Raw genomic sequence first — 95537 nt, 5'->3', positions numbered from 1 at the left:
TTTTTCATTCACCGTCGACTTTTTTCCGCCCCGCTCCGGCCGTCTCCGGCCCGTTCGCGGCGGGAGGGGCTAGCTACCGCTTCGCCGCCTCCGAGTCAACAGCTTTTTTCCAAGCCGCCAACTCCCCGTCCGGCAACTTCCGTTCCCGACCGGGATGGGCCTTCTAGCCCTTCCCGAAACCCGCGTCAACAACTTTCTTTCGTCATTTTCGCGAGCACCCGAAACGTTGCTCCCTTCAGAGGAATGCGCTCCCCACTGCCAATCATGCTCATCCAATGCAAGATCAACTCTTGCACCTTCACAATCCCGGCACCGATACATCGCATCGACACCCAAACTGCTTGCACCGGCAGCGGCGCATCATGGTCGTTATCGCTTTTGAAAGATCCGTTGCTTCCGCCCAACCAGACAGTCCGTCCCGTCAGGCAGAAGGGGGCTTCTACGGACACTCGCACCAAACGTCAACGACTATTTGCAACTTTTCGGCACATTTTCGCCTCGCGCCCCGGCAAACCCTTGCGTGGCGAGGGTTTCCGACAATGCGCTTGCTTTCTTGCCGGAATCGGGCAACTCATTGCTATCTGTCTTTCCCGGACGTGCAGCATGAGCTTCGAGCAGCAATCCCTGGCCCCCCTAATCCTTATTGTCGACGACGAGGCCGTGAACCGCAAGGTCCTGTCCTGGGCCCTGGCCGAGGCCGGATTCAGGACCGTGACGGCCCGCTCCGGCCCGGAATGCCTGGAGAAGGCCCAGGAGCTCAAGCCGGAGCTTATCATCCTGGACATCCTCATGCCCGGCGAGGACGGCTTCACGGTCTGCCGCAGGCTCCAGGAGACGCCCGAGACGCGCGACATCCCGGTGATCTTCCTCTCAGGGCTCACCGAGACCGACGACAAGGTACGCGGCCTGGAGTCCGGGGCCGTGGACTACGTGACCAAACCCTTTTCCGGCGGCGAGGTGGTGGCCAGGGCGCGCATCCATCTGCGCCTGCGCCAGGCCAGGCAGGCGCTCATCGCCGAGCAGACCGCCAAGCTCTCCACCATCCGCCAGGCCCAGCAGGCCATGCTGGTCGGACCGGAGGACCTGCCCGGGGCGCGCTTCGCCGTGCGCTTCCTCACCGTGCACGAGGCCGGGGGCGACATCTACGACGTGTTCGAGACCGGGGCGGGCTCCCACGGCTACATGGTGGCCGACGTCACCGGCCACGACCTTGGCGCCAGCTTCTGGACCCCGGCCGTGAAGACGCTCATCCGCCAGAACGCGGGGCCTATCTTCCATCCGTCCGAGACCTTCGCCACCATGAACAGCGTGCTGCGCCAGGTTCTGGCCCCGGGCCAGATGCTCACGGCAGCGTACCTGAACCTGAACCGGGCCTCGGGCAAGGCCAGGCTCGTGCGCGCCGGGCACCCGGAACCGGTGCTGCACAGGCGCGGCCGCAAGCCCGAACTGCTCTGCCCCGAGGGCGACGTGCTGGGCTGCTTCGACAACACCTGCTTCGAGGTGCTCACCCTGGCGGTGAAGCCCGGGGACAGGTTCTACCTGTACACGGACGGCTTGTTGGAACGACGCGGCCGCACGCTGGCCAAGGGCCAGCCCGAACTTTTGGCCGGGTGCGCACGCGTGGCGGAGATGCCCCTGGAGGAGGCCCTGGAAACCCTGGCCGGGGAACTCCTGCCCAGGCGCAAATCCCTTCCTGACGACGTCGTGCTCCTAGGCGTGGAGGTGTAGGCCGTGCCCTGCCGCGATCACTCCCCCGAGATCGAGGCCTCCCGCGGCGGCAGCCTGGTGCTGCGCGTCCCGGGCACCCTGGAGGGCGTGGACCGGGCGGTGGACGAGGCCCGGCGGTTCTACTCCCCGCCCGCCGGGGCCTCGATGCTCTTCGGCCTGCTCACGGCCGTGCGCGAGGCGCTGCTCAACGCCGCCTGCCACGGCTGCGGGCTGGACCCCGGGCTCACGGTGGAATGCGTGCTCGGCCGCGACGGCCGCGACGCCGTGATCACCGTGCGCGACCCCGGGGCGGGTTTCGACCGGGCCTCCTGCCCCGGGCAAATCCCACCGTGTCGGGAGACTTCCGGCCGGGGCAGGAAAATGATGGACATCTTCTCAAAATCGCTGACATACAACGAGCAAGGCAACGAGCTCACGCTCAGGATAGAAATAGATCGCGAGGATGGCTCATGAACACTGATCGTTCGGGAGGATTCGTCATCGCTCCCGGAGGGGACATCGTGGCCTCCATGGCCGTCACGTTCAAGGAGAAGCTCAGGGACGCAGTCAGGGAGCACCCCGGCGGGCTGACCATAGACATGGCCGGAGTCGGCCTGATCGACTCGGTGGGCCTGGGGCTGCTCGTGGCCACCCACAACAGCCTCTCCAAGGCCGGAGGCAAGCTGACCCTCGTCAACACGGGGGGCGACGTGCTCTCGCTCCTGCGCGCCATGCGCCTGGACAAGCACTTCCAGGTCGTCACCTAGGGACGGGCATGGACTCCGACGACGACATCCTCGCGGGTTTCATCGAGGACGCCCGCGAGCACCTCTCGGGCATCGAGGCCTGGCTCATGGACATGGAGCAGGCAGGCGCGGGAGCCGACCCGGAGCTGGTGAACACCGTGTTCCGGGCCGCCCACTCCATCAAGGGGGGGGCGGGCTTTTTAGGCCTGGACAACGCCCGCGACCTGGCCCACCGCCTGGAAAACGTGCTGCACATGATGCGCTCGGGCGAGATGGTCCCGAGCCCGGCCACGGTCTCGCCGCTTTTGCGCGCGTTCGACCTCCTGCGCGCCCTGGCCGAGGAGGGCAAGGCAGGCAACGAACGCGACATCTCCGCCGAGCTGGACGCCTTGAGCCAGCTGGCCGCCAGCCACCTGCCGGGCGGCGGCAAGGACCTGATCGGCCACAGCGCCCTGGTCGGCGCGCCGGACGGCGGCCCGGCCTTCTCCGTGGACAGGCTGACCCTGGAGCAGGCCCTCAAGGGCGGCAAGCACCTCTACCTCGTCGAGTACGACCTGATCCACGACGTGCACGCGCGCGGCAAGACGCCCCTGGACATCCTCTCCATGGCCGAATCCAGCGGCCTGATCCTGGACTGCCGGGTGGAACTGGACGCCGTGGGCGACCTGGACGCCCCCCTGAGCAACAAGATCCCCTTCTTCCTGCTCTTCGCCACCATAGTGGAACCGGACGTGGCCCGCTTCCTCTTCGCCCTGGACGCCTCGCGCATCAGGCAGCTGGACACCGCCCCCCTGCTCGCCCAGCCCGCACAGGCCGGAGCCCTGGTCATCGCCCTCGAGGGCGAGATGCACGCCGGGGCGCTCGAGGAACTCAAGGCCGCCGTGCTCGCGGCCATGCAGGCCAACACGTGGCTGGCCCTGGACGCGACCCGGGCCACCGGCGCCGGCTCGGCCTTCGCGCAGTTCGTCTGCGCGGCCCAGCGCTCCCTGGCCGCGCGCGGGGGCGGGCTCTGCGTGCGCAACCTCCCCCCGGAGGAGGCGGGAAGGATCGCGCGCCTGGGCCTCGGCCCGGACCTGGCCGCACTCTTCGGCTTCACCTCCTGCACCCTGACGGAGCCCAGGCAATGAGTTCCCAGGCCACCGGCGCGAACCTCTTCCAGGAGGAGCTGCGCGAACACCTCTGCGAGCTGGACTCGGCGCTCCTCGACCTGGACCGCGAGCCCGGCTCCCCCGACGCCGTGAACCGCATCTTCCGGGCCCTGCACACGGTCAAGGGCTCCTGCGACATGTTCGGCCTGGCCAACGCCGTGGCCATGCTCCACGACATCGAATCGCTCTGGGACCAGGTCCGCTCCGGGCGCGCCTCGGCCACCAGGGCGCTCAGCGACATCACCTTCCTGGTCAAGGACCGCATGGAACCCGTGGCCGAATCCGGGCAGGACCCCGAACCCGACCTGGAGCTGGCCGAGGCCATGGCCGCGCTGGCGGACAAGGCGCTGGCCCCGGCGGACGCCCAGGCCGCGCCCTGGCCCGAGCGGGAAACCCCGGCCGGAGGCGCGGTGAAGACCTTCCGTATCCGCCTGGCCCCCTCGGACCCCGGGCATCTGGACAGGAGCGACCCGCTGGCCCTGCTGGAGGCGCTCGGCGAACTGGGCCGGGCGGAGGTGCGCCTGGACGCGTCCGGGGTGCCCCCCCTGGAAGAACTCGACGTGCGCGACTGCCGCCTGCGCTGGGACGTGACCCTGGCCACGGACAAGGACGCGGACGCGGTGCGCGACGTGTTCCTGTTCCTGGAGAACCCCGGGGACGCAACCGTCGAGGAGGCCCAGCCCGAGCCCGCCAAGCCCACGGCGCCGCCGGCGCGGGCCGCCTCCCCCGCGCAGGCCGCGCCAGCCGCCGGCGCGCAGGGCCAGGCCCAGTCACAGGCGCAGGCCGCCAAGCCCAAGGCCCCGGCCCAGAGCGTGCGCGTGGAAACCTCCAAGCTCGACAACCTGGTGAACCTGGTGGGCGAGCTGGTCATCGCCCAGGCCCGCCTGACCCAGGTGGCCTCGGGGTTCTCGAGCCAGGAACTCACGGGCGTGGCCGAGGAGATGGAGCGCCTGGTGGTGGAGCTTCGCGACAACACGCTGGGCATCCGCATGCTGCCCATCGGCACCACGTTCAGCCGCTTCCGCAGGCTGGTGCGCGACCTCTCCTCCGAGCTCGGCAAGGAGATCGACCTCTCCACCGAAGGCGGCGAGACCGAGCTGGACAAGACCGTCATCGAGCAGCTGGGCGACCCCATGGTGCACCTGCTGCGCAACTCCATCGACCACGGCATCGAGCCCCCGGCGGAGCGCACGGCCAGCGGCAAGCCCCCGCGCGGGCTCATCCGCCTGACGGCCAGGCAGGCCTCGGGCTCGGTGCTCATCCGCATCGAGGACGACGGCAAGGGCCTGGACCCCGCGCGCATCCGGGCCACGGCCGTGGAGCGCGGCGTGATCCCCGCCGACGCCAGGCTCTCCACCCAGGAGCTCTTCCAGCTCATCTTCGCACCGGGCTTCTCCACGGCCAAGCAGGTCACGAGCGTCTCCGGCAGGGGCGTGGGCATGGACGTGGTCAAGCGCTCCATCGAGTCCCTGCGCGGCACGGTGGACATCGACAGCACGCCCGGCCAGGGCGCGGTGATCACCATCTCGCTGCCCCTGACCCTGGCCATCATCGACGGGCTCCAGGTGCGCGTGGGCACGGAACTCTACATCATCCCGCTCTCCATGGTGGAGGAGTGCGTGGAGATCACCCGGGCGGCCGAGAAGGCCCGGGGCCGCAACCGCACGCTCAGCGTGCGCGGGGAGATCGTGCCCTATCTGCGCCTGCGCGAGACGTTCCGCCTGGGCGGCCAGGCCCCCGTGGTGGAGCAGGTGGTGGTCACGCGCCACGAGAACGGCCGCACGGGCATCGCCGTGGACGAGGTGATCGGCCAGCAGCAGACCGTGATCAAGAACCTGGGCCGCCTCATCGGCCGGGTCGAGGGCATCTCCGGGGCCACCATCAACGGCGACGGCTCCATGGCGCTGATCCTGGACGTGCCGCAGCTGGTGGGCAGCGTCCTCAGGGAGGCCGAACAATGCCAACCCTCATGACGTACCGCCGGTCCGCCCACGCGGCCGGCGCGCGATGAGCGGCAAGCGGGCCGCGCCGAACCGCGCCGGTCCGGGGGGCGCGCATCCCCGGGGCGAGGCCGACCCGCGCGGCGGAGCCTGCCCCCCGCCCGGGGACGACTGGGCCATCCGCGAGAACGCCAGGCTCGGGCGCGAGCTCCTGGCCGCGCGCGAGGACGCCAGGCTCCTGAAGGCCATCCTCGAGGGCATCAAGGCCGCCACCTTCACCATCGACGCCCACACCTTCGCCATCCTGGACATGAACCGCGTGGCCGGGGACCTCTTCGCCGTGGCCCGCGAAGACTGGATCGGGAGGCCCTACGGCGAACTGCTCGGGCGAAACCTCGTGGGCCTCAACCACGCGGGCGCGCCCATCACGCTGAGCCGCGACGGCCTGGACGCCGAGGCCGGGGGCGAGTTCCTGCTCAACCGCCCCGACGGCAGGCTCGTGCCCATCTCGCGCACGGTGCTCACGGGCAAGGCGCTGGGCGGCAAGTACATCTTCGAGGTCCTCTTCGACATCAGCGCCAAGAAGGCCATGGAGCGCCAGCTGGGCCTGGCCCAGAAGCTCGAATCCATCGGCCAGCTGGCCTCGGGCATCGCCCACGAGATCAACACCCCCATCCAGTACGTCAGCGGCAACCTGGGCTTCTTGCAGGAGGCGTTCAAGGAGTTCGCCGGGCTGCTCACGCTCTACGAGCAGCTCCTCGCCGCGCCCCACTGCACCGAGGAGAACCTCGCCGCCGTCGCGGAGGCCAGGCGCAAGGCCCGCCTCGACGTGCTCATGCGCGAGATCCCGGACTCCATCGAGGATTCCATCGCGGGCGTGGAGCGGGTGGCGGGCATCGTGGGGGCCATGAAGCGTTTCTCGCACCCGGAATCGGGGGTGAAACGCCTGGTGGACGTGAACAAGGCCGTGGAATCCACCCTGACCATCACGCGAAACGAGTGGAAATACGTGGCCGACGTGCGCACCGAACTGGACCCCTCCCTGCCCCACCTGCTGTGCTTCCCCGGCGACTTCAACCAGGCCCTGCTGAACGTGGTGGTCAACGCGGCCCACGCCGTGGCCGAGAAGGTCCAGGCCGGCGGGGGCAAGGGGGCGATCACGGTGAGCACCTTCCGGGAGGACGGCTGGCTGGCCGTGCGGGTGACGGACTCCGGGGTGGGCATCCCCCGGGAGAACATCGACAAGATCTTCGACCCCTTCTTCACCACCAAGGAGGTGGGCAAGGGCACGGGCCAGGGCCTGGCCATCGTCCACTCCGTGGTCAACCAGCACGGAGGGACCATCGCCATCGACTCCGCGCCGGGCGAGGGCACCGCCTTCACCCTGCGCTTCCCCGTGCCCGTGGGGGCGGCCCCGTGAAGAAACGCATCCTCTTCGTGGACGACGACCCGCAGCTGCTCAAGTCCGTCAACCGGATGCTCTGGAGCGCCCAGGACCGCTGGGAGCTGACCTTCCGCACCTCCGGGGCCGAGGCCCTGGAAGAATTCGCGCGCAAGCCCTTCGACGTGCTCGTGGCGGACATGCGCATGCCCGGCATGGAGGGCCACCACCTGCTGGCCCAGGTGCGCAAGCTCTATCCGTGGGCGCTGCGCATCGTGCTCTCGGGCGTCTCCGACCGCGAGCTGATCATGCGCTCCGTGCCGGTCTCGCACCAGTTCCTGACCAAGCCGGTCAAGGCCGAGCAGCTCATCAACGTCATTGAGCGCGGGTGCAGGCTGCGAGACGCCATCCTCTCCGACGAGCTGAAAAACCTGATAGGGGGCATCGACGCCCTGCCCGCCCAGCCCGACGTCTACGCCAAGCTGGTCAAGGCCCTGGAGGACGAGGCCGCGCCCGTGGAGAGCGTGGCCGCCATCATCTCCAGGGACATGGCCCTCGCGGCCGACGTGCTCAAGCTGGTGAACTCCTCGTTCTTCGGCCCGCGCATGCGCGTAAGCAGGCTGGACCAGGCCGTGACGCTCTTGGGCCTGGACACCATCAAGAGCCTGGTGCTCTGCGTGCAGTTGCTCAAGGTGTTCGACATCAGGAAATTCCCGGACTTCTCCTTCCCAGGGCTCTGGGAGCACAGCCTGAAGACCGCGCTCTTCGCCAGGGCCATCGCCGTGGAGGAGAACCTGTCCCCGGGCGCCCAGGACGACTGCTTCGTGGCCGGGCTGCTCCACGACCTGGGCAAGTTCGTCATGGCCGACAAGCTCTTCCCGCGCTACCGCGAGGCTGTGGCCGCCTCCAGGCAGGGCAACGTGCCCATCCTGGAGGCCGAGAACTCCGTGCTCGGCGCGGCGCACCCCCAGGCCGGAGCCTACCTGCTGGGCCTCTGGGGCCTGCACGACAGGATACTCGAGGCCGTGGCCTTCCACCACGAGCCCGGGGCGCTGGGGCTCACGGCCATGTCCGCCGTGACCGCCGTGCACGCGGCCAACGCCTTCGAACACGAGTTGGTGGTGATAAACCCGGGCTACGCCCGGCGCTCCCTGGACATGGGGCACCTGGAGGGCCTGGGGCTGGCCGACCGTGCCGGGCGCTGGCGCGAGGTCTGCCGGGAGACCCTGGAGCAAGGAGGCAACGCGTGAAGATCCTCTTCGTCGACGACGACGACAGGATACTGTCCATGTTCAGGCGCAACCTCTCCCAGCGCTTCCAGCTGGAGACCGCGTCCACGGGCGAGGAGGCCCTGGCCGTCGTGCGCCGGGGAGGCGTGGCCGTGGTGGTGGCGGACCTGCGCATGCCCGGCATGGACGGGTTCGAGCTGCTGGCCAGGGTGGCCGAGATCGCGCCCCTGACCGTCAAGATCATGCTCACCGGGCACGCCGACCTGGACGCGGCCATCGCGGGCGTGAACGAGGGCCAGCTCTTCCGCTTCCTGACCAAGCCCTGCGCAACGGACACGCTCATCAAGAGTCTGGACGCGGCCCTCGAGCAGTACCGGCTGGTCACCGCCGAAAAGGAGCTCCTGCGCGGCACGCTCCAGGGCTGCATCAAGGTGCTCACGGAGATACTCGGCCAGGTCAACCCCGAGGCCTTCGGCCGCTCGGAGCGCATCAAGCGCCACGTGCGCATGATGGTGGCCAAGCTCGGCGTCAAGGAAACCTGGAAGCACGAGCTGGCGGCCATGCTCTCCCAGATCGGCTGCATCTTCATCCCCGAGGAGATCGTGCGCAAGAACCGCTGCCTCTCCGGGCTCACCCCCGAGGAGTTGCAGATCTACAACATGCACCCGACCGTGGGGGCGCAACTCTTGTCGAGCATCCCCAGGCTCGAGGACGTGCGCGAGATCATCGCCCACCAGGAGGACTCCCTGGAGGAGAACTCCGCCATGCCCAAGGGGGCGAGGCTCCTCAAAATCTGCCTGGACTTCGACAGCCTGGAGGGCTGCCTGGGCGGCAAGCTGGACGCCATCGGGGAGATGAAGAAGCGCGGAGGCGTCTACGACAGGCACATCCTGGATGTCTTCGAGAGGTACGTGCTGGCCGACACCGGGGTCAAACCGCTGGAGATCAGGCTCATCGAACTCAAGGAGGGCATGATCCTGGGCGAGGACCTCATGAGCGAGGCGGGGGAGCTCTTGCTGGCCAAGGGGCTGGAGGTCAACTCCTACAGCCTGATGCGCCTGCGCAACCTGGCCAAGGTCCAGGGCGTGAAGCAGCCCTTCCGGGTGCTCGTGCCCATGGACGGGCAGGCTTGAGGAAACGCCGCCGGGGGATCGCCCCCCGGCAGGTGGGGTTCGGGGAGGCCGAAGCCTCCCCGGCAAAAACTAGAGCGCCGCGTCCAGGACCATGTTGTCGCGGTGGATGGCCTCGGGATACGGAGCCTGGCCCAGCACCTGGGCGATGTGGCCGGACTTGAGGCCCATGATCTTCTTGAGCTCTTCCGAATCGTAGTTGGCCAGGCCCACGCCCACGGTCTGGCCCTGGAAGTCCAGGATGCGCACGGACGCGCCCTTCTCGAAGTCCCCCTCCACGCGCACGATGCCCGCGGGCAGAAGGCTCCTGCCCTTGAGGCGCAGGGCCTGCACCGCGCCCTGGTCCACCCAGAGCCCGCCGCGCGGCTCGGAGGTGTAGGCCAGCCAGAACTTGCGCCGTGAGATGGCCTTGCCCTCGGGCATGATCCAGGTGCCCAGGTCCTCGCCCGCGAAGGTGCGGGAGAGCCTGTCGGGCTCGCGCCCGGCCACGATCAGCGTGGGCACGCCGAGCATGGCCGCGCGCCTGGCGGCCAGGAGCTTGGAATGCATCCCGCCCGTGCCGCTGGTGGTCTTGCCCCGGCACATGGTCTCCAGGTCCATCTGGTCGATGCCCTCGATGCACGCGTGGCAGACCGCCCCGGGGTTCTCGGCCGGGTTCTCGGAGAACACGCCCTGGGCGGAGGTCAGGTTCACGAAGAGGTCCGCGCCGATCACGCCCACCAGGAGCGAGGAGAGGCAGTCGTTGTCGCCGTAGACAAGCTCCTGCACGGCCACGGTGTCGTTCTCGTTGACGATGGGCACGCAGCGCCAGCCCTGCAGGGTGCGCAGGGTGTTGCGCACGTTGAGGTAGCGCTCGCGGCCCTCCAGGTCGTCGCGGGTGAGCAGCAGCTGGGCCGTGGTGATGCCGAACTCGCCGAAGGCCTGGTCGTAGGCGTGCATGAGCCTGCTCTGGCCGATGGCCGAAGCCGCCTGCCTGTCGGGCAGCCCGTCCAGTTCGGCCTGGCGGATCACCGCGCGCCCGGCGGCCACCGCGCCGCTCGTCACCAGCACCACGTCCCGGCCCTGCTTGTGCAGGGCGGCCATATCCTTGGCCAGGCTCTTCACCACGCCCAGGTCCACGCCCTTGCCCGAGGTGAGCACGGCGCTGCCGACCTTGACCACGATGCGCCTGGCTTTTTCCAACGCTTCTGTCTTGCGGAGCTTCCAGTCTTGCATATCGGTACGGATGGATTGGTCAGGACCCAAGGTCCATGAGCGCCCCCACGTCCACTTCGGGGGGGCGCGGAAACTTGCCGGGCTGCCTGAAGCCGTAGGCCACCTGGCGCGAGACGAAGCCAGCCATGTGCTGGGCCAGGCTCCCGGCCGCGTCCTGCTGCAGAAGAAGCTTCACCTTCTCCACGAGCGCGGGCCCCGGGGCCTCCCCGGGCACGCCTGTGACGGGCCCCTGGCTTGTCATGCGCTGCGCCTCGCTTCTGTCCCTGTGGCGGCGGGTCTTGGCCGCCGATCAGGGCATAGCCTTTTTTTCACCGCCTGGCTACACGCCAGGCCCCTCTTGCCAGCGGAGCCGGGCGCGTGTACGCGGCTGCTCCTGGGTGCGCGCCGTTTTCCGCGCGCCCGCATCAAGCAAAGCGAGCATCCGATGTTCTTCTCCCCACAGGGGCCGAGGCCCAAGATCCCGCGCTGCCCGGCCTGCAACGGCCAGGTGCAGCCCTCCAGGCTCTGAGCGCAGGCCGTCGTGCGCTGCAGGTCCTGCGGCAAGACCTATCCCCTCTCCCACTTCAAGGACATGCTCGATGACGACTGGGAGGAATACTACGCCTGCTTCCCCATGGACAGAATCTGAGGCGCGGCGGCCTCACTGGCGAACGCCCGGGGGCGGGTCGTCGTCCGGGGGGATGAACACCCTGCCCGCCGTGGGCGGGGGGTCGTCGTCCGGCGGCGGGACCACGGGCCCCGGCGCAGCCTGCGGCCTTCCGTAGCTTTTGGCCTCGGGCAAGGCGGCCGCTATGGCCTTGATCCGGGCGTCGCCGGCCGGGTGCGTGGAGAGAAACGCCGGGGGCCTGGACCCGCCCGCGCGGCGCATGTTCTGCCAGAAGCTCACGGCCGCCTCCGGGTCGTAGCCCGCCTTGGCCATGAGGATGAGCCCGATGCGGTCCGCCTCGTACTCCTGCTCGCGGCTGTGCGGCAGGGCGTAGCCCACCTGCGCGCCCACGCCGTAGACCCTGGCGAAGACCCCGGCCAGCTCGGGCGACTGGGTCCCCAGCACCCCGGCCACGGCCACGCCCGGCAGGGCCACGGCCATCTGCCTGCTCATGCGCTCCGCGCCGTGGTGGGCCAGGGCGTGGGCCACCTCGTGCCCGATGACCGCCGCCAGCTGGTCGTCGTTTCTGGCGTAGGCGAATATCCCCGAGTTGACGAAGATTATCCCTCCCGGCAGGCAGAAGGCGTTGGGCTCCTTCTTGTCGATGACGTAAAAGGCCCAGTTGGCCCCCTTCATGCCGGAAACGGCGGCGATGGCCCGGCCCACGCGCCGCACCGCCGCGTTCTGCTCCGGATTCCTCGATACGGGCTCGCTGCGCAGCAACTGCCCGGCGGCCTGGCGGCCCAGGGAGAGTTCCTCCTGCTCGCTCATCACGTTGAACTGGCTGCGCCCCGTGTAGGGCACGGTGGTGCAGGCGGCCAGGAGCGCGAGGCCCGCCGCGAAAAGCGCGGAGAGGGCGGAGAGGGCGGCTGGTGAGGATTTTCTGCGCATACGAGTGCTTCGTCCGCTGTTTTTTTCAGCTTACGATAAGCGACGCGCCGCCAAGGTCAAGGGGCCCGCGCGCCCCGCCCGGCCGGGCGGGGCGATCCTTTTTCCCGAAACAGCGGGCCGAATTTTGCATCGCGACGATCGCAAAAACAGAATATTCATAGCAGAAGCCGAAACGCACGGGCGCATCAACACGCGGGCGTCCTGATATTCATGACCCCCGCGCATGGCTGTACGCGGTTGTTTACCTAGGCCAGCAGCGCTTGACGAAATCCGGCGTTACGGTAAGAGTGTAGGAAACGACCGAACAAAGGCGGTGACACACCATGAAGCGAGCCATCCCCCAGCCGCCCGTCAAGGGCTTCACCGCCGAATCCGTCCTGTCGCGCATCATGACCGCCACGGGCATCCGGTCCCAGTCCGAGCTCGCGCGCGTGCTGGGCATCGGCCGTCAGGCAGTGACCGACGCCAAGAAGCGTTCCCACATCCCGGCCGACTGGTACCTGTACCTCTGCCGCAAGTACGGGCTCAACCCGCAGTGGCTGGAGTCGGGCATGGGCCCCATGTACATCGCCGGGCAGGGCGCGTCGCCCTCCATGGCGGGCTCCTCGGTGCCGGGCTCCCACCCCGAGGAGTTCTCCTACGTGCCCAAGGTGCGCGCCAGGCTCTCCGCCGGGGGCGGCAGCCTGGTGGTGGACGAGGCCATCGAGACCTACTACGCCTTCCGCCACGCCTGGCTCAAGCGTAAGGGCCAGATCAGCCAGATGCGCCTGATGCGCGTCTCGGGCGACTCCATGGAGCCCACCCTGCGCGACGAGGACGTGGTGCTCATCGACCTCTCCCAGACCGAGATCTACACCGGCAAGATCTACGCGGTGGGCATCGACGAGGAGATCGTGGTCAAGCGCCTGGACAAGAAGCCGGGCAAGCTCGTGCTGGTCAGCGACAACCGTCAGTTCTACCCGCCCCTGGAGGTCACCCTGGACGAGAGCGCCAACGTGCGCGTGCTCGGCCGCGTGATCTGGATGGCCCGCGAGGTGCTCTAGCCCGGCGGGCCGCCCGTGTTGCCCGGACGGCCCGAACCGCGTATCCTCCCGGACATGAATTCCTCCCGGCCCGTGAAAGCCTGGGCCATGTACGACTTCGCCAACTCGGCCTACGTCACCACGGTGGCCACGGCGCTGCTTCCCGCCTATTTCGCGGCCGTGGTCGCACCCGAAGGCCTGCCCACCCGCTTCGGGGCCATCCCCTCCGTGAGCCTCTGGGGCTACGCCGTGAGCGCGGCCGCCGCCCTGGTGTTCGTCATGGCCCCGGTGCTCGGGGCCGTGGCCGACCAGGGCGGGTACAGGCGGCGCTTCCTGATGCTCTCCTGCGCGGCGGGCAGCCTGGCCACGGTGCTGGTAAGCATGTCCGGACCGGGCGACATCCTGTATGCGCTGGCGCTCTTCGTGTGCGCGCACACAGCGTTCAACGCGGGCAACACCTTCTACGACGCCTTCCTGCCGGACCTGGCCCCGCCCGCCAAGCGCGACCGGGTCTCGAGCCTGGGCTACGCCTACGGCTACGCCGGGGGCGGGCTGCAACTGGCCTTGGCCCTGGCCATCGTGGAAGGCCACGCCCTCATCGGCCTGGACAAGCGCCAGGCCGTGCAACTGGGCATGGCCCTGGCCGGCGTCTGGTGGTTCGGCTTCGCCCTGGTCACCTTCCGGGGCCTGCCCGAATCCGCCCCGGCCGCGAACCGGCGTACCGGGTGGGGCAAGGCCGCCATCGACGGCTTCAAGGGGGCATGGGCGGCGGCCAAGCGCGTGGGCAAGCAGCCCGGGCTCAGGCTTTTCCTGCTGGCCTACCTCTTCTTCAACGACGGCGTGCAGACCGTGATCAGCATGGCCACCATCTACGGCAAGGAGGAGATCGGGCTCTCCGAGGGCGTGCTCATCGGCACGCTCCTGGGCATCCAGGCCGTGGCCCTGGCCGGGGCCATGCTCTTCGCCCGCCTGGCCGAACGCTTCGGGGCCAAGCCCGCGCTCATGGCCACCCTGGCCTGCTGGACCGCGATCGCCGTCTACGGCCGGACCATCGCCTCGGCCGGGGAGTACTTCGCCATGGGCGTGGCCGTGGGGCTGGTGCTCGGCGGCTCCCAGGCCTTGTCGCGCTCGCTCTACAGCAGGCTCGTGCCCAAGGACGAGCCTGCCGTGTTCTTCGGGTTCTTCTCCGTGCTCACCAAGCTCTCGGCCGTGTTCGGCCCGCTGGTGTTCGCCGTGATCCGCCAGGCCACGGGCTCGGCCCGCCCGGCCGTGCTCGCCCTGGTGGCCTTCTTCGCCCTGGGGATGATCCTTCTGGCCCGGGTGCGCGTGGAGGAGGGAGGCGATGCCTAGGCCCGCGCTCTCGCGCCTGCTCCTGGCGGCCGTGCTGGCGTGGGCAATGGCCCTGCCCGCCTTGGCGCAGCAGGAAGCGGCCCGCGTGACAGGCGCGCCCGGCGCGGTGCTGGCCATGCAAGCACAGGCCCCGGCCTCCCCGGACGGCTCCCCCGTGGTGCTGGAGGCCAGGCTCGCCCGGCCGGGCGCCGAAAGCCCGGGGAGCGACATCCGCTGGCTGGTGGCCGCCGCCCCGGACAAGCCCGTGTCCGTGACCTGGGAGTTCGCCTATCCCTGGGAGGTTACTCCCGGGGTGTGGACCATGCGGGTCCTGAGCGAGGGCCGGGAGATCGCCAGGGCCTCGTTCGACGTCGCCCTGGCCGAAGAAGCCGCCCCCCAGGCTCCCGCCAAACCCGTGGTCAAGCCCGAACCCGAGTCTTCCACGAAGAAGAGTGCCGCGCCCGCCAAGCCCGAGGCGAAACAGCCGGCCAAGCCCGACCCGTCCCGGGACGATCCCCGCCCCAGGCAGACGGTGCCGGGGCCCAAGGCCATCGAGCCCCCGGCCCGGCGCGCCCAGCCCGGTGCCGTGGGCGGCGACCCGAACAGAACGCTCTTCGTGCTCGTGGGCGGCTCCTACTCCGAGGAGGCCAGGGCCTTGTGGGTGTCGGTTTTCCTGGAGAAGCGCGGGGTGAAGGCCTGCGTGCGCGAGGAGACCGTGGGCGGGCGCAGGCTCTGGGCCGTGATCACGGGCTGGAGTTCCTCCCAGGCCGACATCGCGCTGCTGCGAGCGCAGCAGGCCGCCACCGTGGGCGAGACGATCACGCGCACCATGCGCGCCGGGGAGCTCTCCAAGGGTCTGCGCTGCCCGTGAGCCGGGCCCGCGAAGGCCTCGCGGGGCGGACTCGCCGCGCCGGCAAGCCTCGGGGAGGCCGGGCTGATTCCCGGAAAAGCGCGGGCGGCCTCAGCCTCCGGTCCTGTTCTGGCGCAGGCGCTCCGCGATGGTCATCACGGCCAGCGAGTACAGGTCGGAATGGTTGTAGGCGTAGATCACGGCGCGCTGCTGGTCGTAGCTGAGCCCCGGCTTCCAGCCGTGGCCCACCAGGTAGTTGGCGATGCTCGGGATCGCGTCCTGCGGGTTGAACAGGTCCACCTTGCCGTCCGCGTCGCCGTCCACGCCGAAGCGCAGCACGTTGGTGGGCATGAACTGGCAGATGCCGATGGCCCCGTAGATGGAGCCGGGGATGGCCAGCGGGTCCACCCTGGTGCCCCTGGCGTGCAGGATGAGCGCCTTGAGCTCCTGGTAGGCCCACTCGCCCCGGTCGCGCGCGCTGGCGTCGGCGTAGGCCGCGCGGTCCGCGCTCTGCCCCACGCTCCGCAGGTACGGCCGGATGGGATCGATGGAGTTGCTGGCGGCCATGCTCGCGAGCACCTGGAAGGCCTTGTCCTTGCCCAGAAACGACCCCAGCTTGGTCTCCACCAAAAGAAGCGCCATGATCACGTCCTGGGGCACGCCGTATTTGGCCTCGGCCTTTTTCAACGTGTCCTGGTTCTCCCTGGCGTATTCGGCGGCCCAGGCCAGCATCCACGGCTTGAGGTAGCCGCCGTAGGCGCTGTTCTGGAGCGTCTTGCGCGTGGGCGCGGGCTTGGGGTCGAACTGCCTGCGGACCATGGAGTCCACCTTGCGGGCCATGATGGTGGCGTCGAAGCTCATGGCCGGGTCGCAGAAGTAGGCCTCCACGTCGGAGCGGGGCAGTCCTTCGATGGTCAGACGGTCGATCAGCGGCCTCCAGACGTCGGTCTGGGCCTGCGCGCAGGCGGCCCAGGCGAAAAAGACGGAGAAGGCCGCCAGGGCGGCGAGGGTGCGTGTGCGTCTCATGTCCGGGAGAGTATGGCGCAGCCCGGGGCGGCTGTCCAGATGGGCCTTGCCCCCGGCCGCTTCCGGACCTATTGGTGGTCGCGTATGGTCACGTTTTTGCTGAGGGTCCTTCCCGTCGTCATTCTCATCGCGCTCCAGGGCTGCGCCGTGTTCGACGCCTCCGCGCCCGGGCCCGCCCACGCCCCGCGCGGCACAGTGGCGGACACGGCCCGCTCGCAGCTCGGCACCCCCTACGTGGCGGGCGGCAACAACCCGGGCCAGGGCTTCGACTGCTCCGGGCTCGTGCAGTGGTGCTACTCGGTGCACGGCTACAAGCTGCCCAGGCGCACCGAGGACCAGCTCTCCATCGGCACCCCCGTGAAAAAAAACGAGCTCGCCCCCGGCGACCTGGTCTTCTTCAACGTCAGCCGCAAGCGCTGGGGCCTGCACGTGGGCGTCTACACCGGGCGGGGCAGGTTCGTGCACAGCCCCACCCCGGGCTCGCGCGTGCGCGAGGAAGACCTCTCCATGCACTACTGGGTGCGCACCTACATCGGCGCGCGCCGAATTCTCCCCGCATCGAACCCTTGAGGCGGGCCGAGAGGCAACAAAAAAGCGCCGGGAGCCATGCCCCCGGCGCTTTTTTGTTGCGCCGTCGCGGCGAAGGCCCGGGCTAGACGAGCGCCTTGGCCGCTGCCAGTGCCGCGTCGTAGTCGGGCTCGTGGGTCACTTCCGGGACGATCTCCAGGTATTTGACCAGCCCGTCCTTGTCCACCACGAACACTGAGCGCGCCAGGAGCCTGAGCTCCTTGATCAGCACCCCGTAGGCCTGCCCGAACGAGGCATCGCGGTGGTCCGACAGGGTGGTCAGCCTGTCGATGCCCGCGGCGGCGCACCAGCGCTTCTGGGCGAAGGGCAGGTCCATGCTGATGGTCAGGATGTGCACGCCCTCCCCCAGCTTGGAGGCCTCGGCGTTGAAGCGCCTGGTCTCCATGTCGCACACCGGCGTGTCCAGCGAGGGCACGGCCGAGATGATCAGCACCTTGCCCGCGTAGTCCGCCAGGGACTTGGGGTTCAGCTCGTTGTCCAGGGCAGTGAAGGCCGGAGCCTTGGAGCCCGGGCCGATGGGCTCGCCGGTCAGGGTCAGGGGGTTGCCGAATATGGTCACGAGTCCTTTTCTTTCGCTCATGGCGTTCTCCTTTGAATGAATGCTGGCTCCGCATAGCACGCTTCAGGGCTTCCGTCACGGGCTTTCCGGAAAAGCCGCACGCGTTGTTTGACATTCAAACAAACCCGGCATAGTATCTTGATATTCAAACTTTCAGACGTTCAAACGACAGGAGCACCCGATGCACGATCATTCCCACGGCCAATGCGGCTGTCAGCACGGACACCACGGCCATGACCACGGGCACCATCACGGCGAGCGCGGGGCCAGGCTGGTCTTCTGGCTGACCGTGGCCACCATGGCCGCCGAGATCCTGGCCGGGTGGGCCTACGGGTCCATGGCGCTCCTGGCCGACGGCTGGCACATGGCCAGCCACGCGGGGGCCATGGCCGTGGCCTGGTTCGCCTACGCCTTCGCGCGCCGCCACGCGGACAACCCGGCCTTCGTTTTCGGCTCGGGCAAGGTCAACGCGTTGGCCGGGTTCGCCTCCTCGGTGGGCCTCGTGCTGGTGGCCGCGTACATGGCCGCCGAATCGCTGGTCAGGCTCTTCTCGCCGGTGCCCATCGACTTCACCGAGGCCACGGTGGTGGCGGTCATGGGCCTCATGGTCAACCTGGCCAGCGCCTGGTTCCTGCGCGACGAGGACCACTCCCACTCCCACGACCACAACCTCAAGGCCGCCTACATCCACGTCCTGGCCGACGCCCTGACCTCGGTCACGGCCATCGCCGCGCTCCTGGGCGGACGTTTTCTGGGCTGGATCTGGCTGGACCCGCTCATGGGCGTGGCGGGCTCGCTGGTGGTTGGCCGCTGGGCCTACGGCCTGCTCAAGGACACGGGCAAGGTGCTCCTCGACCACACCGTGGAAAAGGCCCTGCTGGATAAGCTCAAGGCCCGCATGGAGACCACCGGCGGCGTCTCCGTGCGCGAAATGAGCGCCTGGAACATCGGGCCGCGCCGCATGGCGCTCATGGTCACGCTGGAGGACTCCGCGCCCAGGCCGCCCGAATACTACAAGTCGCTCCTCTCCGGGATCGAAGGGCTGGACAAGGTGACCGTGGAAGTCCACCCCTGCCCGTGCCCCATGGAGTCCTGAGGCCCGATTGCCTTTGCGCCTTGGCCGATGTAGAAGGCGGGCATGCCCGATATCGAGACGCTCAGTTCCCTGATCATCGAATTCTACGAGAAGCTCTCGTCGTGGGAACATGCCGTGGTGCGCGGCCGGTCCCTCACGCTGCCCCAGATGCACACTCTGGAGATACTGGGGCAGCACGGGTCCTTGCGCATGAAGGAACTGGCCGCCAAGATGGGCGTGACCACGGGCACGCTCACCGTGACGGTGGACAGGCTCGAGAAGCGCGGGCTGGTGTCACGCGCGCCCAACGAATCCGACAGGCGCTCCTTCCTGGTCGAGCTCACCGCCCGGGGGCGCACCCTCTTCGAGGAGCACCACAAGCTCCACCTGGACCTCACCCGCGACCTCGCCGCCTCCCTGGGGGACGGCGAGGCCCGCGAGTTCGCCTCCATGCTGCGCAAACTGACCCAGGCGTTCTAGGAGCGTGCGTGGGCCAGGTACTGATCATCGACGACGACCTCCCCATCCGCGACGTGCTGCGCCGCGTGGTGGAGAGCCTCGGGCACGCGGCCGAGAGCGCCGGGACCCTGGCCGAGGGCGTGGCCATGGCCCGCGCCGGAAGCTACGACGTGGTCCTCCTGGACGTGCGCCTGCCCGACGGCAACGGCCTGGACGCCATCCCGGAGCTGCACGCCGCGCCCAGCCGCCCCGAGGTGATCGTGATCACCGGCTGGGGCGACCCGGACGGCGCCGAGTCGGCCATGCGCAGGGGCGCGTGGGACTACATCGAGAAGCCCCCCACCCTCCACTCCATGACCGCCCCCCTGGAGGCGGCCATGAACTACCGGGGCTCGCGCCCGCCCGCCCCGTCCCCGGGAGGATTCGCCTGGGGAGGCATCGCCGGGGGCCACCCGGGGCGCGCCGTCAGCCTGGAGCAGGCCGCCAAGGCCGCCAGGGGCGACGCCAACGTGCTCATCACCGGCGAGACGGGCACGGGCAAGGAGCTCTTCGCCAGGGCCATCCACGCCAACTCCAGGCGCAAGGACGGGCCCTTCGTGGCCGTGGACTGCGCGGCCCTGCCCGCCACCATCGCCGAGAGCGTGCTCTTCGGCAACGAGCGAGGGGCCTACACCGGCGCGGACAAGCCCCGCGAGGGCCTGATCCTCCAGGCCCACGGCGGCACGCTCTTCCTGGACGAGGTGGGCGAGCTGCCCGCCAGCGTGCAGAAGACCTTCCTGCGCACCCTCCAGGAGCGCAAGGTGCGCCCCGTGGGCGGCAAGGCCGAGCGCCCGTGCGACTTCAAGCTGGTGGCCGCCACCCACCGCGACCTGGACGACATGGCCGCCAGCGGGCTCTTCCGCGAGGACCTGCTGTTCCGGCTGCGCGGCGTGGCCATCAACCTGCCCCCACTGCGCGAACACCCCGAGGACGTGAACATCTTCACCAGGCACTTCCTGGACCAGGCCTGCGCGCGCCTGGGGGTGGCGCCCAAACGCCTGACCCCGGCCGTGGAGTCCTCCCTGACGGCCTACTCCTGGCCGGGCAACATGCGCGAGCTCCAGAACGTCATGGACGGCATGGTCGCCCTGGCCCTGGAGGAGCCCCTGCTGCACCCCGTGCACCTGCCCGTGCACGTCCGCGTGAGCGTGGCCCGGGGCCAGGTGCGCGACAAGGACGCCCACCCGCAGGACGCCCCCCAGGACGACCCGCGCAAGCCCCTGCCCCCGCTCAAGGTCTACCGCCAGGCCATGGACAGGCTCTACCTGGAGCGCCTTCTGGAGCAGTCCGGCGGCCGCGCGGGCGAGGCCTGCCGCGTCTCGGGCCTGTCGCGCTCCAGGCTCTACGCCCTGCTCAAGGAGCACGGGCTCAAGCTCGCGGGGTAGGCCGGGCACGCGCCCGAGGAATATTGTTGCCAGGGCCCCCCGCCCTGGATATGCACTACGACCAGTCCTCCCGCGCGGGGACGAAAAGCCCATGCGCCACAGCCCCATCCTCCTGCACGACTCCTTCACCGCTCCAGGCGAGCGGGAGAACCTTGCCCGGACGCTGGCGCAGCTGACCGGGGCCGTGCTCTGGACCGCGCGCTTCGATCCCGGCGCCTTCCCCGAGGGCTTCTTCGCCGGGCGCCCTCCCCTGGACATGCGCGCCTTCGAGAAATACCCGGAGCTGGCCAAGCGCTCGGAAACCGCCTGCCTGCGCAAATGCTTCGAGGATTTCCCGGCCTCGGCCCCGCCCCTGGCGCTCTTCACCGGGGACGCCTCGCTCATGGCCTGGCCGCACATAAGCGGCAGGCGCGTGTTCTACTGCCACACCCCGCCGCGCCTGCTCTTCGACAGGCGCGAGGAGCACCTGAAAGGGCTGCCCGCCCTGGAGCGGCCGCGCCGCAGGGCCTTCCTCTGGAGCTTCGGCCGGGCCTGGGCCCGGGCCGCCAGGAGCATGGACCTGATCATCGCGGCCTCCCAGGACGCGGCCCACAGGCTCGGCGAATTTCTCCAGCTCGACTCTACCGTGGTCCCGCCGCCCGTGGACACCGGGGGCTTCGCCTGGGCCGGGCAGGGGGATTATTTCCTCTGCATGGCCGAAGCCGACGGCTCCCAGCGCGAGGATCTGCTCGTGGAATCCTTCGCGGCCATGCCTGGCGAGCGCCTGGTGGTGGCTTCGCCCGACTCGGGCCTCCCGAGCCTCGCGGAGCGCGCCAAGGACCTCCCCAACATCGAGATGCGCGAACGGACCGGCGCGCAAGGTCTGCGCGAGCTCGCGGGCCGCTGCCGGGCCGTGCTCCACTTCCCCCTCGACGAGGACTTCGGCCCGGCCCCCGTGTGGGCCATGGCCTCTGGCAAGCCGGTGATCGGCGTGGCCTGCGGCGGGGTGCTGGAGGTCGCCCAGGACGGGCGGACCGGGCTTCTCGTGCGCAAGAGCCCGAGCCCGGGAGACGTGGCCGAGGCCGTGCGGGCAATGACCGCCGGTCGCGCGCTGTCCATGCGCGAAGCCTGCGAGGAGCGGGCGCGCCGGTTCGGCCAGGCCGCCTTCGGCGGCAGGATCCTGGCCCTGCTGGAACTCCCTGGCGCGTGACTTTTCCACTTCAAACGGCGTCCGCCCGGACGCTTATTCGACGCAACGCTTTCGAGCTCTCCACCTTCGCACGTAGTGCTTGACCTGCGGCCGCAAACATGCGCTTGTGGCGGTGATTCACTCTCCGGCAAACAACATCCTGCGCATGGAGTCCCCAGGTGAGCATCAAGTGGAAAGTCCTCCTCATCGCTATCGCTGGTCCCCTCGTTCTCGCCGTGGTCATGTTCCTCCAGGAGATGGCCTCCATCTCCAAGGCCGCTGACGAGGCCATCCTCCAGGAGGCCCGGGGCATCGTGTTCATGGCCGAGGCCGCGCGCAACGAGATGGCCAAGAAGCTCGAAATGGGCGTGATCCGGCCCTTCGACCAGATCCCCAAGGACAAGCTCATCGAGGCCGTGCCCGTGATCGCGGCCATGAACATGGCCCAGCAGAACGCCTCCAAGCTGGGCTACCAGTTCCGCGCGCCCAAGGAATCGCCGCGCAACCCCAAGAACGAGCCCACGGAACTCGAACGCAAGGTCCTGCGCGAGCTGGAAAGCAAGAACCTGGAGGAGGTCGTGGTCCGCGAGCCCGGCCAGGTGCGCTACTTCCGCGCCATCCGCCTGACCAAGGACTGCCTCTACTGCCACGGCGACCCCCGGGGCGAGAAGGACCCCTTGGGCGGCACCAAGGAAGGCTGGAAGGTGGGCGAGGTGCACGGCGCGTTCGAGATCATCTCCTCGCTGGAGCGGGCCTCCAAGCAAACCTCCTCTGCCGCCCTGGGCGCCGGGCTGACCACGGCGGGAGTGCTCGCCGCCATCATCCTCGTGGCCTGGTGGCTGACCAACTCGAACATCCTGCGCCCCCTCGGCCGCATCCAGGACTACGCCGGGGCCGTGGCCGGGGGAGACCTGGACGCCGAGCCCGCCGGGACCTTCGGAGCCGAACTCAAGGCCCTCAAGGAATCCATCGCGGCCATGGTGGGCAAGCTCAAGGCCAAGATGGCCGAGGCCGTGCACAAGACCCAGGAGGCCGAGGAGCAGAAGGCCGCCGCCCAGAAGGCCATGTCCGAGGCCCAGGCTTCGGAGACGCGCGTCTCGGGCCTCTTGACCAAGATGTCCCACGTGGCGTCCGACTCGGCCGAGATCGCCAGGCAGGTGGCCCTGGCCTCGGACGCGCTCTCGGCCCAGGTGGACGAGGTCAGCAAGGGAGCGGAGCTCCAGAGCCGCCGCACCGAGGAGACGGCGACCTCCATGGAGGAGATGAACGCCACGGTGCTCGAGGTGGCCAAGAACTCCTCCCTGGCCGCCGAATCCGCCGAGGCCGCGCGCACCGAGGCCAAGAAGGGCGCGGAGATCGTCACGCAGTCCGTGGCGGCCATCAAGGAGGTCTTCGAGCAGGCCCAGTTGCTCAAAACCCAGATGACTTCGCTCGGCAAGCAGGCCGACGACATCAGCCGCATCCTGGACGTGATCTCGGACATCGCGGACCAGACCAACCTCCTGGCCCTGAACGCCGCCATCGAGGCCGCCCGTGCGGGCGAGGCCGGGCGAGGCTTCGCCGTGGTGGCCGACGAGGTGCGAAAGCTCGCCGAGAAGACCATGAACGCCACCAAGGAGGTCGGCGAGGTCATCGGCTCCATCCAGAACGGCGCGCGCGACAACATCAAGAGCGTGGACGCGGCCGGAACCTCCATCGGCCAGGCCACGGGCCTGGTGAACCAGTCCGGCGAGGCGCTCACGCACATCGTGGACCTGGTCACGCGGACTTCCGACCAGGTGCGCTCCATCGCCACCGCGGCCGAGCAGCAGTCCGCGGCCAGCGAGGAGATAAACCGCGCCGTGGACGACATCCGTCGCGTCACGGCCGAGACCTCCGACGGCATGAACCACTCGGCCAAGGCCGTCACGGGCCTGGCGGAGCTGGCCCAGAAGCTCCAGCACCTCATCGACGAGATGAACAAGGGCTGACCCAGGCCCTCCACCCAACGAACCACGAGGCCCGGGCTTGCGTCCGGGCCTCGTTGCCTTTATGGAACCAGCCCATGAAAGACGAACGCGGACTCTACTACTACCCCGCCCCCCAGAACACCCGGATCAGGATGTACGTGCGCGAAAGCTTCGGCACCGTCGAATTCCGCATGTTCAACCTGGACTACCCCGAGGTCTGGGAGCGCCACGGCTGGATTCCCTTCGAGGAGATCGAAATGGCCGCCCAGATGTACAAGGAGCGCGGGCGCGGTTCGGACCCGCTCATGCTCTACGACCTGAACGTGGCCAAACGCCTGATCGCGGACGAAGGCCCCGGGGCCGCGCATTGAGAAGCGGCAAGCCCGACTTCAGGCTTTACGGCCAGTTCCGCCTGGCGAGCCAGGAAGACGCGTCCAGGCTCGCGGCCGCGCTGCCCCACGACGCCGTGACCCTGGACGGGGCCGTAGCGGACATCGACTACGCCGGGTTCTTCGTGGACACAGAGGAATTCCTCGAACTCGCGGCCGCCCTCATGCAGCCCGGCGACGAGGGCCACCTGGACGTCTTCGACGACGAGAACCGCGTGCTCACGCGCGTGGAACTGGCCCCGGGCGGGCACGCGGCCAAGTCCCACCGCTACGACGACATCATGGAGCACACCAAGGGCGAGGGCAACTGGTGAGGCCCTGACCGGCCCGGCAGCGCGGAGAGGACCCGCCGCCCTGGGCCTGGGCAGCGTGCGGGCGCGGCAGGCCTCTTCACGGCACGCAGGGAGTAAACGCGATGATTGCACGCGAATGGCGCTGCCTGTGCCCCAACGACACCCGCGAAGGCTTCCTCGATCACCTTCGCGCAACCGGCGTGAGCGAAACTTCGGGTTTGCCCGGATATCTCGGCCACCAGATCCTGGAGCGCGACGCCCAGGGCTGCGTGGAGATCACCCTGGTCACCTACTGGCAAAGCCTCGACCATGTGGTCGCTTTCGCCGGTGAGGACCTCGAGGTGGCCCGCCTGTACGAAGGCGATGAGGCCTTCCGCATCGAGCCCGACACGCGCGTGCGCCACTACCGCGTGACCGAGCTCTCCCCTCCCCCAGCCACGCCATGAAAAAAAGCCCCTCCCGGCGAACCGGCAGGGGCTTTCGAACCTCTTTTACCGCTCGGGCCTACTTGAGCCAGAACAGGTCCGCCAGCACGCCCACGAAGAGCATCCCGGCCACCACGCCGTTGATGGTGAAGAAGGCCACGTTGATGCGCGAGAGGTCGTGCTCGTTTATCAGCCTGTGCTCGACCCAGAGGAGCGCGGCCGTGACCATGAGCACCCCGAAGTAGCCCCAGCCGAGCGCCGCGCCCCAGCCCGCCAGGGCGAAAAGCGCCACGGCCCCGCCGTGCAGAAGCCCGGCCACGCCGAGGGCTCCGCCCACGCCGAAGCGCACCGGCATGGAGGAGAGCCCCTGGGAGCGGTCGAAGTCCACGTCCTGGCTGGCGTAGAGCACGTCGAACCCGGCCACCCAGCAGGTGACGCCGAGCCCGAAAAGGGCCGTGGCCAGGTTGAACTCCGGCGTGACCGAGAGCCAGCCCGCCACGGGCGCGAGCCCCAGCACCGAGCCCAGGGCCAGGTGGCACAGCCAGGTGAAGCGCTTGGTCACGCTGTAGAACCCGGCCCAGAAGAGCACCAGGGGCGAAAGCATCAGGCACAGGCGGTTCATGCCCCAGCAAGCGAGCACGAAGACGGCCGCGCACACGGTTACGAAAACCCAGCCCTCGCGCACCGAGAGCGCCCCGCGCACAAGCTCGCGCATGCGCGTGCGGGGGTTCAGGCGGTCGTAGCGCACGTCCAGCAGGCGGTTGACGCCCATGGCGAAGGAGCGCACGGCCACCATGGCCACGGTGAGCAGCAGGAAGGGCCTCACGCCCGGCCAGCCGCGCCCGGCCAGGAACAGGCCCACGTAGGCGAACGGCAGGGCGAAGACCGAATGCTCGATCTTCACGAACGAGGCATACACCCTGGCCCGCTCGAGCACCTTGCGCCCGTCGATCCCGGGAAGGGCAAAGCCGCCGCGCGGCAGCATCCGGCCAAACACGCTCATCGCGACACCTGCCTGCCTACACGCTCTCGGCTTGGCCCAGCCGGACCACGCCGTAGTTCTTCTTGCCCTTGCGCACCAGGAGCAGCTCCCCGCCGATGAAATCGGCGCCGGGGAAATCATAGCCGTCGGCGATCTTGGCGTTGTTCACCGTGATGGCCCCGGCGGCCAGGTCCTTGCGGGCCTGGGACTTGGACGGGCAGAGCGCGAGCTCGGTGAGCAGGGTCACGATGTCGGGCAGGTCCGCCTTGGAGGCGTAGTCCTTGCCCGGGGCGGTCTCCAGGGCGGCCTTCAAGGTCCTGGCGTCCACGCCCTCCAGGGTGCCCTTGCCGAAGAGGAAGTCGCTGGTCTTCACCACGCGGTCCGCCTCCTCCCGGCCGTGGACCATGGTGGTCATCACGTGGGCCAGGGTCTTCTGGGCCTCGCGCAGGTGGGGCCGCTCGGCCACGGCCACGCCCAGGGCCTCGATCTCCTCGCGCGAGAGGAAGGTGAAGTACTTGAGGTAATTGACCACGTCGCGGTCGTCGGCGTTCACCCAGTACTGGTAGAACGCGTACGGGCTGGTGATCTCGGGGTCGATGTAGATGGCGCCCTTCTCGCTCTTGCCGAACTTGGCCCCGCTGGCCGTGGTGATCAGCGGGAAGGTCATGGCGTGGGCCTCGCCGCCGGTCTTGCGGCGGATGAGCTCGAGCCCGGCGGTGATGTTTCCGAACTGGTCGCCTCCGCCGATCTGCAGGGTGCAGCCCTTGGTCTCGCGCAGGTGGTGGAAGTCGTAGCCCTGCAGGATCATGTAGCTGAACTCGGTGTAGGAGATGCCCGACTCCTCGCGGTCGATGCGGCCCTTCACCGAATCCTTGGCCAGCATGTAGTTCACGGTGAAGTGCTTGCCCACGTCGCGCAGGAGTTCGATGGCGGACATCTGGCCTATCCAGTCCAGGTTGTTCACCACGTCGATCTCGGCCCCGTTGTCCGCGAAGAGCTTCTTGATCTGGGCCTTGATGCGCTCCACCTGGGCGGCCACGTTGGCCGTGTCCTGGAGCTGGCGCTCCTTGTCCTTGCCGCTGGGGTCGCCGATGAGGCCCGTGGCCCCGCCGAGAAGCGCCATGGGCTTGTGCCCGGCCTTTGCGAAGCGCAGAAGCGCCAGCAGCGGGACCATGTTGCCGATGTGCAGGCTGCGGGCCGTGGGGTCGAAGCCGCAGTACATCACCCGCCCGGGGGTATTGAAATGCTCGCGCAAGGGCTCCTCGCCGGAAGTCTGGTGCACGAGCCCGCGCCACTTGAGATCGTCGAATGCGTTCACGAATGTCCTCCTTGCCAAGGGCGGATGCTTACAGCCCGGCCGGTGGCCGCGTCAATCTCGCACAGGGCCCCTTCCAGGCGGACGGGGCCCTTGGCCACCTCGAAACGCACGGGCAGGCGCGAGAGGAACCTGCCCACGATGGCCTGGGATTCCATGCCGATGATGGACTCCACCGGGCCGCACATGCCTAAGTCCGTGAGGTAGGCCGTGCCCTTGGGCAAAACGCGCGGGTCGTTGGTCTGCACGTGGGTGTGGGTTCCGAGCACGGCGCTGACGCGCCCGTCCAGGAAATGGCCCATGGCCTTTTTCTCCGACGTGGCCTCGGCGTGGAAGTCCACCAGGCGCACGCGCACGTCCCCGGGCAGCGTGGCGAGCAGCGAATCCGCCACCTGGAACGGGCAGTCGGCGGCGTCCATGTAGGTGCGGCCCATGAGGTTGAGCACGGCATAGGGCGTGCCGTCGGCGGTTTGGTAGACGCCCAGGCCCGAGCCGGGCGCTCCGGCGGGATAGTTTGCCGGGCGCAGCAGGCGGTCGGTCTCGTTGAAGTAGGCGAAGATGTCCTTGTGCTTCCAGATGTGGTTGCCGCTGGTGAGCACGTCCAGGGGCAGGCAGAGGAGCTCGCGCGCGGCCCGGGAGTTCAGGCCTATGCCGCCGGAAGCGTTCTCGGCGTTGGCCAGCACCAGGTCCAGCGCGAGCTTCTGGCGCAGGGACTTGAGGGAGTCGGCCAGGGCCTTGCGGCCGGGGCGGCCGATGATGTCGCCGAGAAAGAGAATGTTCATTTGTGTGTCTCAGCCGCTGCGCGGCGCCGTGCCTTTTCGGAATCGAACCAACCGCCTGTGTGTCCCTCCAGGCGCGAGGCCGGTGCGCGGCGGCTCGGGCCGATTCGAAGACGACCCGTCGCCGCCGCGCACCGGCCTCGCGCCTGGAGGGACACACAGGCATGGACGCGCTGTCGGGAACGATATGAAAAAATAAAAGGACGGCGCGAAGCTAAGAGCCGGGGCCCGGGGGGAGGCTTCTCCCCCCGACCGCCGGAGGCGATGCTATTTCGCGAACCCGACCGAACGCCGCTCCCGGATCACGGTGACGCGGATCTGCCCGGGATAGGTCAGGTTGTCCTCGATCTTCTTGGCGATGTCCTTGCAGATGACGTGGGTCTTGTCGTCGTCCACGGCCTCGGAGTCCACCATGACCCTGATCTCGCGGCCCGCCTGGATGGCGTAGGCCTTGGAGACGCCCTCGAAGTCCGTGGCGATGTTCTCCAGGTCTTCCAGGCGCTTGACGTAGCTGGAGAGCAACTCCTTGCGCGCGCCGGGGCGGGCTCCGGAGAGGCTGTCCGCGGCCTGGACCAGCACGGCGTAAACGGTCTTGGGCGGCACGTCCTCGTGGTGGGCCTGGATGGCGTGGGTGATGTCCTTGGACTCGCCGAACTTCTTGGCCAGATCGTAGCCGATGATGGCGTGGGGGCCTTCGATCTCGTGGTCCACGGCCTTGCCTATGTCGTGGAGCAGACCCGCGCGCTTGGCCTTCTTCACGTCGAGGCCCAGCTCCGAGGCCATGATCCCGCAGAGCGAGGCCACTTCCAGGGAGTGCTGGAGCACGTTCTGGGAGTAGCTGGTGCGGTAGTGCAGCTGGCCCAGGAGTTTGACGATCTCGGCGTGGATGCCGTGCACGCCCACGTCGAAGGTGGCCTGCTCGCCCAACTCGCGCAGCTTCACGTCGAATTCCTGCTCGCACTTCTTGACGATGTCCTCGATGCGCGCGGGGTGGATGCGCCCGTCGGTGATCAGGCGCTCCAGGGCCATCTTGGCGATCTGGCGGCGGATGGGCGAGAAGGCCGAGAGGATGACGGTCTCGGGCGTGTCGTCGATGATCAGGTCCACGCCGGTGGCCGCCTCGAGCGCCCGGATGTTGCGGCCCTCGCGGCCGATGATGCGGCCCTTCATCTCCTCGCTGGGCAGGGTCACGGCGGTGACGGTCTGCTCGGAGACGTAGTCGCCCGCGTAGCGCTGGATGGCCAGGGCGAGGATCTCCTTGCTCTTCTTGGAGGCCTCTTCCTTGGCTTCGGTCTCGATCTGGCGGATCATCCTGGCGGCTTCGTGGCGGGTGCGGCTCTCCAGTTCGGTGAGCAGGAGGTGCCGGGCCTCCTCCACGGTCATGCCGGAAATTTCCTGGAGCTTGCGTTCCTGCTCCTGGGCGGCCTCGGAAAGCTTCTCTTCCTTTTCGGAGAGGGACTTCTCCTGAGAGGCCAGGCGCTTCTCCTGGGTGATGAGGTCCGATTCCTTCTGGGCGGCCTTTTCGAGCTTGAGTTCGAGCTTGTCGAGCTTCTCCTGGAGCGAGGACTCCTTGCGCAGGAACTGGCTCTCGCGCTCCTTGATCTCTTTCTCGTGCTCGAGCTTCTGCTTGTAGAGCTCGTCCTGGGTCTGGAGGATGATCTCTTTCTTGTGGGCCTGCGCTTCCTTGCGCGCCTCCTCGAGGATGCGTTCGGCCAGCGTTTTCGATTCGGCGAGGGCCTTGGCGGATATGACGCGATTGAGAAGCCAGCCGCCGGCCGCGCCCGCGATCACGCCGCCGCCTCCGGCCAGGAAGACGGTGAATTCCATGGTGACACCTCTATTGTTCACGGGCTTCGCGCCCGATATGGTTCGCCCGGCGACAACGGCCGCCGGCGTGCGGAGAGCGGATGACAGGTGCCTTGGCTGCGAGCGCGGGGGACGAGGCAAGGGGGAGAACGCCGGGGGAGGGATGCGCACCCCGGCAGGCGCGGTTCTGGCCGGTGGAGGATCCCCGGAGAGCCGTGTCGTTGACTATTTTTGAACCTTGGCTATGCAAGGTGGGCGACGCTGAGCGTCCTTAAGGCTACCCGCGAGCGGGTCTGCACACCAGCCGCCTCGGAGCGTCACCCGATTTTTGAGTATCGGCTCAAAAATCAATCCACGATCACGCGCACCCCAGGGAGAATCTCACCGCAAGCCGGTCATGCCAGATCCGGCGTCTTTATTCTGTTCAGAATCTTGTCGAGCTTTTGATCCATCTCGGCAAGACGCTGGTTCGCCATCATAAGATCGTCCGCCAATCCCAGAGCCACGAACGTCAGCAATTTCTCCTTGCTCAAATTCTTGCCGCCCGGATTGAGCAACCTGTAGCGCTCTTCCACCAATGCCTTGGCGCTTTCAACGCGGTCCGGTTCCGCGTCGGTCTTGAAGGAAAGCTCAAGACCGAGAATGACCTTGTTGTAGCTTGGCATCGGCTTTTAAATCAGATCGGCTCCTCTTGCAGTTTCTTGAGCAGCTGATCCACACGGGACAACACCGCGTCCTTTTTCTGGCGCTCCTGGTCAAGGGCCTCTTTCAACGAGGCATTCTCCTCTTCCAGCACCGCCTTCAGCGTTCTGTTTTCTTCTTCCAACGCCTTGAGGCGGCTCACCAGTTGAGCAATACGCTCTTCCAAGATATCGATGATGTCCATAGCCCCGCTCCTATCCCTTTTGACAGTCGAAATCAAGCCGGGTTTTTCTTCCTGGGCTTGACCACCTGGCGGCTCCTGGCAATGGCCAGGTGCCCGTCGGGCACGTCCTCGGTGACCACTGAACCGGCCGCCACGAGCGCGCCCGACCCCACCGTGACCGGGGCCACGAGGGCGGTGTTGGACCCGATGAAGGCCCCCTCGCCTATGACGGTCCTGAACTTGTTCTTGCCGTCGTAGTTGCAGGTGATGGTGCCCGCGCCGATGTTCGCGCCGGCCCCCACCTCGGCGTCGCCCAGGTAGGTCAGGTGGCTGGCCTTGGCCCCGGGACCGAGCACGGCCTTCTTCATCTCCACGAAATTCCCCACGCGCGCGCCTTCCTCCAGCACCGCGCCGGGCCTGAGCCTGCCGTAGGGCCCCACGTGGCAGCCAAGGCCCACGGCGGCCTGGTCCAGGTGCGAGAAGGCGTGGATGGCCGCGCCGCCGGCAACCACCGAGTCCTTGACCAGGCAGTTGGGCTCGATCACGGCCCCACGCCCGATGACGCTCGCGCCCAGGATGTCGCACGGCCCGGAGATCTCGGCCCCGGGCTCGATGACCGCCCTTGGCGAGATGCGCACGCTCCCGCGCGAGCGGATGACGACCCCGCGTTCCAGCCAGGAGTCCACGATGCGGGCCCGCAGGCTCTCCTCGGCGTCGACGAGCTCGCGTGGGTTGTTGATGCCGAGCAGGTTCTCGTCGCGGCCCCTGTTCACGCCCACCACCTTGCCCCCGCCAGCGCCCACGAGCTCGGCCAGGTCCGTGATGTAGAACTCGCCGCTCCTGTTGGTGTTGGTAAGCCGGAAGAGCACCTTGTCAACAGCGGCCACGCGCACGAGGTAGATGCCCGCGTTGATCTCGCCGGTCGCGGGTCCGTGCAGGGCCTCGTCGTGGTCCTTGGCCTCGACGATTCGCGCCAGGCCCCTCTCGTCGCGCACGATGCGACCGTAGGCCCCAGGCTCGGGCAGCTCGATCGTCAGGAAGGCCAGGTCGGCCCCCTCCCCGCGCGCCTGGGCCACGAACGCGCCCAGGTCCTTGCCCGCGGCCAGGGGCACGTCGCCGTTCATCACCAGCACGTACTCGTACCCGGCGGACCTCACGGCGTCCCACGCGCATTGCAGGGCGTGCCCCGTGCCCAACTGCTCGGGCTGGAGCACGAAGCGGCACTCGAACTCCGGAAAGGCCTTCTTCACGCGCTCCGCGCCGAAGCCGACCACCACGTGCACCCGCTGGCCGAACAGGGGGTAGAGCCCGTCCAGCACGTAGCGCAGCATGGGCTCGCCAAGTAACGTGCGCAGGACCTTCGGTTCGTCCGAATGCATCCTGGTGCCCTTCCCTGCCGCGAGAACGAGCGCTCCGACCGTACTGTCCATGGTGTCTCCTGAAATTGGTTCTGGAACAGGAGGGGTTTGGCACATCGCTGACACTTATTCAAGAGCAGGCCAAAGTCCGGCTCTTCCGGACGCCGCGCCCCACCCCACAATGCAAAAAAAGCGGCGGACCGTGAGGTCCGCCGCCCTTTGCGTACTCGCCTTCCCCTTGCGGGGCCGGCCTGTTTCGCGACTAGGCCCTGCTGCAGGTGCCGGCCCCCTGGGCGGAGGTGCGGCAGCTCATGCGGGCAACGGCGCGCTGCAGCGCGGCGGTGGCCCTGGCGTTGTCGACGGCTTCCTGTTGTTTGGTGATGCGAACCCGGGCGCGCTCTTCGGCGCGGCGGGCGCGTTCCACATCGATCTCCTCGGCACGCTCGGCCACTTCGGCCAGGACAGTCACCTTGTCGCCGCTGACCTCGGCAAACCCGCCGGAGACGAAGACGTAGTAGGTCTTGCCTCCCAAGTTGTAATGCAGGTTCCCGATGCCAAGAGCGGAGAGGAAGGGAACGTGGCCAGGCAGAACGCCGAACTCGCCGAGCACGCCAGGCGCCGCGACGTATTCCACGTCGGACGAGACGACCAAACGGTCAGGCGTGACGATTTCAAGGCGAAGTTCTTTGGCCATGATGCCTTACATCTCCTTGGCTTTGGAAACGGCTTCCTCGATTCCGCCGACCATGTAGAAGGCGCCTTCGGGGAGATCGTCGTGCTTGCCCTCGATGATCTCCTTGAAGCCGCGGATGGTGTCCTCGAGCTTGACGTAACGGCCTTCCTTGCCGGTGAACTGCGCGGCAACGGAGAAGGGCTGAGACAGGAAGCGCTGGATCTTACGAGCGCGCGCGACGGTCTGCTTGTCGTCGTCGGAGAGCTCGTCCATGCCCAGGATGGCGATGATGTCCTGCAGGTCCTTGTACTTCTGGAGGATCTGCTGCACCGCGCGGGCGACCGAGTAGTGCTCCACGCCCAGGACCAGGGGGTCCAGGATGCGCGAGGTGGAGTCGAGCGGATCCACCGCGGGGTAGATGCCGAGCTCGGCGATCTGGCGCGAGAGCACCAGGGTTCCGTCAAGGTGGGAGAAGGTCGTGGCCGGCGCGGGGTCGGTAAGGTCGTCCGCGGGCACGTACACGGCCTGCACCGAGGTGATGGAGCCCTTGTTGGTGGAGGTGATGCGCTCCTGGAGGGCGCCGAGGTCGGTGCCCAGGGTGGGCTGGTAACCCACCGCGGAGGGCATGCGGCCGAGCAGCGCCGACACTTCCGAGTTCGCCTGGGTGAAACGGAAGATGTTGTCGATGAAGAGCAGCACGTCCTGGCCTTCGGCGTCACGGAAGTATTCCGCGACGGTCAGGGCGGTCAGGGCCACGCGGGCGCGGGCTCCCGGGGGCTCGTTCATCTGGCCGTAAACCAGGGCGGCTTTGTCCAGAATGCCCGCTTCCTTGAACTCGTGGTAGAGGTCGTTGCCCTCACGGGTGCGCTCGCCAACGCCCGCGAACACGGACAGGCCGCCGTGCTGCTTCGCGATGTTGTTGATCATCTCCATGAGGATAACCGTCTTGCCCACGCCGGCGCCGCCGAACAGGCCCATCTTGCCGCCCTTGGGGAACGGGATGAGCAGGTCCACGACCTTGATGCCGGTTTCGAGCAGCTCGACCTTGGTGGAGAGCTCGACGAAGTCGGGGGCGGTACGGTGGATGGGCAGGTACTCGGTGGCGCCGACGTCGCCGGCTTCGTCCACGGGCATGCCCACGACGTTGATGATGCGGCCCAGGGGGGCGCGGCCAACGGGAGCCAGGATCGGCTTGCCGGTGTCGGTGCCTTCCATGCCGCGCACGAGGCCGTCGGTGGCGTCCATGGCGATGGTACGCACGACGTTGTTGCCCAGGTGCTGCGCGACTTCGAGGACCAGCGCTTCGGCGTTGGCGTTGTTGGTGTTCTTGAGAGTAATAGCGTTCATGATGGCGGGCAGCTGGCCTTCGGGAAACTCGAAGTCCACCACCGCGCCGATGACTTGTACGATCTTGCCTTTGACACCGCTCATGATTGTTCGCCCCCTTTATCCTTTGAGCGCTTCGGTTCCGCCGACGATGTCCATCAACTCTTTGGTGATGCTCGCCTGCCTGGCCTTGTTGTAGACCAGTGTGAGCGTCCCCACCATGTCGTCGCAGTTCTTCGTGGCGTTATCCATGGCCCGCATGCGCGCTGCATGTTCCGAGGCCGAGGTGTCGAGCATTCCACGATAGAGCTGGACGTTGACGAACCGGGGCAGAAGCTCGGCCAGAAGGCCTTCCACCGAAGGTTCGTAGAGGTACTCCTGTTTGGGCCCAGCCGCCTGCGACTCGGAAGCCTGGTCGGCGGCCATGGGCAGGATGGTCAGCGTCGTGGCCTCCTGCCTGGGGATGGAGATGAACTTGCCGAAGACCAGATCCACCTCGTCGAAGTCGCCCTTGATGTATCCGCCGATCACGTCCATGCCCAGCTTCAGGGCCACGGTGTAATCGAAGGAGCCCATCTGGTCGGCGAAGGCGGCCACGATCTCGTACGGCGATTTGCGTACGGAGTCGCGGGCCTTCTTGCCCATGCAGACGAACTTGACCGTCTTGCCCTGGGCGGCCTTCTCCTTGGCGAGCTTCAAGGCCATGCTGATGAGGCTTCCGTTGAAGGAGCCGCAGAGGCCGCGGTCGGAGGTGACCAGGACGATGAGGCTCGTCTTGATCTCCTCGCGAACCTCCAGGAGCGGATGGATCGAGGAATCCGCTCCGGAAGCCAGGCTGCCCAGCATGTCGTAGAACTTGTCCGCGTAGGGGCGGAAGCGCTCGATGCGGGCCTGCGCGTTGCGCAGCTTGGCCGAGGCCACCATGTTCATGGCTTTGGTGATCTGCTTGGTCTTCTTGACCGCTGCGATCTTTAATTGAACGTCTTTCAGGGATGGCATGTTTTAGCTCCCCTGGGGTTAGCCTTCGGCCCTGAAGCCCTTTTTGAACTCCTCGATGGCGGCGCCCAGAGCGGCGGTCAGCGCATCGTCAAGGGCCTTCTTCTCGCGGATGTCCTTGAGGATGTTGCCCTTGGAGTTGCGCAGGTAGTCGAGGAACTGCTCCTCGAACTTGCGCACGGCGGCCACTTCGATGTCGTCCAGGAAGCCGCGGCCCGCGGCGAAGATCACCGAGACCTGCTCCTCGACGGGCAGGGGCTGGTACTGGGGCTGCTTGAGGAGCTCCACCATGCGCATGCCGCGGTTGAGCTTCTGCTGGGTGGCCTTGTCCAGGTCGGAGCCGAACTGCGCGAAGGCGGCCAGCTCGCGGTACTGGGCGAGGTCCAGGCGCAGGGTGCCCGCGACCTGCTTCATGGCCTTGATCTGCGCCGCGCCGCCGACTCGGGAGACCGAGAGGCCGACGTTGATGGCGGGGCGGATGCCGGCGTTGAACAGGTTGGGCTCCAGGTACACCTGACCGTCGGTGATGGAGATGACGTTGGTCGGGATGTACGCGGACACGTCGCCGGCCTGCGTCTCGATGATGGGCAGGGCGGTCAGGGAGCCGGCTCCGCGGGAGTCGGACAGCTTGGCCGCGCGCTCCAGCAGGCGGGAGTGCAGGTAGAAGACGTCGCCGGGGAAGGCTTCACGGCCCGGGGGACGGCGGAGCAGCAGCGACATCTGGCGGTAGGCCACGGCCTGCTTGGAGAGGTCATCGTAGATGATCAGGGCGTGGCGTCCCGAGTCGCGGTAGTACTCCGCCATGGTGCATCCGGCGTAGGCCGCGATGAACTGCAGCGGCGCGGGCTCGGAGGCGGTGGAGGAGATGACCGTGGTGTAGTCCATGGCGCCGTACTTGCGCAGGGTGTCGACCACGAGGGCCACCGTGGACTTCTTCTGGCCGATGGCCACGTAGAAGCACTTCACGTCGCCGCCCTTCTGGGCCAGGATGGCGTCCAGGCAGACGGCGGTCTTGCCGACCTGGCGGTCGCCGATGATCAGCTCGCGCTGGCCGCGGCCGATGGGCGTCATGGCGTCGACGGCCTTCAGGCCGGTGGCCATGGGCTCGTGCACCGACTTGCGGGCGATGATGCCGGGGGCCTTGATCTCGACCTCGCGGTACTCCTTGGAGGCGATGGGGCCCATGCCGTCGATGGGGTTGCCCAGGGGGTCGATGACGCGGCCGGACACGGCGTCGCCGACGGGCACGGAGAAGATCTTGCCGGTACGCTTGACCGGGTCGCCTTCCTTGATGTGGGTGTCTTCGCCCAGGAGCGCGACGCCCACGTTGTCCTCTTCCAGGTTCAGCACCAGGCCCATGATGCCCCCGGGGAACTCCAGAAGCTCCATGGACATGGCGCTCTGGCAGCCGTAGACGCGGGCGATGCCGTCACCCACGGAGAGCACGGTGCCGGTCTCGCTCATCTCGACGCGAGACTCATAATTCTGAATCTGCTGCTCGATGATCTTGCTGATCTCTTCGGCTTTGATCTGCATGGCCCTACTCACCCCTCTTGATTTGTTCTTTCAACAGCTGCAGCTGGGCCCGGATGCTGGCGTCCAGGACCTTATCCCCCACCCGCAGGACGACCCCGCCCAGGATGGCGGAATCCACGCCGAAGTCGAGCACCAGCTTCTTGCCGGACTTCTTCTCCAGCTTGGCCTTGATGTCCTTTTGCCGCTTGCCCGGAAGCTCAACGGCGGTGGTCAGCTTACCGCGAACCACTCCGCTGGTTTCGTCCAGAAGCTCAGCGTAGGTCTTCTGGATGTCGGGCAGGCAGTCGAGACGGCCTTTATCAGCAAGCACGGAGAGGAAGTTCACCGAGAGGGGGGCCATGTTCAGCTTGGCCACCACGTCCCCGAGGACGGCCTTCTTCTCCTGCGTGTTGAAGCTCGGGCTTTTAAAGAGTTTGAGAAGCTCGGGGGAGGCGTCCATGGCGCCGGCGATCCCCTCGAGGTCCTTGCCGAAAGTGTCAGCGGCCTTCTCTTTCACGCCCAGGGCGAACAAGGCCTTGGCGTAACGGCGCGCAACGATGTTCCCGGTCAATTGAGCACCACCTTGCCTAAAGCGTCGTCAACAAGCTTATCCTGGACCTCGGCGGTGAGCTTCTTGGCCAGGAGGTCCTGGGCGGCCTCGATGATCTTGTCGGCCATCTGCACGCGCAGGGCGTCCGTGGCCATCTTGGCCTCCTGCTCGGCGGAGAGCAGGGCCTGGGCCTTGATGCGCTCGGCCTGCTCCTCGGCGGCCTTGACGATGGACGCCTTCAGGGCCTCGCCCTGGGCCTTGTAGTCCGCGAGGATCTTGGACTTCTCGGCCTCCAGGTCGGCGATGGAGCGCTCCACGTCGGCCAGGCGATTGGTGGCGGAGACCTTGCGCTCTTCCAGGTCGGCCAGCTGGTTCTCGATGGAGAGCTTGCGGCCGCTGAAGGTGCCCACGATCTTCTTGCCGCCGGCCCACCACAACACGCCCACCACCATGGCGAAGTTGATGGTCCGGTAGATGAAGTTCTTCCAGTTGGGCCCCTCCTGACCGTCGCCAGACGCCCAAGCACACGCGACGGTCAAAAGGCAGACCGCCAGTGTGAAGAGTACTATCCGTGCCTTCTTCAATGCCAACCTCCTTAACGCTTGGGGCTGCCGGTTACAGGGACTTGCCCAGAATCTTCGAGGCGGCCTTCTCGGCCATGCCGGTCACCCCAGCCAGCATGGTGTCGTAGGCGACCTTGGACTCGTCGGCGACCTTGGCGCGCGCGGCCTTCAGGGAATCCCCGGCCTGCTTGCCAGCGGCCTCCAGGATGGCCTTCTCTTCGGTAAGGCCCTGCTCGCGCAGGCCGGTGCGCTCGGCGGCGGCCACGCTGCGGGCCTCCTCGAGGGCGGCCTGGTAGTTCTTGATCTTTGCGTCGGCGGAGGAAGTGAACCCGTCGATTTCAGACGTCTGGGCGGCGATGGTCTCGGCGCGCAGCTTGAGCATCCTGCGAACGGGCGCGATGAGCACCGCGTTCAAGACCACCAGGATGATGAGGAAGTTGGCAACCTGTACGAAAAACCACCCGTCGAGAACAAGTATGTCCATCAACGCCCCCCTAATTGTGAATTTTGTTTCAAGCCCGGGGCGTACCTACCCGATTTCGCCGGGGGTGTCCAGGGCCTTTTTAGGAAAGGGCGCGAAAACGCACGGAAATTAAGCGTTTTGACTCGGCTGGTTATTGTATTGTTATGGATTTCACGAATATCCGGGGGGCTTTAATCCTCGACCGGAGCCTCGCCCTGGACCGAGCCCGAAGACATGCCGACCTGCCCCTCGATCACGGCCCCCTCCTCCACGGACAGGGCCGGTGTGCGCAGGGTCCCGGTGAAGCGAGCGGTCTTGTGCATGGTCACGCGCGAGGACGCGCTCACGTCTCCGTTCAGCGTGCCGCCGAGCACGAGCTGGCCCACGCGGATCTGGCCGCTGATCACGGCCTCGCGCCCGACCACGAGGGTGCCCTCCGACTCCACCTCGCCCTCGAAGGTTCCGTCGATCCTGACCGAGCCGGAGAAGTCCAGCCTGCCGCGATAGGTTGTTCCGACACCCAGAAAAGCGTTGATCTCGTCCTTGGCCACGGCCAAACCTCCCGGAAGAGCGGGACGCGTCAGGTCTTCTTGAAGACGAAGCGTCGCATGGAAACGTTGAGAACGATGCCTATGAGGCTGAAGTTGACGATGGTCGCGCTGCCGCCGTAGCTGATGAACGGCAGCGGTATGCCCACGACCGGCATGATTCCCAGCACCATACCCATGTTTACGAGTATTTGCCAGAAGAAATAGAAGAACACCCCCGCCGCCAGGAACGACCCGAAGCGGTCCTTGGCGTCCCTGGCCACGCCGGAGAGCAGGTACAGGAACAGGCAGAAAAGCGTCACCAGCACGATGGCCCCCACGAAGCCCCACTCCTCGGCGAACACGGCCACGGCGAAGTCGGTGTGCTTTTCGGGCAGGAACCTGAGCTGGCTCTGGGTGCCCTCCAGGAAGCCCTTGCCCCACATCTGGCCGGAGCCGATGGCGATCTGGGACTGGATGATGTGGTAGCCCGAGCCCAGGGGGTCTCGTTCAGGATTGAACAAGGTGAGAATCCTCAGCTTCTGGTAGGGCTTGAGGAAGAACCAGCCGCACGGGATGAGCACCGGCACGGCCACCAGGAGCACCTTGAACACGCGTCCGGCCAGGCCACGGTAGAGGATCATCCCGGCCAGCAGCAGCAGGATGCTGAGCCCCGAGCCCAGGTCCGGCTGGACGATGACCATGGCCGCGGGCGGCATGACCACCACGAGCACGCCCAAAAGCCCGAGCCAGCCGAGCCTGCCCGAATCCTTGGAGAGCATGAGCGCGCCCACCAGCAGCGTGGCGAACTTGGCCAGCTCGCTCGGCTGGAGGCTGAAAAGCCCGAAGTCGAGCCAGCGCTTGGCCCCGTAGACGGTCTTGCCCATGATCGGCACCAGCGCCAGGAGCACCAGGGTGACGATCATCAGCGGCCAGGCAGCGTGCTTTAGGTAGCGGTAGTCGAAGAGAGTAAGCGCGGTCAGGCAGCAGAGCCCGGCCAGGCCCCAGATGCACTGCTTCTGGTAGAAGGGGTTGAGCGACACGCCGTCGCCCATGCGGAAGCCGCTGGCCGAATAGAGGTTCAGGACGCCCACGCCGAAAAGCGCGGCCATCACCGCCAGGAGCGGCCAGTTGATGTGCGTGAAAAGCCTGCGGTCGATGGGGGACATGCTCGCTCCTCAGTCGCCCTGCTCGATTTCCTGGAGCGCGGCCGGCTTGGGCTGGCCCTTCGCGTTGGGGGCGGGCCCGAAGAGGTAGTCGAACACCGCCTTGACCATGGGCGCGGCGGTCTCGCCGCCGTGGCCGCCGTGTTCCACCATGCAGACCACCACGTAGCTCTTGCCGTCCTTCTGGCCCCAGGCCGTGAGCCAGGCGTGGTCGCGATGCTTGTAGGCCATCTCGTGGGTCTTCTGGCGGATGTCCGCGTTCTGGAGCCTGACCACCTGGGCCGTGCCCGTCTTGCCGCCGATCACGGCGTCCGGGCGCTTCAGGCGCTGGGCCGTTCCCGCCTGGACCGTGTCCACCATGGATTTCAGGATGAACTCGCGGTCCTTGTCCGAGAGGTTGAGCCTGGACTGGACCTCCACCGGGTCGTCCAGGACCAGGCTCGGGCGGATGACCTTGCCGCCGTTGAGCATGGCCCCGATGAACTTGGCCAGCTGCAATGGGGAGACCTGCACGTAGCCCTGGCCGATGGAGGCGTTCAGCGTCTCGCCCCGGGTCCAGTTGGCGCCGTAGCGGCGCTTCTTCCACTCGGTGGAGGGGATGAGCCCGGAGCGCTCGTGGGGCAGGTCCACGCCCGTGGGCTGGCCGAACCCGGCCTGGAGCGCGTAGCGGTTGATGCGGTCGATGCCCATCTTCTCGCCCAACTGGTAGAAGTAGACGTCGCAGGAGTGGATGAGCGCCGCGCGCATGTCCACGCTGCCGTGCCCGCCCTTCTTCCAGCAGTGGAAGTCGTGGTCGCCCACGCGGTAGGAGCCGGAGCAGAACGCGGTGTCCGAGGTCTTCACGATGCCCTCGGACAGCGCGGCCGCGGCCATGAGGATCTTGAAGGTCGAGCCCGGCGGGTAGACCGACTGCGCCACCCGGTTCTGGATGGGGTGCATGGGGTCGTCGCGCAGCTCCTTCCACTTCTTGGCCGGGATGCCCAGCACGAAGAGGTTGTTGTCGTAGGAGGGCTGGCTGACCAGGGCCACCACCTTGCCCGTCTCGGGCTCGAGCACCACCACGGCCCCGGCCTGTCCTTCCAGTTGCTTGGCCACGTACTTCTGGAGTTCGAGGTCAAGCGAGAGCTTCAGGTTGGCCCCGGCGCGGGGTTCGAGCAGCACCTGCTGGTCGTGCTCGCGTCCGTAGGCGTCCACCTCGATCTGCTTGAGGCCCTTCTCGCCGCGCAGACGCTGCTCCAGGGTGTACTCCAGGCCCTGCTTGCCCACGTGGTCGCCCAGGGCCAGGCGGGAATCCTTCTCCAGCTCCTCCTCGTTGGCCTCGGCCACGTAGCCCAGGGCGTGGGCGGCCGCGATGCCGTCGGGGTAGTAGCGCTTGTGGCGGATGAGGATCTCGAGCCCGGGCCAGGACACGGCGTTGGCCTCGATCTTGGCCAGGAGCTCGTAGGAGAGGTTGGAGATGAGCACCAGGGGCTCGAAGGGCTTGGAGCGCTTCTTGCCCCGGATGTAGGTGTCGAGCAGGACCTGGTAGTCGATGCCGGTCCACTCCGAGACCTTGCGCAGGGTGGCCTGGATGTCCTCGCAGTCCTCGCGGATCAGCCCCAGGGCGAAGGAGGGCTCGTTCACGGCCAGGGGCCTGCCCGCTCGGTCCAGGATCATGCCCCGGGCCGCGATGATGGAGGCCTGGCGCATCTGGTTCTCGCGGGCCTGGTCCGCGAACTGCTCGCCCTTGTGGATCTGGAGGTACCACAGGCGCACGGTGAACAGGCAGAAGAGCCCGAGCGTCAGGCACTGCAGGAGGATCAACCCTCCGCGCGGCTGCTGTTGCCCGGTTTCGGGCTCATACGTCTTGGGCATTTTGCGGCAGGTGGTTGTAGATCACGTAGACGAGCCCCCACTCCAACGGAAAGACCACGGCCTGCACCAGCGACTCGAGCAGCACGCGCCCGGGCGACACAAGCCAATCCTGCAGGTGGGTCATGACATTCATCAGCCCGAAATGCAAAACCCCGAGGCAGCCGCCCAGGATGACCATGAACACGAAGTTGCGGGCCTCGAAGAGCCAGTGGCCGAAGAAGAACAGCGCGGCCAGCACCCCGTACCAGAGCACGGCCGTGCCGAAGGCCAGCGAGCCCGTGCCCTCCTGGATGAGCAGCCACAGAAGCCCCAGGAACACGGTGGTCCTGGCCTTCTCCTCCTGCAGGCAGAGGATGAGCCCGGGCGCGAGGAAGTCAACCCCGGGCATGAAGCTCTGGAGCCAGACCCCGGACAGGGTGAACACGCCCCAGAACGCGGCCTTGCGGGCGTTCACTGCCCCTCTCCCCGCTTCTTCTTCTGCTGCTGGGACTCGGCGGGCCTGGCCTCGGGGGGCTCGTTGCGCGTGCGCTTCTTCACCTCGCCCTTCTTCTCGGCGGTGCCCTTGGGCCGCTTGGTGGAAGTGTCGGGCAGGGGCTCCTCGGCCTGGGCCTCGGGCTCCGGCGGCGGGACCTTCCTGAGCAGCGCCACCTCTTCCATGCGCTTGACGTCGTAGAGGGGCAGGCCCGTGACATTCAGGAAGAGCGAGGCGCCCTCGCGGGTCACGCCCGTGACCTTGGCGATGGGCAGCCCTTCGGGGAAGATGCCCTCGAGCCCGGTGGTCACCAGGGTCTCGCCCGCCTCCACCGGCGCGGACAGCGACACGTACTGCAGCGACAGCGGCAGGCCCGGTCCGCGCCCGACCAGGATGCCCTGGGTGCGGGACTTCTGCGAGACCACGGGGATCTTGCTGTTGGGGTCGGTGATCATGATCACGGTGGCCGCGTTCATGGAGTTCCTGAGCACGCGCCCGACCACGCCCTCGGGGGAGACCACGGGGGTGTTCACGTCCACGCCGTGGCGGCTGCCCTTGTTGATGACGAAGGTCTCCAGGGCGGCGTTGGGGCCAAGGCGGTGGGCGATGACCAGCGCACCCTCGCGGGTCCACTGGGGCGGGGGCTGGATGAGCAGCAGGTCGGTCAGGCGCTTGGCCAGCGAGGCCTGCTCCCTGGCCGTGACCAACTCCTCGTTGGCCCTGGCCAGATCCTCGCGCAGGGTCTCGTTCTCCTGGCGCAGGCCCACGAAATAGATGTAGCGGTCCCAGAAAGAGGATAAACGAGTCCATGCCCACCTGCCGGGCGTGAGCACCCAGCGGGTGAGTTCCAGGCCCGTATGGCTGGCCAGGTTATCGACGTATCCGGTGCGGATGTTCCAGGTGAACAAGCCCAGATAGACGAACAGGACCACCAGCAGACCCAGTGCGATGCGCTGGGGCGTGGGCTTAATCGATCGTTACCTCTTTCAAGACGTCCAGATTGTCCAGCGCTTTGCCCGATCCGAGCACGACCGCCGAGAGCGGGTCGTCCACGATGACGATGGGCAGGCTGGTCTCCTCGCGCAGAAGCTGGTCGAGCCCCCGCAGAAGAGCGCCGCCGCCGGTGAGCACGATGCCGCGGTCCACGATGTCCGCGGCCAGTTCGGGCGGGGTCTGTTCCAGGGCGATGCGCACGGCCTGGACGATGGACTCCACCTGCTCGCTGATGGCCTTCTCGACCTCCTCGGCGGTGATGATGATGTTCTGCGGGATGCCCGTGACCAGGTCGCGGCCCTTGACCTCCATCTCACCCTGGCTGGTGGAGTGGTGCGCGCTGGCGATCTGGATCTTGATCTGCTCGGCCGTGGATTCGCCGATCAGCATGTTGTACTTGCGCTTGACGTACTGCATGATGGCTTCGTCCATCTTGTCGCCGCCCACGCGCACGCTCTTGGAGTAGACGATGCCGGAGAGCGAGATGACCGCCACTTCCGTGGTGCCGCCTCCGATGTCCACCACCATGTTGGAGGTGGGCTCGGTGATGGGCAGGTTGGCGCCGATGGCCGCGGCCATGGGCTCCTCGATCAGGTAGACCTCGCGCGCCCCGGCGGATTGGGCGGACTCCTTCACGGCGCGCTTCTCCACCTGGGTGATGCCCGTGGGCACGCAGATGATGATGCGCGGGCGCACGAGCCTGCGGGAGTTGTGCACCTTGGAGATGAAATGGCGGAGCATGGCCTCGGTGACCTCGAAGTCGGCGATGACGCCGTCCTTCATGGGCCTGATGGCCACGATGTTGCCGGGCGTGCGCCCGAGCATCTTCTTGGCCTCGGCCCCCACGGCCAGGACCTTGTTGACGCCCCTGGCGTCCTTCTTCACGGCCACCACCGAGGGCTCGGAGAGCACGATGCCCTTGCCCTTGACGTAGACGAGGGTGTTGGCCGTGCCCAGGTCGATGGCCAGGTCGTTGGAGAAAAAGCCCAATGCGGAATCCAAAAGTCTGGACATGGTCCCTTCCTTGGCTCACTTAGGGAGCCTCGCGTATTTCAGGGGCGTGTCGCGCCCGTAAAAATGCCCGGGATTGCCGACAAAAAAAGGCGGGCCGCACGCGGCCGGCCTGGAGTCGGCAGGACGGAAGCCTTGCCAGGCCCCGCCGTTCGAGGCTTGGTGTTGCGCCATCCCTTGCCCGATGTCAACGGTATTTTGCTATGATGAACCACGTTTCACGCACCCGCCCGGAAGCCCCGCGCCACAACGCCGTTTCGGCCCGCTGGCGCGCGCTTTTCGGCAGGAAGGCGCGCAAGGTCCCGCTGGACGCGGGCTTCTCCTGCCCCAACCGCGACGGGACCATCGCCACGGGCGGCTGCTCCTTCTGCAACGCCAAGGGCTCGGGCACGGGCCTGGCCGCCTCCATGGGGCTCACCGCCCAGTGGAGCTTTTGGCGCGGCAAGCTCACGGCCAGGTGGGGCGAGGTGGCCCTGGTGGGCTATCTTCAGGCTTTCTCCAACACCCACGGCCCGGCGGAAAAGCTCCAGGCCGCGCTTCGCGAACTGGCCCTCCTTCCCGACCTGGCGGGGCTTTGCATCGGCACCCGGCCCGACTGCCTGGACGAAGAAAAGCTCGACCTCCTGGCGCGCTTCCCCGTGGGGGAGCTCTGGCTGGAGCTCGGCCTGCAATCCTCCAACCCGGTGGCGCTCGCGCGCTGCGCGCGCGGCCACGGCCCCGGAGAGTTCGCCCGGGCCGCCCACGAGGCCGCGTCCAGGGGCGTGAAGGTCCTGGCCCACGTCATGGCCGGGCTGCCCGGCGACACCCCGGCGGACTGGGACGCCACCGTGGGTTTCGTCAACGCCCTGCCCGTGGCCGGGATCAAGTTCCACAACCTCTACGTGGCGCGCGGCACCGCCCTCGAGCGCGAGTACCTGGCGGGCGGGCTTGCGCCCCCGGCCCTCAAGGATTACGCCAATTGGGTGGCCCGGTCCGTGGCCAGGCTCAGGCCCGAGGTGGTCGTCCACCGCCTGAGCGCCGACCCGGCCCTGGGCGAGCTCGTGGCCCCGGCCTGGGCCGGGAACAAACGCCTCGTGCACAACGCGGTCCTGGACGAGATGCGCCGCCTGGACGTGCGCCAGGGCATGGGCCTCTCGAGGACGGCGCAAGCCTCGCGGAGTGACGCATGAACCGTTTTTATCGCCGTCCCCCGGCCCTGGCCGCGCTCCTGGCCCTGGCCCTCGTGGCCGCCACCTGCGCCCAGACCCCGGCCCAGAGCCGCCAGGGACCGCCGGACAACGCCTTCTCCATCGACATCCCGGCGGAATGGGTGCCCATCCCGGCCCTGGAGCTCTACCTTTTCGAGCACCCAGGCCAGTCCGGCCCCGTCACGCCCGAGGAGATGGCGCGCTTCAGGAACACGCGCCTGGGCTTCCAGGCCCCGTCCGAGAAGTGGTTCACCCTGCCCTACATCATCGTCACCCTGGAATCGGGGCGCAAGCGCACGCCACAGGACCTCTTCATGGAGAGCGTCATGGCCGAGAAGGATTCCGAGGCCCAGGCCAGCGGAAACGGCCACCGCTTCCGGGAGAAGGACCACCAGCCGCTCCGGCGCATGACCTATTATAAGGATGTGGGCTACAGCGCGGCCCAGGGCCGCAACGTGGCCATGGGCGTCTACACCTACCTGACCAGCCAGGGTTTCCTGCGCGTGTCCTGGTACGCGGGCGAGAAGGAGTTGCGCTACTGGGAAAAGGCCCTGCACGCGGCGGCCATGAGCGTCGCGCTCTCGCCGCGCCTGGAGTACAAGCCCGAGGGCGCGAAATGAGCGGGCGCGAGGTCGTGGTGGGCGGCCCCCTGGCCCTGGAGCTCCACTGGGACGGCGGGGAGCTTGCGAACATGCACCTGCGCTGGCGCGCCCAAGGCGAGGAGGCCGACGCCGCGAGCGACTTCGGGCAGGCCATGGCCGAAGCTCTTGCCCGCTACGTGGCCGGGGAGGAGGCCCGCTGGCCTAAGATCCCGGCGGACATGGGCTGTCTGCCGCCGTTTACGCGCCGCGTGCTCGAAGAGCTTCGCCGCGTGCCCGCCGGGCAGGCCTTGAGCTACGGCGAATTGGCCGCACGCAGCGGCAGGCCGGGCGCGGCCAGGGCCGTGGGCCAGGTGATGGCCGCGAACCCCTGGCCCCTGGTGGTGCCCTGCCACAGGGTGCTCGCCTCCGGGGGCAGGATCGGCGGGTTCGGCCCGGGGCCGGAGATGAAGCGCTGGCTCCTGGAACTCGAGGGCTTCACCCCGCGCGGCTGACGCCCAGACTTTTTCGAATTGCCCGGCGCGATCCGGGAAGATTTCCCCCAGGACTGCTGCTAGGCTCCTCCCATGACCGATCCGACCGACCCGGGAACCCTGCCCGCCCCGGCGGCCATGTGGGCCGCCGTCACGGGCCGCGACGCCGCGTTCGACGGCCGGTTCCTTTACGGCGTGGTGACCACGGGCGTGTTCTGCCGCCCCTCCTGCCCGGCCCGCAAGCCCCTGCGCGCGAACGTGCGCTTCTTCAAGAACGCGGCCGAGGCCGCCGCCAAAGGGTTCCGGCCCTGCCGCAAGTGCCGCCCGGACCTGCCGGAACACGATCCCGCGCACCAGGCCGTGGAGCAGGCGAAATCCGTCATCGCACGGGCCTTCGACGACCCCGAGGCCCTCGCTGCCGGGCTTCACGGCCTGGGGCTCACCCAGGCGCGGCTGGCCAAGGTGTTCTCGAACATCGAAGGCGTCACCCTGGCCAGGAGCGTGGACGCCCTGCGCCTGGCCAAGGCGCGCCGCCTGCTCGAGGAAACCGGCATGCCCGTGGCGCGCGTGGCTCTGGAATGCGGGTACGCGAGCCTCTCCAGCTTCTACCGGCGCTTCAGGCAAGACACCGGGGCCGCGCCGGGGCGCTTCAGGAAATTACGGGGAATTTAACAGATGAATGTCACGTTTCTCGACACGGCCATCGGCCGCCTGGGCATCGCCGAGCGCGGCGGGGCCGTCACGAACCTGTTCTTCGCCGCCGACGCCCTGCCGCCGGACGCCCGCGAGGGGCGAAGCGCGCTCCTGGACGAGGCCGCGCGCCAGGTGCGGGCCTACCTCGCCGGGGAACTGCGCGCGTTCGGCCTGCCCCTGGCCCCGGCGGGCACGCCCTTCATGCGCGCGGTCTGGGAGCTCCTCGTGACCATCCCCTACGGGAGCACGGCCAGCTACGGAGAAGTCGCGGCCCTGGCTGGCAACCCGCGCGCGGCGCGCGCCGTGGGGCTGGCCAACAACCGCAACCCCATCCCGCTCATGATCCCGTGCCACAGGGTGGTGGGGGCGAGGGGCGCGCTCACGGGCTTTCGCGGCGGGCTCGCCGCCAAGAAATACCTGCTGGAGCTGGAGCGCGGCAACGCCCCGGGGTGACACGGTCCCGTTACTGGAATGCCCCGCCCCCGGTTTTGCCTCCCGGGGAAAAAGATGCTAGGCGTGCCGCGTGAACATCGCCGATCTCGCCCTGCTGGTGATCTGGGGCTTCTTCTTCTTCCGGGGCTACTACCGGGGGCTGGTCAAGGAGGCCGCGTCCATCCTGGCCCTGATCCTCGGCTTCAAGCTGGCCGTGGCCTATTCGCCGCAGCTGGCCCCGCACCTGACGCCGCTGGTCTCCAACGAGGCCTTCGCCAGCCCGGCCGCCTTCATCCTGATCTTCGTGGGCGTGATGATCGCCTGCTCGCTGGCCGTGACCGGGCTCACGGCGCTCATGAAGCTCACGCTCATCGACTGGGCCAACAAGTTCTTCGGCGGGTTCTTCGGGCTGGCCAAGGGCGTGCTGATCACGGCCCTGGCCCTGTGGATCTGGACGGTGCTTTTGCCCAAGCCCGACTTCATGAACTCGTCGCGGCTCGTGCCCGTGCTCGAAAAGGTGAACGGCTACCTCTCGCAGTACATCCCCCCGGACTGGAACAAGAAGCTCAAGAGCCTGACCCCTCCCCCGGTGACGCCGCAGAAGAAGGTGGAGGAGCCCAAGCCACAGCCCCAGTCCAAGCCCAAGCCCGAGCAGAAGCCCGAGCCGAAGCCGCAACAGACCAAAGGATGATTCCATGACCGACCCCGCAGGCCAGTCCCTGGCCAAGCTGCGCCAGGTGGTCGCCACGCTCATCGGCCCCGACGGCTGCCCCTGGGACCGCAAGCAGACCCCGAAAACGCTCTGCGACTACGTGATCGAGGAGGCCTTCGAGCTGGTGGAGGCCATCCGCAAGGGCGACACGGACGAAGCCCGCGAGGAGCTGGGCGACGTCCTGTTCCTGCTCTGCTTCATCGGCGAGCTCTACGAGCGCAAGGGCGATTTCAGCCTGGCCCAGGCCGTGGACGCCATCACGGCCAAGATGATCCGCCGCCACCCCCACGTCTTCGAGGGGCTCGCGGTGGAGAACCAGGAGCAGCTGCTGAAAAACTGGGAGCGCATCAAGCGCCAGGAAAAGGACAACGCCGAGGGCGTGTTCGCCTCGCTGCCCAAGGGCTTGCCGCCGCTGCTCAAGGCCTACAGGCTGAACGCCAAGGCCGCGCGCCACCACTTCACCTGGGATTCCGACGAGGCCCAGGCCGGGCAGATGGCCTCGGAGTGGCGCGAATTGCAGGAGGCCCTGGCCTCGGGCGACCAGGACAAGGTGGAGGCCGAGTTCGGCGACTACCTGTTTTCCGTCGTGGAGTACGGCAGGCGGCTCGGCGTGAAGGCCAACGCCGCCCTGGAGCGCGCCAACGCGGCCTTCCTCTCGCGCTTCGAGAAGATGGAGGAGCTGGCCCGCGCCAGGGGGCTGGACACCGCGAAATTCGAACTTAAGGACTGGGACGGGCTCTGGAACGAGGTGAAAGCCGGGGAATGATCTCCCCCGGCCTCCACGCGGCGCGGGGCGGACATCACCTATTGGAGCTTCCCGCCCACGTTCACGCTCCAGTGCTCGGCCGGGATGGGCAGGCACATGGTCTTGCCCCCCACCTCGGCGCACATGATCAGTTCTCCGCCAGCCTCGCTCCAGTACATCCTCGAGGCGAAAAGCTTGACGATGTCGCCCAGCGGCAGGTCTCCGGCGCCGCCCGCGCCCAGGGCCCGGGCCAAGAGGGAACGCGCGGCCTTGCCCACGGCCGAGAGGGCCTCGCGGGAGATGGCCACGTCGCTGGTTTCTATCTCGTGGAGCTTGTTTCTGTCGGTCTTCTGGTTGGCGGCCAGGGCGTCCAGCAGGGTGTTGTTGTTCGAATGGGACATGGCGGCCTCCTTGTTTGGAATAATTCCTAGCAAGATGCGGGCCACCGGATCAAATACGCGTTGGAGGCGTCAATGAGGATCAACGACCTCAAATCCGGCAGGAAGATGTTCTTCGCCTGCCTTCTGGTTTTCGCGGCGCTGGTTTACTTCGGCAACCAGACCACCCCGCCGGTCACGCTCAAGGGGATCGTGGCGGGCGTGCTGGAGCAGGAGGGAATCACCCGGGCCGTGGCCATGGACGTGGACGGCGAGCGCTACGTGGTGCGCTACACTGCGGAATTCCTCTCCCTGCACGCGCCCCCGGCGCTCAAGAAGAACCAGGAGGTGGAGATCGCCGCCACCAAGTTCAAGGCCGTGAAGCAGGGCGTCACCTGCGAGTTCGTCTCCCTGGTCAAGGCCGGCCCCGTGCGCGAGGACCTAGCGCCAAAGGGGGACGAAGCGCTGCCCGTCGACGACCTCAAGTCCTCCCTTGGCTTCAAGGGTATGTAGGCAGAAACTTCCAGGCACCAGGCCCGCCTCCAGGCGCGCGGCGGGCCTCTCCTCGTAGCCTTCCCAGTCGAGCCGGACGATCTCCATCACGTTAAGCGCGCGGCCGTACCAGCCCGAAGAGTCCTGGGCCGGGCGCAAAAGCCTCTCCCCCACCCTGACCACCGGCCCTGCCGGGCGCGCGCGGCGCACGTCCGAGACCACGGGGTTCAGCGGGTGCGCCTCGTAGGGCCCGAAGCGGTCCCTCGAACGGTACAGGTGCAGTTCGTCCCAGGAGGAGCCCCCCGGGGCGCGCACGCTGGCGAAGAGCCACCACCAGCCCTCGTGTTCGAGGAAGGTGGCGTCCGTGGCCGGGACGCCCTCCAGGAGCACCCGGTCCAGCACCCAGCCGCCCGGGAAATCCTCGGCGCGGTAGAGCCGGACCTGCCCGGCCCCGGCCGTCTCCGGCACCATCCAGACCTGGCCCCCGTGCTCGAAAACGTTTGGGTAGGAGAGGTGGAACGGCTCGGCCAGCACGCGCCGTACCGGGCCGAACCCGCCGCCGGGCAGGGCCTCCATCACGGAGAGCACGCCGTTTTTTCGCCCGGGGATCTCCTCGATGAAGAGCCACGCGCGCCCGTCGCGCTCGAAAAGGAACGGATCGGCCCAGCCCGTGCCCTTGGGGGGCAGAAGCGGCGCGAAGGGCTCGCTCTCGAAGCCGGGGCGCGTGGGGTCGCCGTTTCCGGGGCGCAGGCCGAGGTACCACTGGCGGCGGTGGAAGATGTCCAGCCAGGCGCGCTCGAGCCCGAACCCGGCCAGTCCCGCGGCGAAGCGCGCCAGGAAGGCAGCGTCCGGCTCGAAAGGGGCGAGCGGTTCGGCCTCGGGCAAGGACTCCCAGAAGGCCTCGCCCTGGATGTCCAGCCGGGCAAGCGCGCGGGCGGGCATGAGCGCGGCCTTGCAGAGGTGCGCCCCGGCCCAGCCCAGCGGAAAAGGCCCGCGCAGGCAGGTGAAGGTGGATGCGGCCACGCGCGCACCGAGGCCTTGCCTGCGCCAGAGCATCCGGCCCTCCACGGCCCCGTCCGAGAAGCGCGACGGGTGCACGGGCTCGAACTCGAAGGCGCCCAGGGGCAGCTTTTCGAGAAGGCCGGGCCAGGCCGCCGCGCCGGGGGGCAGCACCAGGATTTCGGGCGAGGCCGCGTCGATGCTCTGCCCGAAAAGCCCGTCCGCCTTGGCGAAGGGGTCGGCCTTGGGGCGCGAAAGCGCGCGCTCGACGTTCAGAAGCGCCCGCCAGGGCATGGGCAGAAGCGGCGGGGCCGCCTCCCGCCAGGCCACGCCGACGCCCCTGCCGCCAAGGGCCTCGAGGGCCATGGAGTGCCACCTCTTCGCCGCCCCCGCGGGCAGGGCCACACCGACTCGCCGGACAAAGCTGGTCACATGCCACCTCCGGCTCGGGAGCTACCGCCAAGGCGCGGGAGTTGTCAAAACATCCCCCATCGGGTAAGACGCCCCGACTTCGGCCGCCAAGCCACGCCTCTAATCCGCAATATCGCAGGACAGCATGGTTTTCAGCTCAGCTTCCTTCCTATTTTATTTCCTGCCCTTGGTGCTGCTGCTCTATTTCGCCGCAGCTCCCACCATCGGGCTGCGCAACCTCGTCCTTCTCCTCGCCAGCATCATCTTTTACGCCTGGGGCGAGGGCGTCTACACCATCGTGATGATCATCTCGATCATCGCCAACTATTTCTTCGGGCTCTGGGTGCACCGGGCGCACGAGCACAGCTCGGCCAAGGTGCAGATAGGGCTGGCCATCGCGTTCAACATAACGCTCCTGGTCCTCTTCAAGTACACCAACTTCATCGTCGACAACCTGAACCACTACGCGGCCGCGCCTCTGGGCCTTCCGCCCATCGAGATCGGCAAGATCCACCTGCCCATCGGCGTGTCCTTCTTCACCTTCCACTGCATCTCCTACCTGATGGACATCTACCGCAAGCAGACGCCGCCCAACGGGTCGCTGCCGCAGCTTGCGCTCTACATCTCGCTCTTCCCGCAGCTGGTGGCCGGGCCGATCATCCGCTACAAGGACATCGCCGAGCAGCTCACCCGGCGCACCGTGAACGTGGAGCGCTTCGCCCACGGCGTGAACCGCTTCGTGGCGGGCCTGGGCAAGAAGGTGCTCATCGCCAACGTGGTGGCCCTGCCCGCGGACAAGATCTTCGGCATCCCGCCCGAGCAGCTCACCGCGCCCGTGGCCTGGCTGGGCGTGATCTGCTACACGCTGCAAATCTACTTCGACTTCTCCGGCTACTCGGACATGGCGATCGGCCTGGCGCACATGTTCGGGTTCAAGTTCATGGAGAACTTCAACTACCCCTACATCTCCCGCAGCGTCCGCGAGTTCTGGCGGCGCTGGCACATTTCGCTCTCCACCTGGTACCGCGACTACCTCTACATCCCCCTGGGCGGCAACCGCTGCTCCAACGCCCGCGTGACCTTCAACCTGGTCCTGGTGTTCTTCCTGTGCGGCCTGTGGCACGGGGCGAGCTGGAGCTTCATCGTCTGGGGCCTGTACCACGGCGCGTTCCTGGGCTTCGAGCGCACCGGCTTCGGCAGGTGGCTGGACCACACCTGGCGGCCCATCAGCCACGTCTACGCCATCCTGGTGTTCATGGTGGGCTGGGTGTTCTTCCGCGCCGCGGACCTGACCCAGGCCACGGCCTTCTTAAAGGCCATGGCCGGGTTCGGCACGGGAACGGGCGCCGAGTGGCACGCGGGGGTGTTCATGAACCCCAAGGTCGCCCTGGTGATGGGCATCGCCGTGATCGGCGCCATGCCCGTGATCCCCTGGATCCGCGACTGGCGGCAGCGCAGGCTGGAGAAGCATCCCAGCATGGCCCTGGGGCCGGGCGTGGACTTCCTGGTGGGCACGGTGGCCACGCCGGTGATCCTCATCCTGGCCTGCATGTCCCTGGCCAGCGGCACCCACAACCCCTTCATCTATTTCCAGTTCTAGAGCATGGACAAGACGCCGTCGCGCACCCTGGGCCACCTGGCCGCGCTCGTGACCACGGCGGTCTTTATCGTCGCCATCTGCATCCCGGCCACGGCCAACCTGCTCAAGGTCAATCCCTACGTGCCCCTCCAGGAGGCCAAGCAGCCCCTGCCCGCGCTGAACCTGGACGTGGACAGCCTGGGCCAGGTGATCTACCAGCTCAGGCGCAACTGGCTGGACCGCAACTTCGGGCTGCGCAAGGTGCTGGTGCGCTGGCAGCACATCCTGGACGTGCGCCTGCTCAAGGCCTCCATGCCCACGGACCCGGTGCTGGCCGGAAAGGACGACTGGCTCTACCTGGCCCAGGAGAACCCCTTTTTAAACGTCATGGACGACTACCGGGTCGTCCGCCCGCTCACGCAGGCCGAGCTCGACGTCTGGGTGAAGGTGTTCACCGCCAGGAAGGACTGGCTGGCCGAGCGGGGCATCCGCTACATGGTGCTGGTGGCCCCGAACAAGGCGAACATCTACCCGGAGCACATCCCGGCGCGCTTCAACCGCGCCCATGAGACCACCAAGCTCGACCAGATGGTGCGCGCTCTCGGCGCGGCCGGGGTGGAGGTGGTGGACCTGCGCCCCGCGCTCACCCGGGCCAAGGCCCTGAGGCTCAGCTACTACCGCACCGACAGCCACTGGACGCCCTACGGGGCCTTCCAGGCCTACCGCCTGCTGGCCGAACGCCTGGGCCGCCATTTTCCGGGGCTCACGCCCCTTTCCCTCGACGATTTCGAAATCTCCGAGAAGCCCGGGCTTCTGGGCGGGCTGTGCTACATGATCGCCATGGGCGACTACTACCGCGAGAACATCGTGGTCATGGACCCCAAGTACCGGCGCACCTTCCAGGAAGTGACCGGTAGCGAGGCCCAGCTCAACCACTTCCAGCCCCTGGGCGTCTACGAGAACGAAAACAAGTCCCTGCCGCGCATCTTCTTCTTCCGCGACTCCTTCCTGCACGAGATGATCCCCTTCTTGGCCGAGCACTTCTCGCGCATGTACCTCCAGTGGCCCTTCCCCACCGACGCCAGGCGCGTGCGCGAGTTCGACACCAAGGCTATCGAGCGCGAAAAACCCGACATGGTGGTGGACCAGTTCGTGGAACGCTACTTCACCCAGGCCCCGCCGCCCGCGGCGCTGGCCGACCTCCCGGCGGGCAGATGACCACTCCCTTCGAACCGCCCCGCGCGCTTTTGCCCGAAGAGTTCGCCTGCCTGCCGCAGGCGCGCTTCGAAGGCGACATCATCGTGGCCGAGACCCCGGCCGAGGCCCTGGAGGCGCTCGCGCGCCTGGCGGGTGCAACGGTGCTCGGCTTCGACACCGAGACCCGCCCCACGTTCAAGCGCGGGGTCAGCTATTCGCCGTCCCTGGTGCAGTTCGCTGGCGAGGGGCTGGCTGTGCTTTTGCGCGCGGGGTCGTTTCCGGCCTGGGAGGCTGTCTCGGAGATCATCGGGGACGCTGGGGTGGTCAAGGCGGGGGTGGCCGTGCGCGACGACCTCACGGCGCTCGGCAAGATCGGCCCTGTGAAGCCCATGGGCTTCGAGGACGTGGGGGAATGGGCCAAGCGCTTCGGCTGGCCCGTGACCGGGCTGCGCAACCTGGCGGCCGGACTTCTGGGTATTCGGGTGTCGAAGAAGGCCAGGCTGACCAACTGGGAGGCCAAGAGCCTGACCCCGGCCCAGGTCAACTACGCTGCCACAGACGCCTGGGTCAGCCGGGAGCTCTACCTGGCCATGAAGAAGCTGGGGCCGAAGCCGCAAAAAAAGGATTCGCGTCCGCGCGCCTTGCCGGGTGACCGGCCCTGCCCCGATTGATTGTTACGGAGCCTTTCGCGCGCCTCGCGAATCCTGGTGGGCGCTCATCCGCCCGTTATGGGACTTGGGATTAACGATTGCTATCCTCCGTTGCCGTTGCGACGCCTGCCGAAGAACACCTTCAGCATTGATTCAACTCCTACTCCAGCCGTCAGCCAGAGCAAGAAAAAAAAGACGAATCCTGCCGGAGGCTTGATCCGGCAGGATTCGATTGCGCCGTGATTACGGCAGGATCGTGACGAAAAATAATTCGAACGTCCCCAACCATCCGGCGGGACTCGCTTTTCGTGCCCGGTCCGTCAGGGGCGCCGGCAGGAAGGCGCTTGTGAAAGGCGCCGCCCGATCGCGAAGGGTCAGACAGGCAATGCGGGAGGGATCAGCAGAGTTGCTGGGCGCGCAGCACCCAGACCACGGGAAGCCAGACCGCCAACGAGGCCAGGATGGCCACGGTGTCCAGGACGGCGTCCAGGCGGTTGCGCCGCGTGAACCCCCTGACGATTGTTTCGTATCGCTCTAGAACTGCGTAGGAGTCATGCATCGTGGCGGCCGTCTATACCATACTGAAAAGGTGTGCAACCTTTCGAGGCCGTAACGATCCTCCGGGAAAAAGCCCCCCGCAGTCCCGGGCGGTTGCCCTCGGCCTCGGCTTGAGGGTAGGACAGTGCCATGGGCTACTCACTGGTGACGCTCTCGGACGGGACGCAGTTGTCCGTGTTCGACCACGGCGGGGACGGGCTTCCCCTGCTCTTCGTGCACGGAAGCTGCTGCGACCACACCTTCCTGGCCCCGCAGATCGAGCACTTCGGCAAGTCCCGCCGCGTGATCGCCCCGGACCTGCGCGGCCACGGGGCCAGCGCCAAGCCGGAGACGGGCTACACCTTCGCGGGCATGGCCGACGATCTGGCCGAGGTGCTCGCCGCGCTGGGCCTTTCCGCCGTGGCGGCCGTGGGCCACAGCATGGGAGGCATGCTGGCCCTGGAGCTGTGCCATCGCCATCCGGGCCGGGTGGCCGCCCTGGCCTGCCTGGACTCGACGCTCCTTTCGCCCACGGGCAGGCCCAGCCGGGCCCACGCGCTCATGGACGGGCTCAAGTCCTCGGCATGGCAGGGCTACTTCCTGCGCTACTTCGAGGCCACCTTCGAGCCGTGGGACGACGCCGGACGCAAGCAGGCCATCCTGGAGCGCATGCTCGCCACCCCGCAGCATGTCGTGATCAGCCTCTTCGAGCAGATGCGCCTGGCGGACGGCTCGGCGGCCGCCAGGGCCTGCCGCGCGCCCGTGCTCTACGTGTCCGCCGCCAAGCCGCGCACGGACCCGCAGCGCCTGCGCGAGCTCTGCCCGCAGCTGATGACCGGCCAGGTGGCGGGGTCCGGACACTTCATGACCCTGGAGGTGCCCGGCCAGGTCAACGCCATGCTCGAGCGCTTCCTGGCCGTGAACGGGCTATGAACGGATGGAGCGCATGATGCGCTGAAAGACCTCGTCGAGCGTGAGCCCCGAGGTGTCGATGACCACGGCGTCGGGAGCGGGGATCAGGGGGGCGATGGCCCGGTTGCGGTCCTGGTCGTCGCGAGCGCGGATGGAGGCCTCGATGGCCTCCAGGTCGGCTTTCTTCCCCATTTGAGTCAGTTGGGCGGCCCGGCGCCCGGCGCGCACGCGCGGGTCCGCGTCCAGGAAGAACTTGTGCGCGGCCGAAGGAAAGACCACGGTGCCCATGTCCCGGCCCTCGGCCACCAGGGGGGTGTCCGCCCCCATGGCGCGCTGGGCCGCTTTCTGGCGCTCGCGCACCTCGGGCCTCGCCGCCAGGTGCGAGGCCCACATGCCCACGCGCTCGGTGCGCACCTCGTCGCCCACGGGTTCGCCGCAGCAGGAGAGCGTCGAAGTCCTCCCCATTCCCGAAAGGCTGAAGGTGATCCCCGCGAGCCTGCGGTCCAGTTCCTCCCCGGGCAGGTCCCAAGCGCCCTCGCCGAGCTTCAGAGCCGTGGCCCGGAACATGGCCCCGGTGTCCAGGAAGGCGACGCGCAGCTCCTGGGCGACCTTGCGGGCCAGGGTGGTCTTGCCCACCCCGGCGGGTCCGTCCAGGGTGACGACCATGGGCTCAGCCACGCGCGGCCATCACTTGCTCCAGGGCCTGGACGAAGGCCTCGTTCTCCGGGCGGCTGCCGATGCTCACGCGCAGGTTGGCGGGCATGCCGTAGCTGGCCAGAGGCCTTATGATCACGCCCTTGGCCAGGAGCGCCTCGAAGATCTCCCTGGCGTCAGCGGGCGGGGTGAACATGAGGAAGTTGGCCTGGGAGGGGTAGACCGCGCAGCCGAGGCGGGAGAGCTCCCGCGCGAGCATGGCCCGGCCCTCGCGCACGGTCTCCAGGGTGGCCTGCCTGAAGTGCGTGTCCTCCAGGGCGGCCATGCCAGCGGCCTCGGCCAGCAGGTTCACGCTGAAGGGCAGGCGCACGCGCATGAGAAGCCCGGCCAGCCACTCGGGCATCACGCCGAAGCCCAGGCGCAGCCCGGCCAGGCCGTAGAGCTTGGAAAAGGTGCGCAGCACGGCCACGTTGGGCAGGTTCGCAAGCCTGCCCATGACCGAATGCTCCTCCTCGGGGTCGGCGAACTCCACGTAGGCCTCGTCCACCACCAGGAGCGCCCGCTTGGGCAGGGCCTTGGCCACGTAGGCCAGCTCGGCGGCCTTCACTGCGTGGCCCGAAGGGTTGTCCGGGTTGGTCACGAACACCAGCGCGGTGTTGTCGTCGCACAGGGCCAGCAGGTCGTCGAAGGGGAAGCGGAAGTCCGGGCCGAGCCTGGTCTGGCGCAGCTCCACCCCGCAGAGCTTGGCCTGGAGGCGGTAGATGCTGAAGCAGGGCTCGAAGGCCACCACGTTGTCAACGCCGGGCCGGGCCTTGACGCGAAGGAGCAGGTCGATGATCTCGTCCGAGCCGTTGCCCGGCACCACGCGGGACGCGGGCACGCCGTGGAAGTCCGCGATGGCCTGCACCAGCCTGGGGTTGCCGGACTGGGGGTAGCGGAAGGCCGCCTCGGCCCTGCGCGAGAGCACGCGCTGCACCAGCGGCGAGGACCCCAGGGGGTTCTCGTTGCTGGCCAGCTTGATCACGCTGGCCAGGCCGTGGCGTTCCTTGATCTCGTCTATGGAGAGGCCCGGGGCGTAGGGGGTGAACTCCAGCACCTCGGGCCTGAGCGTATCCTTGGGGTCCATCGGTCGGTTAGTCCTTTTCGTCGGGGTGCGGCTCGGGGCGGATGGTCAGCACGGGGCACACGGAGCTCTTGACCACCTTCTCGGCCACGGAGCCGAAGAGGATGCGGTCGATGCCCGTGCGGCCGTGGGTGCCCATGATGATCAGGTCGGCGTTCTCGTCCTCGGCGAGGTTCAGGATCTCCTCGGCGGGGTAGCCCACCAGGACCTTGCCCTCCACGTTGGCGCCCGCGAAATGCTCGTCCAGGTAGGCCTTCATGCTGGTGTCGGCCCCGGCCACGATCTCGCCCACGAAGGACTCGATGGAGCTCGGGGGCACGTGGAAGCCCACGTACTGCGACAGCGACGGGGCAACGTAGACGCACAGAAGCTTCGCGCCCGTGCACCGGGCCAGGGTCTTGGCGTAGTCGGCCAGCTTGGGGCTGTGGTCGGAGAAGTCCACCGCGCACAGGATCTTCTTGAACTCGGCCATGGCTTCCTCCATGGGGTTTGGCGTTGTCCGAAGAGCCAGTGTAGCCAAGGCAAACGCGAATAGACAAGGGATTTCGCGTGTACTACTTCTTTGCGTGCAATGACCGGCGCGCGCGGGCCACGGGGAAAAAACTTCCCTGCGCGAATAAAAATATATTCTTTATTTCAATATCTTAAGAATCGAGCCCGTTTGGCAAGGCCCTTGCTAGGCAGGACCAGGAACGCGTCAGGGCGAGGAGAAGAAGCCTATGAAGATCCAGACGGACCAGACCGTCCCGGTCCAGCAGGCAGGAAAGGCCCAGCAGGCCAAATCCCCGCTTTCCACGGATTTCGGAGAGATCCTGGCGAAAGAAGTGGATTCCGGGCAACGGACGGCCCAGGCCGCGTACGTGCCGCCCCTGGCGGGGATGGCCGGGCTGGCCCAGGCCATGGCCACCCAGGCGGCGGGACAGGTCGCCGGGGTGGAGAGCGAAAGGCAGGCGGTCATGGACAACGTGGACGGCATTCTCAACCAGTGGGAAAAATATTCCGGAGAACTGGCCAGCGGCGGCGGAGCCGGGCTGCGCCAAGCCTACGGAACCCTCGAAACCATCCATTCCGGCGTGAAAAAGCTCAAGGACGAGCATCCCGGCCTGGACGGGCACAGCCCGCAACTCTCGTCGCTGGTCAACGAACTGGAAGTCATGGCCGTGACCGAGAAGATCAAGTTCAACAGGGGCGACTACATCTAGCGCCCCCCTGCCCGCCCTCCGGTTCTGTCCCCGGCGGGCCGGGGCGTCAGCCGGAGGCTCCGTACTCCCCCAGCGGGACGTAGCGGGGCCCCGGCGGACCGCCCGCCTCCCCGGCTTTTCCCCCACCCAGCATCGACCGCCAGAGCGTGAAGCGGTCCGCCGTGAACTCGGGCCACTTGGCCTCGAGCAGTATCCCCAACGTTTTTTTCCAATCCGCTCCCGGCCGCGAGAATTTGATCCTGGCCACGGTGAGGTGCGCGGCGAACTCGCGCGCCTCGGGGGCGAAACCGGCCATGGCCAGGGCGCCGTCCACCTGCCCGGCCAGGGCGCGAAGCTCCGGCGCGCCCCGGGCCACGCCGACCCACAGCACCCTGGGCCGCTTTGCCGAAGGGAAGAACCCGCCGCCTCCGGCGCGCAGGGCGAAGGGCTCCCAGGCCACGGTCGAGAGCGCGGCGTGGACGTCCGGCAAGGCCTCGAGCGGGGTCTCGCCCAGAAATTTCAGGGTCACGTGCCAGTTGCCGGGCCTGGTCCAGGAGCACTGCCCGGGCGCGGCGGGCCCAAGCGACCGGGTCAGCGCGGCCAGCCCGTCCTGGTACTCCCGCGGCAGGGGCAGGCCCACGAAAAGCCGTGCCAGCTCCATGCGCCGCCTCCCTCCGCGCCTACTGCCCGGCCTCTTCGTCCCGGGCTTCCGGGGCCTCTTCGCCTCCGGCCGGGGCCTCGTCGCGGGGCGTGTGCACGATGTCCAGGAGCTGGTCCAAAAACGCCCCCGGGTCCGGGGCCTGGAAGATGTTGCGGCCCACGCACATGCCCGCCGCGCCGCAGCGCAGGGCCTCGTCCATGGCCTGGAGGAAGCGGGCCGGGTCCGTGCGCCCGGGGCCGCCGGTGACCAGCACCGGCGTGTCCGAGGCCTCCACGGCCTCGGCGAAGCTCTCAGGGTCGCCGCTGTAGGGCACTCCCGTGAGGTCCGCGCCGAGCTCCGAGCCCAGGCGGATGCAGTGAGAGATGAGGCTCGGGTCCAGCTCGTTGACGATCTGCCCGCCGCGCGGCGCGATGACCGCCAGCATGGGCAGGCCGGCCAGGCGGGCCTCCTCGGCGGCGTGGCCGAAGTCGGCCAGCATGCGGTCTTCCTGGTCGTTGCCGATGTTGATCTGCACGCTCACGGCGTCCGCGCCCAGGCGCAGGGCCTCGCCCACGGAGCACACCAGCGTGCGCCCGTAGGGCGGGATGGCGTGCTTGGTGCCGCCCGAGAGCTGCACGACGAGCCCGGCGTCCAGGGGGGCGTCCGCGCCGTGCACCCTGGCCGGGCCCTTGTTCAGCACCACGGCCTGCACGTCGCGCCCGGCGGCCAGTTCAAGAAGCTGCCCCACGCCCTGGAGGCCGGCGAGCATGCCCTCGCCCACGCCGTGGTCCAGGGGCAGGATCACGGTCCTGCCGCTGCCGGGGTGGAAGAGCCGCCCCAGGCGGCGGTACACGCCCGGAACGGGGTTCTTGGGACCCAGGCTCCCGAAGTCGAAGAAGCGGTCAGGGGCCTGGGAACTCCGCATCGCCTGGCGGAGCCTGGTTCTGGGCATCACGTTTCTCGCCATGAATCCTCACCTGTCCGACCACAGGGCGCGCCCGCCCTTGACGGTCAGAAATCCCAGGGGCAACCCCCGGAAGTAGAGGGCCATGCGGCCCGTGTTCACGTTCACGTCGATGCTGCGCCCCTCGAGCAGGGCGCAAAGTTCCCCGATGCCGTCCGCGTCGAGCTCCGGCCCGGTCCCCGCGGGCGGGACAAGGAAGGCGGCCCTGGCCCACGGCCTGAACACGCCGCCCTTCACCGAGCCCACGCGCTGGCCCTTGCGCCTGGGGGGCAGAAGCCCGCGCCCGCGCTCGGGCAGGAAACACAGTTCGTCCTTGAAGGACTCGAAAAAACCCGGCGGCAGGTTGCCCCAGCAGAGCCCCGGGTCCTCCAGGGCCGCCGGGGGAATATCCAGCGCCGCGTCCGCCGCTTTCCCGGGCTTGGCCCGCGCGTTCCTGCCCGCCCGGCCGGCCCGCTTGCCCGGGCTTTCGTCCGAAGCGCGCCCCGGGATGTCCGCCGCCCCTTCACGATCTTCCGGGGCCTCCCCCGCGCCCGCGTCCCCCGGCTTGACCAGCAGGGCCAGGTAGAACCCCTGGGCCTGGGAGACCTCGCCGTCCACGCGAAGCGTTCCGGCGGCGTCCGCCGTCAGGGGTTCGTGGAAGGTGAACCCGGCGAAGGGATCGAGCGGCGCGAGCTCGAGCCCCAGTTCGCCCGCCGCCCACGCGGCCTGTTCCTCGTTCTCGGCCACGTTGGTGGTGCAGGTGGAGTACAGAAGCCTGCCGCCCGGGGCCAGGAGCCTCGCGGCCTTGGCCAGGAGCTCGCGCTGCAGCTCCACCAGGGGCTCCACCTTGCCCTCGCGCCAGAGCGTGAGCACCTTGGGATTTTTTTCCGCCGTGCCCCAGCCGCTGCACGGCGGGTCCAGCAGGATGTGCGAAAACGAGCCGTCCGCCAGCGGCAGGTCCTGGCCCTTCATGCCCGTGGTCGCGGCCTGGGGCAGGTTCATGCGCGCCAGGTTCTGGCGCAGCGTGGCCAGCCTGTCCGCGCCCGGCTCGTTGCCCAGCACGAAGCCGGTCCGCCCCGTGAGCTGCGCGAGAAACGACGTCTTGCCGCCCGGGCTCGCGCACATGTCCAGCACGGCCTGGCCGGGGCCGGGCGACAGGGCCAGGGGCGGGAGCATCGAGGAGCGGTCCTGGATGTAGATGAGCCCGAAGCGCGCGGCCAGCGAGGCCCCGAGCGGAAAGGGCTCGGCCGCGAGCCTGCGGCAGAGGGGGCTGAAGGGCTCGGGTTCGAAGGCGAACCCTTGCGCCCTGAGCAGATCCTCGACCAGGGTCAGGCCAGGGCCGTCGCGGACGATGCGGAAGGAGCGAGCCACGCCGCAAGGATGGCTCAACGCGCCCGGCTTGGCAAGCCCCGGCCCCATCGCGGACGGGTTTACGGGCGCGGCCCGTAACCCTTTCGCGCCCCGCGCGCACAGATATCATGATGAACATTTGTTCATGCCCGTCCGGGGCCCGGCAAACGCTCACAGGGCCTCGGGAAACCCGGACACATTTCTTTTGCCTCGAAAGTGCGTTAGTGTTAACAGCTTGGCCGCCCGGCAATGCCGGGAAAGGCTTTCCAAAGCCAATGGAGGTTCCCGCATGATCCGCGTGCGCGTGGTGTTTTTGGCCTTTCTGGCCCTTATCCTGTCCGCTTCCCCCGCCTTGGCCCAGGTGAAGTCCTTCGCCGTGCTGCCGTTCGCCGTGAACGGGCCGGACAAGTTCTCCTACCTCTCCCAGGGCGTGCAGGACATGCTCGTGTCCCGCTTGACCTGGCAGGGCAAGTTCCAGCCCCTGGACAAGTCCCTGATCGACCAGAAAGCCAAGGCCGCCCCGCGCTCCGACTCGGACGCCAAGGCCGCCATGGCCGCCCTGAAGGCCGACTTCGTGGTCTTCGGCTCCATCACCATCGCGGGCGAGGACGCCAGCCTGGACGTGAAGGTCATGGACTCCAAGGGCCAGGTGACCCCCAAGACCGCCCAGACCAAGCTCAATACGCTCATCCCGGCCATGGAGGGCGTGGCCAAGGACATCAACACCCAGGTGTTCAAGCGTCCCGACGCCCCGCGCGACCCCAAGACCGGGCAGCCCATGGAACAGGTCAACCAGATGAACCCCTCGTTCGTGGTCAACCAGACCGGCGAGAACCAGCAGGTCTACCTGAACCCGAACTTCCGCTACTCCGGCAACACCGACGCCCCCGGCTCCTGGCGCAGCCAGAGCCTGCCCTTCGCCGCCAACGGCATGGCCGTGGGCGACGTGGACGGCGACGGCAAGAACGAGGTGGTGCTCATCACCAGCTCCGCCGTGCACGTCTACCGCTGGCAGGACCGCCAGCTGGCCCCCATCGCCAAGTATGAGGGTTCCACCCGCCTGACCAACGTGCGCGTCTCCATCGTCAAGTTCGGCGCGGACAAGTCCGCGCGCATCGTGGTCTCCGCGCACTTCGACAGGCTGCCTCAGTCCACCGTGCTGCGCCTGGACGGCAACAAGCTGGTGGTCGAGGCCGAGCGCCAGCCCTTCTACGTCGCCTCCGTGAAACTGCCGCCCCGCTTCCAGCCCCAGCTCGTGGGCAGCAAGGGCGACCGCAAGGAGCTCTTCGCGGGCGGCGTCTACGAGATGAACTACTCCGGGGGCAAGCTTTCCCTGGGCTCCAAGCTGACCCTGCCCAGCAAGGTCAACCCCTTCAACTTCGCCTACCTGCCCGAGGAGGCCGGCTACAAGCTGGTCTACGTGGACGACAACGACCGCTTGAACGTGGTCTCCGGCCGCAACGACGTGATCGCCAAGACCGAGGAGCTCTACGCCGGGTCGGGCCTGGGCATCGAGCACGACAGCCTGCTGCCCCCCACGGCCACGCCCAACGACAACTACCTCTGGTCCTACTACTACGTGCCGCTGCCGCTGGTGCCCGTGGTCATCGGCAAGGGCTCGGAACTGCTGGTGAGCAAGAACATCTCCATCGCCTCGCAGTTCTTCGAGAACTTCCGCTTCTTCTCCCAGGGCGAGATCCACGCCCTGGCCTGGGACGGCGTGGGCCTGAACCTGAAGTGGAAGACCAGGCGCATCAAGGGCACCGTCATGGGCTACGACGTTTCCGACATCGAGAGCGACGGCAAGCAGGACCTGATCGTGTGCATCAACACCTATCCCGGCCCCACCGGCCTCAAGAACCGCCGCACCCTGGTGCTCGCCTACGAGCTGGACGTCGCGTCCACCCAGCAGCCCGGGAGCTTCGGCAACATGGAGGAGGTGGGCAACTAGCCCGCCACATGTAGCAGGTGCTCGCGCTTTACGTTGCCCAGGCCGTGAACTCGGGGCTGGCGCTGGGGGCCGTCTACGGGCTCATGGCCCTGGGCTTCTCGCTGGTCTACAATTCGAGCAGGCTGATCAACTTCGCCCAGGGGGAATTGCTCCTCCTGGGCGGATTGGTCTTGTACAGCCTCTCCCAGGCCTTTGCCCTCGGACCCGCCACGGCGCTCCTGGCCACCGGGGTCTTCGGCTTCGTCCTGGGACACGTGCTCTACGCCAGCACCCTCGGCGTGATGCTCACGGCCAAGCCCCTGCGCCAGCTCATGCTCACCGTGGCCGCGAGCCTCATCTGGCAGGGCGCGGCCATCCTGCTTTGGGGCAAGAACCCGCTCAAGCTCGAACAGTTCGTCTCCCTGCCCCCGTTTCGCATGGGGCCGGTTTTCCTGAGCGCCAACACCGTCACCTCGCTGGTGCTGGCCGTGGCCAGCGTGGCCGTGCTCTCGGGCTTTCTCGGGTTCACGCGCACGGGCCGGGCCATCCGGGCCGTTTCCATGAACGCCCTGGCCGCCAGGCTCCAGGGCGTGAACCCCGTGCGCTCCCAAGCACTCTCCTTCGCGCTCTCGGGCATGCTGGCCGCGCTTGCGGCCATGGCCATCGGCCCCCAGACCATGCTGCGCTACGACATGGGCTTCGGCCTGGGCCTCAAAGGCTTCGTGGCCGCCACCCTGGGCGGGTACACCTCGCTCACGCGCGTGTTCGCGGGCGGGCTGATGCTGGGCGTCATCGAGGCGGCCCTGACCCTGGCCTTCTCGGCCGACCTCAAGGAAACCCTCACTTACTCCCTGCTCGTGGCGCTCCTGGTCCTGGCCAAGGCCCCTTCGCACCAGGGCGAGAAGGTCTAGCCGTGGCGCGCGAGATGCGGAACCTGGGCCTCTTCCTGGCCGCCATGGCCGGGCTCGGGGCCGTGCTGCCGGGCGTGCACCTCCTGACGCTCAACCAGCACCTCTTCCTGGCCTTGAACGTCCTGGCCCTAAACTTCTGCCTGGGCCTGGGCGGGCAGGCCTCCATGGCCACGGGGGCCTTCTGCGGCTTCGGGGCCTACGCCATGGTCATCGGCCTGGACTTCTGGCCCCAGGGCGCGCTGGTGATCGTCCCGGCCGTGGCGTTCGCGGCCTACCTGCTGGCCTCCTGGGTCAGCAAGCCGCTCGAGAAGCTGGGAGAAGGCTTCCTGGCCATGGCCACCCTGTGCCTGGGGCTCATCTTCGTGAACCTGGTGCTGACCTTCACGCCCGTCACGGGCGGCTCCAACGGCATGATGGTGCTCAACCCGCCCTCCATCCCTTTCGTGGGAGAGCTCACGGGCGACCGGGCCAACTTCGCCGCGCTTTTGATCCTGCTCGCCGTGGGCGGCTACCTGTTCGCCTCGCTGCGCGCCTCGCGCCTGGGCCGGGCGCTTTTGGCCTGCAAGGACGACGCCCTGGCCGCGTCCAGTTGCGGCATCGACCGGCTCTCTGTGCGCGCCGTGTCCTTCGGCATCGGCGGGGCCTTCTCCGCCCTGGCCGGGATGATGCTGGCCAACTCCACCGGGTTCATAAGCCCCGGCCAGTTCGACCTGGGGCTCTCGCTCAAGACGCTCCTCTTTCTGGTCATCGGCGGGCCGGGCAGGATCACGCGCCCGCTGGTGGCCGTGGTGGCCCTGGAATCCCTCATCGCCTGGTTCCACGCCCTGGGCGAGGCCACGGTGCTGGTGCACGGGCTGATCCTGGCCACGGCCCTGGTGGCCGGGTACTGGCGGGAGACCGGGAGGCTTCGTCTGTTGCCCCGCTAGACAAAGGCGTGTACTCCCTGCGCAACGACCATTTCATCCACCGGAGGGGGTATGTTCAAGTTCCTGGCCAGTTTCCTGCTGCTCACCTGTCTCGTCCCGGGCGCGGCCTTCGCCGCGGAGCCCATCCTCATCGGCGGAATCTTCGCCGAATCCGGCCCCACGGCCGAAATCGGCACGGCCACCCGCCTCGTGGCGGAGATGAAGCTCAAGGAAATCAACGACAAGGGCGGCGTTCTCGGCAGGCCCCTCAAGCTCATCGCCTACGACACCCAGTCCACCCCCGAGGTCGCCCTGCGCATGGCCCGCCAGCTGGTGGAGTCCGACAAGGTGCTGGCGCTGATCGGCCCCACGTCCACGGGCGAGGGCATGGCCGTGAAGAAGTACACCGAGGAGCGCCAGGTGCCCACGATCATGACCGTGGGCGGCGACGCCATCGTGCTGGGCGGCAAGTACGGCCCCTTCCAGTGGACCTTCAAGGTGCCCCAGCGCACCAACACCGCCGTGGACAAGATCTACGCCCACCTGAAGGCCAAGGGCCTGACCAAGGTGGCCCTGCTCACCGCCAAGGACCCCTTCGGCCAGGACGGCCTGACCGCGCTCAAGGAGCTCGCCGGAAAGCACGGCGTCACCCTGGTTGCCGAGGAAACCATCGACGCCAAGGGCACCGACTTCTCCGCCGAGGCCTTCAAGGTGGCCATGGCCAAGCCCCAGGCCGTGGTGGTCTGGACCATCGGACCCGCCGCCGCCATCTCCGCCAAGAACTTCGCCGAGTTGCCCGGGGACAAGCCCGTGCTGGTGCAGTCCCACGGCATCGCGGGCCCCAACTTCCTCAAGCTGGCCGGTGCCGGGGCCGAGGGCGTGATCATGCCCGCCACCAAGCTCATGGTCGCCTCGTCCCTGCCTGCCTCGGACAAGCAGAAGCCCGTGATCGACGCCTTCGTGAAGGCTTACGAGACCGCCGGGCTCCAGGCCAAGTTCCCCATGAACACCCACTCCGGCTACGCGGCCGACGCGCTGACCCTGCTGGTGGAGGGGCTCAAGAAGTCCGGCAAGGCCGAGCCCGCCGCACTGCGCGACGCGCTGGAGGGCCTGAAGGACGTGGTGGCCATCTCCGGCGTGTACAACGTGACCCCCGAGGACCATAACGGCCTGGGCACCGACTCGCTGGTGATGGTCCAGGCCAAGGGCGGGGCCTTCGTGGAAGCCAAGTAGCGCCCGACTTCGCGTGAATGAAGAAAGCCCCTCCCGGGAAACCGGGAGGGGCTTTCTTTGTGATGCGGGGGAGTGCCTTACGCGCCCAGCGCCCGTGGCGCGTGGCCGAGCGCCCCGTGGGAGTGCCCGGAATCGTGCTTCAATTCGTCGATGAGCCTGCCCAGCTGCTGGGCCTGGTGGGCGAGCTCGCCCACGGCCTGGGAGGACTGGGTCATGGCTCCGGAAGTCTCGTTGGAGATGCGGCTGATGTCCTCGATGGCGCGGTTGATCTCCTCGCTGGCCGCGGACTGCTCATCGGAGGCCGTGGCGATGGAGCGCACCTGGTCAGTGGAGAGGTCCACCAGCTCCACGATGGAGCGCAGGGCCTCGCCGGACTTGCCCGCAAGTTGCGTGGCTTCGCCGATGAGGGTCACGGTGCGTTCCACGTTGCGCACGTTCTTCTGGGTGCCGGACTGGATGCCCCCAATGGCCTCGCCCACTTCCTTGGTGGCCGTCATGGTCTTTTCGGCCAGCTTGCGCACCTCGTCGGCCACCACGGCGAAGCCGCGCCCTGCGTCCCCGGCGCGGGCCGCCTCGATGGCCGCGTTCAGGGCCAGGAGGTTGGTCTGGTCCGCGATGTCCGAGATCACGTTCAGGATGCGCCCGATGGATTCGGCCTGGGCCCCGAGGCTGGCCATGTCGCCCTTGAGCTCCAGGGCCTGGGCCTCCACCTGGCCGATCTCGCGCACGACCTTGTTGACCACCTCGGCCCCTTCCTGGGCCTTGCCCCTGGCCTGGCCCGAGGTCTCGGCGGCCTGGGAGGCGTTTTTGGCCACCTCGAGCACGGTTGCGTTCATCTGCTCCATGGAGGTGGCTGTCTCGCCCACGCGCCCGGCCTGGACCTCCGCGCCCCGGCTGGACTGCTCCACCTGGGCGGCCAGTTGCTCCGACGCGGATGAGATGATCGCGGCCACGTCCTCCAGCCTGGCCGCCGCCTGGAGCATCCCCTCCGCGCGGGCGCTCTCGGCCTGGGCCTTGGCCTCGACGGCGGCCTCGGCGGCCTTGGCCGCGGCCTCGGCCTGGCTGGCCGCGTCACGGGTCTTGGCGTCGGCCTCGGCGATCTTTTCCTTGAGCGTGGCCACCATCTTCACGAGCACCGCGTACACGCCGCCCGCGCCCTGCACGGGGCGGAAGCTTACGTCAAGGTCGCCCGAGGCGATCCTGCCGCCCACCTCGTGCAGGTAGCCCGGGTCCTCTCCCAGCTGCGCCAGCACGTTGCGGGCGATGACGTAGGCCAGCGCCAGCCCGGCTGCCAGGGCCAGGGCCAGGGAAAGAAGCAGGTTCATCCGGCCCGCGGAGAAGGACTCCAGGGCCTTGCCTGCGCTCTGCTCGCCAATTTTCGTGTTCAATGCGATGAGGACGTTCAGCTCCTCGAGTGCCTGCTGGATGAGCTTGGCGGACTCCCCGGCGGCCAGCTGCCCGGCCTTGTCGCGGTTCATCCAGGCCACCTTCTGGGTCTTGGCGGATTCGGCCATGTAGCGTGCCCAGAGGTCCCTGAGCTTCTCGAACTCCTTGCGCTCCTCGGCCTGCTCGGCGGTGATGAGCTTGCCGTAGTCCCCCAGGTATTTGTCCACGCTCGCAAGAACCTGCTTCATCAGGCCTTCGTAGCGCTGCATGTCCTTGTCTTCGGTGGAGAGGATGAACACCAGCTCGTAGCGCCGGTAGGTCTGCATGGCGTCGCTGATCCGGCCCAGGCTGACGATGCCCGGCATGGCGTCCTCGGCCAGCACCCGGGTCTGGGCGTGGATGTCCTTCATCTGCTGGATGGCGAAGAACCCGATGCCCGCGACAAGCAGGATGAGGACTCCAAACCCGCCGTACAATTTGGTGGAGAGCTTCATGACACTGCCTCTCGGTGTAACTGATTTGACAAATATGAGAAAAGCACCGAGGAGATCAAACAGCTATCTGTCGACTTTGTCAACCGGACCGAAAAGGGCGTGTTGGTAGCGCTCCACGGCCTCGAAGACCACCACGTCGGGCTTCTCGGCCTCCACGATGTGGGGCTGGAACCTGTGCTCCCAGAGGAAGACGCTGCGGCTGAAGCGCTCGACCAGGAAGGGCCAGGCCGCCGAGCAGAAGGAGTCCCGGAAGAAGACGGCCTTGGGCAGGGACTGGTCGCCCGTCTCGCGGATGATCATCTCGCGCCCGGAGAGCGTGGCCGGGTCCTTGTAGCCCCTGGGCCCGGCCGGTTTGGCCTTGTGCGGCGAGAGCGGGACCATGTCGATGGCCCGTTCAGTGATTTCGGCCTCCAGCAGGAGCATCTCCGCGAGGTCCCCGCCCGGGATGGTCCTTTCCTCAACGCGGTAGCCCCCGGCCAGAAGGGGCGGCATGGCCGGGAAGCGCTGGCGCAGGGCGTCCACGATGGCGGCCGCGCCCGCGAAAGCGCCCCAGCCGTTCCAGTGCGTGTCGGTCTTCCAGTAGGCCCGGCGCATGTTCTTGGCGGCCGCGAGGGCGGAGCGCAGGTCCAGGAAGGGAATCCGCGCCGCCTCCATGGCCCGGGCCAGCTGGTCCAGGCGGGTTTCATTGCCGATTTTGTGAAGCGACGCGGGCAGAAATTCGCCGTACACGCTGGACTTGTTTGGCGCGATGACCACCAGCATGGCCGAGCCGCGCTTGGCCAGCCAGTCGCGGCGGGCGGTCATGACGCCCACGGCCGCGTCGAGGTCGGCCTTGGAGTAGGGGATGACTGCCAGCCAGTCCTCCAGGGCCATCTCCATGTTGAAGAAGAGCCAGCCGTCGCGGCCCACGATGATGTTCTTCGAGGGCGAATCCCCGAAGACGGCGAGCTTCAGCCTGTTGCCGGAGCGGATCATCCAGTCGCGGAAGGGAAAGGTCTCGGCGTAGGCCTTGGCCATCTGGCGCGCGAAGGAGGAGAAGTCCGCCAGGGCCAGGGACGCGCCCGGCAGGGGCGTCTTCAGGCGGTTCTCCACGGCCTGGGGGCCTTCGGAGACGCCTACCAGGGACAGGCCCTGGGGCAGGACCAGCGGGGCCAGCAGGAGCACGACGGCGAGGAGCGAGAAGATGCGGCTCATGGCTTAGAATTGGGCGTAGATGAAGGGTGAGTGGGTGCCGGCGGCCAACTGCATGACGGCCAGGGCCAGGAGCGCCGGGGGCACGAGCGCGCCCGCCGCCGGGCGCAGCGGCCCCAGCCGGGCGGCCAGCCAGGGGATCAGCGGGAAGCAGCCCGCGCAGGCCACGGCGGCCATGAGCAGGAACTCGCGGTTCACGCGCACCATCCAGGTGTAGGCGAAGCCGTCGAAACCGAAGCTGAACATGGCCTGGAGGTAGGAAAACGCGGCGTCGAGGGTTGGGGCCCGGAAGAACACCCAGCCCAGGCCCACGGCGGCCAGGGCGTAGAGGTGCCTGGCCGGGCGGGGCAGGCCGTCGATCGCGCGCCCCAGGCGGGTGCGCTCCATGGCCAGGAAGACCCCGTGCCACAGGCCCCAGGCCACGAAGCTCCAGCTGGCCCCGTGCCACAACCCGCAGAGCACGAAGACGATCAGGAGGTTGCGCTGCACCTTCCAGGGGGCCACGCGCCCGCCGCCCAGCGGGATGTAGAGGTAGTCGCGGAACCAGGAGGAGAGCGTCATGTGCCAGCGCCGCCAGAACTCGCGCACGGACTGGCTGGAGTACGGGTAGTCGAAGTTCTCGGGCAGCTTGTAGCCGAACACGCGCCCGAGGCCCACGGCCATGTCCGTGTAGCCGGAGAAGTCGAAGTAGAGCTGCAGCGAGTAGCAGAAAAGGCCGAGCCAGGCCGTGCCCATGTCGAGGCGCCCCGGGGCCGCGCCGAAGGCCGCGTCCGCCATCGGGGCCAGGGTCCCGGCCACGAGCACCTTCTTGGCTAGGCCCACGCCCACGCGGGCAAGGCCCTCGCGCAGGTTTTCGAGCGTCATCCGCCCCGGTTCGCCGTCCATGTCCGGGAAGCGGGCGATGGGGCCCGCGGTGACCTTGGGGAAGAACGCCAGGAAGAGCCCGAAGCGCAAGGGGTCGGTCTGGGCGCGCACGCTGCCCCGGAAGATGTCCACGAGATAGGCCAGGGCCGAGAAGGTGAAGAAGGACACGCCGAGCGGCATGGCCGAGGGGCCGGTCCCGGCCAGGAACTCGAGCCCCGGGATCTGCGACGCCAAAAATCCCGTGTACTTGGACCAGCCCAGAAAGCCCAGGTTGCCCGCGACGCCGAGCGCCAGCAGGGCCTTGCGCCCCGCGTGCGCGCGCTCGATCAGCACGCCCATGGCCATGTTGAAGGCCATGGAGGCGAGAAAGAGCGGCAACGAGGCCGCGTCCGACAGGGCGTAGAACAAGAGGCTCGCCGCGAGGAGAAGCCCCTGCCGCCACGCGGCCGGGCAGGAGGCGAAAAGCCCCATGAGCACGGGCAGGAACACCAGGAGGAAGAGCGGGGAATCGACAGGCATGGGAGGGGATAAACCGGCCCCGGGCGTGTTGCAAGGGGCTCGCGCCCCAGAGTGCGGCGCAAACTCCCTTGATGATTGCCATCGTGGGATGCAGTTGCTACAGCTTGAACAAACGCCGGGAGCCGGGAGTCCATGCTTCGTTTTCTCATCACGGACGACGACGACGTCACGCACGCCTTCATGCGCCACATCCTCCTGAACCTCGGGGACGTGACCCACGCCTTCTCCGGGTACGAGGCCGTGGACGCCTGCGCCCGCGCCGTGGCCGAGGGCAGGACCTTCGACTGCGTGTTCATGGACATCCTCATGCCCGGCATGGACGGCTGGAAAACCCTGGAGGCCATCGCCAGCGTGCACGGCGAGGCCCAGGCCCCGAGGCCCAAGGTCGTAGTGGCCACCTGCCTGCCGCCCGAGGAGTGCCGCGAAGCCTCCGAGATCGCGTCCGAGGCCGACGGCTACGTCCACAAACCCTTCGACCGGCGTACTGTCCTCGCCGTCCTTGCCGGGCTCGGATTCACGCCGCCCCCGGCCAAGGAGAAAGACGAGGATTTCTTCTGGTGAGCCCCTCCGACACCTCGCAGAAAACCTACAAAATCGGCCAGATCGCCGCTCTCCTGGGGCTCAAGCCCTTCGTGCTGCGTTTCTGGGAGACCGAGTTTCCGGCGCTTAGGCCCGTCCGCACGCCCAAGGGGCAGCGCCTCTACACCGAGGAGCACCTGCACCTGCTGAGGACCATCCAGCGCCTGATGCACGAGGAAGGCATGACTCTTGAAGGTGCACGCCGCAAGCTGGCCGAACTGAAGCGCCGGGACGGCCTGAGAAGTGAGCTGGAGCGCGAGCTCATGGAAATCAGGTCGCTTCTGGAACCGGGAGAGGGACAATGAAGTCCGCACGGTATTTCACGATTTTCACGATGATCGCCCTGGCCTTCCTGGCGGCCGTTTTCAGCCGCGCCGACGCGCCCAGGCAGGCGGGCTCCGTGGAGGAGCTGGCCGGGCAGGCCACTGCGAAATCGGGCCAGGACGCCCCGCGCAAGCTGGCCAAGGGCGCGGCCGTGTTCGCCACGGACGTGGTCTCCACCCCGGCCGCCGCGGACAAGGCCCGTATCGCCTTCCTGGACGGCTCCGTGCTGGAGGTCGGCCCCGAATCCTCCGTGGCGCTCAAGGACTTCGCCTTCGACGAGAACGACAAGGACAAGTCCCGCCAGGTCATCGCCATGGGCCGGGGCATGTTCCGCTTCGTCACGGGCAAGGTGGTGGCCCAGAACCCGGACAATCTGAAGATCGAGAGCCCGCTTTCGGTCATCGGCATCCGGGGCACCACCACGGACCACTGGATAAAGTTCAAGCCCGGCACGGGCGAGCTCGAGAGCGAGCTGCACTCGCTGCGCGACACCAAGTCCGGCACCGAGGTGGTGGTGGACGCCGAAGGGCAGAAGATGGTGCTCTCCAAGCCCGGCCAGGCGGCCTGGGTGCGGCCCAACCTGCCGGGCTCCGTGCGCGACCTCACCGACGACGAGAAGCAGTCCCTGGGCAAGGGCCCCATCAAGCGCTCGCCCTTCGACCCGCCCGTGCGCTCGGGCTTCGTGGGCGGGGCCAACTAGGCCCGGCTCAGGGGAAGCACGAAAAAACCCGGTAGGGAAGCGAGCATTGACGCCAAGTCGAAATCAGGCATAAGCGCTTGAAATGGATGGTCAACGTTTCGGAGGGTCCGCGTTCATGAAAATCCTCGCCGCAGCCTTCGCCCTGGCGGCCGTGCTGACCGCGCCCGCCCTGGGCCACTGCTTCAGCTTCTCCGAGGAGGGCCAGAAGGAGTCGTCCGCCAGGCAGGCCGGAGCGGCCCGGAACAGGGCGCTTCTTTCCGAGCCCTGCAAGGCGCGCATCAAGGGCCAGAAGATCGCCCTGGTCATCGCCGAGCGCCACCAGGGCATCAACAACATAAACGCCTCCAACCAGGGCGAGCTCTTCGAGCTGCTCAACGGAAAGCTGCGCGCCGTGGGCCTCTCCACCATCACCCAGCAGGAAATCAACGCCCGCGTGGCCCGCGCCGAGGCCGAGGCCATCCTGAACAACGACCCGGACGCGGCCATCGCCGCGTCGAAGAAGCTGGGCACGGCGTTCATCCTCAAGGGGCTCATCTCCGCGCGCTCCGGGGCCAACAAGATGGTCCGGGCCAACGAGGTGGCCGTGACCATCAGCCTGACCCTCTCGGATTCCGCCGGGCGGGTGATCTCCCAGGTGCGGGCCTCGGGCCAGTCCTGGGCGGGCTCGGACGTCATCGGCGCGGCCATGTCCGTGCTCGAGGACGAGGCCGACTCGCTGGTGGCCAGGCTCTATTCCGATTTCTGCTCCCGGGGCAACTAGGCCCGCCCACGCCTCCAGGCAAACACAGCCACAAGGACTCGACCCATGAACACGAAGCTCACCAAGCCCGGTGCCCGCGCCTCGGCCCCGGCCCTCTTCGCCCTGCTGGCCCTGCTGCTGGCCGCCCTGCCGGGGCAGGCCCTCGCCCAGGGCAACACCATCACCGTCACGGCCGAGGGCCTGGCCGACCCGGGCGCGGACACCTACAAGCGCGACAAGGGCCTTTTGGTGGACGACCTGCGCGCCGACGCCAAGCGCCAGATCATCGAAAAGGCCGTGGGCTCCTACGTGGAGTCCTCCACGCTGATGCAGAACTACGCGCTGATCCACGACAAGGTGCTCTCGCGCTCCCAGGGGCTCATCAAGCGCGTGATCAAGGAGAGCCAGCCCTGGGTGGGCGAGGACGGGTTCGCGCACATGCTCATGACCGCCGAGGTCTACGTGGGCGACGTGAAGTCGGCGCTGAACGAGATGGGCCGCCAGGAGCGCGTGAGCCTGCTCAAGGACATGGGCAACCCGCGCATCTCCGTGCGCATCGACATCCGCGACGCCGAGCGCGGGGCGGACATCAAGCCCGAGCGCTCCGCCGTGGCCGAGAACATCCTCAAGGACCGCGTCAAGACCTTCGGCTACCGCGTGTGGAGCGAGGAGCAGTCCGTGAAGCTCAAGACCGAGCTCATGGAATCGAGCCAGCTCTCGGGCCAGACCGAGGCCACCATCTCGGCCTCGCAGGTCAAGGCCGCCGACTTCTCCATCATCGGCGAGGCCAAGTTCAAGACCGTGTCCGTGAAGCTCCAGGCCTCGGGCCTGAACGTGACCAAGTACGTGCTCACGTCCTGGAGCGTGAAATGCGTGGACAACAACACGGGCGAGGAGATCTACTACAATAACAAGGTGCCCCAGAAGCAGAGCTGGGCCGACGAGGACCAGGCCATCGAGGAGATCGGCCGCCTGATCGGCTCGGAGTTCTCCAAGGACTTCTTCGAGGAGCACCTCCAGGCCCCGGCCAAGAACTTCCAGCTCCAGGTGCTGGGCCTGCCCAGCTACGACGTGGGCCAGCTGGTGCGCAAGGAGTTCATCGGCCTGCGCCCGGTGCTCAACGTGGACTTCCGCGACTTCGACCGCTCCGGTCTGTCGCTCTACGAGGTGGAGTTCGCGGGCTCGCGCTCGAACTTCAACCAGCTGCTCAACGCCACCATCATCGGCCCGCTGAACGCCAAGCTGGGCGAGAAGGCCTTCACCCTGGACTCCTCCCACGGCAACACCGTGCGCATGAGCTACCGCTCCAACCTGAAGCCCGAGGAGCTTACCGCGCGCCTGCAGGGCAGGGTTCCGGCGGGCCTGGCCCAGGCCTCGCCCGAGCGCATCCGCGAGGTGGTCAAGACCGAGGACGCCTTGAAGAAGGTGGCCGAAGTGGCCCCGGACGCAGCCAAATCCGTGGAGGAGAAGGGACTGCTCAAGTCCGACAAAGCCCTGGACGCAGTGAAAAACTTCTAGCGTTGCAGAATTGTTTGGTGCATGAAATGAAGTAGTTAGCGCATCGATGAATTGCCACTGATCCGTTAGGCCGAGGATTGGCCGCCGGGGCGGAGACAGCATCGGGACGTACCCGGAGGACCGTTTCATCACACGACGCACAAGGAGGTGAGGGGATGTTCATGAAAAGGTTGGGGCTTGTCGTGATGCTGGCCGCGCTTTCGCTGGCCATGGGCTGCCAGTCGGCGTCCCAGAAGGCCAACCAGGAAGCGGACGCAGCCATGTACCAGCCGGTGGAGTACGCCAACGCGTCCAAACCCGGTCCGCAGGTGGTGGTCATCCCCGGGGCGGTCAAGTCCCAGAACGCCACCTTCGCCCAGAAATACGGACCGAACAACATCGCCGATTTCGCCGAGATCGAGCTCAGCAAGGCCAACTTCCCGGTGCTCGAACGCCAGGACCTGGGGGCCATGCTCCAGGAGATCGAGGTCGCCGCCAACCTCGGCGACGCCAAAACCCTCAAGAAGTTCAAGAAAGGCAAGATGCAGGCCACCAACTGGCTGATCCGCTTCGACATCATCAAGGCCGAGCCCGTGGCCCAGGTGGAGCGCAAGTTCGACGGCACGTACCTGGGCATCATCGCCGGTTCCGCCGTGGGCGCGGCCACCGACAGCTGGGTGGCCGGGACCGCCACCGGCGCGGGCGTGGCCTCCGTGAAGGCCGAGGAGGCCAGCGGCGTGTGGATCGTGGGCCTGCGCTTCAAGGTGCTCGACGCCAACACCGGCGAGCAGAAGGCCTCGGACTACTTCGAGGACAAGATGGAGATCTCCTCCAAGGGCGGCGGCGCGCTCGGCTACACCGAGAAGAAGACCACCTCCGTCTCCCTGGACACCATGGTGCAGCGCCTCGTGCAGAAGGCGGTGCAGAAAATCGACGCGATGAAATAGGAGGGTGCTATGCGCCGAGCTCTCAGCCTGATCCTCGTCTGCCTGTGCATGGCCGTGGCCGTGTCCTGCGCCAAGAAGGCTCCGCCGGAGCCCACCGCCCAGGAATATTTCGACTCCGGCATGCGCTACTTCAACCAGGAGAACTACACCATGGCCCTCTCGGAGTTCGAGATGGCCGTGAACAAGAGCCCGAGCTTCGTGGAGGCCAGGTACTACGTGGGCCTCACCGCCTGGAAGCTGAACATGCTCGACAAGGCCAAGAGGGCCTTCATCGACACCCTGAACCTGAACCCCAACCACATCAAGGCCCGCGAATCTCTGGGCGTCCTCTGCTACGCCACGGGCGACTTCCCCGAGGCCAAGCGCCAGCTGGAAGCGGCCAAGAACCTCAACTCCATCAACCCCGAGGTCTATTTCTGCCTGGGCAGGATCTACGTGATGGAAGGCCGCTGCCCCGAGGCCCTGGAAGTCTTCAAGAAGGGCATGCAGGTGGACTCCACCTACCTGCCGCTGAAGAACGAGTACGATGCCGCCCTGCGCTCCTGCGGCAAGGGCTCCGGGACCAAGGCTCCCCCGGTGATCTACGAGAAGAAGTTCCGCGGCGGCGGCAAGGCCATCGACCCGAGCGACTTCTAGCATGAAACGCATCCTTGCGGCGGCCGGGGCCCTGGCCCTGGCCGCCTTTCTCACCGTGGGCGCGTCGGGAGCGCAGCAGGTCCCGGCGCCCAAGGCCACGGGCGGCAACAAGGCCCTCATGGAGGACTGGGTCCGCAAGAAGCGGGCGCTGCGCGACCAGGTCGTGGAAGACCTCAAGCGCAAGGGCATGCTGCCCAAGGACGGCACCGTGTCCTTCGAGGCCCTGGTCAGGCCGGACCCGAAGAACCCGGGCAAGGTCCAGGTGGTCAAGATCCAGTCCCTGACCATCCAGGAGAAGCCCAAGGCCAAGCCCCTGGGCGGCGGCGACCCCATTTTCGGGCCGCGCACCCCCCAGGGCGCCACCGAGACCATCGAGGCCACCATTCCCATCGGCGGCGGACCCATGCGGGAGACCATCACCATCATCGAAGGAAAGCCCAGGGAGTAGCCCCGGCCCTGTCCAGGCTCCAAGGAGCACGCCATGCCAAGCACACGTCACGCAGCGGCCGTAGCCGCGATCCTGGCGGCCATCCTCGTCCTGCCGGCCCTGGCCCTGGCTCAGGGCAACAGGCAGCTCATGAGCGAGAAGATGGCCATCCAGGACATGAAGCGCATGATCGTGGAGTCCGTCATCGGCTTCAAGGTCAAGAGCGAGTCCGAGTTCGGCCTCACCGAGGACGCCCAGTACCGCGTCAATTCCAAGGCCGCCGCCCTGATCAAGGGCATCAAGGTCGACAAGATGATCTACGACCGGGACAAGGACGTGGCCCTGTGCTTCGGCCACGTGGAGCTCGGCCGCGTGCGCAACATCGTGGGTGAGAGGGTGGAGTTCAAGAACGTGAAGGTCGAGGCCTTCGGATTCGGCTCCATGACCGAAGCCTCCCGGCCGCCCCTGCGCGCGCTGCGCGCCGCCGTGCTCAACGCCTACGACCAGATGGCCGCCATGCTGGTTGGCGAGAAGATCCTGAGCCAGTCCCAGGCGGAAAATTTCATCCTGACCAAGGACACCAACCGCGCCAAGGTCTGCGCCGCCATCTTCGGGGCCTACGTGGTCAACCCGGACCTCGGCTCCCCCAACCGGGGCTGGGGCTGGGACGAGACCGGCAACGCCTTCGTGCGCCTGGCCCTGGACGTACGCAAGGCCCGCGACATCATGGGCAACCTGATCGTCTACACCGGCGGGGAGAACATCCTGGAGGTGATGGGGCGCGGAGCCCAGAAGGACGAGCTGGCCCCGCAGGGCCCGGACGGCGGCCCCACCATGATTCGCCCCGGCGCGCCCAAGACCCAGTACCAGAACCTGGACCTGCCCATCGGCCAGCCAAAGCCGCAGGGCCAGGAGGTCATCGGCAAGCCCGCCCAGTAGCCTTTGCGGGCTTGAGGCCCCGCAAAGGGGCTGGCCCGTTTGTTGCTCCGGGTGTATCGAGACGGCCGAGGAGACTTTCCATGACGAAATATCGTAACTTCACCCTTGCGCTGGCCTGCTGCGCGGCCCTTTCCTGGGCCGCCGGAGCCCGCGCGCAGGACCTCGACGGGGCCTTCGCCCCCAGGAGCGTGCCGGGACTTGCGCTCGCGTCCCTGGACGTGCCCGTGGCCAAGCCCGCGCCAGCGCCAGCGCCCGCCCTTACGCCCGCACCGGCCGAGCCCCAGGCCCCGGCCGAGGCCGAAGAAAAGGGCCTCTGGCGGCAGACCCTCGAGTTTTTCGGATTCTAACAACCGGAGGATCATACCCATGCGCCGCATCGCACCCGCCGTCCTCTCCCTGCTGCTGGCCGCCTTCCTGGCTCCGGCCGCCTGGGCCCAGGGCAACAAGCAGCTCATGAGCGAGAAGATGGCCACCCAGGACCTGAAGCGCAACATCGTCGAGGCGGTCATCGGCTACAAGGTCAAGAGCGAAACGGAATTCGGCCTCACCGAGGACGCCCAGTACCGCGCCGACACCAAGGCCGCCGCGGTGATCAAGGGCATCAAGGTGGACAAGATGATCTACGACCGCCAGAAGGACGTGGCCTTGTGCTTTGGCCACATCGAGCTCAAGGACGTGGTCAACGTCCTGGGCGAGCGCATCAGCTTCAAGGACGTGCGCGTGGAAGGCTTCGGCTTCGGCACCATGACCGAGGCCTCCCGGCCGCCCCTGCGCGCCCTGCGCGCCGCGCTGGTGAACGCCTACGACGAGATGGCCGCCACCCTGGTGGGCGAGAAGATCCTCTCCCAGAGCCGCACCGAGAACTTCATCCTGACCCGCGACTCCAACCGCGCCAAGGTCTGCGCCGCCGTGTTCGGGGCCTACATCCCCAACCCCGGCGTCAACGACGCCAACCGCGGCTGGGGCTGGGACGAGTCCGGCAACGCCTTCGTGTTCCTGGAGATGGACGCCCGCAAGGTCAAGGACGTGCTGGGCAACATGCTCGTGTACAAGGGCGAGAACATCATCCGCGTCATGGGGCGCGGCGCGCAGAAGGACGAGCTCTCCGGCAACGACGGCCAGAACCCCAACCTCGTGCGCGACCCCGGCTCCAAGACCCAGTACATGGACCTGAACATGCCCGGGTCCCAGCCCCCTGCCCCGCCGCAGGACCTGACCGGCAAGCCCGCGCAGTAGAGAGGCGCCGAACACGAACGGGGAGGCGAAAGCCTCCCCGTTTTTCTTTGCCGCCAGGCACCCGGCGCCATTGGCCCAGGCCCGTCTTTTTCCCTCAAAATCCCCAAGCAAAGCGAGCCAAGCACATGCGCCTGCCGAACATCACGGGCTTCCTACTTCATCTCGCGATCATGCTCGTCTTCGCCATGGCCTTGCCCCACTGCGCCATCGCGCAAAACGCCCAGCCCCAGTCCAGCCCCCTTCTCAGCCTGACCTACAAGATTCGTGATGTGCGCGGAAAGGAATACAACGCGAAATTCACGGACGGGAAATTCACCCAGGACAAGTTTGGCTCGCCCAACTTCGTTTACAGCGAGATCGTCGCACACGACACGGGCAAATCCGCCGGGAACGATTCGGACATTTCGATAGTCGTGACATCGACGGTCTCAGGAAAGGAAAGCAGGGTCGGGTCACGGCACAAGCATGACGTCTTTCTCGTCCGCGGGCAGAACAATGAGCGGAGCATCGCGCGCGCCCAGGGCTTCACCCCGGACATCGGCGTCGTGGTCGATGCGGCCGTCAGAAACTCCAAGGGATACGTCCGGTACATGGGCTACGGGAAAGGCGACAAGGACTGCTGCCCCATGTCCGACACCGCCTTTGAATTGACCGTAGACAGTTCCGGGGTTCAAGCCAAGAACATCCCGCTCGCGGATTTCGAACGAAACGTCGGTAACGTTTCGCTCGCGAGCATCATGACAAAGTACAACCATGGCGCACCGGGAGTGTTGTTCAAAGATGGCCCGCTTATGAGCGTCTTGTCGAAATTCATCGACAGGAACATCCTGCTGGACATATTCAGCATCGAAGGTCCAGGAAGCCTGAACGAAAAGGACGGCATCGTGTACTGGTATGAATGCGAGGCACACAACTGCGCCTATCATAACTACACGATCTTCATAAACAACAAAGACAAATCTGTCGACGTCCTTTACAGAAACAACAACTGTTCCCCAGTAGGTTCAAAAAACGCCTGGTATTCCTCCAACGGGAAGTCCAAGCCCCTTCCGGCATGCCTTGATGGAGACCATGAAATTTTATACAAACAATTCCACTCCAAGTGACACAACCCATTGAAGACTTATACTACGAGCATCATTTCCATTTTTGCGTGAATTTGCCCAAGCACGATGCATCAACATCCTGACGACACCGCCGGCGAGGCCTTTGCTGCTGAACCCGGCCGTCCCAAGGACGGCCGGCCGAGCCCCGCTCCCCTGCTCACTGTTTCAGGAGCCGAGGCCGGGCAGAAGCTCGTGCAGTACCTGGGCCGGGTGCTGGGCAAGGACGTGCCCGGGTCGGTGTTCATGCGCTGGATCAGGACCGGCCAGGTCCGCGTGGACGGCAAGCGCGCCAAGCCCTTCGACCGCGTGGAGGAGGGCCAGGCCGTGAGGCTGCCGCCCTTCGCCCTGGCGGAGAAGGGGTTCGCGGACGCTCCGGCGCGCGCCTCCGGGGAAGGCCCCCCGGTTTCCGCGCCGGAGCGGGAGTTTTTTATCCCGGGCATCGCCGTACTGGCCGTGACGGACCGCTGGCTGGTGCTCGAAAAACCGGCCGGCTTGCCCGTGCACCCGGGCAGCGGCTGGACGGACTCGGTGCAGACGCGCCTGGGCAAGGCCTTCGCGGGCGAGCCCTTCGTGCCGGTGATCGCCCACCGCCTGGACCGCGACACCTCAGGCGTGCTTCTCGTGGCGCGCACGCACCGCGCCCTGACCTTCGCCCACGAGGCCTTCCGCCAAAGCCTCGCGGCCAAGGAGTACCTCTGCTGGGTGCGCGGCCGCTGGACCCTCTCGGCCCTTCACGAAACAATCGAGATGGCCGACACCCTGGCCAAGTCCGGCGCGCCCGGGCGCGAGCGCATGCGCGCATCCCGGGACGAGGGCAAGGCCGCGCGCCTGGACGGGACCCCGCTGCTCATCGAAGACGCCAGGGCGCTTCTTTGCGTGCGCCTTTACACCGGGCGCACGCACCAGATCAGGGCGCAGCTTTCCTCCCGGGGCCACCCCATCGCGGGGGACGCCAAGTACGGCGGCGGCACGCCGCCCATGCTCCTGCACGCCTTCAGGCTCACCCTGGACGGCGAGACCTTCACGAGCCTCCCGCCCTGGACCGGCCAGTGGGCCGTACCGGCCTCGGCTCTCAGACCCTGACCCCTCCGGGTTCTCTTTTCATTCCCACCGTCGCAACGCACCTGGCCCGCGCCTTGGCGGCGGACTGACGCGCGGGTGCGCGAGGCGGGCCGAAACCCGCAGGCGGCTTTGCGCCGAGTAATGTTTCGGTCCGCCGCGCACCGGCGCGACGGCACGCCGCCAAGGCGCGGGCCGCTTGCCACGGCTCTTATTTCTTCCTCTTCCCCCCGCCCGCGCCCGCGAAAACCTGCCGGGCCATCTGCCCGATGACCACGGCCCCTGCCTGGGCCACGTTCAGCGACTCGAACCCGCCGGGCATGGGAATGTACACGTTGGCCTCGCAGCGCTTGGCCACGCCCGGGCGCACGCCCTTTTCCTCCCCGCCCAGCACCAGCACCAGGGGGAAGGCGAAATCCGCCTCGAACACGCTCACGCCTTCGGGTCCGGCCTCGGCCTTGTAAATGAAGAACCCTTCCTCCGCGCACTTTTCCAGGTCGCGCGCCAAGTTCACGCACTGGTGCACGGCCAGCCGTTCAAGCGCCCCGGCCGAGGCCTTGGAGGCCGAGCCTCCGAGCCGCGCGGCGTGGTGCCTGGGCACGATCAGCCCGCCGCCGCCCAAAGCGAAGAGCGTGCGCGCCAGGCTGCCGACGTTGCCGGGGTCCTGCACCTGGTCAAGTGCGAGCACCACGGGGAGCGGGGCGTTCCTAGCAACATCCAGAAGCGTTTCAAGCTCCACGAAGGCGCGCGCGGCCACGAACGCAGCCACTCCCTGCCTGCATTCGGGCACGGCGCGCGCCAGCGCGTCGTCCGGCAGGAAGCGAAAGCGCACGCCCGCCTCCCGGCAGGCGTCCAACAGTTCCTTGATGTCCTGCCCCTTGAGGCCCTGACGGAGCACCACCTGCTCCACGGTCGCCGGTTCGCGCTGCACCAGTTCGAGGACTGGTTTGCGTCCCATAACCACGTTGTCCATCGTCATGATCGTCAGTCCACCATGTTTGTTGTGCATCGAAACACGAGTCACTGATGTGAAACGCCGTTTCGCTGCTACGGCATTACAAGATTCTCACGAAAATTAGCAGTTGCTTTTTTTGTGTTCTTCGGTTAAATCCGCAAAAATCTTAGAAGAAACACAATAAATTCAAGCCGGAACACGGCCGCACCCACTCCCTCCCTCTCGCGGCCTTCAGCTCCGGAGGAAGCATGAACAAACCTCTCCGCTGGCTTCTCATCCTCCTTCTCGCACTGACGCCCGCGTGCGCCAAGAAGTACCAGGCCGACAACCAGGACATGAAGCCCAACCTCGATCCGGAGCTCTCCAACCCCGACTTTCTCAAGATACACCGGCCCAGGCCCCTGACCCAGCAGGAGAAGGACGCCCTGGCTTCCAAGACCGACATACCCTTCAACCTGGACGTCCGCGACACCGAGGAAGTCCAGATGTACCTCACCTACTTCACCCAGGAGCGCCGCGACACCGTGGAGCGCTGGCTGGAGCGCGCCGCGCCCCACCTGCCCTACATACGCGCCGTGCTCGCCACCTACAAGCTGCCGCCGGACATCATCGCCCTGCCCTTCATCGAGTCCGGGTACAACGCCATGGCCTACTCCCCTGCCGGGGCGGGCGGCATGTGGCAGTTCATGCCCGCCACGGGCAGGCGCTTCGGCCTGAACGTGGACTGGTGGGAGGACGACCGCCGCAACCCCTACCTGGCCACCGTGGCCGCCGCCAAATATCTTTCCGAGCTGCACGCGCTCTTCAACGACTGGAACCTGGCCCTGGCCGCCTACAACTGCGGCGAAGGCAAGATGGCCCGCGTGATCAACCAGTCCGGCCACAACGACTTCTTCGACATCGCCAAGAACCCCAACCTGCTCAAGCAGGAGACGCGCAACTACGTGCCCAAGTTCCTGGCCGTGCTGAAGATCTTCAAGAACCTCGACGCGCTGGGCTTCAAGCCCGTGAACTGGGGCGCGGGCCAGGTGCTGGAGGAGGTCCCGACGCCGGGCGGCACCGACCTGGCCGCCATGGCCGAGGCCTGCTCCATGAGCTGGGAGGAGTTCCACAAGTACAACCCCGGCTTCCGCAGGCAGGTGAGCCCGCCGGACCGACAGAGCCCGGTCTACGTGCCCGTGGCCAAGAAGGAACTGGCCCTGGCCTACCTGGCCGACCCCACCCGCGTGGCCAACCGGGGCATCAGGTCCTACACGGCCTCCGCGTCCGACTCCTGGTGGAACATCTCCAAGCGCACGGGCGTGCCCATCGCGGCGCTTCGCCAGATGAACCCCACCGTGGGCGACGCCGTGGCCCCCGGTCAGGCCGTGTACGTGCCCGTGGAAGGCTCCGCCCAGGACACCGCCCTGGCCGACCTGGACGAAAAGCCCTCCTCGGCCAAGTCCGCCGTGGCCGTGGCCAAGACCTACAAGGTCAAGCGCGGCGACAGCGCGGGCGCCATCGCCCGCCAGTTCGGCGTGTCCGAGTCCGAGTTGCTCAAGGCCAACGGCATGAAGTCCTCCAAGCAAATGATCGCCGGGACCACGCTGAACATCCCGGTCAAGGCCGTCCAGTCGGCCCAGGCCTGCCCGCCCGCGCAGGCCGCCGTTGCAGCGGCCTCCGGCGCCAGGACCGTGGAGGTCAAGAAGGGACTCACGCTGGCCTCGGTGGCTGCGGCCAACAAGGTGGACATGCAGGCGCTCATGGCCGCCAACGGGCTGAAATCCCCCAAGGACCTGAAGGCCGGGATGGTGCTCAAGATCCCCGGAGCCGCCCCGGAGCCCGCACCCAAGCAGGCCGCCGACGCCAAGCCCCAGGCCAAGCGGCCGGTGGAGCTGGCCTCGGCCCAGGCCGAGAAGAACCCGTCCCCGAAGGAAACCCCCAAGGACGCCTCCAAGGACGCCAAATCCCCGGCCAGGCAGGCCGCCAAGCCCGAGCCCGCTCAGCAGGCGGCCGCGCCCCAGAAGGCCCCGGCCCCGGCCCCGGAGCAGAAGAAGCACGCCGGGCCGATCCAGTACAGCGTGGGCAACGGCGAGACGGTCTGGAGCATCGCCCGCAAGTTCAACGTGAACCCGGTGGCCCTGCTCACCTGGAACAAGCTCGACCGCTCCGTGCAGCTCAAGCCCGGGGACAAGCTGACCATAAACGTCCAATAGTAGTGCGTGCATCAAGGCGGGGCAACGCCCCGCCTCACTCCTGCCCGTTGGTCCGCTTCTGCCTGGGGTTCATGCCCTGGGCGTCGAGCCCGCGCCCGGCGTCGTAGATCCCCACCACGTCCGAAATGACCTTCACGGACCTGGCCCGCTGAAAATACCTGCGGATGTTCAGGAAATCCGACTCGTACCCCCCTTCGCCGCCCCAGCCGCGCCCGCGCCCGGTCACAAGCTCGCGCGACACGCACAGGCAGAGTGGGTCCACGTTGCCCTGACGCACGGGTTCGGCCTCGGTCCCGGGCCTCGGCAGCACGGGGACGTCGAAGGCCCGGCTCACGTCGATGCGTGCGATGACCATCTCGGCGTCCAGGTGCGCAAGAAAGCTCGCCACGGCGTTCTCGGTGAAGGCGTTGTCGTCGTCCAAAAAGAGCAGGTGCGTGCCCTTGGCCTGGGTGATGAGCCGGTCGCGGATGAGGTTGCCGAAGTTGCCTGAGCGCGGGAAATCAACGAACCGGGCCGGAACCTCCACCCCGGGGCGCTCCCCCTTGATCCCGTCGAAGCCCACCAGCCACTCCACGGCCCCGGGCCCGGCCAGGCCCTCCTCCCGCGCGCGGCGCACGGCCGCGTCCAGGCTGGCCCCGGCCTGGGTCAGGGCGCGGGGCCTGTCTCCACGGCTGGGCGTGATCACGCTCAGGAGCACTTTGTTCGGGGGCGTCATGGTTCGCGTATAAGCCTTGGCGCGGGCAAAGGAAACCCCGCCGGGGGGCCTGCACCGGGCAGCGCCGAGGAAGCGCTTCCAGGAAATGCGGCGGCGTGTTATTAGGATATGCACGCGCGCGGACCGGCCCGCGCGCCGGGCGGCGCAGGGACAGCGCCCCCTGGAGACTTCCAGTGACCGAACAGGAACTCATCGCGAAAGCCTCGGACATCCCGGCGATTTCTGCCCGCGCGGCCCGCTCCTTCAGCGAGGCCCTGGAGCCCCTGGCCGCCGGGGTCACCGCGCGCATGCTGGCCTCGGGGAACGTCGAGATGCTGGTCGGCTTCGGCAACCTGCACACCATGGCGGACACCCATCGCCGTCAGGCCCGTTTCCTGGCGGCGCTGTTCGCCGAGTTCGACCCGAAGCTGATGATCCGCACGATATCCAGGGCCGTGGCCGCGCACAGGCCCTTCGGCTTCCAGGACCTCTTCTGGGTCGTCCAGCTCGGGGCCTGGAAGGCCGTGCTGGCCGACGAGCTGGACCGGGAAAGCGCGGACGAGATCAGGCCCTACTTCGAATGGCTGGACGTACACCTGCCGCACATCATCAATCTGGGCGCCCGCTAGGGCGCGCACACACTACTTCAAGGGACGGCGAGGACAAACGCATGACAGGCGTCTGGGACGGACTGGACAAGGAGCGCGTCAGCCGCGCGGTGCTCACGGCCTTCACGTCGGACGAGTACATGGAGCTGCTCGCGCGCATCAACAACGCCGAGACCCCGGAGGAGCTCGCCAAGGCCAGGGTCGACCTCAAGGACGTGATGGCTCTGTGGCGCCAGGAGTGCCCGGAGTACGCCTTCATGGTGGACTGCCTGTACCTGTTCACGGAGAAGATGGACCTCTTCCTCACCGGGGTGGACGAGTGAGCGGCGGCATAGGCGACGCCCCGGCCCGCTGCCCCTGGCCCGGCACGGACCCGCTCTACGTGGACTACCACGACCGGGAATGGGGCGTGCCCCTGCGCGACGACAGGGCGCTCTTCGAGCTTTTGGTGCTGGAGGGCTTCCAGGCCGGGCTCTCCTGGCTGACCATCCTGCGCAGGCGCGAAGGCTTCCGCCAGGCCTTCGGCGGCTTCGACCCCGAAGCGCTCGCGGCCTACGGCCCGGCGGACTTCGAGCGCCTGATGAAAGATACGCGCATCATCCGCAATCGCCTGAAGATCGAGGCCTCGCGCACCAACGCTCGGGCCTTCCTGGCCTTGCGGGAGAAGCGCGGCAGCTTCGCCGGCTACCTCTGGGATTTCGTGGGCAACCGGCCCATCGTCAACCGCCGCGAGGCCATGGCCGAGGTCCCGGCCACCACGCCGCTCTCCGACGCCATCAGCAAGGATCTGAAGGCCCACGGCTTCAAGTTCGTGGGCTCCACCATCGTCTACGCCTACATGCAGTCCGCCGGGCTGGTGAACGACCACTTCGTCTGGTGCTTCCGGCACGCGGAGCTCTCGGGCGCGTCATGAAAGCCAGGCCCCTGGCCGTGTGCGTCTCGACGAGCCTCGGGCCGTGGCTCGGCTCCCTGGGCATGGACACCGTCGTGCTCGACTCGGGGCCGGGCATCAGGGACGCGGGCGAGCTCCTGGGCGAGTGCGGGCTTGCGCCCGACGTGCTCATCCAGGAGGAGCGCCTGGCCCCGCGCACGCTCCTGCGCGGGCTCGAGCGGCTTGCCTGCCCCACGGTCTTCTGGTCCAAGGACCCGCACCTCAACCACTACTGGCAAGGCCCCTACTGCGCCCTGTTCGACGCGACGGCCAGCACGCAGAAGGACTGGATGGAGCCCCTGCGCCGCGCCGGGGCCAGGCGCACGGCCTGGCTGACGTGGTCCGCCCCGGCGGCCGCCTGGACGCCGCACGGGCAGAGGGAGCACGGCCTGGCCTTCGTGGGCCGGGTGAGCGAATTTCGGCCCATGCGCGAGCGTTTCACGCGGTTTCTGACCGGGCGTTTCCCCTTGCATCTGGTGACGGACGTGCCGGCCCACGAGGTGCAGGAGATCTACCGGCGGACGCGGGTCGCTCCCGGGGAATCCATCGGGGGCGAGCTCACGCACCGCCTGTTCCTGACAGCCCAGGCGGGCTGCGCCGTGATCGACCCGCTGCGCGGCAACGGCCTGGAGGAGCTCTTCGAGGTGGGACGCGAGGTGGAGGTCTTCGCCGACGCCCTGGAGCTGACCCATGTGGTCAAACGCCTGCTGGACAACCCCGGGGAAGCCGAGCGCATGGGCAGGGCCGCGCGCGAGCGGGCCCTGCGGGAGCACCAGCCCGAGCACCGCGCGCGCGCCCTGGGGGAGCTGGCCCGGGACACCGCGCGTGGCGAGCACCCGGACGCGGACAGGCTTTTCTGGCTGGCTGCCGGGCGCTGCCTGGAATCCGGGCTCCTGCCCGCGCCGCCGGAGGACGTGGTCAAGGGCCTGGCCGCCCACCAGGACGACCCTGACTGCCTGGCCGCTATCCTTTGCATCCTGGCCTACGGCGGCCAGGATCGCGACGCCCTGACCCTTGGGCTTCGCTTCGCGGCTCAGGGATTCGCCCCGGGCCACGCGGGCTTCAACGCGAGCCTCGGGGCGCTGGCTCTCAAGCTCGGCGAGCACGGGCTGGCCTTCAAGCTCTTCGAGGCCTTCTCCACGGCCTCGGGCGAGCCCAAGGCGTCCGACGCCGCCCCGGAGACCCTTTTCGCGGCCTGGGCCGAGGCGCTCACCCGGCGCGGCGTCAACCGGCGGGCCGGTTTCCCCTTCGACTCCAAGCGCCACCTGCCGGCCACGGCCAGCGAGTTCCACCTGATGAGCCTCGCGGCCAAGCCAGGCAACCAGCCCGTGCTCAAGAAGGCCGAGGCCCTCCTGCGCGGCCTGCCCGGGAGCGAGCCCTTCCGGCTGGGCTACCTCTCGGAGCTGGCCCTGAGAAACCCGGGCGACTTCCGCATCGGACAGGCGCTGGGGCTTCTGGACCTGGCCTGCTTCCGCGTGGAGGAGGGCCTGGAGGAGCTGCGCCTGGCCAGGGACTCGGCCCGGGCCAAGGGCCGTGAGCAGGCCTTCCTGCGCTCCCTCGAGGCCCGCGACCGGCGCGGGCTCGTTCGCGCGGCCCTCGACGGCCTCCCCTGACCCGGCTCGCTTCTTGCCCCCGGCGGCGCGACCATGCGCGCGACCAGGGAGAGACGCCAACTGCCGCAAGTGCTTCGGCAGGATGCAGAAGGTGGGGTCGCTGCACGCGCACTTCTCCAGGCCCCTGGCCGAGAAGATCGCGGCGGGCGGGATGGAGGCGCTGCGCGCGGCGTCGTGAGGGGGCACCCCCTACTTGCGCCTGGCCTCCATGAGGTAGGCCCTCTTGAGCGCCGGATCGTCGGCAACCTCGGCCCAGTGCAGGTGCAGGGGGTTCAAAACCGTGCGCCGGATTTCGGCGGCGGCCGCGAGCCTCTCCCCGGTGCTCACAGCCATCATCCTTTCAAGAAACCCCGCGAACGCCTTCGCCCTGTGCGCGGCCCTGTGGCCCGCGTCCACCTTGGCCTTGCCCGTCCGCCCCATGCGCGCCGCCTCCTCCGGGTGGGCGAGCAGCCAGAGCGCCTTTTGCGCGCAGTCGTCCTCGTCGTCCGGCTCGTAGGCCAGAAGCTCCGCTCCGTCCTCGAAGATGTCCAGCAGGCCGTTGCCCGTGCGCGGGGTGAGAAGCGCCAGGCCCATGGCCAAGGCTTCGAACACGCGGAAGTTCAGGTCCCCCCGCTCGGCCACGTTCAAGATCACCCGCCCCCTGGGGAAGAGCTCCAGGAAATGCCCCTGGCGCACCTCGAGCCCGGGCAGCTTCGCGGCCAGGCGCGCGAGGAACGCGGCCCGGCCGGGAGTAGTCGCGGGGTCCACGGTTCCGGCGAAAAGCACGTCCCAGACGGGCTCGGCCGGAGCAGGCGGCATGTCCGTCTCGTCCAGGGCGAAGGCCGGGCTCCAGAGCACGCGCTCCCCGCCCAGGCGGCCCTTGGCGAAGCGGGGCATGTCGTCCTTGAGGCCAGCCAGGCAGGCGTCGAAGGCCTGGGCGTAGAGGGGGTGCCAGGAGTGGATGTGGCTGTCCACGCTGTAGAACACCGTGAGGCACGGGTAGCGTTCGAGCCCGAGAAAGGGCGGCGGATGGCTGCGGTCGCCCAGCACCAGCACGTCGGGCTGGCCGCCGCACAGGCGCGTGACGTCCTCCCAGGTGAAGACGCGCGGTTCGTGGTAGGAATGAAGCGAAAGTCTGAACCCGAGCGCGGGCAGGGCCCCGGCGAAATATTCCCTGCCGAACCAGGCCACGCGCGCGCCCAGGCCGCCCACGGCTACTCCCTGGCCGCCAGCCAGCCGCCCAGGGCGGACATGACCAGGGCCAGAAGCAGCATGGCCCCGGCCTCCTCCAGGGAGAGCGGCTCGAGCCTGATCCAGAGGGGCGGCTCGTAGAGAAGGCTCGCGGCAGCCTCCTGCACGGCGCGCAAGGCCCCGAGCCCGGCCACGGCGCCGGTGACGCCCGTGACGGCCGCGCTCACGGCCCAGGGCAGGCGCACGAACCACTCTTTCGCGCCCACCAGGCGCAGTATCTCCACCTCGTTTCGCCGCCCCTCCAGGCAGAGCCGGGCCGCCAGGTAGGCCACCACGGCGATGGCCAGGGACACCGACACCGACAGCGGCACCAGCGCCTTCACGGACAGCGAGCGCAGGGCCGTGGCCACGTCCAGTTGCAGGGGGTTGATGCGCACCTTGTCCACCCCGGGCAGGGCCTTCAGGCGCTCCAGGAAGATGCGCGAGGGCCGCATGTCCTCGCTTTCCACCCGGAAGGAGGCCAGGGCCGTGGCGGGCAGGGGGTTGTTGCCCCCGAGCCAGGCGAAGTCGAAGCCCTCGCCCAGGTTCTTTTTCAGGTTCTCCAGCGCCTGGTCCGGCGTGAAGGCCAGAAAGTCGTCCACGCCCGGGATGGCCTTGATCTGGTCCCACTGGGCGCGCACCTTGGCCATGTCCTGCCCGGGCTTCCAGTAGATCTGGAACTGGGCGTGGCCCTGGTGCCTGCGCAGATGGCCGTCCAGGTTGGAGAGGAACAGGGCGAAGGCCCCGGCCAGGAAGCACGTGAGCGCCAGCGCCAGGGCGGACATGGCGTGCAGCCCGGGGTCCACCCCGATCTGCCTGAAGGCCCGGGCCAGGGCGCGGCTGACGAGCGTCACCTGGGCGCCCCCGCGTATCCGGGTGACACGCCCTCGTCCTCGTCCGGGGCGTCGGCCACGGCGTCGTCGTCCCCGCCGGAGAGCAGGAAGCCCGCCTCCAGGGAGAGCACCCTGGCCTGGGGCGTGGCCCGGATGATCTCCATGTTGTGCGTGGCCATGAGGATGGTCACGCCGTGGGCATGGAACTGCTTGAAGACCTCCATGAGCCGCATGGCCATGTCCCAGTCCAGGTTGCCGGTGGGCTCGTCGGCCAGGATGACCTTGGGGCCGCCGGCCATGGCCCTGGCGATGGCCACGCGCTGCTGCTCGCCGCCGGAGAGGCTGCGGCAGTCGAGGCGGGCCGTGCGCGTCAGGTGCAGGGAGGCGAGCACGGAGTCCACGCGCCGCCTGATCTGGTCCTCGGGCAGGCCCAGGACCTCGAGCGGCAGGCGGACGTTCTCCTCCACGGTGCGGTCGAGCATGATCTTGAAGTCCTGGAAGACCACGGCCACGTCGCGGCGCAAGAGCGGCAGCCGGGAGCGGCCGAGCGCGGCCAGGTCGTAGCCCGCGATGCGCGCCTTGCCGCGCTGCACGGGCAGGTCGCCGTGCAGCACGCGCAGAAGCGTGGTCTTGCCCGCCCCGGAATGCCCGGTAATGAAGGCGAACTCGCCCTTGCGCACGCGAAAGCTCACGGCGCGCAGGGCCAGGTGGTCGCCGAAGGCGTGGGTGAGCTGCACCGCCGCGATCATGGACGCCTCGCCGGGCCTAGCCGCACTTGGTGAAGCCGCAGGCCTTGCACACGTAGCAGCCTTCCTCGAACACCAGTTCCTGCGAGCACTCGGGGCAGGTGGGCGTGGTCAGGGAGGTGAAGTCCGCGGCGCGGCCCCGGCCCTGGAGGTAGCGGCTCTCCAGCACCCAGGCCACGGAGTCCGGCAGGGAGAGCAGCAGCCCCTTCTGCTGGAACACCGGGCTCTCGCCGCCGATGCCCTTGAGCTGGCCCACCACGTCGGCCACGTCCACGCCCGAGCGCAGCGCCAGGGACACGAGCCTGCCGATGGCCTCGGCCTTGGCCGTGATGGAGCGGCCGGACTTGCCGATGGTGGCGAAGACCTCGAAGGGCTTGCCGTCCACCTCGTTCACGGTGAGGTAGAGGTCGCCGTAGCCGGTCTTCACCTTCTGGGTGAAGCCGTAGCAGACGTCGGGGCGCTGTCGCACCTTGGACTGAGCGCGGTCGTCGGCCTTCTCCTGCTTGGCGCCGTCGCCGGTGCAGAGCACCTGGGCGGACTTGCAGCCGTCGCGGTACACGGTGACGCCCTTGCACCCGAGCTCGTAGGCCATCCAGTAGATCTTCCAGATGTCCTCCTGGGTGGCGGAGTTGGGCAGGTTCACGGTCTTGGAGACCGCGTTGTCCGTGTACTTCTGGAAGGCGGCCTGCATCTTGAGGTGCCACTCGGGCGCGATGTCCATGGCCGTGACGAACACGCGGCGGATGTCCTCGGGGATGTGGGTCATGTGCGCGATGGAGCCCTTGGCCGCCACCTCCTCCATGAGCTTGGGGGAGTGGCACTGGGCCTCGATCACGGCGGCCTCGAAATAGGGGTTGGACTCCACCAGCTTGTCGCCGTCCATGACGTGGCGCGCGAACGAAAGGGCGAACAGGGGCTCCACGCCAGAGGAACACCCGGCCAGGATGGAGAGCGTGCCCGTGGGCGCGATGGTGGTGGTGGTGGCGTTGCGGAAGGGCCCCTGCCTGCGCTCGGCGAACACGGAGACCTCGAAGTTGGCGAACGCGCCGCGCTCCTGGGCCAGCACCTTGGAGGCCGCCTTGGACTCGTTCTGCACGAAGTCCATGAGCTTCTCGGCCAGCTTGAGCGCCTCCTGGGAGTCGTAGGGGATGCGCAGCTGGTAGAGGAGGTCCGCGAAGCCCATGACGCCGAGCCCGATCTTGCGGTTGGAGCGGACCATCTCCGAGATGCGCTCCAGCGGGTAGACCGAGGCGTCGATGACGTTGTCCAGGAAGCGCACGGCCATGTGGGTCACGCGCTTGAGTTCGTCCCAGTCCACGCCCTCGCGGGAATCGTCGCACAGGAGCGCCAGGTTCAGCGAGCCCAGGTTGCAGGCCTCGTAGGGCAGCAGGGGCTGCTCGCCGCAGGGGTTGGTGGACTCGATCTCGCCCAAGGACGGGGTGGGGTTGTCGCGGTTGATGCGGTCCAGGAAGATGATGCCCGGGTCGCCCGACTCCCAGGCCTTCTGCACCAGGAGCGAGAAGACCTCGCGGGCCTTCAGGGTGCCGATGACCTCCTTGTTGTGCGGGGCCACCAGGTCGTAGGGCTCGTCGGCCTCCACGGCCTGCATGAAGCCCTCGGTGAGGGCCACGGAAATGTTGAAGTTGTTCAGGTCGCCTTCGCGTTCCTTGCAGCGGATGAACTCCAGAATGTCGGGATGGTCCACGCGCAGGATGCCCATGTTGGCCCCCCTGCGCGTGCCGCCCTGCTTCACCTGCTCGGTGGCGGTGTTGAAGATGCGCATGAAGGAGACGGGCCCGGAGGCCACGCCGCCGGTGGAACCCACCCGGGAGTTGACCGGGCGCAGGCGGGAGAAGGAGAAGCCCGTGCCGCCGCCGGACTTGTGGATGAGCGCCGCGTGCTTCACCGCGTCGAAGATCTCGTCCATGGAGTCGCCCACGGGGATGACGAAGCAGGCGGCCAACTGGCCGAGATCCGTGCCCGCGTTCATGAGCGTTGGCGAGTTGGGCAGGAACTTGAACGAGGTCATCAGTTCGTAGAAGGCGCGCGCCAGGTCCTTGGCCTTCCAGGAGCTCTTCTTGTACTTGGTTTCTTCGTGCGCCACTGCCTCGGCCACGCGCCAGAACAGGGCCCGGTCGTCCTCGACGGGTTTTCCGTCGGGGCCTTTCTTCAGGTAGCGTTTGGCGAGGACCAGGGCGGCGTTCTTGTTGAGGCCAGGGGCGGGAAGGTCGGCAGGGACTTTGGCGACGGGCATGAACTCTCCTTCGGTGAGGCAAGCTGGCACGGATGATTTTTCTGGAGCGCGGACGGATCGCCGCAGGGGGAAGCATTACTCCAGTCGGCGTTAAAAATCCACCGGGGCGGCCCGGCAAACAGGCCATGCCCAGGACGCGAAAAGCCCTGGACGAGCGCCAAAGGTTCGCATGTCCAGGGCTTTTTTCTCGGAGATTACGGCTGCGTCAGCTATCGCCCAGGTCCACCCCTTCGGGCGGCAGTCCCATGCCCGGGCTCATGCGCCTGCCGGTCCAGGCGGTTTCGTAGCCGCCCAGGGCCTCCACCTGCTTCCTGAAGGACTCGCCCTGGACCACCTTGAGCAGAGCCTGCACGCGCGGCTCCTCGAGGCTGGCCTCAGGCAGCACCAGGTCGTAGCGCTCGCGCGCCAGGGGCACGAAGTCGAGCTTCAGGGCCTTGGCGGCCGCATACACGCCAAGGCCGCAGTCGGCCCCGCCGTTCTGCACGTTGGCGGCCACGCCCATGTGCGTGGTCTCCTCCTGGGCGTAGCCGTCCACCCGGGAGGGGTCGATTCCGGCCAGTGAGAGGTGGTAGTCCAGGAGGATGCGCGTGCCCGCCCCGCGCTGGCGGTTGACGAAGCGCACGTCCTTGCGGGCCAGGCTGGAGACGTCCTGGATGTCCTTGGGGTTGCCCGGGGCCACGATGAGGCCCTGGTGGCGCACGGCCAGGTTGATCACGGCCACGGGCACGCCGGGCAGGTGCTTGTCGATGAAGGAGAAGTTGAAGTCGCCCGTGGCGGTGTCCAAAAGGTGCGCCCCGGCCAGGAGCGCCGAGCCCTGGGCCAGGGCCGCCAGCCCCCCCAGGCTGCCCACGTGGCTGGAGGCCAGGCGCATGGGCTCGTCCAGGCGCATGAGCTCGTCGGCCAGCAGGTCCAGGCAGATGTCGTGGCTGCCCACCACCACCAGGGTGCGCTCGAGCTCGTCTCGCGTCACCAGGAGCTCCGCCGTGACGGCCTCGCCCCTGGCCACGCCCTCCTTGTCCGCCGGGATGCGGGCCACGGCCTGGGCCCTGGTCAGGGTGGTGATGAGGCCAGCTCCCCTGGAGAGCGGCAGGGCGCTGAACCCGTCGCCCACGCGGCCGACCGCCAGGCGCAAGAACTCCGTGAGCCCGGGCCGCGACGGCGTCTCCCTGGCGAGCTTGACCTCCACCTTGTCGCGCTGGGGCTTTTCCGTGCGCGAGAGCCAGGCCGCCAGCGGGGCCAGGAGCTCCTCGAAGCAGACCACGCTGGACACGGGGTAGCCCGGCGCGCCAACGATCAGCTTGCCCCTGGCCACGCCCAGCAGCGACGGCTTGCCGGGCATGGCCTGGATGCCGTGCACCACCACGTCGCCGAAGCGCTCGATGACCGCGCGCGTGTAGTCGCGGCTCCCGGCAGAGGACCCGGCCACGATGGTCACCACGTGGGCGGGCGAATCCAGGGAGTCCTCCAGGGCGCGCGCGAGCATCTCCAGGTTGTCGGGCACGGGCGGACGCCTGCGCGCGTCCATGCCCCAGCCCTGGGCCAGGGCGCAGAGCATCACGGAGTTGGACTCCACCACCTGCCCGGGCCCGGGCTCGGGGCGCGTGGTGTAGTCGAGCACCTCGTCGCCGGTGGGGATCACGGCCAGGCGCACCTTCTCGTAGACGTCCACCTCCCAGACCCCGCAGGACAGCAGCGCGTTCAGGTCGTAGGCCGTGAGCCTGCGCCGCCTGGGCAGGATGAGCTCCGTGGCCACGATGTCCTCGCCGATGCGGCGCACGTGGGTCCAGGGGGCCACCGGGGCCTCCAGCATGGCCCGGCCCGTGTCGTCGAAGACCACGTGCTCGATCATGGCCACGGCGTCGAATCCCGGAGGCAGGGGCTGGCCCGTGTTGACCATGGCGAAGCCGGTCTCGGGAAAAAGCGTCACGGGGTCGCCCTCGCGCGCTGCGAAGGTCGTCTCGGCCTTGAGCGCGATGCCGTCCATGGCCGCGCAGTGGTACGAGGGCGAGCTCAGGCGCGCCAGCACCGGTGCGGCGGTCACGCGGCCCAGGGCCTCCTCCACGGGGATGGACTCCACCTTCACCAGCGATTCGCGGTCCAGGGAAGCCTTGGCCAGGGCCAGGGCCTCCTCGATGGGCACGGTGCGGAGATAGATGTTGCGCTTGACGTTCATAGGAGCATCACCTGC

General features: G+C 67.8%; 101 protein-coding genes and 1 other RNA gene (1 of these 102 cut by a window edge). 56 read left to right on the top strand and 46 right to left on the bottom strand.

The window, feature by feature from the left end; translation table 11 throughout:
• Window positions 1-603 precede the first annotated feature (603 nt).
• The 8 genes from ACZ5V4_RS11975 to ACZ5V4_RS11940 are packed head-to-tail and all read left to right on the top strand — an operon-like array spanning window position 604 to window position 9284.
• Window positions 604-1728 (top strand): PP2C family protein-serine/threonine phosphatase, encoded by a 1125-nt coding sequence (locus tag ACZ5V4_RS11975; RefSeq protein WP_464315090.1) that lies wholly within the window; start codon window positions 604-606, stop codon window positions 1726-1728.
• 3 nt (window positions 1729-1731) lie between these two features.
• Window positions 1732-2181 (top strand): ATP-binding protein, encoded by a 450-nt coding sequence (locus ACZ5V4_RS11970; protein WP_464315089.1) that lies wholly within the window; start codon window positions 1732-1734, stop codon window positions 2179-2181.
• Window positions 2178-2474, top strand: a complete 297-nt coding sequence (locus ACZ5V4_RS11965) for an STAS domain-containing protein (RefSeq protein ID WP_464315088.1) — start codon at window positions 2178-2180, stop codon at window positions 2472-2474. The genes ACZ5V4_RS11970 and ACZ5V4_RS11965 overlap by 4 nt, the downstream gene beginning before the upstream one ends.
• A gap of 8 nt (window positions 2475-2482) precedes the next feature.
• Window positions 2483-3580 carry an STAS domain-containing protein gene (locus tag ACZ5V4_RS11960; RefSeq protein WP_464315087.1) on the top strand — a complete coding sequence of 366 codons (1098 nt, stop codon included), beginning with the start codon at window positions 2483-2485 and terminating at the stop codon, window positions 3578-3580.
• Window positions 3577-5574, top strand: a complete 1998-nt coding sequence (locus tag ACZ5V4_RS11955; RefSeq protein ID WP_464315086.1) for a chemotaxis protein CheA — start codon at window positions 3577-3579, stop codon at window positions 5572-5574. The genes ACZ5V4_RS11960 and ACZ5V4_RS11955 overlap by 4 nt, the downstream gene beginning before the upstream one ends.
• 34 nt (window positions 5575-5608) lie before the next feature.
• The gene (locus ACZ5V4_RS11950) at window positions 5609-6961 is read left to right on the top strand and encodes a sensor histidine kinase (RefSeq protein ID WP_464315085.1); all 1353 of its coding nucleotides are present in this window, start codon (window positions 5609-5611) and stop codon (window positions 6959-6961) included.
• Window positions 6958-8172, top strand: coding sequence for a response regulator (locus tag ACZ5V4_RS11945; protein ID WP_464315084.1), 1215 nt, complete (start codon window positions 6958-6960; stop codon window positions 8170-8172). The genes ACZ5V4_RS11950 and ACZ5V4_RS11945 overlap by 4 nt, the downstream gene beginning before the upstream one ends.
• Window positions 8169-9284, top strand: a complete 1116-nt coding sequence (locus ACZ5V4_RS11940) for an HD domain-containing phosphohydrolase (protein WP_464315083.1) — start codon at window positions 8169-8171, stop codon at window positions 9282-9284. The genes ACZ5V4_RS11945 and ACZ5V4_RS11940 overlap by 4 nt, the downstream gene beginning before the upstream one ends.
• Window positions 9285-9353: 69 nt before the next feature.
• Here ACZ5V4_RS11940 and proB read toward each other — a convergent pair whose 3' ends face one another.
• Both proB and ACZ5V4_RS11930 read right to left on the bottom strand, forming a co-directional pair.
• Window positions 9354-10496 (bottom strand): glutamate 5-kinase, encoded by a 1143-nt coding sequence (proB, locus tag ACZ5V4_RS11935; protein ID WP_464315082.1) that lies wholly within the window; start codon window positions 10494-10496, stop codon window positions 9354-9356.
• Between the two features lie 19 nt (window positions 10497-10515).
• Window positions 10516-10737 (bottom strand): hypothetical protein, encoded by a 222-nt coding sequence (locus ACZ5V4_RS11930; protein WP_464315081.1) that lies wholly within the window; start codon window positions 10735-10737, stop codon window positions 10516-10518.
• 279 nt (window positions 10738-11016) lie between these two features.
• On the opposite strand from ACZ5V4_RS11930, the gene ACZ5V4_RS11925 reads away from it, so the two are divergent.
• Window positions 11017-11124 carry a dual CXXC motif small (seleno)protein gene (locus tag ACZ5V4_RS11925; RefSeq protein WP_464315080.1) on the top strand — a complete coding sequence of 36 codons (108 nt, stop codon included), beginning with the start codon at window positions 11017-11019 and terminating at the stop codon, window positions 11122-11124.
• A gap of 12 nt (window positions 11125-11136) precedes the next feature.
• Here ACZ5V4_RS11925 and ACZ5V4_RS11920 read toward each other — a convergent pair whose 3' ends face one another.
• Window positions 11137-12033, bottom strand: a complete 897-nt coding sequence (locus ACZ5V4_RS11920; protein WP_464315079.1) for a M48 family metallopeptidase — start codon at window positions 12031-12033, stop codon at window positions 11137-11139.
• Between the two features lie 323 nt (window positions 12034-12356).
• Here ACZ5V4_RS11920 and ACZ5V4_RS11915 point away from each other — a divergent pair, with 323 nt between their 5' ends.
• From ACZ5V4_RS11915 to ACZ5V4_RS11905, 3 genes are read left to right on the top strand one after another with little or no spacing between them, the layout of a single operon-like run.
• Window positions 12357-13076: a LexA family transcriptional regulator gene (locus tag ACZ5V4_RS11915; RefSeq protein ID WP_464315078.1), complete on the top strand. Its 720-nt coding sequence runs from the start codon at window positions 12357-12359 to the stop codon at window positions 13074-13076.
• Between the two features lie 54 nt (window positions 13077-13130).
• On the top strand, window positions 13131-14405 hold the full coding sequence (locus tag ACZ5V4_RS11910; protein WP_464315077.1) for an MFS transporter: 1275 nt from the start codon (window positions 13131-13133) through the stop codon (window positions 14403-14405).
• A complete protein-coding gene (locus ACZ5V4_RS11905) occupies window positions 14398-15255 on the top strand; it encodes a hypothetical protein (RefSeq protein ID WP_464315076.1) in 858 nt (285 codons plus the stop codon). The genes ACZ5V4_RS11910 and ACZ5V4_RS11905 overlap by 8 nt, the downstream gene beginning before the upstream one ends.
• A gap of 90 nt (window positions 15256-15345) precedes the next feature.
• Here ACZ5V4_RS11905 and ACZ5V4_RS11900 read toward each other — a convergent pair whose 3' ends face one another.
• On the bottom strand, window positions 15346-16260 hold the full coding sequence (locus tag ACZ5V4_RS11900; protein WP_464315075.1) for a lytic murein transglycosylase: 915 nt from the start codon (window positions 16258-16260) through the stop codon (window positions 15346-15348).
• Between the two features lie 84 nt (window positions 16261-16344).
• On the opposite strand from ACZ5V4_RS11900, the gene ACZ5V4_RS11895 reads away from it, so the two are divergent.
• On the top strand, window positions 16345-16830 hold the full coding sequence (locus ACZ5V4_RS11895) for a C40 family peptidase (protein WP_464315074.1): 486 nt from the start codon (window positions 16345-16347) through the stop codon (window positions 16828-16830).
• 82 nt (window positions 16831-16912) lie between these two features.
• On the opposite strand, the gene tpx is transcribed toward ACZ5V4_RS11895, so the two are convergent.
• Complete coding sequence (gene tpx, locus ACZ5V4_RS11890) at window positions 16913-17428, bottom strand: thiol peroxidase (protein WP_464315073.1); 516 nt, start codon at window positions 17426-17428, stop codon at window positions 16913-16915.
• 160 nt (window positions 17429-17588) lie between these two features.
• Here tpx and dmeF point away from each other — a divergent pair, with 160 nt between their 5' ends.
• From dmeF to ACZ5V4_RS11850, 8 genes are all read left to right on the top strand, one after another.
• Window positions 17589-18503, top strand: a complete 915-nt coding sequence (gene dmeF / locus ACZ5V4_RS11885; protein WP_464315072.1) for a CDF family Co(II)/Ni(II) efflux transporter DmeF — start codon at window positions 17589-17591, stop codon at window positions 18501-18503.
• Window positions 18504-18545: 42 nt separating this feature from the next.
• Window positions 18546-18962, top strand: coding sequence for a MarR family winged helix-turn-helix transcriptional regulator (locus ACZ5V4_RS11880; RefSeq protein ID WP_464315071.1), 417 nt, complete (start codon window positions 18546-18548; stop codon window positions 18960-18962).
• Window positions 18963-18970: 8 nt separating this feature from the next.
• Window positions 18971-20365 carry a sigma-54-dependent transcriptional regulator gene (locus tag ACZ5V4_RS11875; protein ID WP_464315070.1) on the top strand — a complete coding sequence of 465 codons (1395 nt, stop codon included), beginning with the start codon at window positions 18971-18973 and terminating at the stop codon, window positions 20363-20365.
• 91 nt (window positions 20366-20456) lie between these two features.
• Window positions 20457-21554, top strand: coding sequence for a glycosyltransferase (locus ACZ5V4_RS11870; RefSeq protein ID WP_464315069.1), 1098 nt, complete (start codon window positions 20457-20459; stop codon window positions 21552-21554).
• A 158-nt stretch (window positions 21555-21712) separates the two neighbouring features.
• Entirely contained in the window at window positions 21713-23503 is a 1791-nt protein-coding gene (locus ACZ5V4_RS11865; protein ID WP_464315068.1) for a methyl-accepting chemotaxis protein, read from the top strand.
• A gap of 74 nt (window positions 23504-23577) precedes the next feature.
• Window positions 23578-23853 carry a hypothetical protein gene (locus ACZ5V4_RS11860; protein WP_464315067.1) on the top strand — a complete coding sequence of 92 codons (276 nt, stop codon included), beginning with the start codon at window positions 23578-23580 and terminating at the stop codon, window positions 23851-23853.
• Window positions 23850-24185, top strand: coding sequence for a hypothetical protein (locus ACZ5V4_RS11855; RefSeq protein WP_464315066.1), 336 nt, complete (start codon window positions 23850-23852; stop codon window positions 24183-24185). The genes ACZ5V4_RS11860 and ACZ5V4_RS11855 overlap by 4 nt, the downstream gene beginning before the upstream one ends.
• Before the next feature lie 101 nt (window positions 24186-24286).
• Window positions 24287-24610, top strand: a complete 324-nt coding sequence (locus ACZ5V4_RS11850) for an antibiotic biosynthesis monooxygenase family protein (protein ID WP_464315065.1) — start codon at window positions 24287-24289, stop codon at window positions 24608-24610.
• A 58-nt stretch (window positions 24611-24668) separates the two neighbouring features.
• Here ACZ5V4_RS11850 and ACZ5V4_RS11845 read toward each other — a convergent pair whose 3' ends face one another.
• The 21 genes from ACZ5V4_RS11845 to ACZ5V4_RS11745 form a co-directional block, all read right to left on the bottom strand.
• A complete protein-coding gene (locus tag ACZ5V4_RS11845) occupies window positions 24669-25592 on the bottom strand; it encodes a UbiA-like polyprenyltransferase (RefSeq protein WP_464315064.1) in 924 nt (307 codons plus the stop codon).
• Window positions 25593-25608: 16 nt separating this feature from the next.
• Window positions 25609-26889, bottom strand: a complete 1281-nt coding sequence (gene tyrS / locus ACZ5V4_RS11840; protein WP_464315063.1) for a tyrosine--tRNA ligase — start codon at window positions 26887-26889, stop codon at window positions 25609-25611.
• Complete coding sequence (locus ACZ5V4_RS11835) at window positions 26886-27668, bottom strand: TIGR00282 family metallophosphoesterase (protein ID WP_464315062.1); 783 nt, start codon at window positions 27666-27668, stop codon at window positions 26886-26888. The genes tyrS and ACZ5V4_RS11835 overlap by 4 nt, the downstream gene beginning before the upstream one ends.
• Window positions 27669-27932: 264 nt before the next feature.
• Complete coding sequence (rny, locus tag ACZ5V4_RS11830; protein WP_464315061.1) at window positions 27933-29492, bottom strand: ribonuclease Y; 1560 nt, start codon at window positions 29490-29492, stop codon at window positions 27933-27935.
• 177 nt (window positions 29493-29669) lie between these two features.
• Window positions 29670-29850, bottom strand: a non-coding RNA gene (ssrS, locus tag ACZ5V4_RS11825) — 6S RNA.
• A gap of 16 nt (window positions 29851-29866) precedes the next feature.
• Window positions 29867-30136 carry a cell division protein ZapA gene (locus ACZ5V4_RS11820; RefSeq protein WP_464315060.1) on the bottom strand — a complete coding sequence of 90 codons (270 nt, stop codon included), beginning with the start codon at window positions 30134-30136 and terminating at the stop codon, window positions 29867-29869.
• 11 nt (window positions 30137-30147) lie between these two features.
• On the bottom strand, window positions 30148-30357 hold the full coding sequence (locus ACZ5V4_RS11815; RefSeq protein WP_464315059.1) for a cell division protein ZapB: 210 nt from the start codon (window positions 30355-30357) through the stop codon (window positions 30148-30150).
• A 32-nt stretch (window positions 30358-30389) separates the two neighbouring features.
• Window positions 30390-31766 (bottom strand): bifunctional UDP-N-acetylglucosamine diphosphorylase/glucosamine-1-phosphate N-acetyltransferase GlmU, encoded by a 1377-nt coding sequence (glmU, locus tag ACZ5V4_RS11810; RefSeq protein ID WP_464315058.1) that lies wholly within the window; start codon window positions 31764-31766, stop codon window positions 30390-30392.
• A 190-nt stretch (window positions 31767-31956) separates the two neighbouring features.
• Window positions 31957-32388, bottom strand: a complete 432-nt coding sequence (locus tag ACZ5V4_RS11805) for a F0F1 ATP synthase subunit epsilon (RefSeq protein WP_464315057.1) — start codon at window positions 32386-32388, stop codon at window positions 31957-31959.
• Between the two features lie 6 nt (window positions 32389-32394).
• Window positions 32395-33798: a F0F1 ATP synthase subunit beta gene (gene atpD, locus ACZ5V4_RS11800; protein WP_464315056.1), complete on the bottom strand. Its 1404-nt coding sequence runs from the start codon at window positions 33796-33798 to the stop codon at window positions 32395-32397.
• A 15-nt stretch (window positions 33799-33813) separates the two neighbouring features.
• A complete protein-coding gene (locus tag ACZ5V4_RS11795; RefSeq protein ID WP_464315055.1) occupies window positions 33814-34692 on the bottom strand; it encodes a F0F1 ATP synthase subunit gamma in 879 nt (292 codons plus the stop codon).
• 18 nt (window positions 34693-34710) lie between these two features.
• A complete protein-coding gene (gene atpA / locus ACZ5V4_RS11790; RefSeq protein WP_464315054.1) occupies window positions 34711-36225 on the bottom strand; it encodes a F0F1 ATP synthase subunit alpha in 1515 nt (504 codons plus the stop codon).
• Between the two features lie 4 nt (window positions 36226-36229).
• Window positions 36230-36775: an ATP synthase F1 subunit delta gene (gene atpH / locus ACZ5V4_RS11785; protein ID WP_464315053.1), complete on the bottom strand. Its 546-nt coding sequence runs from the start codon at window positions 36773-36775 to the stop codon at window positions 36230-36232.
• Window positions 36772-37338, bottom strand: coding sequence for a F0F1 ATP synthase subunit B family protein (locus ACZ5V4_RS11780; protein ID WP_464315052.1), 567 nt, complete (start codon window positions 37336-37338; stop codon window positions 36772-36774). Before ACZ5V4_RS11780 ends, atpH begins: the two co-directional genes overlap by 4 nt.
• Before the next feature lie 31 nt (window positions 37339-37369).
• Complete coding sequence (locus tag ACZ5V4_RS11775; RefSeq protein ID WP_464315051.1) at window positions 37370-37801, bottom strand: ATP synthase F0 subunit B; 432 nt, start codon at window positions 37799-37801, stop codon at window positions 37370-37372.
• A 170-nt stretch (window positions 37802-37971) separates the two neighbouring features.
• On the bottom strand, window positions 37972-38331 hold the full coding sequence (locus ACZ5V4_RS11770; protein WP_464315050.1) for a bactofilin family protein: 360 nt from the start codon (window positions 38329-38331) through the stop codon (window positions 37972-37974).
• 29 nt (window positions 38332-38360) lie between these two features.
• Window positions 38361-39476 carry a rod shape-determining protein RodA gene (gene rodA, locus ACZ5V4_RS11765; RefSeq protein WP_464315049.1) on the bottom strand — a complete coding sequence of 372 codons (1116 nt, stop codon included), beginning with the start codon at window positions 39474-39476 and terminating at the stop codon, window positions 38361-38363.
• Window positions 39477-39485: 9 nt separating this feature from the next.
• Window positions 39486-41276 carry a penicillin-binding protein 2 gene (mrdA, locus tag ACZ5V4_RS11760; RefSeq protein ID WP_464315048.1) on the bottom strand — a complete coding sequence of 597 codons (1791 nt, stop codon included), beginning with the start codon at window positions 41274-41276 and terminating at the stop codon, window positions 39486-39488.
• A gap of 34 nt (window positions 41277-41310) precedes the next feature.
• Window positions 41311-41781 carry a hypothetical protein gene (locus tag ACZ5V4_RS11755; protein WP_464315047.1) on the bottom strand — a complete coding sequence of 157 codons (471 nt, stop codon included), beginning with the start codon at window positions 41779-41781 and terminating at the stop codon, window positions 41311-41313.
• Window positions 41778-42731: a rod shape-determining protein MreC gene (mreC, locus tag ACZ5V4_RS11750; protein WP_464315046.1), complete on the bottom strand. Its 954-nt coding sequence runs from the start codon at window positions 42729-42731 to the stop codon at window positions 41778-41780. Before mreC ends, ACZ5V4_RS11755 begins: the two co-directional genes overlap by 4 nt.
• A gap of 34 nt (window positions 42732-42765) precedes the next feature.
• Window positions 42766-43806 (bottom strand): rod shape-determining protein, encoded by a 1041-nt coding sequence (locus ACZ5V4_RS11745; protein WP_464315045.1) that lies wholly within the window; start codon window positions 43804-43806, stop codon window positions 42766-42768.
• 203 nt (window positions 43807-44009) lie between these two features.
• Between ACZ5V4_RS11745 and mnmL the strand changes: the two genes are divergently transcribed.
• The 7 genes from mnmL to mazG all read left to right on the top strand — a co-directional run bounded on the left by mnmL (window position 44010) and on the right by mazG (window position 48665).
• The gene (gene mnmL / locus ACZ5V4_RS11740) at window positions 44010-44972 is read left to right on the top strand and encodes a tRNA modification radical SAM protein MnmL/YtqA (RefSeq protein WP_464315044.1); all 963 of its coding nucleotides are present in this window, start codon (window positions 44010-44012) and stop codon (window positions 44970-44972) included.
• Complete coding sequence (locus tag ACZ5V4_RS11735) at window positions 44969-45610, top strand: hypothetical protein (RefSeq protein ID WP_464315043.1); 642 nt, start codon at window positions 44969-44971, stop codon at window positions 45608-45610. Before mnmL ends, ACZ5V4_RS11735 begins: the two co-directional genes overlap by 4 nt.
• The gene (locus ACZ5V4_RS11730; RefSeq protein WP_464315042.1) at window positions 45607-46083 is read left to right on the top strand and encodes a methylated-DNA--[protein]-cysteine S-methyltransferase; all 477 of its coding nucleotides are present in this window, start codon (window positions 45607-45609) and stop codon (window positions 46081-46083) included. Before ACZ5V4_RS11735 ends, ACZ5V4_RS11730 begins: the two co-directional genes overlap by 4 nt.
• A 72-nt stretch (window positions 46084-46155) precedes the next feature.
• The gene (locus ACZ5V4_RS11725; RefSeq protein ID WP_464315041.1) at window positions 46156-46734 is read left to right on the top strand and encodes an Ada metal-binding domain-containing protein; all 579 of its coding nucleotides are present in this window, start codon (window positions 46156-46158) and stop codon (window positions 46732-46734) included.
• A 3-nt stretch (window positions 46735-46737) separates the two neighbouring features.
• Window positions 46738-47208: a methylated-DNA--[protein]-cysteine S-methyltransferase gene (locus ACZ5V4_RS11720; RefSeq protein WP_464315040.1), complete on the top strand. Its 471-nt coding sequence runs from the start codon at window positions 46738-46740 to the stop codon at window positions 47206-47208.
• Window positions 47209-47278: 70 nt separating this feature from the next.
• Window positions 47279-47878 (top strand): CvpA family protein, encoded by a 600-nt coding sequence (locus ACZ5V4_RS11715; RefSeq protein ID WP_464315039.1) that lies wholly within the window; start codon window positions 47279-47281, stop codon window positions 47876-47878.
• A 4-nt stretch (window positions 47879-47882) separates the two neighbouring features.
• The gene (gene mazG, locus ACZ5V4_RS11710; RefSeq protein WP_464315038.1) at window positions 47883-48665 is read left to right on the top strand and encodes a nucleoside triphosphate pyrophosphohydrolase; all 783 of its coding nucleotides are present in this window, start codon (window positions 47883-47885) and stop codon (window positions 48663-48665) included.
• A gap of 38 nt (window positions 48666-48703) precedes the next feature.
• Here mazG and ACZ5V4_RS11705 read toward each other — a convergent pair whose 3' ends face one another.
• On the bottom strand, window positions 48704-49045 hold the full coding sequence (locus ACZ5V4_RS11705) for a hypothetical protein (RefSeq protein ID WP_464315037.1): 342 nt from the start codon (window positions 49043-49045) through the stop codon (window positions 48704-48706).
• A gap of 72 nt (window positions 49046-49117) precedes the next feature.
• Between ACZ5V4_RS11705 and ACZ5V4_RS11700 the strand changes: the two genes are divergently transcribed.
• Window positions 49118-49534 carry a hypothetical protein gene (locus ACZ5V4_RS11700; RefSeq protein WP_464315036.1) on the top strand — a complete coding sequence of 139 codons (417 nt, stop codon included), beginning with the start codon at window positions 49118-49120 and terminating at the stop codon, window positions 49532-49534.
• On the opposite strand, the gene ACZ5V4_RS11695 is transcribed toward ACZ5V4_RS11700, so the two are convergent.
• On the bottom strand, window positions 49463-50878 hold the full coding sequence (locus ACZ5V4_RS11695; RefSeq protein WP_464315035.1) for a glucosamine inositolphosphorylceramide transferase family protein: 1416 nt from the start codon (window positions 50876-50878) through the stop codon (window positions 49463-49465). The two genes, ACZ5V4_RS11700 and ACZ5V4_RS11695, sit on opposite strands and share 72 nt — an antisense overlap.
• A 190-nt stretch (window positions 50879-51068) precedes the next feature.
• Here ACZ5V4_RS11695 and ACZ5V4_RS11690 point away from each other — a divergent pair, with 190 nt between their 5' ends.
• The 3 genes from ACZ5V4_RS11690 to ACZ5V4_RS11680 are packed head-to-tail and all read left to right on the top strand — an operon-like array spanning window position 51069 to window position 54370.
• A complete protein-coding gene (locus ACZ5V4_RS11690; RefSeq protein ID WP_464315034.1) occupies window positions 51069-52523 on the top strand; it encodes an MBOAT family O-acyltransferase in 1455 nt (484 codons plus the stop codon).
• Window positions 52524-52526: 3 nt separating this feature from the next.
• Entirely contained in the window at window positions 52527-53720 is a 1194-nt protein-coding gene (locus tag ACZ5V4_RS11685; protein WP_464315033.1) for an alginate O-acetyltransferase AlgX-related protein, read from the top strand.
• Window positions 53717-54370 carry a 3'-5' exonuclease gene (locus ACZ5V4_RS11680; RefSeq protein ID WP_464315032.1) on the top strand — a complete coding sequence of 218 codons (654 nt, stop codon included), beginning with the start codon at window positions 53717-53719 and terminating at the stop codon, window positions 54368-54370. The genes ACZ5V4_RS11685 and ACZ5V4_RS11680 overlap by 4 nt, the downstream gene beginning before the upstream one ends.
• A 376-nt stretch (window positions 54371-54746) precedes the next feature.
• On the opposite strand, the gene ACZ5V4_RS11675 is transcribed toward ACZ5V4_RS11680, so the two are convergent.
• On the bottom strand, window positions 54747-54908 hold the full coding sequence (locus ACZ5V4_RS11675) for a hypothetical protein (protein ID WP_464315031.1): 162 nt from the start codon (window positions 54906-54908) through the stop codon (window positions 54747-54749).
• A 128-nt stretch (window positions 54909-55036) separates the two neighbouring features.
• Between ACZ5V4_RS11675 and ACZ5V4_RS11670 the strand changes: the two genes are divergently transcribed.
• On the top strand, window positions 55037-55819 hold the full coding sequence (locus ACZ5V4_RS11670) for an alpha/beta fold hydrolase (RefSeq protein ID WP_464315030.1): 783 nt from the start codon (window positions 55037-55039) through the stop codon (window positions 55817-55819).
• Here ACZ5V4_RS11670 and cmk read toward each other — a convergent pair.
• Genes cmk through ACZ5V4_RS11655 form a run of 3 tightly spaced genes read right to left on the bottom strand, consistent with a single transcriptional unit; the run spans window position 55814 to window position 58047 of the window.
• Complete coding sequence (gene cmk / locus ACZ5V4_RS11665; RefSeq protein ID WP_464317830.1) at window positions 55814-56464, bottom strand: (d)CMP kinase; 651 nt, start codon at window positions 56462-56464, stop codon at window positions 55814-55816. The genes ACZ5V4_RS11670 and cmk overlap by 6 nt on opposite strands.
• A gap of 4 nt (window positions 56465-56468) precedes the next feature.
• Window positions 56469-57578 carry a histidinol-phosphate transaminase gene (gene hisC, locus ACZ5V4_RS11660; RefSeq protein WP_464315029.1) on the bottom strand — a complete coding sequence of 370 codons (1110 nt, stop codon included), beginning with the start codon at window positions 57576-57578 and terminating at the stop codon, window positions 56469-56471.
• 7 nt (window positions 57579-57585) lie between these two features.
• On the bottom strand, window positions 57586-58047 hold the full coding sequence (locus tag ACZ5V4_RS11655; protein WP_464315028.1) for a universal stress protein: 462 nt from the start codon (window positions 58045-58047) through the stop codon (window positions 57586-57588).
• Between the two features lie 247 nt (window positions 58048-58294).
• Here ACZ5V4_RS11655 and ACZ5V4_RS11650 point away from each other — a divergent pair, with 247 nt between their 5' ends.
• A complete protein-coding gene (locus ACZ5V4_RS11650) occupies window positions 58295-58777 on the top strand; it encodes a hypothetical protein (protein ID WP_464315027.1) in 483 nt (160 codons plus the stop codon).
• 46 nt (window positions 58778-58823) lie between these two features.
• Here the strand turns inward: ACZ5V4_RS11650 and thpR are convergent, their stop codons facing one another.
• From thpR to ACZ5V4_RS11635, 3 genes are read right to left on the bottom strand one after another with little or no spacing between them, the layout of a single operon-like run.
• Window positions 58824-59417 carry an RNA 2',3'-cyclic phosphodiesterase gene (gene thpR / locus ACZ5V4_RS11645; protein ID WP_464315026.1) on the bottom strand — a complete coding sequence of 198 codons (594 nt, stop codon included), beginning with the start codon at window positions 59415-59417 and terminating at the stop codon, window positions 58824-58826.
• A 19-nt stretch (window positions 59418-59436) separates the two neighbouring features.
• Window positions 59437-60363 carry a class I fructose-bisphosphate aldolase gene (locus tag ACZ5V4_RS11640; RefSeq protein WP_464315025.1) on the bottom strand — a complete coding sequence of 309 codons (927 nt, stop codon included), beginning with the start codon at window positions 60361-60363 and terminating at the stop codon, window positions 59437-59439.
• Window positions 60364-60369: 6 nt separating this feature from the next.
• The gene (locus ACZ5V4_RS11635; RefSeq protein WP_464315024.1) at window positions 60370-61758 is read right to left on the bottom strand and encodes an NOL1/NOP2/SUN domain family protein; all 1389 of its coding nucleotides are present in this window, start codon (window positions 61756-61758) and stop codon (window positions 60370-60372) included.
• 220 nt (window positions 61759-61978) lie between these two features.
• On the opposite strand from ACZ5V4_RS11635, the gene ACZ5V4_RS11630 reads away from it, so the two are divergent.
• The 4 genes from ACZ5V4_RS11630 to ACZ5V4_RS11615 are packed head-to-tail and all read left to right on the top strand — an operon-like array spanning window position 61979 to window position 66668.
• Window positions 61979-63640 carry a CsgG/HfaB family protein gene (locus ACZ5V4_RS11630; protein WP_464315023.1) on the top strand — a complete coding sequence of 554 codons (1662 nt, stop codon included), beginning with the start codon at window positions 61979-61981 and terminating at the stop codon, window positions 63638-63640.
• Window positions 63641-63657: 17 nt separating this feature from the next.
• Window positions 63658-64530: a branched-chain amino acid ABC transporter permease gene (locus ACZ5V4_RS11625; RefSeq protein WP_464315022.1), complete on the top strand. Its 873-nt coding sequence runs from the start codon at window positions 63658-63660 to the stop codon at window positions 64528-64530.
• Window positions 64531-64532: 2 nt separating this feature from the next.
• Window positions 64533-65456 carry a branched-chain amino acid ABC transporter permease gene (locus tag ACZ5V4_RS11620; protein ID WP_464315021.1) on the top strand — a complete coding sequence of 308 codons (924 nt, stop codon included), beginning with the start codon at window positions 64533-64535 and terminating at the stop codon, window positions 65454-65456.
• Between the two features lie 51 nt (window positions 65457-65507).
• Window positions 65508-66668, top strand: a complete 1161-nt coding sequence (locus ACZ5V4_RS11615) for an ABC transporter substrate-binding protein (protein WP_464315020.1) — start codon at window positions 65508-65510, stop codon at window positions 66666-66668.
• A gap of 77 nt (window positions 66669-66745) precedes the next feature.
• Here the strand turns inward: ACZ5V4_RS11615 and ACZ5V4_RS11610 are convergent, their stop codons facing one another.
• The 3 genes from ACZ5V4_RS11610 to ACZ5V4_RS11600 form a co-directional block, all read right to left on the bottom strand.
• Entirely contained in the window at window positions 66746-68548 is a 1803-nt protein-coding gene (locus tag ACZ5V4_RS11610) for a methyl-accepting chemotaxis protein (RefSeq protein WP_464315019.1), read from the bottom strand.
• A 63-nt stretch (window positions 68549-68611) separates the two neighbouring features.
• Window positions 68612-69742 (bottom strand): alginate O-acetyltransferase AlgX-related protein, encoded by a 1131-nt coding sequence (locus ACZ5V4_RS11605; protein ID WP_464315018.1) that lies wholly within the window; start codon window positions 69740-69742, stop codon window positions 68612-68614.
• A 3-nt stretch (window positions 69743-69745) separates the two neighbouring features.
• Window positions 69746-71122 (bottom strand): MBOAT family O-acyltransferase, encoded by a 1377-nt coding sequence (locus ACZ5V4_RS11600; RefSeq protein ID WP_464315017.1) that lies wholly within the window; start codon window positions 71120-71122, stop codon window positions 69746-69748.
• A 132-nt stretch (window positions 71123-71254) separates the two neighbouring features.
• Between ACZ5V4_RS11600 and ACZ5V4_RS11595 the strand changes: the two genes are divergently transcribed.
• The 13 genes from ACZ5V4_RS11595 to ACZ5V4_RS11535 all read left to right on the top strand — a co-directional run bounded on the left by ACZ5V4_RS11595 (window position 71255) and on the right by ACZ5V4_RS11535 (window position 81335).
• Window positions 71255-71683, top strand: coding sequence for a response regulator (locus tag ACZ5V4_RS11595; RefSeq protein ID WP_464315016.1), 429 nt, complete (start codon window positions 71255-71257; stop codon window positions 71681-71683).
• Complete coding sequence (locus tag ACZ5V4_RS11590; RefSeq protein ID WP_464315015.1) at window positions 71680-72006, top strand: MerR family transcriptional regulator; 327 nt, start codon at window positions 71680-71682, stop codon at window positions 72004-72006. The genes ACZ5V4_RS11595 and ACZ5V4_RS11590 overlap by 4 nt, the downstream gene beginning before the upstream one ends.
• The gene (locus ACZ5V4_RS11585; RefSeq protein WP_464315014.1) at window positions 72003-72725 is read left to right on the top strand and encodes a FecR family protein; all 723 of its coding nucleotides are present in this window, start codon (window positions 72003-72005) and stop codon (window positions 72723-72725) included. Before ACZ5V4_RS11590 ends, ACZ5V4_RS11585 begins: the two co-directional genes overlap by 4 nt.
• A 115-nt stretch (window positions 72726-72840) precedes the next feature.
• A complete protein-coding gene (locus ACZ5V4_RS11580; RefSeq protein ID WP_464315013.1) occupies window positions 72841-73485 on the top strand; it encodes a hypothetical protein in 645 nt (214 codons plus the stop codon).
• Window positions 73486-73530: 45 nt separating this feature from the next.
• Entirely contained in the window at window positions 73531-74982 is a 1452-nt protein-coding gene (locus ACZ5V4_RS11575; protein ID WP_464315012.1) for a hypothetical protein, read from the top strand.
• Between the two features lie 155 nt (window positions 74983-75137).
• Window positions 75138-75908, top strand: a complete 771-nt coding sequence (locus tag ACZ5V4_RS11570) for a hypothetical protein (protein WP_464315011.1) — start codon at window positions 75138-75140, stop codon at window positions 75906-75908.
• A gap of 9 nt (window positions 75909-75917) precedes the next feature.
• Entirely contained in the window at window positions 75918-76544 is a 627-nt protein-coding gene (locus tag ACZ5V4_RS11565) for a tetratricopeptide repeat protein (RefSeq protein WP_464315010.1), read from the top strand.
• A 1-nt stretch (window position 76545) separates the two neighbouring features.
• Window positions 76546-76992 (top strand): hypothetical protein, encoded by a 447-nt coding sequence (locus tag ACZ5V4_RS11560; protein ID WP_464315009.1) that lies wholly within the window; start codon window positions 76546-76548, stop codon window positions 76990-76992.
• A gap of 33 nt (window positions 76993-77025) precedes the next feature.
• Window positions 77026-77910 (top strand): hypothetical protein, encoded by an 885-nt coding sequence (locus tag ACZ5V4_RS11555; RefSeq protein WP_464315008.1) that lies wholly within the window; start codon window positions 77026-77028, stop codon window positions 77908-77910.
• An 80-nt stretch (window positions 77911-77990) separates the two neighbouring features.
• Window positions 77991-78257 carry a hypothetical protein gene (locus tag ACZ5V4_RS11550; protein ID WP_464315007.1) on the top strand — a complete coding sequence of 89 codons (267 nt, stop codon included), beginning with the start codon at window positions 77991-77993 and terminating at the stop codon, window positions 78255-78257.
• A gap of 19 nt (window positions 78258-78276) precedes the next feature.
• Window positions 78277-79146 (top strand): hypothetical protein, encoded by an 870-nt coding sequence (locus ACZ5V4_RS11545; protein WP_464315006.1) that lies wholly within the window; start codon window positions 78277-78279, stop codon window positions 79144-79146.
• Between the two features lie 125 nt (window positions 79147-79271).
• Window positions 79272-80252, top strand: a complete 981-nt coding sequence (locus ACZ5V4_RS11540; RefSeq protein ID WP_464315005.1) for a hypothetical protein — start codon at window positions 79272-79274, stop codon at window positions 80250-80252.
• Window positions 80253-80318: 66 nt separating this feature from the next.
• Entirely contained in the window at window positions 80319-81335 is a 1017-nt protein-coding gene (locus tag ACZ5V4_RS11535; protein ID WP_464315004.1) for a pseudouridine synthase family protein, read from the top strand.
• Between the two features lie 187 nt (window positions 81336-81522).
• Here the strand turns inward: ACZ5V4_RS11535 and ACZ5V4_RS11530 are convergent, their stop codons facing one another.
• Complete coding sequence (locus tag ACZ5V4_RS11530) at window positions 81523-82269, bottom strand: TrmH family RNA methyltransferase (RefSeq protein ID WP_464315003.1); 747 nt, start codon at window positions 82267-82269, stop codon at window positions 81523-81525.
• 245 nt (window positions 82270-82514) lie between these two features.
• Between ACZ5V4_RS11530 and ACZ5V4_RS11525 the strand changes: the two genes are divergently transcribed.
• Window positions 82515-84461 carry a LysM peptidoglycan-binding domain-containing protein gene (locus ACZ5V4_RS11525; protein ID WP_464315002.1) on the top strand — a complete coding sequence of 649 codons (1947 nt, stop codon included), beginning with the start codon at window positions 82515-82517 and terminating at the stop codon, window positions 84459-84461.
• A 34-nt stretch (window positions 84462-84495) separates the two neighbouring features.
• On the opposite strand, the gene ACZ5V4_RS11520 is transcribed toward ACZ5V4_RS11525, so the two are convergent.
• Window positions 84496-85176 (bottom strand): glycosyl transferase, encoded by a 681-nt coding sequence (locus tag ACZ5V4_RS11520; RefSeq protein WP_464315001.1) that lies wholly within the window; start codon window positions 85174-85176, stop codon window positions 84496-84498.
• A gap of 173 nt (window positions 85177-85349) precedes the next feature.
• Between ACZ5V4_RS11520 and ACZ5V4_RS11515 the strand changes: the two genes are divergently transcribed.
• The 4 genes from ACZ5V4_RS11515 to ACZ5V4_RS11500 are packed head-to-tail and all read left to right on the top strand — an operon-like array spanning window position 85350 to window position 88307.
• On the top strand, window positions 85350-85784 hold the full coding sequence (locus ACZ5V4_RS11515) for a hypothetical protein (protein ID WP_464315000.1): 435 nt from the start codon (window positions 85350-85352) through the stop codon (window positions 85782-85784).
• Window positions 85785-85825: 41 nt separating this feature from the next.
• Window positions 85826-86086 carry a hypothetical protein gene (locus ACZ5V4_RS11510; protein WP_464314999.1) on the top strand — a complete coding sequence of 87 codons (261 nt, stop codon included), beginning with the start codon at window positions 85826-85828 and terminating at the stop codon, window positions 86084-86086.
• On the top strand, window positions 86083-86676 hold the full coding sequence (locus tag ACZ5V4_RS11505; RefSeq protein WP_464314998.1) for a DNA-3-methyladenine glycosylase I: 594 nt from the start codon (window positions 86083-86085) through the stop codon (window positions 86674-86676). The genes ACZ5V4_RS11510 and ACZ5V4_RS11505 overlap by 4 nt, the downstream gene beginning before the upstream one ends.
• Window positions 86673-88307 (top strand): glycosyltransferase family protein, encoded by a 1635-nt coding sequence (locus ACZ5V4_RS11500; protein WP_464314997.1) that lies wholly within the window; start codon window positions 86673-86675, stop codon window positions 88305-88307. The genes ACZ5V4_RS11505 and ACZ5V4_RS11500 overlap by 4 nt, the downstream gene beginning before the upstream one ends.
• A 189-nt stretch (window positions 88308-88496) precedes the next feature.
• On the opposite strand, the gene ACZ5V4_RS11495 is transcribed toward ACZ5V4_RS11500, so the two are convergent.
• The 6 genes from ACZ5V4_RS11495 to ACZ5V4_RS11470 form a co-directional block, all read right to left on the bottom strand.
• Window positions 88497-89498: a glycosyltransferase family protein gene (locus ACZ5V4_RS11495; protein ID WP_464314996.1), complete on the bottom strand. Its 1002-nt coding sequence runs from the start codon at window positions 89496-89498 to the stop codon at window positions 88497-88499.
• 2 nt (window positions 89499-89500) lie between these two features.
• Window positions 89501-90370: a cell division protein FtsX gene (locus ACZ5V4_RS11490; protein WP_464314995.1), complete on the bottom strand. Its 870-nt coding sequence runs from the start codon at window positions 90368-90370 to the stop codon at window positions 89501-89503.
• Window positions 90367-91098, bottom strand: a complete 732-nt coding sequence (locus ACZ5V4_RS11485; protein WP_464314994.1) for a cell division ATP-binding protein FtsE — start codon at window positions 91096-91098, stop codon at window positions 90367-90369. Before ACZ5V4_RS11485 ends, ACZ5V4_RS11490 begins: the two co-directional genes overlap by 4 nt.
• 16 nt (window positions 91099-91114) lie before the next feature.
• Window positions 91115-93349 carry a vitamin B12-dependent ribonucleotide reductase gene (locus ACZ5V4_RS11480; protein WP_464314993.1) on the bottom strand — a complete coding sequence of 745 codons (2235 nt, stop codon included), beginning with the start codon at window positions 93347-93349 and terminating at the stop codon, window positions 91115-91117.
• 205 nt (window positions 93350-93554) lie between these two features.
• Window positions 93555-95522 (bottom strand): molybdopterin biosynthesis protein, encoded by a 1968-nt coding sequence (locus ACZ5V4_RS11475; protein ID WP_464314992.1) that lies wholly within the window; start codon window positions 95520-95522, stop codon window positions 93555-93557.
• On the bottom strand, window positions 95519-95537 hold the 3' portion of the coding sequence (locus ACZ5V4_RS11470; RefSeq protein WP_464314991.1) for a molybdopterin molybdotransferase MoeA. It continues 1220 nt past the right edge of the window; 19 of the gene's 1239 nt are visible here — the last part of the coding sequence; the start codon falls outside the window, past its right edge; it ends in the stop codon at window positions 95519-95521. Before ACZ5V4_RS11470 ends, ACZ5V4_RS11475 begins: the two co-directional genes overlap by 4 nt.

Source organism: Fundidesulfovibrio sp. YSD1 (assembly GCF_055397115.1).
The sequence above is the reverse complement of the archived record's forward strand: the minus strand, read 5'-3'. Positions and strand labels throughout refer to the sequence as shown.

Bases quoted from the DNA above. Each gene is read 5' to 3' on its own strand.
- ACZ5V4_RS11975 (WP_464315090.1), top strand. From the start codon at position 604: ATGAGCTTCGAGCAGCAATCCCTGGCCCCCCTAATCCTTATTGTCGAC.
- ACZ5V4_RS11965 (WP_464315088.1), top strand. From the start codon at position 2,178: ATGAACACTGATCGTTCGGGAGGATTCGTCATCGCTCCCGGAGGGGAC.
- ACZ5V4_RS11960 (WP_464315087.1), top strand. From the start codon at position 2,483: ATGGACTCCGACGACGACATCCTCGCGGGTTTCATCGAGGACGCCCGC.
- ACZ5V4_RS11955 (WP_464315086.1), top strand. From the start codon at position 3,577: ATGAGTTCCCAGGCCACCGGCGCGAACCTCTTCCAGGAGGAGCTGCGC.
- ACZ5V4_RS11950 (WP_464315085.1), top strand. From the start codon at position 5,609: ATGAGCGGCAAGCGGGCCGCGCCGAACCGCGCCGGTCCGGGGGGCGCG.
- proB (WP_464315082.1), bottom strand. From the start codon at position 10,496: ATGCAAGACTGGAAGCTCCGCAAGACAGAAGCGTTGGAAAAAGCCAGG.
- ACZ5V4_RS11930 (WP_464315081.1), bottom strand. From the start codon at position 10,737: ATGACAAGCCAGGGGCCCGTCACAGGCGTGCCCGGGGAGGCCCCGGGG.
- ACZ5V4_RS11920 (WP_464315079.1), bottom strand. From the start codon at position 12,033: ATGCGCAGAAAATCCTCACCAGCCGCCCTCTCCGCCCTCTCCGCGCTT.
- ACZ5V4_RS11915 (WP_464315078.1), top strand. From the start codon at position 12,357: ATGAAGCGAGCCATCCCCCAGCCGCCCGTCAAGGGCTTCACCGCCGAA.
- ACZ5V4_RS11910 (WP_464315077.1), top strand. From the start codon at position 13,131: ATGAATTCCTCCCGGCCCGTGAAAGCCTGGGCCATGTACGACTTCGCC.
- ACZ5V4_RS11905 (WP_464315076.1), top strand. From the start codon at position 14,398: ATGCCTAGGCCCGCGCTCTCGCGCCTGCTCCTGGCGGCCGTGCTGGCG.
- ACZ5V4_RS11900 (WP_464315075.1), bottom strand. From the start codon at position 16,260: ATGAGACGCACACGCACCCTCGCCGCCCTGGCGGCCTTCTCCGTCTTT.
- ACZ5V4_RS11895 (WP_464315074.1), top strand. From the start codon at position 16,345: ATGGTCACGTTTTTGCTGAGGGTCCTTCCCGTCGTCATTCTCATCGCG.
- tpx (WP_464315073.1), bottom strand. From the start codon at position 17,428: ATGAGCGAAAGAAAAGGACTCGTGACCATATTCGGCAACCCCCTGACC.
- dmeF (WP_464315072.1), top strand. From the start codon at position 17,589: ATGCACGATCATTCCCACGGCCAATGCGGCTGTCAGCACGGACACCAC.
- ACZ5V4_RS11880 (WP_464315071.1), top strand. From the start codon at position 18,546: ATGCCCGATATCGAGACGCTCAGTTCCCTGATCATCGAATTCTACGAG.
- ACZ5V4_RS11870 (WP_464315069.1), top strand. From the start codon at position 20,457: ATGCGCCACAGCCCCATCCTCCTGCACGACTCCTTCACCGCTCCAGGC.
- ACZ5V4_RS11860 (WP_464315067.1), top strand. From the start codon at position 23,578: ATGAAAGACGAACGCGGACTCTACTACTACCCCGCCCCCCAGAACACC.
- ACZ5V4_RS11850 (WP_464315065.1), top strand. From the start codon at position 24,287: ATGATTGCACGCGAATGGCGCTGCCTGTGCCCCAACGACACCCGCGAA.
- ACZ5V4_RS11845 (WP_464315064.1), bottom strand. From the start codon at position 25,592: ATGAGCGTGTTTGGCCGGATGCTGCCGCGCGGCGGCTTTGCCCTTCCC.
- ACZ5V4_RS11835 (WP_464315062.1), bottom strand. From the start codon at position 27,668: ATGAACATTCTCTTTCTCGGCGACATCATCGGCCGCCCCGGCCGCAAG.
- rny (WP_464315061.1), bottom strand. From the start codon at position 29,492: ATGGAATTCACCGTCTTCCTGGCCGGAGGCGGCGGCGTGATCGCGGGC.
- ACZ5V4_RS11820 (WP_464315060.1), bottom strand. From the start codon at position 30,136: ATGCCAAGCTACAACAAGGTCATTCTCGGTCTTGAGCTTTCCTTCAAG.
- ACZ5V4_RS11815 (WP_464315059.1), bottom strand. From the start codon at position 30,357: ATGGACATCATCGATATCTTGGAAGAGCGTATTGCTCAACTGGTGAGC.
- glmU (WP_464315058.1), bottom strand. From the start codon at position 31,766: ATGGACAGTACGGTCGGAGCGCTCGTTCTCGCGGCAGGGAAGGGCACC.
- ACZ5V4_RS11805 (WP_464315057.1), bottom strand. From the start codon at position 32,388: ATGGCCAAAGAACTTCGCCTTGAAATCGTCACGCCTGACCGTTTGGTC.
- atpD (WP_464315056.1), bottom strand. From the start codon at position 33,798: ATGAGCGGTGTCAAAGGCAAGATCGTACAAGTCATCGGCGCGGTGGTG.
- ACZ5V4_RS11795 (WP_464315055.1), bottom strand. From the start codon at position 34,692: ATGCCATCCCTGAAAGACGTTCAATTAAAGATCGCAGCGGTCAAGAAG.
- atpA (WP_464315054.1), bottom strand. From the start codon at position 36,225: ATGCAGATCAAAGCCGAAGAGATCAGCAAGATCATCGAGCAGCAGATT.
- ACZ5V4_RS11775 (WP_464315051.1), bottom strand. From the start codon at position 37,801: ATGGACATACTTGTTCTCGACGGGTGGTTTTTCGTACAGGTTGCCAAC.
- rodA (WP_464315049.1), bottom strand. From the start codon at position 39,476: ATGTCCCCCATCGACCGCAGGCTTTTCACGCACATCAACTGGCCGCTC.
- ACZ5V4_RS11745 (WP_464315045.1), bottom strand. From the start codon at position 43,806: ATGTCCAGACTTTTGGATTCCGCATTGGGCTTTTTCTCCAACGACCTG.
- mnmL (WP_464315044.1), top strand. From the start codon at position 44,010: ATGAACCACGTTTCACGCACCCGCCCGGAAGCCCCGCGCCACAACGCC.
- ACZ5V4_RS11735 (WP_464315043.1), top strand. From the start codon at position 44,969: ATGAACCGTTTTTATCGCCGTCCCCCGGCCCTGGCCGCGCTCCTGGCC.
- ACZ5V4_RS11730 (WP_464315042.1), top strand. From the start codon at position 45,607: ATGAGCGGGCGCGAGGTCGTGGTGGGCGGCCCCCTGGCCCTGGAGCTC.
- ACZ5V4_RS11725 (WP_464315041.1), top strand. From the start codon at position 46,156: ATGACCGATCCGACCGACCCGGGAACCCTGCCCGCCCCGGCGGCCATG.
- ACZ5V4_RS11720 (WP_464315040.1), top strand. From the start codon at position 46,738: ATGAATGTCACGTTTCTCGACACGGCCATCGGCCGCCTGGGCATCGCC.
- mazG (WP_464315038.1), top strand. From the start codon at position 47,883: ATGACCGACCCCGCAGGCCAGTCCCTGGCCAAGCTGCGCCAGGTGGTC.
- ACZ5V4_RS11705 (WP_464315037.1), bottom strand. From the start codon at position 49,045: ATGTCCCATTCGAACAACAACACCCTGCTGGACGCCCTGGCCGCCAAC.
- ACZ5V4_RS11700 (WP_464315036.1), top strand. From the start codon at position 49,118: ATGAGGATCAACGACCTCAAATCCGGCAGGAAGATGTTCTTCGCCTGC.
- ACZ5V4_RS11695 (WP_464315035.1), bottom strand. From the start codon at position 50,878: ATGGCCCTCGAGGCCCTTGGCGGCAGGGGCGTCGGCGTGGCCTGGCGG.
- ACZ5V4_RS11690 (WP_464315034.1), top strand. From the start codon at position 51,069: ATGGTTTTCAGCTCAGCTTCCTTCCTATTTTATTTCCTGCCCTTGGTG.
- ACZ5V4_RS11685 (WP_464315033.1), top strand. From the start codon at position 52,527: ATGGACAAGACGCCGTCGCGCACCCTGGGCCACCTGGCCGCGCTCGTG.
- ACZ5V4_RS11680 (WP_464315032.1), top strand. From the start codon at position 53,717: ATGACCACTCCCTTCGAACCGCCCCGCGCGCTTTTGCCCGAAGAGTTC.
- ACZ5V4_RS11675 (WP_464315031.1), bottom strand. From the start codon at position 54,908: ATGCATGACTCCTACGCAGTTCTAGAGCGATACGAAACAATCGTCAGG.
- ACZ5V4_RS11670 (WP_464315030.1), top strand. From the start codon at position 55,037: ATGGGCTACTCACTGGTGACGCTCTCGGACGGGACGCAGTTGTCCGTG.
- cmk (WP_464317830.1), bottom strand. From the start codon at position 56,464: ATGGTCGTCACCCTGGACGGACCCGCCGGGGTGGGCAAGACCACCCTG.
- hisC (WP_464315029.1), bottom strand. From the start codon at position 57,578: ATGGACCCCAAGGATACGCTCAGGCCCGAGGTGCTGGAGTTCACCCCC.
- ACZ5V4_RS11655 (WP_464315028.1), bottom strand. From the start codon at position 58,047: ATGGCCGAGTTCAAGAAGATCCTGTGCGCGGTGGACTTCTCCGACCAC.
- ACZ5V4_RS11650 (WP_464315027.1), top strand. From the start codon at position 58,295: ATGAAGATCCAGACGGACCAGACCGTCCCGGTCCAGCAGGCAGGAAAG.
- thpR (WP_464315026.1), bottom strand. From the start codon at position 59,417: ATGGAGCTGGCACGGCTTTTCGTGGGCCTGCCCCTGCCGCGGGAGTAC.
- ACZ5V4_RS11640 (WP_464315025.1), bottom strand. From the start codon at position 60,363: ATGGCGAGAAACGTGATGCCCAGAACCAGGCTCCGCCAGGCGATGCGG.
- ACZ5V4_RS11635 (WP_464315024.1), bottom strand. From the start codon at position 61,758: ATGGGGCCGGGGCTTGCCAAGCCGGGCGCGTTGAGCCATCCTTGCGGC.
- ACZ5V4_RS11630 (WP_464315023.1), top strand. From the start codon at position 61,979: ATGATCCGCGTGCGCGTGGTGTTTTTGGCCTTTCTGGCCCTTATCCTG.
- ACZ5V4_RS11615 (WP_464315020.1), top strand. From the start codon at position 65,508: ATGTTCAAGTTCCTGGCCAGTTTCCTGCTGCTCACCTGTCTCGTCCCG.
- ACZ5V4_RS11610 (WP_464315019.1), bottom strand. From the start codon at position 68,548: ATGAAGCTCTCCACCAAATTGTACGGCGGGTTTGGAGTCCTCATCCTG.
- ACZ5V4_RS11605 (WP_464315018.1), bottom strand. From the start codon at position 69,742: ATGAGCCGCATCTTCTCGCTCCTCGCCGTCGTGCTCCTGCTGGCCCCG.
- ACZ5V4_RS11600 (WP_464315017.1), bottom strand. From the start codon at position 71,122: ATGCCTGTCGATTCCCCGCTCTTCCTCCTGGTGTTCCTGCCCGTGCTC.
- ACZ5V4_RS11595 (WP_464315016.1), top strand. From the start codon at position 71,255: ATGCTTCGTTTTCTCATCACGGACGACGACGACGTCACGCACGCCTTC.
- ACZ5V4_RS11585 (WP_464315014.1), top strand. From the start codon at position 72,003: ATGAAGTCCGCACGGTATTTCACGATTTTCACGATGATCGCCCTGGCC.
- ACZ5V4_RS11580 (WP_464315013.1), top strand. From the start codon at position 72,841: ATGAAAATCCTCGCCGCAGCCTTCGCCCTGGCGGCCGTGCTGACCGCG.
- ACZ5V4_RS11575 (WP_464315012.1), top strand. From the start codon at position 73,531: ATGAACACGAAGCTCACCAAGCCCGGTGCCCGCGCCTCGGCCCCGGCC.
- ACZ5V4_RS11570 (WP_464315011.1), top strand. From the start codon at position 75,138: ATGTTCATGAAAAGGTTGGGGCTTGTCGTGATGCTGGCCGCGCTTTCG.
- ACZ5V4_RS11565 (WP_464315010.1), top strand. From the start codon at position 75,918: ATGCGCCGAGCTCTCAGCCTGATCCTCGTCTGCCTGTGCATGGCCGTG.
- ACZ5V4_RS11560 (WP_464315009.1), top strand. From the start codon at position 76,546: ATGAAACGCATCCTTGCGGCGGCCGGGGCCCTGGCCCTGGCCGCCTTT.
- ACZ5V4_RS11555 (WP_464315008.1), top strand. From the start codon at position 77,026: ATGCCAAGCACACGTCACGCAGCGGCCGTAGCCGCGATCCTGGCGGCC.
- ACZ5V4_RS11550 (WP_464315007.1), top strand. From the start codon at position 77,991: ATGACGAAATATCGTAACTTCACCCTTGCGCTGGCCTGCTGCGCGGCC.
- ACZ5V4_RS11545 (WP_464315006.1), top strand. From the start codon at position 78,277: ATGCGCCGCATCGCACCCGCCGTCCTCTCCCTGCTGCTGGCCGCCTTC.
- ACZ5V4_RS11540 (WP_464315005.1), top strand. From the start codon at position 79,272: ATGCGCCTGCCGAACATCACGGGCTTCCTACTTCATCTCGCGATCATG.
- ACZ5V4_RS11535 (WP_464315004.1), top strand. From the start codon at position 80,319: ATGCATCAACATCCTGACGACACCGCCGGCGAGGCCTTTGCTGCTGAA.
- ACZ5V4_RS11530 (WP_464315003.1), bottom strand. From the start codon at position 82,269: ATGGGACGCAAACCAGTCCTCGAACTGGTGCAGCGCGAACCGGCGACC.
- ACZ5V4_RS11525 (WP_464315002.1), top strand. From the start codon at position 82,515: ATGAACAAACCTCTCCGCTGGCTTCTCATCCTCCTTCTCGCACTGACG.
- ACZ5V4_RS11520 (WP_464315001.1), bottom strand. From the start codon at position 85,176: ATGACGCCCCCGAACAAAGTGCTCCTGAGCGTGATCACGCCCAGCCGT.
- ACZ5V4_RS11510 (WP_464314999.1), top strand. From the start codon at position 85,826: ATGACAGGCGTCTGGGACGGACTGGACAAGGAGCGCGTCAGCCGCGCG.
- ACZ5V4_RS11500 (WP_464314997.1), top strand. From the start codon at position 86,673: ATGAAAGCCAGGCCCCTGGCCGTGTGCGTCTCGACGAGCCTCGGGCCG.
- ACZ5V4_RS11485 (WP_464314994.1), bottom strand. From the start codon at position 91,098: ATGATCGCGGCGGTGCAGCTCACCCACGCCTTCGGCGACCACCTGGCC.
- ACZ5V4_RS11480 (WP_464314993.1), bottom strand. From the start codon at position 93,349: ATGCCCGTCGCCAAAGTCCCTGCCGACCTTCCCGCCCCTGGCCTCAAC.
- ACZ5V4_RS11475 (WP_464314992.1), bottom strand. From the start codon at position 95,522: ATGAACGTCAAGCGCAACATCTATCTCCGCACCGTGCCCATCGAGGAG.